The 109,535-nt window shown below is 69.2% G+C and carries 112 protein-coding genes and 1 pseudogene (2 of these 113 only partly in view); 61 read left to right on the top strand and 52 right to left on the bottom strand.

What is annotated here, in order from left to right:
- From ACWGI2_RS32890 to ACWGI2_RS32880, 3 genes are all read right to left on the bottom strand, one after another.
- Window positions 1-199: the 5' end (the start) of a GntR family transcriptional regulator gene (locus ACWGI2_RS32890; RefSeq protein ID WP_453699470.1), read on the bottom strand. 428 nt of this gene lie to the left of the window's left edge; the window shows 199 of its 627 coding nt (coding positions 1-199); its start codon is at window positions 197-199; its stop codon lies off the left edge, out of view.
- A gap of 304 nt (window positions 200-503) precedes the next feature.
- Window positions 504-1,256: a phosphotransferase family protein gene (locus tag ACWGI2_RS32885; RefSeq protein WP_453699371.1), complete on the bottom strand. Its 753-nt coding sequence runs from the start codon at window positions 1,254-1,256 to the stop codon at window positions 504-506.
- 8 nt (window positions 1,257-1,264) lie between these two features.
- A complete protein-coding gene (locus ACWGI2_RS32880) occupies window positions 1,265-1,906 on the bottom strand; it encodes a S1 RNA-binding domain-containing protein (RefSeq protein ID WP_453699369.1) in 642 nt (213 codons plus the stop codon).
- A gap of 204 nt (window positions 1,907-2,110) precedes the next feature.
- Here ACWGI2_RS32880 and ACWGI2_RS32875 point away from each other — a divergent pair, with 204 nt between their 5' ends.
- Window positions 2,111-3,301, top strand: coding sequence for a hypothetical protein (locus tag ACWGI2_RS32875; RefSeq protein WP_453699368.1), 1,191 nt, complete (start codon window positions 2,111-2,113; stop codon window positions 3,299-3,301).
- 161 nt (window positions 3,302-3,462) lie between these two features.
- Here ACWGI2_RS32875 and ACWGI2_RS32870 read toward each other — a convergent pair whose 3' ends face one another.
- Window positions 3,463-3,954, bottom strand: coding sequence for an RrF2 family transcriptional regulator (locus ACWGI2_RS32870; protein ID WP_453699366.1), 492 nt, complete (start codon window positions 3,952-3,954; stop codon window positions 3,463-3,465).
- A gap of 105 nt (window positions 3,955-4,059) precedes the next feature.
- Here ACWGI2_RS32870 and ACWGI2_RS32865 point away from each other — a divergent pair, with 105 nt between their 5' ends.
- Window positions 4,060-4,800 carry an SDR family oxidoreductase gene (locus ACWGI2_RS32865; protein ID WP_453398652.1) on the top strand — a complete coding sequence of 247 codons (741 nt, stop codon included), beginning with the start codon at window positions 4,060-4,062 and terminating at the stop codon, window positions 4,798-4,800.
- 83 nt (window positions 4,801-4,883) lie between these two features.
- Window positions 4,884-5,066 (top strand): DUF1272 domain-containing protein, encoded by a 183-nt coding sequence (locus ACWGI2_RS32860; RefSeq protein ID WP_453699365.1) that lies wholly within the window; start codon window positions 4,884-4,886, stop codon window positions 5,064-5,066.
- 26 nt (window positions 5,067-5,092) lie between these two features.
- Here the strand turns inward: ACWGI2_RS32860 and ACWGI2_RS32855 are convergent, their stop codons facing one another.
- Window positions 5,093-5,896: a sulfite exporter TauE/SafE family protein gene (locus ACWGI2_RS32855; protein WP_453699363.1), complete on the bottom strand. Its 804-nt coding sequence runs from the start codon at window positions 5,894-5,896 to the stop codon at window positions 5,093-5,095.
- 94 nt (window positions 5,897-5,990) lie between these two features.
- On the opposite strand from ACWGI2_RS32855, the gene ACWGI2_RS32850 reads away from it, so the two are divergent.
- The 4 genes from ACWGI2_RS32850 (at window position 5,991) to ACWGI2_RS32835 (ending at window position 9,422) form a co-directional block, all read left to right on the top strand.
- Entirely contained in the window at window positions 5,991-6,767 is a 777-nt protein-coding gene (locus ACWGI2_RS32850; RefSeq protein ID WP_453699361.1) for an AraC family transcriptional regulator, read from the top strand.
- A 365-nt stretch (window positions 6,768-7,132) separates the two neighbouring features.
- Window positions 7,133-7,642, top strand: a complete 510-nt coding sequence (locus tag ACWGI2_RS32845; protein WP_453398648.1) for a transglycosylase SLT domain-containing protein — start codon at window positions 7,133-7,135, stop codon at window positions 7,640-7,642.
- A 54-nt stretch (window positions 7,643-7,696) separates the two neighbouring features.
- A complete protein-coding gene (locus tag ACWGI2_RS32840; protein WP_453699360.1) occupies window positions 7,697-8,833 on the top strand; it encodes an LCP family protein in 1,137 nt (378 codons plus the stop codon).
- Window positions 8,834-9,089: 256 nt separating this feature from the next.
- Window positions 9,090-9,422, top strand: a complete 333-nt coding sequence (locus ACWGI2_RS32835; RefSeq protein WP_453699359.1) for an STAS domain-containing protein — start codon at window positions 9,090-9,092, stop codon at window positions 9,420-9,422.
- Here ACWGI2_RS32835 and ACWGI2_RS32830 read toward each other — a convergent pair whose 3' ends face one another.
- On the bottom strand, window positions 9,423-10,070 hold the full coding sequence (locus tag ACWGI2_RS32830) for a HutD/Ves family protein (protein WP_453699357.1): 648 nt from the start codon (window positions 10,068-10,070) through the stop codon (window positions 9,423-9,425). It lies immediately after the preceding gene.
- Between the two features lie 162 nt (window positions 10,071-10,232).
- On the opposite strand from ACWGI2_RS32830, the gene ACWGI2_RS32825 reads away from it, so the two are divergent.
- Complete coding sequence (locus ACWGI2_RS32825) at window positions 10,233-10,787, top strand: GNAT family N-acetyltransferase (RefSeq protein ID WP_453699356.1); 555 nt, start codon at window positions 10,233-10,235, stop codon at window positions 10,785-10,787.
- Here ACWGI2_RS32825 and ACWGI2_RS32820 read toward each other — a convergent pair.
- Window positions 10,765-11,352: a DUF6417 family protein gene (locus ACWGI2_RS32820; protein ID WP_453699354.1), complete on the bottom strand. Its 588-nt coding sequence runs from the start codon at window positions 11,350-11,352 to the stop codon at window positions 10,765-10,767. The two genes, ACWGI2_RS32825 and ACWGI2_RS32820, sit on opposite strands and share 23 nt — an antisense overlap.
- A 106-nt stretch (window positions 11,353-11,458) precedes the next feature.
- Window positions 11,459-12,289 carry a helix-turn-helix domain-containing protein gene (locus ACWGI2_RS32815; RefSeq protein ID WP_453699352.1) on the bottom strand — a complete coding sequence of 277 codons (831 nt, stop codon included), beginning with the start codon at window positions 12,287-12,289 and terminating at the stop codon, window positions 11,459-11,461.
- A 102-nt stretch (window positions 12,290-12,391) separates the two neighbouring features.
- Here ACWGI2_RS32815 and ACWGI2_RS32810 point away from each other — a divergent pair, with 102 nt between their 5' ends.
- The 7 genes from ACWGI2_RS32810 to ACWGI2_RS32780 all read left to right on the top strand — a co-directional run bounded on the left by ACWGI2_RS32810 (window position 12,392) and on the right by ACWGI2_RS32780 (window position 21,079).
- Window positions 12,392-13,174, top strand: a complete 783-nt coding sequence (locus ACWGI2_RS32810; protein ID WP_453699350.1) for an SDR family oxidoreductase — start codon at window positions 12,392-12,394, stop codon at window positions 13,172-13,174.
- Between the two features lie 70 nt (window positions 13,175-13,244).
- Window positions 13,245-14,702, top strand: a complete 1,458-nt coding sequence (locus tag ACWGI2_RS32805; protein ID WP_453699348.1) for an SMI1/KNR4 family protein — start codon at window positions 13,245-13,247, stop codon at window positions 14,700-14,702.
- A 207-nt stretch (window positions 14,703-14,909) separates the two neighbouring features.
- Window positions 14,910-15,284 (top strand): ANTAR domain-containing protein, encoded by a 375-nt coding sequence (locus ACWGI2_RS32800; protein WP_453398640.1) that lies wholly within the window; start codon window positions 14,910-14,912, stop codon window positions 15,282-15,284.
- Window positions 15,285-15,364: 80 nt separating this feature from the next.
- Window positions 15,365-15,907, top strand: coding sequence for an isochorismatase family protein (locus ACWGI2_RS32795; protein WP_453699346.1), 543 nt, complete (start codon window positions 15,365-15,367; stop codon window positions 15,905-15,907).
- 9 nt (window positions 15,908-15,916) lie between these two features.
- Entirely contained in the window at window positions 15,917-16,261 is a 345-nt protein-coding gene (locus ACWGI2_RS32790) for a hypothetical protein (protein WP_453699344.1), read from the top strand.
- A 182-nt stretch (window positions 16,262-16,443) separates the two neighbouring features.
- Window positions 16,444-20,214: an ATP-binding cassette domain-containing protein gene (locus tag ACWGI2_RS32785; protein ID WP_453699342.1), complete on the top strand. Its 3,771-nt coding sequence runs from the start codon at window positions 16,444-16,446 to the stop codon at window positions 20,212-20,214.
- A 67-nt stretch (window positions 20,215-20,281) separates the two neighbouring features.
- Window positions 20,282-21,079: a class I SAM-dependent methyltransferase gene (locus ACWGI2_RS32780; protein ID WP_453699340.1), complete on the top strand. Its 798-nt coding sequence runs from the start codon at window positions 20,282-20,284 to the stop codon at window positions 21,077-21,079.
- A 79-nt stretch (window positions 21,080-21,158) separates the two neighbouring features.
- Here ACWGI2_RS32780 and ACWGI2_RS32775 read toward each other — a convergent pair whose 3' ends face one another.
- Window positions 21,159-21,761 (bottom strand): hypothetical protein, encoded by a 603-nt coding sequence (locus tag ACWGI2_RS32775; RefSeq protein WP_453699338.1) that lies wholly within the window; start codon window positions 21,759-21,761, stop codon window positions 21,159-21,161.
- Entirely contained in the window at window positions 21,758-22,420 is a 663-nt protein-coding gene (locus tag ACWGI2_RS32770; RefSeq protein WP_453699336.1) for a hypothetical protein, read from the bottom strand. Before ACWGI2_RS32770 ends, ACWGI2_RS32775 begins: the two co-directional genes overlap by 4 nt.
- Window positions 22,421-22,718: 298 nt before the next feature.
- Here ACWGI2_RS32770 and ACWGI2_RS32765 point away from each other — a divergent pair, with 298 nt between their 5' ends.
- Complete coding sequence (locus tag ACWGI2_RS32765) at window positions 22,719-24,161, top strand: NB-ARC domain-containing protein (RefSeq protein ID WP_453699335.1); 1,443 nt, start codon at window positions 22,719-22,721, stop codon at window positions 24,159-24,161.
- A gap of 28 nt (window positions 24,162-24,189) precedes the next feature.
- On the opposite strand, the gene ACWGI2_RS32760 is transcribed toward ACWGI2_RS32765, so the two are convergent.
- The gene (locus ACWGI2_RS32760) at window positions 24,190-25,209 is read right to left on the bottom strand and encodes an Lrp/AsnC family transcriptional regulator (protein WP_453699333.1); all 1,020 of its coding nucleotides are present in this window, start codon (window positions 25,207-25,209) and stop codon (window positions 24,190-24,192) included.
- Window positions 25,210-25,301: 92 nt separating this feature from the next.
- Here ACWGI2_RS32760 and ACWGI2_RS32755 point away from each other — a divergent pair, with 92 nt between their 5' ends.
- The 4 genes from ACWGI2_RS32755 to ACWGI2_RS32740 all read left to right on the top strand — a co-directional run bounded on the left by ACWGI2_RS32755 (window position 25,302) and on the right by ACWGI2_RS32740 (window position 29,774).
- Window positions 25,302-26,594: an amidohydrolase family protein gene (locus ACWGI2_RS32755; protein ID WP_453699331.1), complete on the top strand. Its 1,293-nt coding sequence runs from the start codon at window positions 25,302-25,304 to the stop codon at window positions 26,592-26,594.
- Window positions 26,591-28,180, top strand: a complete 1,590-nt coding sequence (locus tag ACWGI2_RS32750) for an AbgT family transporter (protein WP_453699329.1) — start codon at window positions 26,591-26,593, stop codon at window positions 28,178-28,180. The genes ACWGI2_RS32755 and ACWGI2_RS32750 overlap by 4 nt, the downstream gene beginning before the upstream one ends.
- 206 nt (window positions 28,181-28,386) lie before the next feature.
- Window positions 28,387-29,232 carry an LLM class flavin-dependent oxidoreductase gene (locus ACWGI2_RS32745; protein ID WP_453699328.1) on the top strand — a complete coding sequence of 282 codons (846 nt, stop codon included), beginning with the start codon at window positions 28,387-28,389 and terminating at the stop codon, window positions 29,230-29,232.
- A gap of 146 nt (window positions 29,233-29,378) precedes the next feature.
- The gene (locus tag ACWGI2_RS32740; protein WP_453699327.1) at window positions 29,379-29,774 is read left to right on the top strand and encodes a hypothetical protein; all 396 of its coding nucleotides are present in this window, start codon (window positions 29,379-29,381) and stop codon (window positions 29,772-29,774) included.
- Window positions 29,775-29,793: 19 nt separating this feature from the next.
- Here the strand turns inward: ACWGI2_RS32740 and ACWGI2_RS32735 are convergent, their stop codons facing one another.
- Window positions 29,794-30,645, bottom strand: coding sequence for a helix-turn-helix domain-containing protein (locus ACWGI2_RS32735; RefSeq protein ID WP_453699325.1), 852 nt, complete (start codon window positions 30,643-30,645; stop codon window positions 29,794-29,796).
- A 157-nt stretch (window positions 30,646-30,802) separates the two neighbouring features.
- Between ACWGI2_RS32735 and ACWGI2_RS32730 the strand changes: the two genes are divergently transcribed.
- The 3 genes from ACWGI2_RS32730 (at window position 30,803) to ACWGI2_RS32720 (ending at window position 33,221) form a co-directional block, all read left to right on the top strand.
- On the top strand, window positions 30,803-31,399 hold the full coding sequence (locus tag ACWGI2_RS32730; RefSeq protein WP_453699324.1) for a non-oxidative hydroxyarylic acid decarboxylases subunit B: 597 nt from the start codon (window positions 30,803-30,805) through the stop codon (window positions 31,397-31,399).
- 61 nt (window positions 31,400-31,460) lie between these two features.
- Window positions 31,461-32,888 (top strand): non-oxidative hydroxyarylic acid decarboxylases subunit C, encoded by a 1,428-nt coding sequence (locus tag ACWGI2_RS32725; protein ID WP_453699323.1) that lies wholly within the window; start codon window positions 31,461-31,463, stop codon window positions 32,886-32,888.
- A 57-nt stretch (window positions 32,889-32,945) separates the two neighbouring features.
- Window positions 32,946-33,221, top strand: coding sequence for a non-oxidative hydroxyarylic acid decarboxylases subunit D (locus ACWGI2_RS32720; RefSeq protein WP_453699322.1), 276 nt, complete (start codon window positions 32,946-32,948; stop codon window positions 33,219-33,221).
- A 49-nt stretch (window positions 33,222-33,270) separates the two neighbouring features.
- On the opposite strand, the gene ACWGI2_RS32715 is transcribed toward ACWGI2_RS32720, so the two are convergent.
- On the bottom strand, window positions 33,271-34,152 hold the full coding sequence (locus ACWGI2_RS32715; protein WP_453699320.1) for a LysR family transcriptional regulator: 882 nt from the start codon (window positions 34,150-34,152) through the stop codon (window positions 33,271-33,273).
- A gap of 76 nt (window positions 34,153-34,228) precedes the next feature.
- Between ACWGI2_RS32715 and ACWGI2_RS32710 the strand changes: the two genes are divergently transcribed.
- The 3 genes from ACWGI2_RS32710 to ACWGI2_RS32700 all read left to right on the top strand — a co-directional run bounded on the left by ACWGI2_RS32710 (window position 34,229) and on the right by ACWGI2_RS32700 (window position 36,465).
- The gene (locus ACWGI2_RS32710) at window positions 34,229-34,972 is read left to right on the top strand and encodes a CTP synthase C-terminal region-related (seleno)protein (protein ID WP_453699319.1); all 744 of its coding nucleotides are present in this window, start codon (window positions 34,229-34,231) and stop codon (window positions 34,970-34,972) included.
- Window positions 34,973-35,026: 54 nt separating this feature from the next.
- Window positions 35,027-35,908 (top strand): LLM class flavin-dependent oxidoreductase, encoded by an 882-nt coding sequence (locus tag ACWGI2_RS32705; protein WP_453699317.1) that lies wholly within the window; start codon window positions 35,027-35,029, stop codon window positions 35,906-35,908.
- A gap of 83 nt (window positions 35,909-35,991) precedes the next feature.
- On the top strand, window positions 35,992-36,465 hold the full coding sequence (locus tag ACWGI2_RS32700; protein ID WP_453699315.1) for an NUDIX hydrolase: 474 nt from the start codon (window positions 35,992-35,994) through the stop codon (window positions 36,463-36,465).
- A 54-nt stretch (window positions 36,466-36,519) separates the two neighbouring features.
- On the opposite strand, the gene ACWGI2_RS32695 is transcribed toward ACWGI2_RS32700, so the two are convergent.
- The 3 genes from ACWGI2_RS32695 to ACWGI2_RS32685 form a co-directional block, all read right to left on the bottom strand.
- Window positions 36,520-37,410, bottom strand: coding sequence for a sigma-70 family RNA polymerase sigma factor (locus ACWGI2_RS32695; RefSeq protein ID WP_453699314.1), 891 nt, complete (start codon window positions 37,408-37,410; stop codon window positions 36,520-36,522).
- A gap of 165 nt (window positions 37,411-37,575) precedes the next feature.
- The gene (locus ACWGI2_RS32690) at window positions 37,576-38,223 is read right to left on the bottom strand and encodes a hypothetical protein (protein ID WP_453699312.1); all 648 of its coding nucleotides are present in this window, start codon (window positions 38,221-38,223) and stop codon (window positions 37,576-37,578) included.
- A 344-nt stretch (window positions 38,224-38,567) separates the two neighbouring features.
- Complete coding sequence (locus ACWGI2_RS32685; protein WP_453699311.1) at window positions 38,568-39,752, bottom strand: MalY/PatB family protein; 1,185 nt, start codon at window positions 39,750-39,752, stop codon at window positions 38,568-38,570.
- Window positions 39,753-39,992: 240 nt separating this feature from the next.
- On the opposite strand from ACWGI2_RS32685, the gene ACWGI2_RS32680 reads away from it, so the two are divergent.
- The gene (locus ACWGI2_RS32680; RefSeq protein WP_453699310.1) at window positions 39,993-40,577 is read left to right on the top strand and encodes an MSMEG_1061 family FMN-dependent PPOX-type flavoprotein; all 585 of its coding nucleotides are present in this window, start codon (window positions 39,993-39,995) and stop codon (window positions 40,575-40,577) included.
- On the opposite strand, the gene ACWGI2_RS32675 is transcribed toward ACWGI2_RS32680, so the two are convergent.
- Window positions 40,515-40,676, bottom strand: coding sequence for a hypothetical protein (locus ACWGI2_RS32675; protein WP_453699469.1), 162 nt, complete (start codon window positions 40,674-40,676; stop codon window positions 40,515-40,517). The genes ACWGI2_RS32680 and ACWGI2_RS32675 overlap by 63 nt on opposite strands.
- Window positions 40,677-40,892: 216 nt before the next feature.
- Here ACWGI2_RS32675 and ACWGI2_RS32670 point away from each other — a divergent pair, with 216 nt between their 5' ends.
- A complete protein-coding gene (locus ACWGI2_RS32670; RefSeq protein ID WP_453398621.1) occupies window positions 40,893-41,063 on the top strand; it encodes a hydrophobic protein in 171 nt (56 codons plus the stop codon).
- Window positions 41,064-41,129: 66 nt separating this feature from the next.
- Here ACWGI2_RS32670 and ACWGI2_RS32665 read toward each other — a convergent pair whose 3' ends face one another.
- Window positions 41,130-41,873, bottom strand: coding sequence for a class I SAM-dependent methyltransferase (locus tag ACWGI2_RS32665; protein WP_453699467.1), 744 nt, complete (start codon window positions 41,871-41,873; stop codon window positions 41,130-41,132).
- A gap of 253 nt (window positions 41,874-42,126) precedes the next feature.
- On the opposite strand from ACWGI2_RS32665, the gene ACWGI2_RS32660 reads away from it, so the two are divergent.
- The 6 genes from ACWGI2_RS32660 to ACWGI2_RS32635 all read left to right on the top strand — a co-directional run bounded on the left by ACWGI2_RS32660 (window position 42,127) and on the right by ACWGI2_RS32635 (window position 47,622).
- On the top strand, window positions 42,127-42,414 hold the full coding sequence (locus tag ACWGI2_RS32660) for a hypothetical protein (RefSeq protein WP_453401577.1): 288 nt from the start codon (window positions 42,127-42,129) through the stop codon (window positions 42,412-42,414).
- A gap of 138 nt (window positions 42,415-42,552) precedes the next feature.
- Window positions 42,553-42,888, top strand: coding sequence for a BatC protein (locus ACWGI2_RS32655; protein WP_453699309.1), 336 nt, complete (start codon window positions 42,553-42,555; stop codon window positions 42,886-42,888).
- Window positions 42,885-44,096, top strand: coding sequence for a cupin domain-containing protein (locus ACWGI2_RS32650; protein WP_453699307.1), 1,212 nt, complete (start codon window positions 42,885-42,887; stop codon window positions 44,094-44,096). The genes ACWGI2_RS32655 and ACWGI2_RS32650 overlap by 4 nt, the downstream gene beginning before the upstream one ends.
- Before the next feature lie 10 nt (window positions 44,097-44,106).
- Complete coding sequence (locus ACWGI2_RS32645) at window positions 44,107-45,003, top strand: sucrase ferredoxin (protein WP_453699306.1); 897 nt, start codon at window positions 44,107-44,109, stop codon at window positions 45,001-45,003.
- 171 nt (window positions 45,004-45,174) lie between these two features.
- A complete protein-coding gene (locus ACWGI2_RS32640) occupies window positions 45,175-46,860 on the top strand; it encodes a ribonuclease J (protein ID WP_453699304.1) in 1,686 nt (561 codons plus the stop codon).
- 45 nt (window positions 46,861-46,905) lie between these two features.
- Window positions 46,906-47,622, top strand: a complete 717-nt coding sequence (locus ACWGI2_RS32635; protein ID WP_453401572.1) for a spermidine synthase — start codon at window positions 46,906-46,908, stop codon at window positions 47,620-47,622.
- Here ACWGI2_RS32635 and ACWGI2_RS32630 read toward each other — a convergent pair.
- The 4 genes from ACWGI2_RS32630 to ACWGI2_RS32615 form a co-directional block, all read right to left on the bottom strand.
- Complete coding sequence (locus ACWGI2_RS32630) at window positions 47,619-48,359, bottom strand: DUF1838 family protein (protein WP_453699303.1); 741 nt, start codon at window positions 48,357-48,359, stop codon at window positions 47,619-47,621. The two genes, ACWGI2_RS32635 and ACWGI2_RS32630, sit on opposite strands and share 4 nt — an antisense overlap.
- Window positions 48,360-48,527: 168 nt before the next feature.
- Window positions 48,528-48,758, bottom strand: a complete 231-nt coding sequence (locus ACWGI2_RS32625) for a chaplin family protein (protein WP_443032814.1) — start codon at window positions 48,756-48,758, stop codon at window positions 48,528-48,530.
- Window positions 48,759-48,874: 116 nt separating this feature from the next.
- Window positions 48,875-49,255, bottom strand: a complete 381-nt coding sequence (locus ACWGI2_RS32620) for an STAS domain-containing protein (protein WP_453699302.1) — start codon at window positions 49,253-49,255, stop codon at window positions 48,875-48,877.
- Window positions 49,256-49,336: 81 nt separating this feature from the next.
- Complete coding sequence (locus tag ACWGI2_RS32615) at window positions 49,337-50,569, bottom strand: cytochrome P450 family protein (protein ID WP_453699300.1); 1,233 nt, start codon at window positions 50,567-50,569, stop codon at window positions 49,337-49,339.
- Window positions 50,570-50,950: 381 nt separating this feature from the next.
- On the opposite strand from ACWGI2_RS32615, the gene ACWGI2_RS32610 reads away from it, so the two are divergent.
- From ACWGI2_RS32610 to ACWGI2_RS32565, 10 genes are all read left to right on the top strand, one after another.
- Window positions 50,951-51,142 carry a hypothetical protein gene (locus ACWGI2_RS32610; protein ID WP_453401568.1) on the top strand — a complete coding sequence of 64 codons (192 nt, stop codon included), beginning with the start codon at window positions 50,951-50,953 and terminating at the stop codon, window positions 51,140-51,142.
- 78 nt (window positions 51,143-51,220) lie between these two features.
- Window positions 51,221-51,892: an alpha/beta fold hydrolase gene (locus tag ACWGI2_RS32605; protein WP_453699299.1), complete on the top strand. Its 672-nt coding sequence runs from the start codon at window positions 51,221-51,223 to the stop codon at window positions 51,890-51,892.
- 151 nt (window positions 51,893-52,043) lie between these two features.
- Window positions 52,044-53,036 (top strand): phospholipase, encoded by a 993-nt coding sequence (locus tag ACWGI2_RS32600; RefSeq protein WP_453699297.1) that lies wholly within the window; start codon window positions 52,044-52,046, stop codon window positions 53,034-53,036.
- A gap of 75 nt (window positions 53,037-53,111) precedes the next feature.
- On the top strand, window positions 53,112-53,651 hold the full coding sequence (locus tag ACWGI2_RS32595; protein ID WP_453699296.1) for a GNAT family N-acetyltransferase: 540 nt from the start codon (window positions 53,112-53,114) through the stop codon (window positions 53,649-53,651).
- Window positions 53,652-53,664: 13 nt separating this feature from the next.
- On the top strand, window positions 53,665-54,120 hold the full coding sequence (locus tag ACWGI2_RS32590; RefSeq protein ID WP_453401564.1) for a DUF6086 family protein: 456 nt from the start codon (window positions 53,665-53,667) through the stop codon (window positions 54,118-54,120).
- Window positions 54,121-54,288: 168 nt separating this feature from the next.
- Window positions 54,289-55,257, top strand: a complete 969-nt coding sequence (locus ACWGI2_RS32585) for a DUF3500 domain-containing protein (RefSeq protein WP_453699294.1) — start codon at window positions 54,289-54,291, stop codon at window positions 55,255-55,257.
- Between the two features lie 36 nt (window positions 55,258-55,293).
- Window positions 55,294-56,091 (top strand): class I SAM-dependent methyltransferase, encoded by a 798-nt coding sequence (locus ACWGI2_RS32580; RefSeq protein WP_453699292.1) that lies wholly within the window; start codon window positions 55,294-55,296, stop codon window positions 56,089-56,091.
- 138 nt (window positions 56,092-56,229) lie between these two features.
- The gene (locus tag ACWGI2_RS32575; RefSeq protein WP_453699290.1) at window positions 56,230-57,522 is read left to right on the top strand and encodes a lipase family protein; all 1,293 of its coding nucleotides are present in this window, start codon (window positions 56,230-56,232) and stop codon (window positions 57,520-57,522) included.
- Entirely contained in the window at window positions 57,428-58,126 is a 699-nt protein-coding gene (locus ACWGI2_RS32570; RefSeq protein WP_453699289.1) for a DJ-1/PfpI family protein, read from the top strand. The genes ACWGI2_RS32575 and ACWGI2_RS32570 overlap by 95 nt, the downstream gene beginning before the upstream one ends.
- Entirely contained in the window at window positions 58,123-59,106 is a 984-nt protein-coding gene (locus tag ACWGI2_RS32565; RefSeq protein ID WP_453699287.1) for a BtrH N-terminal domain-containing protein, read from the top strand. Before ACWGI2_RS32570 ends, ACWGI2_RS32565 begins: the two co-directional genes overlap by 4 nt.
- A 118-nt stretch (window positions 59,107-59,224) precedes the next feature.
- Here the strand turns inward: ACWGI2_RS32565 and ACWGI2_RS32560 are convergent.
- Window positions 59,225-59,860 (bottom strand): annotated as a pseudogene (locus tag ACWGI2_RS32560) (phosphoribosyltransferase); the annotation flags it as partial.
- A 143-nt stretch (window positions 59,861-60,003) separates the two neighbouring features.
- Here ACWGI2_RS32560 and ACWGI2_RS32555 point away from each other — a divergent pair.
- Complete coding sequence (locus ACWGI2_RS32555) at window positions 60,004-60,837, top strand: HAD-IIA family hydrolase (protein WP_453699285.1); 834 nt, start codon at window positions 60,004-60,006, stop codon at window positions 60,835-60,837.
- Window positions 60,838-60,943: 106 nt separating this feature from the next.
- A complete protein-coding gene (gene argF, locus ACWGI2_RS32550) occupies window positions 60,944-61,936 on the top strand; it encodes an ornithine carbamoyltransferase (protein ID WP_453699284.1) in 993 nt (330 codons plus the stop codon).
- A 50-nt stretch (window positions 61,937-61,986) separates the two neighbouring features.
- Here argF and ACWGI2_RS32545 read toward each other — a convergent pair whose 3' ends face one another.
- The 6 genes from ACWGI2_RS32545 to ACWGI2_RS32520 form a co-directional block, all read right to left on the bottom strand.
- Window positions 61,987-62,652, bottom strand: a complete 666-nt coding sequence (locus ACWGI2_RS32545; RefSeq protein WP_453699465.1) for a class I SAM-dependent methyltransferase — start codon at window positions 62,650-62,652, stop codon at window positions 61,987-61,989.
- Window positions 62,653-63,079: 427 nt separating this feature from the next.
- Window positions 63,080-63,622 carry a DUF2199 domain-containing protein gene (locus ACWGI2_RS32540; RefSeq protein WP_453699282.1) on the bottom strand — a complete coding sequence of 181 codons (543 nt, stop codon included), beginning with the start codon at window positions 63,620-63,622 and terminating at the stop codon, window positions 63,080-63,082.
- A gap of 66 nt (window positions 63,623-63,688) precedes the next feature.
- On the bottom strand, window positions 63,689-67,831 hold the full coding sequence (locus ACWGI2_RS32535) for a trypsin-like peptidase domain-containing protein (RefSeq protein WP_453699281.1): 4,143 nt from the start codon (window positions 67,829-67,831) through the stop codon (window positions 63,689-63,691).
- Window positions 67,832-67,839: 8 nt separating this feature from the next.
- A complete protein-coding gene (locus ACWGI2_RS32530) occupies window positions 67,840-68,151 on the bottom strand; it encodes a trypco2 family protein (protein ID WP_453699279.1) in 312 nt (103 codons plus the stop codon).
- 85 nt (window positions 68,152-68,236) lie between these two features.
- Window positions 68,237-70,891 carry a hypothetical protein gene (locus tag ACWGI2_RS32525; protein WP_453699278.1) on the bottom strand — a complete coding sequence of 885 codons (2,655 nt, stop codon included), beginning with the start codon at window positions 70,889-70,891 and terminating at the stop codon, window positions 68,237-68,239.
- Window positions 70,892-71,109: 218 nt separating this feature from the next.
- Window positions 71,110-72,429: an MFS transporter gene (locus tag ACWGI2_RS32520; protein ID WP_453401587.1), complete on the bottom strand. Its 1,320-nt coding sequence runs from the start codon at window positions 72,427-72,429 to the stop codon at window positions 71,110-71,112.
- A 157-nt stretch (window positions 72,430-72,586) separates the two neighbouring features.
- Here ACWGI2_RS32520 and ACWGI2_RS32515 point away from each other — a divergent pair, with 157 nt between their 5' ends.
- Complete coding sequence (locus ACWGI2_RS32515; protein ID WP_453699276.1) at window positions 72,587-73,276, top strand: GntR family transcriptional regulator; 690 nt, start codon at window positions 72,587-72,589, stop codon at window positions 73,274-73,276.
- A gap of 25 nt (window positions 73,277-73,301) precedes the next feature.
- Here ACWGI2_RS32515 and ACWGI2_RS32510 read toward each other — a convergent pair whose 3' ends face one another.
- A complete protein-coding gene (locus ACWGI2_RS32510; protein WP_453699275.1) occupies window positions 73,302-74,174 on the bottom strand; it encodes an NAD(P)-dependent oxidoreductase in 873 nt (290 codons plus the stop codon).
- Here ACWGI2_RS32510 and ACWGI2_RS32505 point away from each other — a divergent pair.
- Window positions 74,173-74,574, top strand: a complete 402-nt coding sequence (locus ACWGI2_RS32505; RefSeq protein WP_453699274.1) for a winged helix-turn-helix transcriptional regulator — start codon at window positions 74,173-74,175, stop codon at window positions 74,572-74,574. The two genes, ACWGI2_RS32510 and ACWGI2_RS32505, sit on opposite strands and share 2 nt — an antisense overlap.
- Window positions 74,575-74,683: 109 nt before the next feature.
- Here the strand turns inward: ACWGI2_RS32505 and ACWGI2_RS32500 are convergent, their stop codons facing one another.
- Window positions 74,684-77,629: a family 16 glycoside hydrolase gene (locus tag ACWGI2_RS32500; protein ID WP_453699464.1), complete on the bottom strand. Its 2,946-nt coding sequence runs from the start codon at window positions 77,627-77,629 to the stop codon at window positions 74,684-74,686.
- Window positions 77,630-78,148: 519 nt separating this feature from the next.
- On the opposite strand from ACWGI2_RS32500, the gene ACWGI2_RS32495 reads away from it, so the two are divergent.
- Window positions 78,149-79,045: a hypothetical protein gene (locus ACWGI2_RS32495; RefSeq protein WP_453699273.1), complete on the top strand. Its 897-nt coding sequence runs from the start codon at window positions 78,149-78,151 to the stop codon at window positions 79,043-79,045.
- Window positions 79,046-79,192: 147 nt separating this feature from the next.
- The gene (locus ACWGI2_RS32490) at window positions 79,193-79,699 is read left to right on the top strand and encodes a hypothetical protein (protein ID WP_453401548.1); all 507 of its coding nucleotides are present in this window, start codon (window positions 79,193-79,195) and stop codon (window positions 79,697-79,699) included.
- A gap of 90 nt (window positions 79,700-79,789) precedes the next feature.
- Here the strand turns inward: ACWGI2_RS32490 and ACWGI2_RS32485 are convergent, their stop codons facing one another.
- From ACWGI2_RS32485 to ACWGI2_RS32465, 5 genes are all read right to left on the bottom strand, one after another.
- On the bottom strand, window positions 79,790-80,926 hold the full coding sequence (locus tag ACWGI2_RS32485) for an acyl-CoA dehydrogenase (RefSeq protein WP_453699271.1): 1,137 nt from the start codon (window positions 80,924-80,926) through the stop codon (window positions 79,790-79,792).
- 144 nt (window positions 80,927-81,070) lie between these two features.
- Complete coding sequence (locus ACWGI2_RS32480; RefSeq protein ID WP_453699270.1) at window positions 81,071-81,955, bottom strand: winged helix-turn-helix domain-containing protein; 885 nt, start codon at window positions 81,953-81,955, stop codon at window positions 81,071-81,073.
- Between the two features lie 273 nt (window positions 81,956-82,228).
- Window positions 82,229-83,770 carry a helix-turn-helix domain-containing protein gene (locus ACWGI2_RS32475; protein ID WP_453699269.1) on the bottom strand — a complete coding sequence of 514 codons (1,542 nt, stop codon included), beginning with the start codon at window positions 83,768-83,770 and terminating at the stop codon, window positions 82,229-82,231.
- Between the two features lie 266 nt (window positions 83,771-84,036).
- Complete coding sequence (locus ACWGI2_RS32470) at window positions 84,037-84,447, bottom strand: DUF6299 family protein (protein ID WP_453401544.1); 411 nt, start codon at window positions 84,445-84,447, stop codon at window positions 84,037-84,039.
- 441 nt (window positions 84,448-84,888) lie between these two features.
- On the bottom strand, window positions 84,889-85,467 hold the full coding sequence (locus ACWGI2_RS32465; RefSeq protein ID WP_453699267.1) for a hypothetical protein: 579 nt from the start codon (window positions 85,465-85,467) through the stop codon (window positions 84,889-84,891).
- A gap of 379 nt (window positions 85,468-85,846) precedes the next feature.
- Between ACWGI2_RS32465 and ACWGI2_RS32460 the strand changes: the two genes are divergently transcribed.
- On the top strand, window positions 85,847-87,046 hold the full coding sequence (locus ACWGI2_RS32460; RefSeq protein WP_453699266.1) for a serine hydrolase domain-containing protein: 1,200 nt from the start codon (window positions 85,847-85,849) through the stop codon (window positions 87,044-87,046).
- A gap of 705 nt (window positions 87,047-87,751) precedes the next feature.
- Window positions 87,752-88,366: a class I SAM-dependent methyltransferase gene (locus ACWGI2_RS32455; protein ID WP_453699264.1), complete on the top strand. Its 615-nt coding sequence runs from the start codon at window positions 87,752-87,754 to the stop codon at window positions 88,364-88,366.
- 7 nt (window positions 88,367-88,373) lie between these two features.
- Here the strand turns inward: ACWGI2_RS32455 and ACWGI2_RS32450 are convergent, their stop codons facing one another.
- Together ACWGI2_RS32450 and ACWGI2_RS32445 are read right to left on the bottom strand one after the other, a co-directional pair.
- The gene (locus ACWGI2_RS32450) at window positions 88,374-89,612 is read right to left on the bottom strand and encodes a PP2C family protein-serine/threonine phosphatase (RefSeq protein WP_453699262.1); all 1,239 of its coding nucleotides are present in this window, start codon (window positions 89,610-89,612) and stop codon (window positions 88,374-88,376) included.
- A gap of 77 nt (window positions 89,613-89,689) precedes the next feature.
- Window positions 89,690-90,433: a GAF and ANTAR domain-containing protein gene (locus ACWGI2_RS32445; protein ID WP_453699260.1), complete on the bottom strand. Its 744-nt coding sequence runs from the start codon at window positions 90,431-90,433 to the stop codon at window positions 89,690-89,692.
- A gap of 333 nt (window positions 90,434-90,766) precedes the next feature.
- On the opposite strand from ACWGI2_RS32445, the gene ACWGI2_RS32440 reads away from it, so the two are divergent.
- The gene (locus ACWGI2_RS32440) at window positions 90,767-91,666 is read left to right on the top strand and encodes a SigB/SigF/SigG family RNA polymerase sigma factor (protein ID WP_453699259.1); all 900 of its coding nucleotides are present in this window, start codon (window positions 90,767-90,769) and stop codon (window positions 91,664-91,666) included.
- A 101-nt stretch (window positions 91,667-91,767) separates the two neighbouring features.
- On the opposite strand, the gene ACWGI2_RS32435 is transcribed toward ACWGI2_RS32440, so the two are convergent.
- From ACWGI2_RS32435 to ACWGI2_RS32425, 3 genes are all read right to left on the bottom strand, one after another.
- Window positions 91,768-92,178: a DUF3662 domain-containing protein gene (locus ACWGI2_RS32435; protein WP_453699258.1), complete on the bottom strand. Its 411-nt coding sequence runs from the start codon at window positions 92,176-92,178 to the stop codon at window positions 91,768-91,770.
- A gap of 97 nt (window positions 92,179-92,275) precedes the next feature.
- Window positions 92,276-92,791, bottom strand: a complete 516-nt coding sequence (locus tag ACWGI2_RS32430) for a hypothetical protein (protein WP_453699256.1) — start codon at window positions 92,789-92,791, stop codon at window positions 92,276-92,278.
- Window positions 92,792-92,802: 11 nt separating this feature from the next.
- The gene (locus ACWGI2_RS32425) at window positions 92,803-93,063 is read right to left on the bottom strand and encodes a hypothetical protein (protein WP_453699254.1); all 261 of its coding nucleotides are present in this window, start codon (window positions 93,061-93,063) and stop codon (window positions 92,803-92,805) included.
- A 269-nt stretch (window positions 93,064-93,332) separates the two neighbouring features.
- Here ACWGI2_RS32425 and ACWGI2_RS32420 point away from each other — a divergent pair, with 269 nt between their 5' ends.
- Window positions 93,333-93,842: a MarR family winged helix-turn-helix transcriptional regulator gene (locus ACWGI2_RS32420; protein ID WP_453699253.1), complete on the top strand. Its 510-nt coding sequence runs from the start codon at window positions 93,333-93,335 to the stop codon at window positions 93,840-93,842.
- Here the strand turns inward: ACWGI2_RS32420 and ACWGI2_RS32415 are convergent.
- On the bottom strand, window positions 93,823-94,314 hold the full coding sequence (locus ACWGI2_RS32415; RefSeq protein WP_453699251.1) for a MarR family winged helix-turn-helix transcriptional regulator: 492 nt from the start codon (window positions 94,312-94,314) through the stop codon (window positions 93,823-93,825). The two genes, ACWGI2_RS32420 and ACWGI2_RS32415, sit on opposite strands and share 20 nt — an antisense overlap.
- Before the next feature lie 404 nt (window positions 94,315-94,718).
- Between ACWGI2_RS32415 and ACWGI2_RS32410 the strand changes: the two genes are divergently transcribed.
- A complete protein-coding gene (locus tag ACWGI2_RS32410; protein ID WP_453699462.1) occupies window positions 94,719-95,879 on the top strand; it encodes a PP2C family protein-serine/threonine phosphatase in 1,161 nt (386 codons plus the stop codon).
- 81 nt (window positions 95,880-95,960) lie between these two features.
- On the opposite strand, the gene ACWGI2_RS32405 is transcribed toward ACWGI2_RS32410, so the two are convergent.
- Window positions 95,961-96,371, bottom strand: a complete 411-nt coding sequence (locus tag ACWGI2_RS32405) for an STAS domain-containing protein (protein ID WP_453699249.1) — start codon at window positions 96,369-96,371, stop codon at window positions 95,961-95,963.
- The gene (locus ACWGI2_RS32400) at window positions 96,371-97,150 is read right to left on the bottom strand and encodes an STAS domain-containing protein (RefSeq protein WP_453699248.1); all 780 of its coding nucleotides are present in this window, start codon (window positions 97,148-97,150) and stop codon (window positions 96,371-96,373) included. Before ACWGI2_RS32400 ends, ACWGI2_RS32405 begins: the two co-directional genes overlap by 1 nt.
- A 662-nt stretch (window positions 97,151-97,812) precedes the next feature.
- Here ACWGI2_RS32400 and ACWGI2_RS32395 point away from each other — a divergent pair.
- Window positions 97,813-97,992, top strand: coding sequence for a hypothetical protein (locus tag ACWGI2_RS32395; RefSeq protein ID WP_453401527.1), 180 nt, complete (start codon window positions 97,813-97,815; stop codon window positions 97,990-97,992).
- Between the two features lie 481 nt (window positions 97,993-98,473).
- Here the strand turns inward: ACWGI2_RS32395 and ACWGI2_RS32390 are convergent, their stop codons facing one another.
- The gene (locus ACWGI2_RS32390; protein ID WP_453699460.1) at window positions 98,474-98,896 is read right to left on the bottom strand and encodes a DUF6003 family protein; all 423 of its coding nucleotides are present in this window, start codon (window positions 98,894-98,896) and stop codon (window positions 98,474-98,476) included.
- Window positions 98,897-99,200: 304 nt separating this feature from the next.
- Between ACWGI2_RS32390 and ACWGI2_RS32385 the strand changes: the two genes are divergently transcribed.
- The gene (locus ACWGI2_RS32385; RefSeq protein WP_453699247.1) at window positions 99,201-99,614 is read left to right on the top strand and encodes an ATP-binding protein; all 414 of its coding nucleotides are present in this window, start codon (window positions 99,201-99,203) and stop codon (window positions 99,612-99,614) included.
- A 408-nt stretch (window positions 99,615-100,022) separates the two neighbouring features.
- On the opposite strand, the gene ACWGI2_RS32380 is transcribed toward ACWGI2_RS32385, so the two are convergent.
- A complete protein-coding gene (locus ACWGI2_RS32380) occupies window positions 100,023-100,439 on the bottom strand; it encodes an ATP-binding protein (RefSeq protein WP_453699245.1) in 417 nt (138 codons plus the stop codon).
- Between the two features lie 415 nt (window positions 100,440-100,854).
- On the opposite strand from ACWGI2_RS32380, the gene ACWGI2_RS32375 reads away from it, so the two are divergent.
- A complete protein-coding gene (locus ACWGI2_RS32375; RefSeq protein ID WP_453699244.1) occupies window positions 100,855-102,942 on the top strand; it encodes a SpoIIE family protein phosphatase in 2,088 nt (695 codons plus the stop codon).
- 7 nt (window positions 102,943-102,949) lie between these two features.
- Here ACWGI2_RS32375 and ACWGI2_RS32370 read toward each other — a convergent pair whose 3' ends face one another.
- The 5 genes from ACWGI2_RS32370 to ACWGI2_RS32350 all read right to left on the bottom strand — a co-directional run bounded on the left by ACWGI2_RS32370 (window position 102,950) and on the right by ACWGI2_RS32350 (window position 106,421).
- Window positions 102,950-103,318, bottom strand: coding sequence for an SH3 domain-containing protein (locus ACWGI2_RS32370; RefSeq protein ID WP_453401522.1), 369 nt, complete (start codon window positions 103,316-103,318; stop codon window positions 102,950-102,952).
- 211 nt (window positions 103,319-103,529) lie between these two features.
- Entirely contained in the window at window positions 103,530-103,958 is a 429-nt protein-coding gene (locus ACWGI2_RS32365; RefSeq protein WP_453699242.1) for a VOC family protein, read from the bottom strand.
- A 154-nt stretch (window positions 103,959-104,112) separates the two neighbouring features.
- On the bottom strand, window positions 104,113-104,661 hold the full coding sequence (locus ACWGI2_RS32360; protein ID WP_453699240.1) for a response regulator transcription factor: 549 nt from the start codon (window positions 104,659-104,661) through the stop codon (window positions 104,113-104,115).
- Window positions 104,658-105,803, bottom strand: a complete 1,146-nt coding sequence (locus ACWGI2_RS32355; protein WP_453699239.1) for a sensor histidine kinase — start codon at window positions 105,801-105,803, stop codon at window positions 104,658-104,660. The genes ACWGI2_RS32360 and ACWGI2_RS32355 overlap by 4 nt, the downstream gene beginning before the upstream one ends.
- Window positions 105,804-106,229: 426 nt before the next feature.
- Window positions 106,230-106,421: a hypothetical protein gene (locus ACWGI2_RS32350; protein ID WP_453699474.1), complete on the bottom strand. Its 192-nt coding sequence runs from the start codon at window positions 106,419-106,421 to the stop codon at window positions 106,230-106,232.
- Between ACWGI2_RS32350 and ACWGI2_RS32345 the strand changes: the two genes are divergently transcribed.
- Window positions 106,356-106,520, top strand: coding sequence for an alpha/beta hydrolase (locus tag ACWGI2_RS32345; protein WP_453699459.1), 165 nt, complete (start codon window positions 106,356-106,358; stop codon window positions 106,518-106,520). The two genes, ACWGI2_RS32350 and ACWGI2_RS32345, sit on opposite strands and share 66 nt — an antisense overlap.
- Before the next feature lie 76 nt (window positions 106,521-106,596).
- On the opposite strand, the gene ACWGI2_RS32340 is transcribed toward ACWGI2_RS32345, so the two are convergent.
- Window positions 106,597-107,472, bottom strand: a complete 876-nt coding sequence (locus ACWGI2_RS32340) for a GntR family transcriptional regulator (RefSeq protein ID WP_453699458.1) — start codon at window positions 107,470-107,472, stop codon at window positions 106,597-106,599.
- A 208-nt stretch (window positions 107,473-107,680) separates the two neighbouring features.
- On the opposite strand from ACWGI2_RS32340, the gene ACWGI2_RS32335 reads away from it, so the two are divergent.
- Complete coding sequence (locus ACWGI2_RS32335) at window positions 107,681-108,949, top strand: extracellular solute-binding protein (protein WP_453699237.1); 1,269 nt, start codon at window positions 107,681-107,683, stop codon at window positions 108,947-108,949.
- A 62-nt stretch (window positions 108,950-109,011) separates the two neighbouring features.
- A protein-coding gene (locus ACWGI2_RS32330; RefSeq protein WP_453699236.1) for a carbohydrate ABC transporter permease crosses the window boundary here: on the top strand, window positions 109,012-109,535 show its 5' portion. It continues 433 nt past the right edge of the window; the window shows 524 of its 957 coding nt (coding positions 1-524); it begins with the start codon at window positions 109,012-109,014; its stop codon lies off the right edge, out of view.

Here is a 109,535-nt window from a genome sequence, read left to right as displayed (position 1 = left end):
CAACCCGCGCACCGCGCTTGGGTACCAACTCGACCAGATCCTCGGCGGCCAGAAGGAGCAGCGCCTCGCGGATCGGGGTGCGCGAGACACCGATGCGATCGGCGATGTCCTGCTCCGAGAGGAACTCACCCTGCATCGCCGGGTCCGTCAGCACCGTCTCCTTGAGGTACGCGTACGCCTTTTCCCGACCCGACGCCACCACTACCCCCAGAGATCGCATACACCTTGTATACGGAAGCTACCACGAAGCCGCGGGACGGACAGCGGCTACAACTGGAGAGCGGCTACAACTAGTGCCCCTGGGCGCGGTTCAGCCCGCCAAAGCAGGGAACGCCGCACGAGAGGGTACCGAGGGCCTTCCGGGCACCGTCCCGAACAGGGGACCCGCACCCCTGGGTGCCTGTCGAGGGAGTGCGTCCCGCTGGGGGAGAGGGGAGCTCGCCCGCGCGGGGCGCACGCAGCGGTGGCCGGGGAACGTTCGTGGTGGCCGGGCCGGCGCGGCCTCACATCCGGGATCGCAGTACGTCGACCTCGCAGCCCGGCGTGAACGGGTCGAAGCCGTGCTCGACCAGCCAGCGAACCCCCAGCAGGCTGCGCAACGACCACCACGCGCGGATCACGTCGAGGTCGGCGTCGGAGTCGGTGCCGTAGCCGGTGAGGACGTCGTCGAGGTGCTCCTCGTGTCCGAGCGTCAAGGTGGCGAGGTCGAACAGGGCGTCACCCTGGCCCGCCTCGGACCAGTCGATGATGCCGGTGACCTTGTCGCCGTCGAGGAACACGTGGGCGATCTGCAGGTCGCCGTGCGTGAACGTCGGAGTCCACGGCCGGAGGGCGGCCTCGGCGACCTGGCGGTTGCGGGTGACCAGGTCGGCGGGCAGGACGCCGTTCGTCACGAGCCACTCGCACTCGCCGTCGAGGTCCGCCGCCAACTCGTCGAGGTCGCGGCCCGCACGGCCTGGCCGGGGCGGCAACGGCGCGTCGTGCAACTTCCGGATGGCGGCACCCGCCGAGGCCCACGCCGTCGCAGACGCGGTGGACGGCTCGCCGAGGCGGCCGAGCGTCGTCCCTGGGACCGCGGCGATCGCGAGCACGGGCGGTTTGCGCCACAGGATCTCGGGAGTCGGGACCGGCGCCAGTGCCATCGCCTCGACCTCGACGTCGATGCGCGCCTGATCGGCGTCCACCTTCAGGAACACATCGCCGACGCGCAAGGTCGCGCGCTCGGAATGGGCGACGACGACCTTGACCTCATCCATGGCGACCACTATCCCGGACGACCGTCCACGTCGCCGGGAATATCGCGTGCGGCCACGGCAGCCTGGGCCGGTCGTCCGGGAGCGGACGCCTGTCGTCGCGACAGGGCCAACCTGCGTCGTACCGGGTCGATTTCGGTGACGACGACGGAGATCTCGTCGCCGACCTGGACGACATCCTCTGGCTTCTCCACGGGCGTCCAGGCGAGTTCGCGAAGGTGGACCAGCCCTTCGATCCCGTCGGCGACCCGCACGAAGGCTCCGAAGGGGACCAGCATGGTGACCTGTCCCTCCAAGCGCTGGCCTGTCGCGGTGCGTTCGGCGAGCTCCTGGAACGGGTCCGGCTGCAGCGCCCGCAAGGACAGTCTGGCCTCCAGGTTCCATGTGTCGAACTGGAGGAACTCACAGGCGACGCTCTGCCCGATCGCGACGACGTCCGAGCCCGCTTCGATTCGGCGCCAGGACAGTTCGGGGATCGTGATGAGGCCCACCCCGGGGAAGAGGGGGTGCGGCGGCCCGTCGTCCAGCGCGACGAACACTCCGAACCGTTCGATGGCCGAGACCGTGCCGGTAAGGATCTCGCCGACGCGCAGCGATCCCAGGAACGCCCAGAGCTCTGGGTTCTCGGACGGGCCCATGCTGTTCGAGTGCATACGGAAAGGGTGCCGGAAAGGGCACTGGATCTCCCGGTCCGTAGCGATCGGCCCGGCCGCCCGGTGGCGATCGGTCGCGCCGACTGGTGACGATCGGCCGCGTCGCCCGGTGGCTCTTCCAGTGGCGGGGCGCAAGAAGCGTGCATAGAACGGGAGACACGATCACGTGCGGGACGAACGTCCCGCTGGAATGGAGAAGCGAAAATGGCCGCTGAGTCATTCTCTGCCGCGGGGGACACTTCCGGGACCGGCGAACCTCTGGTGTCGACGTCGCTTCACTGGGGCACCGCGCAGCTCGGCGCCCCACCCGCCCACCAGCCCGCCCCGTGGCCGCAAACACCCGACCACGACACCGACGACGTGTCCCCGGAACTGACCACGCACGCCGACGATGACGACGGACCCCCGCAAGAGGCGCCCGACATCGATGAAGAACTCTCGGCGCAGGCGGCGCCAGGCCCGGACGAGGACGCGGTGGAGGAGCTCATACGCGTCGCCGTGGTGTCCAGGCCCCTGGATGACGTGGTCGACCTCGTCACCCTTCTGGAGCAGTCACCTGACGGCGTGACAACAGCCGCCTCAGTGCTCCGCCTGGCCGCCGTGGCCCGCTCCGTCGACGATGTCACCCGGCTGGTGGAACTGTTGGGCCCGCCCGAGCACCCCGCCGAGCACATGGACGAGGCCATTCGGCACGCTGCCGAGGAACGGCCCGTTCCGGAGGTCGGCCGTCTCGTCCATCTGTTGTCCCGCCCTCCGCACGATCCGCACAGCGGCGCCGAGGCGGTGCACGCCGCGGGCACGACCCGGTCCGTCGAGGATCTGATGCAGTTGATCGGCAGCCTCAGGGAACACAGGGAGGCCGAGAACCTCGATGCCGTGGCTCCGCCCATGCCGCTGGCGCCGCCGGCCGAGGCAGCCGACCCTTCATCGGCGCCTGCTGCCGAGGCCACTGAAGCCACAAAGGCAGCAGAGGCCGCGAAGGCACAGGCCAACACACCCCTGGTGTGGCTGCGTCGCGTGGCCGGCGTGCTTCTTCTGCTCTGTGCGGCGGCTCATTTCCCGCTGAACTGGTCGGACGCGCCCACCCTCGGTCTCTTCGCCGCGCTCGGCGTCGCCGTCGTCTGCGCCGTGGTGGGCGCGGCGCTGTGCTTCAGCGGGTCGCCGATCGTGGCCGTGGCGAGCACCTTGGTCGCCGGCGCGCTGACCGTCGCCCACCTCGTGGACGATCGGTTCAACTCCACGACGCTTGCCTACGTGTTGCGGCCCGACGGGGTGGCGGCACCGCTGCCGACTCTGTCGGCGGTGGCCGCCGCGTTGGCCTCACTGCTGGTCGTGGCGCTCACGGTCGCCGGCATCAGAGCCGCGGCCAACCGGAGGCCCGCCCCGCGCTTCTAGGCGTGGACGAGCGTGGACGAGGACGTGCTCGCGCTTCGCGGCGAAAGCCGACGGGCGCGAGCACGGTGCTGTGCCGAGGGTGCCGAGGACTGCGGCTGACCCCGTCCCGGACCGCACCGCGTCGAGGATCAGCCCTCGATGCGGTGCGGTCCGTGCGTGTCTCAGCCGCCGGAGCCGTTCGCCGCGTTGAGCCACGTACCGATGGCCGGGAGGGCCTGAGGTCCGCTGTCCTGTTCCACCGAGCCGACCAGATCGGCGATGGAGACAGTTTCGAGGGACGCTCGCCAGGCGGCATCGGCCGCGGTCATCGCGCGGGCGATGGGGCACGGCTTGGCGCAGTCCTCGGGCGGCGTACCGAAAGGGCCTCGCTGGCGGATCTCGGTGCACGTGAACGCCGGGCTCGCGCCGTCGACGGCCTGCACCACGTCAAGGACCGTGATGTCGGTGGCCGCCCTGGTCAGGACGTATCCGCCCGTCTTGCCCTGGATGGACTTCACCAGGTCCGCCCGGGAGAGGGCCTGCATCTGCTTGGCCAGATAACTGGGCGAGACGTCGTGCAGCTGCGCCAGCCGGGCAGCCGGGACCGGCTCGGTTGCCGCGGTCAGCACCACACAGCAGTGCAGTGCCCATTCCACGCCGCCGGACAGTTTCATGCACCCTCCCAATTGACTCGGACACAGGATATCCGAGTATTATCTCGGACATCAGGTATCCGAGTTAGCCCGGCAGGGGCGCTCGGCTCGCGGAAGGGCAGGATCATGAACATCACGGTCATCGGCGGCACCGGACTGATCGGCTCCCAGCTCGTCTCGCGGCTTCGCGAGGCTGGACACGAGGTGGTCGCCTCGTCCCTGTCGACCGGAGTCGACCTGCTCACCGGCGAGGGCCTCGACGAGGCGCTCAAGGGTGCGGACACGGTCGTCAACGTGTCGAACTCGCCCACGTTCGACGAGGCATCCCTGGACTTCTTCCGCACGACCATGGGGAACCTGCTCGACGCGGGGGAGCGCGCGGGCGTCCGCCATCAGGTCATCCTCTCCATCGTCGGAGTCGATCAGGTGCCGCAGCTGGACTACTACCGCGCGAAGGTGCTCCAGGAGGCCCTGCTGCGGCAGGGGCCCACCGCGTACTCGATCGTGCGCGCCACTCAGTTCTTCGAGTTCATGGACGCGGCCATGTCCTGGACCGCCGACGACCGGACCGTCCGGCTGCCCGCCACGCCCATCCAGCCCATCGCGGCAGCCGAGGTGGTCCAGGCCCTCGCCGACGTCACCACCGACACACCGCTCAACGGCACGCTCGACGTCGCAGGACCCGATGTCTTCGCGTTCGACGAGCTCGGCCGCCTGACGCTGGCGGCCCGGAAGGACGCCCGCACCGTCGTCACCGACGAGACGGCAGGCATGTTCGCGGCCGTCGACGGCGACGTCCTTGTCGCGGGACCTGATGCGCGCGTGGCGTCCACCCGCTACGAGGAGTGGCTCGGCGCTTCTCGCTGAATGCGGGCCCGGGCGCAAGGCGCAGAGCCCTCCCGCGTACCCTTCCACGCACACATCGGTCAGTCAGGTACGGGGGAGAAGTCATGGCACTGGAAATGCGTGAGCGTTGCGAGCGCTGTGAAACCGCGGCTCTGCCGTGGGACGCGCCGGCCAAGATCTGTTCCTACGAGTGCACGTTCTGCGAACCGTGCGCCGAGGCCATGCGAGATGTCTGCCCCAACTGCGGCGGACAGCTCGTCACCCGCCCCACTCGCGCCCAGGCCTGACCCGGCCCCGGAGCCGCCGGTCAGGGTCAGGCCATGAGCAGCATCGCCACCGTCACCATGCCGAGCAGCCCGACATAGGCCCAGGCGTGGATGCGGTCGGGGATACCCGGCGGTCGGCGCCGCAGCAGTGCGATGACCGGCAGAGCCCCCAGGAGCAGCGCCGAAGCCGCGCGGAGGTCGATGAGACCCACCAGGTGCACCCGCGCGGCCGTGGCGGCGGGGACCGCTGCCACCCCCAGGGACACCACGGTGGCCGGGAGCGCGATGGCGAGCGTGAGGGGATTGGCCAGCGCGGTCGCCACCCGCATCGTGTGCCCGGCCCGCCGCATCGCGGGGACGGTCATGACACTGCCGCCCACGCCGAGGAAGGCGGCCACCGCACCGATCGGTGCGCCCAGGGAGGCCGGCAGCGGTCGCGCGACATCGGATGCCGTTCCGCCCCGGGAGTGCGGGCGCAGGAATCCGGGGCGCAGGAGCAGGTCGGTGATGGTGAGGCCGACGTACGCGATGAACGCCCACCGGGCCAGATCGGCCGGGGCGAGGCGTGTGGCGAGCGCGCCGGCCGAAGCTCCGGCCGCAAGGAGCACGAGCAGCCCGCCGCTGCCCCGCAGCGCCAAGAGCACCCGGCGTGGTGTGACGGCCGTCGCGAACCCCGCGTTCACCACCATCACCAGGGCCGACGTGGCCGTCGCCACCCGCATCGCGTCCGTGCCGAGCGCGGCGTCCGCCCACACCACGACCGGCACGGCGACGAACCCTCCGCCGAAGCCGAACAGCACGGTCGTCACTCCGGTGAGGAGCCCCACCCCGATCAACATCACGAAGTCCATGAACCTCACCCCACCAGCTGCGACGGCATGCCCGCATGCGATGGTCGGCCCAGTTTCTTCGCGTGTCGGCCACGCCTGTCACTAGGGTGGGCGCGTGAAGAACGTCCCGCTCGCCGATGTCGACCACGTCGACCGGGCGGTCCTGCCGATCGGCACCGACTACCCGCCCGGCCACGTACTCGACTGGCACGAGCACCGGCGGGCCCAGTTCCTCTACGGCGCCACCGGCGTCATGGTCGTCGACACCGCCGAGGGGGCCTGGACCGTTCCGCCCGAGCGCGCCGTACTGATCCCGCCCGCCACGCGGCACCGGGTCCACATGCTGGGGGTGAGCACCCGCAGCCTGTACGTCGAGCCGCGGGCCGTCCCCTGGTGGCCCGCCGTCTGCACGGTCGTGGACGTTCCGCCGCTGCTGCGCGAGCTGCTCCTGGCCGCCGTGGAGTTCGCGGCCGACTACAGCCTCTCCGGGCGTGAGGGAAGCATCGCCGCACTCCTCCTGTACGAGATCGCCGAGCGCGCCCCGCTGCCGTTCCACGTCGGGATTCCCGCCTCCGCCGACCTCGCGCGCCTCTGCCGCGCGTACCTGGCCGCCCCGGACGCCGACGCCACCAACGCGGCATGGGCCGCCACGGTGGCCATGAGCGAACGCGCCTTCACCCGGCGGTTCCGCTCCGAGACCGGTGAAAGCCCCGCCGTCTGGCGGGGCCGTGCCCGCCTGCTCGCGGCCGTGCCGCTGCTGCGCACCGCGACGGTCAGCGAGGTCAGCGGCCGCATCGGCTACGCATCTCCGGCAGCGTTCACCGCCGCCTTCACCCGCGCCTTCGGCATGCCCCCGTCCCGCTTCGCCGCGAGGGCCCCAAAGCCCGTCTGACGTGCACGTTCGCCAAGAATGCGCCCGGCAGTGGTGTCGAGCGCGGTCGTCTACCCCCGGGACGCGATTTCCAAGCTCCGCGTTGCGCCTGAACACCGCTCTGCCTGTGAGCCCACCCATAGGAGCCACGTCACATGCTAAGGACGGTAGTAGACCCGTCGGGGCGCCCATGGAAGGCCGTGAGTCTCCTGCGAGGGCGTCTGACCAGGGCGTCCTGCGTACCGGGGTAGTACGTCACATCATTGCGCCCAGCTCCGGCCACCGCTAACCCTTGCTGAAGTTCCGGAGAGCCGGGATCGATCGGGCGAAATCGCCCGCTCGGCCCGAGCCCCCCACAACACTTCGCATTGGAGAGTCACCCCCGCATGGCCATTACTCAGACGCAGACCAAGCCCGGCCGCACCACCCGACTGCGCAAGATCTCCGTCGCCGGTATCGCCACCGCTGGTGCCGCGGCCGCCGCCCTCACGCTGGTCCCCTCGCAGGCCCAGGCCGCCGAGCCGACCGCGGCGAGCAAGAAGGTTTCCCAGGCCGCCGCGGCCGACAAGAACTACGCTGACAACCTCGACGGCTGGATCAAGGAGTCCCTGGACATCATGAAGTCCAAGGGCATCCCCGGCTCCTACGAGGGTCTGCACCGCAACATCATGCGCGAGTCCGCCGGTGACCCGAACGCCCAGAACGGCTGGGACGTGAACGCGCAGAACGGCACGCCTTCCAAGGGTCTGCTCCAGGTCATCCAGCCCACCTTCGACGCGTACCACGTGTCGGGCACCCCCAACAACCTGACCGACCCCGTCGCCAACATCACCGCGGCCGCCAACTACGCCGCCGACAAGTACGGCTCGATCGACAACGTCGACTCCGCCTACTGAGCCACCGGTCGACCGACCCACTGAGTTCTAGCGGTCAAAGAGAAGGGGCAGCGCATGCCGCACGAGAGCAGCAACGAGCAGCAGGCGCACATGGCCGAAGGCCCCGCAGTGCCCGCCTACGGGCCCCCGCGGGTGCGGGGCTCCCGGCGCAAGCCGAAGAAGAAGACCCTGCGGTACGTCGCGTGGGGCGCGCTGGGAGCGGTCCTGATCGGCGGAGGCGGTGCCGCCTACGCCTACCAGCACCTCAACGGCAACATCCAGGGCACGGACATGAACGCGGCCCTCGGGAAGGACCGGCCGAGTGAGCAGAAGGACGGTTCGATGAACATCCTTCTGCTCGGGTCCGACTCCCGGGCGGGAACCCATGGCCACTACGGCAGCGGCATCAGCGGAGCCCGCGCCGACACGGCGATGGTCCTGCACGTCGACAAGACCCACAAGAAGGCTTCGGTCGTCAGCATCCCGCGCGACACGATGGTCGAGCGGCCCCAGTGCGCGAAGCCGCACGGCGGCAAGGCGGCCGGCGCGCAGCAGGCCATGTTCAACTCCTCCTACCAAGTGGGCGGACCGGCGTGCACCGTGAAGACGGTCGAGAAGATGTCGGACGTCCGCATGGACCACTACCTCGAAGTCGACTTCAAGGGATTCCAGAAGCTCATCGACGAGCTCGGCGGAGTGAACATCACCACCCACAAGTCCATACACGACCCCAACAGCGGTCTCGCCCTGAGCGAGGGCAAGCACACGCTCAAGGGCAAGGAGGCACTGGAGCTCGTCCGCACCCGGCACGGCGTGGGTGACGGGAGCGACCTGGGCCGCATCCAGCTCCAGCAGGCGTTCATCAAGGCGCTGATCCACCGGGCCGAGACCGTCGATCCGCTGGGCAGCCCGGCCAAGTCCTACGACCTGGCGGACACCGCGACCAAGACCATCAGTGCGGACTCCGAACTGGCGTCCGCGGACAAGCTCCTCGGTCTCGCCAAGGAACTGAAGGGCATCAGCCCCGACCGCACCAACATGGTCACGATGCCGGTCACCTACGACTCCCAGGACGCGGGACGGGTCCTGCCGCTGGAGAAGGCTTCGCACAAGGTGTGGAGCGCCCTGCGCCACGACCGGCCCATCCCGAAGTCCGCGACGCAGGACTCGGTGGCTTCCCGTAGCGACTCGCCGGTGTCGGCGGGCACGTGACCGCACCCTGTCGGCCAAGGCCTTTGCGGGAGTAGTCTGTTGGCCTAGTCCGTGGGATGACTGCTCGCCGTCAGCGCGGCAGCGGCGTACCGGCGACCTCTCGGGCCCGGAGCGAGGCCCCCACCGCCAACGGCTGTACCTCCGGGACTCTGAGCCCGTCACTCGGCACCGCGAGACGCCGCCGCTCCCTCCGAGGCCAGGGTTCGCCTTCTGAGCTCCGCTCGTTCTCGACGGTGCATGGCATCCGGGACTTTCCATGCGCGGCTTTTTCGCCGACGATCTCCTGCTCATCGTGCCGGCGCCCCACACCGAGGGTGTGTGCGTGTTCGGAGAGGTCCTGGGCGCGCACAAGGGCGCGTTGGCCATGGCCCTGAACGAACAGCGCCAGACCGCACAAGAGATCACCATCGACCTGACCGGCGTTCACTACCTGGCCAACAGTGCCTTGGAGATCCTCGTAGCCCTCGCCAAAAATCTCCAGCCGCCCCAGCGCCTGCTCGTACGCGCAGCTCCCGAACTGGCGATCCAGGAGAGACTCACCGCACGCGGGTGGGACGGCATCGCAACCCTGCGACTCGTCGACGGATAGTCACACGGTGACTGCGTGCGCCGAGGTGATCCGGATCTCGGCCACCGTGCCGTCGCCCCGCAGAGTCAGCGTCCCCGGGCCTTCGTGACGTACGCAGTCGAGGCGGCCGAGCGCGGTTTCCCCTCCGTCGGGACCGTTTCCGTCCGGACCGCTTCCGTCCGGTCGTCCGTCGACGGCGATCCCCTCGGTGGCGGCCATGACGAGGAGGGTCTCGCCCGCGGCGCACTCCATCTCCACACCCTGTGCGGCGGCGACGGTGACGATCCGTACCTCTGCCGTCGCCCGGCCCCTGCGGGTCATCACATTCATGTCGCGCACCGCGCCCGCCTCGAGCCGGCAGTCCGTCTCCGCGTCGCCGGAGAAGGCGAAGGGGCTCAACGGCGCCACCAGTTGCGAGGTCCCGTCCACGGTCAACACCATGCCTTCGCCCTCGACCAGGGTGATCACGCGGTCGATCCCGGGAAAGGCAGAGAAGGCTCCTCCCGCGTCGACATCCGCGACACTCACCCGCCAGTCGAAGCCGTCCGCCGGCTCCACCGGGCCCAGGGGCCCCTGCACGGCGCCCGACGCGACCTCCCGGGTCGTACCGCCGCCGTTCTTCCACGGCATGCTGCGGTATTCGCTCCAGCGCAGAACATCTCCGCCCACCCGAAGCCGCCTCCTTCTTCCGTCGTCCGTCCGGCCGCCGTCACCGGCGAACTCAGGCCACCGACACCGGGATTCCGAGCCGACGGATCGCAGGAGTGCGCCCAGGCACGTGATCATCGAGTCCGACGCCAGCCTACGCGCCGACCAGGAGATGATCCCAGGATGACCCCCGACTCATCAGCCGACTCCTTCACCGTCCAGCAGCTCACCACGCCCGCAGACGTCACTCCCCAGCTCCGCCGCGCCCTCGCCGAGTGCTGGGTCGAGGTCACCAACGCGGGTGGCGCGGCAGGCTTCCCCTTCCCGCCGGTCGATGCCGCCACGGTGACTCCGGCTCTCGATCGCATCATCGACCTGCTTTCCCCGGACACCAGCCGACTCCTCACGGCGACGGTGGGCGGGGAACTCGTGGGCTGGCTCAACGTCCGCCGCGACCAGTTCGAGCTGATCGCGCACTGGGGCACCCTCCATCACGTCCAGACCCGAACCGCCGTACGCGGGCGCGGTATCGGCCTCGCCCTCGTGAATGAAGTACGAAGGGTCGCCCGGGACGAGATGGGTCTGGAGCAGCTTCGCCTTGCCGCCCGCGGCGACATCGGCCTGGAGGGCTTCTACGGGCGGCTGGGGTGGGAGGAAGTCGGCCGGTGGCCAGGAGCCCTCCGGCTCGGCCCGGGCGACGACCGCGACGAGGTTCTCATGATCCTCGCTCCACTCTGAGCCCGGCGCTGCCCGGGTAACTCACCCCGTACACACGGGCGAAGCGGTTGGCGGGTGCCGCTGACCCGCCCAGCCGCTCCAGGAAGAACGCGCGCGCCATCGACTCCATCTGCTCACCGCTCACATATACGACCCATCTGTTGGACGCGGGGTTGAAGCGGGCCGCCTCCACGGCCGACTCAAGACCGGGCGCGGGCCCATGGCGCAGTCGTCCGCGCAGCTCGATGAACCGTTGCAGGGCGTCCAGCTCCGCACGCCGCAGGCCCACTTGCTGCAGTCCGGGCACCGGGGCATCGACGCTCGGCGGAGCAGCGCGTGCCTGTGCGTAGAGGAGCGCGTCCCACCCGTCGTCCGTCAGCTGCACCGCCCACAGGACCGGCCGGCCCGCCTTCGCGGAGAGCTCCGCCTGTTCCTCGCGGGGTGCCACCCGAGCCAGCCCGAGTTTCACCAAGGGCCCCGTGGTGCGCTCATCGAGGCCCGGCCCCGCAGTGGCCCAACCATCGGTGGTGCGCTGCACGTCAGCCACCCGTTGCAGCAGCGCGAAATGCCCAGCAGAGCGCCGCATCCCTGCCCCTCCCGCCGAACAGTGCGATGCCGCGACGCTAGCGCGCATCTCCGCCCGAAGGGGGGTTGTTGAGGTGGACTCCCTCCGAATTGGTTCGTCCGCCGGCTCAGGGCGCCTGGCGCGAGGTGGCCGCCAGCGAGCCGAGGAGTACGAGCGCTTCGCTGCTGGGGGAGGCCGGCTCCGCGTGGTAGACGACGAGTTCCTGGCCCGGGGCCGAGCGCACGTCGAACGTCTGCATGGTCAACGTCAACGGACCGACCTCGCGATGCTCGAAGCGCTTACGCTCCAGCGCCTTGCCCCGGGCGTCATGACGGGCCCACAGCTCGGCGAACTCCGGGCTCCGCTCAAGGAGTTCACCGAGCACCTGCCGTACGCGCGGGTCATCGGGCGCCGCACCGTGGCCGAGCCGGAATCCGGCCACTGAATTGCGCGCGACGTCGTACCAGTCGCGGTAGAAGGCCCGGGCGGCGGAGTCGGTGAACACGACGTGCATGAGGTTGTGCGAGTGCGCCCAGCCGTGGAAGAGCGCGTCGGCGATGGAGTTGGAGGCGAGGACGTCGTACGCGCGGTTGTAGACGATGGCCGGGTTGTGCGGCCAGGCGTCCATGAGGGCCAGCAGGCTCGGCTCGACCCGGTCCGCCACGGCGGCGGCCCTGGCGCGCGGGCCGATGCCGGCGAGCCGGAACAGGTGCAGCCGGCCGTCGTCGTCGAGCCGCAGGGCAGCGGCCAGGGCGTCGAGCACCTGCGCGGAGGGCGTGCGCTCCCGGCCCTGCTCAAGGCGTATGTAGTAGTCGGCGCTGACCCCGGCGAGCAGGGCCACCTCCTCGCGGCGCAGCCCCGGCACGCGGCGGTGCCCCGTGGTGGGGAGGTTCGCCTCCGCCGGGGTGACGAGGGCGCGCCGGGTGGTGAGGTAGGCGCCGAGCTCTGAGCGTGCCATGCCCACATGCTAGGTCCGGGCCCGCCGCGCTTCCTGGGTGCGCTGCACCCAGGAGAACACCGCCTCTCCCGCGGGCGCCCCGGCCCGGCCAGCCTCGATGACATGACCACACAGCAACCGGAATACGCCGCGCACGCCGACCGCCCCTCCGACCGCAAGGTCGCCCTCGTCACCGGCGCCAGCAGCGGTATCGGAGCGGCCGTCGCCGCACGACTCGTGGCCGAGGGACACTTGGTGGTGGCCGGTGCGCGCCGCACCGACCGCTTGCGGGCCCTGGCGGAGAGCACGGCCGAGGCCGCCGCCCGCTCCGGCGGCAGCTTGCGGCCCGCGCGGCTGGACGTGACGGACCGCGCTGACGTCGCCGCCTTCGTCCAGGCCGCCCGCGACCGCCACGGCCGCGTCGACGTCCTCGTCGCCAACGCCGGCGTCATGCCCCTCTCCCGGCTGGACTCCCTGCTCGTGGACGAGTGGGACCGGATGATCGACGTGAACGTCCGCGGCCTGCTGCACGGGATCGCCGCCGCTCTGCCGGCGTTCGCCGCGCAGGGCTCGGGGCACTTCGTCACGGTCGCGAGCATCGGCGCCCACGAGGTCGTGCCCACCGGCGCCGTCTACTGCGGCACGAAGTACGCGGCCTGGGCGATCACCGAAGGCTTGCGCCAGGAGTTGGACCCCTCGATCCGGGTCACGACCATCTCGCCAGGCGTGGTCGGTTCCGAGCTCGCCGACACCATCACCGACGCCGGCGCCGCCGAGGCCATGCGCGCCTACCGGGCTCACGCGATCGGCCCTGATGCCATCGCGAGCGCTGTCTCGTACGCCCTCGCGCAGCCGTCCGACGTCGACGTCAACGAAATCGTCGTACGACCTGTACGCCAGCGCTGAACCCACCACAGGGCGCTGAAGTGCCGCACCGTCCGCCCGCGTTGTCAGTGGCGGCCCGTACGGTCTTCACATGGTTGATCAGAACTCTTCCGTGCCCTCCGTGCCCTCTGTGCCCTCGGTGTGCGACTTCGCAACCTGGGAGCCCGTGTTGCGGCTGTTGCGGGACAGCGGGGCGCGGGAGCAGGCCGCGCCGTCCATCCGCGTGTCGGGACGGATCAGCCGGCAGAGCTGGAGTCTGCCCCTGCGGCGACGGCTGCGGGAACCGGGTCGGGCCGTCCGGGGCGAGGACATGCGGGACGAGACGGAGGCGGTGGAGCGGGTGCAGCGCGCGCTCGCGGACGCGGGCGTCGACACCGTCTCGTTCACGGGGAAGATATCGCCGGACGGGAAGGCCATACTCCGTCTGCTCGGGCCAAGCCCTGCCGTGGAGTCCGGCATCGGGACGCCGCACCCGGGGGCGCTCCTCCTGGTCGAGGGCGCCGTTCCCCAGCCCTGGCGCTGTCTTCCCGATCCGGTGCCCGATCAGTCGCCCGGAGCGGTGCCGGCGACCTCGGCGGATCCGGCGTTGCTGGAGCGGACGCTCCGTGAGCGGTTGCCCGACGCCATCGGCGCGACCGAGGCGGAGATCGCCGCCGCGGAGGCACGCCTTGGTGTTTCCCTGCCGGCGGAGCTCAAGGTGCTCTACCGGGTGACGGGGCCACGGTGGGAGGGTCTGGGTGACGGTCTGGGTGACGACTATGAGGCCGCGGAACGTGCGTGCGCGGCGGTCGGCTGCGAGCTCTTCGCCTTGGACGACCTGTATGTCGCCGACGCGTCGTCCCGCCCATGCTCTTGGGAGTTCGCGGCGATGGAAGCGGTCGTCACCCGGCCCGACGCCGCTGTGCAAGGTCTGGTCGGCTCGCCCGGCTGGATCGTCTTCGGGGACAACGGCGGTGGCGACCGGTTGGCGGTCGATCTGACCCCCGGCCCGCGCGGACACGCGGGACAGATCATCATCCTCAGCCACGAGGAGAACATCGGAGCCTACCTGGTCGCCGACTCGCTCACCGACCTGGTGCTTGACCGGAACAGTGAGGAACGTGGCAGCTCAGGAGGAGACCAGCCGTCGCCCGTGGCTCACGTCAACATACGAAGCCTGCCGAGCATCGAAGCCGCCGCGCACCCCGGCCTGGAGGTCCTGTCCATCGGCGTCTGGGACGCCGAGCCCCTCAGCCTCGCCCCGGTCGCCGACCTGCCCCGCCTGAGGACGCTTGCCGCCTACCCCGGCACGCTCGCCGACCCCCTGGAGATCACCGAGCTCGACACGCTGGAGTTCCTGGAGATCGGCCCGGCCGAATGGCGCGCCCTCCTCGACGCGGGAGCCGTCCCGCGCAGCCTGTCGGCCGCCGCCATCAAGGTGCACGGCGACCAGGACCTGCTGCCCACGGTGGCCATCGCCAACGAAATCCTGGCCCTCTGGGACCGACCCCAGATCATCCAGACCCGTATCGAAGGCGACATCGGGCCGTCGACAACTGCGTCCGTTTGAGATCAATGCAGGTGGCTACCCGATCGCTACGTAAGCACAGCGCTGTGCGACGTAGGCGCCGGATGGTTGAGACAGACAGCCACCGGCGCTGCCGCACGCACAGAATCACAAACTATGGCCATAGATGTGGGGAATCTGCGATGCTCGGCTCATCAGCGGTTCTGCCGGCCCGCCAGAGGCAGCCCGAGCAAACGAGAGGCAGAGCAGGTGGCTTCCTCCCCGGACTCTCTCAACACATCGGCACGGAACCCCCGTTGCGATCCCGAGCAGCCGGCCCCCGACGATGATTGTGCGGAGGAGGTCGCTGAGATCAAGGCGCTGCGCACCGAGGTCAATGATCTGCATCGCGCCATGGAGTCCCACCCGTCCATAGACCAGGCGCGGGGCATGCTGATGACGTTGGGGCCGTGTACCGCGGAGGAGGCCTGGGAGATCCTGGTCGAGGTGTCGCAGCACTCCAACACCAAACTGCGCGCGGTGGCAGAGGAGTTGATCGCCACGACAGAGGGCGAGCCGCTGCCCACCCCTGTCCGCACGGCTCTCGGCGAGGCCCTGAGAAGGCGACAGGCGGCCACGGGCTGATCGGGGGCGGTCCTCGGCGGCCCTCGGGGGTTCTCGGGGGCAAAGGCAGCCTGGGTCGGCGGCCCCTCTACGGTGAGCCCATGCCACACGTCTCCGCGCTCCTCGTCATCGACATGCAGAACACCCCGGTGTCCATCGCCTACCGGGCCGCCGGGACCGTCGCCGTGATCGCAGGCTTGCGCGAACGCGCCATGGCCGCCGGCATGTCCGTCGTGACGATCCAGGACCAGGGTGACGGGATGGAGGCGGGAACCCAGGGGTGGCAGGTCGTGTCCGAACTGGCGCCCGCCGAAGGGGAGTCGATCGTCCACAAGACCAGCCCGGACAGCTTCCTGGGTACGGATCTCGACGCGACGTTGGAGACGCTGGGAGTCACCGAGGTGGTCGTCACGGGGTTCGCGACGGAGATCTGCGTGGACACCACGGCGCGGCAGGCACTGAGCCACGGGTACGACTTGGTGGTGGTCGCCGATGGGCACACCACGTCCGTCCGGCCCGAGGGCGGCGAGTACGCCGCTCCGGCGCAGTCGATCGCCCACCACAACGAGATCTTCCGGCACCTCCGTTTTCCGGGCCGGAGTATCCGCGTGCTGTCCGCGGCCGAGGTGGACTTGACGAGATGAGAGATGCACATGGTGGCTCACACGCCGGCTGAGCGCGTCCTGGCTCGCTCATTCACCTCCGATGATGGCGCGACCAGGTTCACTGTCACCGACCTGACGGTGGACCATCACCCGGACCGCAGCGCGACGTTGACCTACCGGCTCAGCGTCGAGCGAAAGGGTCACGCCGACGAGTGCTGGGTCTTCACACTGCCATGGAGCGACAAGTCCTTCGTGGACGTGCTCACCTCGTCCGCGCCCGATCCTGAGCGTCTTCGCCAACTGGTCCAGCTGGTACGCGGCCTGTTGGAAGAGTGGTGGGACACCAAGGGGGGCAACCGCCGTTCGGCGAAGATGGGGCGCCGATGCTCCTGAGCTGTCACTACGGGCTGAAAGTGGGACTCGGGGTGCGACCCGGGCGGGGAGCGTAACCCGGCGACGTCGCGACGCGGCAGGTGACCGGTGGTGTCCGGTCGTGGCCGGGACCGTCGGACGACTGCCTGGCTCCTCTGTGAGCATCGTGCTCCCGACGGTGGCGCGCGGCTCAGGAGGCCGGGATGCGTACGTGGCAGGAGTGGACGGCAGCAGGGCGGCTGCTGTGGCGAGCCGGGCCGCGGCACACGGTCGCGCTCGCCGTGACCGTGGTCTGCGGGGCGCTCACCGGCCCGCTCATCGTCGTCGCGACCGGACGGCTCGTCGGCGCGCTGCCCGGAGCCGTGGAAGGGGGAGCAGGGTCGGCGGAGGCCAGACGCGCGCTGGTCGTCCTCACCGTGTTCGGCGCGCTGACCCTCGTACGCACGGGACTTCGCGGCCTGGAGAGCGGGATCGCGGCGGTGCTGCGGCTGCGGGCGGCCAGTGTGGTGGAGGACCGGGCCATCGCGGCCGGGACCGGCCCGGACGGCATCGGACACCTCGAAGAGCCGGGTTACGCCGACACGCTGCGCCTGGCCACCGAGCAGGTCACCCGGCCGGACCAACTCGCCTCCCTGCTCCCCGAGATCGTACGCCCGAGGCTCGAAGGGATCGGCCTGCTCGTTCTGTTGGCGCCACTGGCGTGGTGGGCGCCGCTCCTGCTGGGGCTCGCTGCTGTGCTGACGTATCGCTCCTATCTGCGACTGTCACAGCAGGTGCACGGCAGCATGGAGTCGGCGAGTGCGGTGATCCGCAGGGCGGGATATCTGCGGTCACTTGCCGTGGACCCCGAACCCGCCAAGGAGATACGTGTCTTCGGGCTCGGTGACTGGCTCGCGGGCCGGATGACGGACGTCTGGCAGTCGGGCATGGCCAGGGTCTGGGCCACCCGAGGAACGGCAGCGCGGCGATCGTACGGCGCGGTGGGGTTCGTGGTGCTGGGGGAGGGCCTGGTCCTGGGGTACGCGGCCTTCGCCGCCGCGCGTGGTGACCTGGGGCTCACCCAGCTCGTGATCAGCGCCCAGGCGGCGCTCGCCCTGCCCGCACTCGGCTGGGTCGGCGATGACGACCTGATGGTGCGTGACGCGCTGCTGGGCCTGCGGTCGCTCGTTGCGCTGGAGTCGCGGGGGACCGCAGGTCAGGGGGCCGCCGGGAACGGTCACGCCAACGGCCGGACCCCCGCACTCCGCCGCGGAATCGCCTTCCACTCCGTGGACTTCACCTACCCCGGCACGGACCGACCCGTACTGCGCGGGCTCGACCTGGAGATCCCGGCCGGGGCCTCCGTAGCGATCGTCGGGGCGAACGGATCCGGCAAGACGACGCTGATCAAACTCCTCGCGCGGCTGTACGAACCCGACGCCGGACGGATCACGGCGGACGGCGCGGACGTGCGCGCGTGTGACGCGCGGCAGTGGCGCCGGGGAATCTCCGTCGTCTTCCAGGACTTCGTGAAGTACCCGCTGACACTGCGCGACAACGTGGCGATGGGCGCCCCGGACGTCAGCGGCGACGCGGACGCACTGGAGCGCGCCTTGGAACTGGCCGACGGCGCCGAACTGCCCGGCAGGCTCGGGGCGGGCTGGGACACCGTGCTGTCACGGCAGTTCGCGGGCGGTGCCGATCTGTCCGCAGGCCAGTGGCAGAGAGTCGCGCTCGCCCGCGCGCTTCTGGCCGCGCGGTCGGGAGCCGTCCTCGTGCTCGACGAGCCGACCGCGCATCTCGACGCGCGGGCGGAGGCCGACTTCTTCGACCGGTTCCTGACGGTGAGCGGGGGCGCCACAACGATCCTGGTCTCGCACCGTTTCTCGGGCGTCCGCAAGGCCGCCCTCATCCATGTCATGGACGGCGGGCGGATCGTGGAGAGCGGCTCGCACGACGTACTGATGGGGCTGGGCGGGAGATACGCCCGGATGTACCGGCTTCAGGCGGAGCGATTCACCGACGACGACGCGGGCCCCGGCGTGGCTGGCCCTCCACTGTCCGGAGGCACGTGGCCGGTGGATCGCGCGGCGCCGGAAGGCGTCCCGGAGGGCGTCCCGGAAGACGTCCGTGACGTCGATATCGACCCTCTTGAGATGGCTGAGATGTCCGAACACGGGTGGCGCGGCGTGCTCGACGCGCTGCGCACCCTGGTCGGCGAATCCTTCCGGGAGTCCTGGAAACTCGCCGTGCTCGGGCTGCTGCTCGTACCCGCCGCGGCCGGTCTCGCGGCCTTGCAGGGACTGTGGCTGAGGTCCATGGCCGAGGGCGCGCAACAGGGGCTCCTGGAATCCACGGTCACGGCGGCGCTCCTGCTTGTGGTGAGCCTCGGGGTGTGGGAGGCGGTCGAACTGGCGGCGATCGGAGCCAGGATCGGGCTCAGCGAGCGCGTGGGCTTCGCCTTTGACCGGCTGCTGGCGCGGCTCGCCGCGGGCATTCCCGGGCTGCGCCACCAGGAGTCGCCCGCGTTCCAGGACCGGCTCCATCTGTTGCGTGACCGCACCCTGGCCATGGGCGCCCTGCTCAACTGGGTGCTCAACCTGCTCGAACAGCTCGGCGGCTTCCTGGTGACCGCCGCACTCCTGGCCACCGTCCACCCCGCCCTGCTGGTGCTCCCGCTCATCGGGGCACTCGCCCTGCGCCTGCAGATCTCCGCCCGCGGCATCATCGCCCGCGCCCAGGAGGCCACGGCGGCCGACTACCGGCTCGCCGCACGCCTGGCCCGCCTCGCCACCTCGCCGGAGGCGGGAAAGGAGCTGCGCGTCTTCGAAGCGGGGCCGGAACTGTGGTCCCGGGTGGGCGAGTTGCGCAGCCGAGCCGACAGCGTGACGAGCCGGGCCCAGTGGCGGTTCGCCGCGATCGGCTGCGCGGCCGGGCTGCTCAACTCGCTCGGCCTGATCGGCTCGGTCGCCTTCGTCGTGCATCTCGCGGTGACAGGGCAGACCGGCCTTGGCGCTGTGCTGCTCGCCGTCGTCCTGGCCGGGCGGTTCACCGGGCATGTCGGCGGACTCGTGCAGGCCACGGGTGCCGTCGTCGAACTCCTGCAGAGCGCGGAGCGGTTGCGCTGGCTGCGGACGTACGCCGAGAAGGCGAGCCTCGCGCCCGCGAACACCTCCCGTACCGCTGGGGCGGCGGCCGTCCCGTCGACGCTGCGCCATGACATTGCCGTCGAGGGGCTTTCCTTCCGCTATCCCGGCACCGCGGTGACCACACTGCACGACGTCGAACTGCGGCTGCCGGCCGGGGGAGTGGTGGCCCTGGTCGGTGAGAACGGCTCCGGGAAGTCCACCCTGGTCAAACTGCTGTGCCGGATGTACGAGCCGACGCTGGGCCGGATCACGGTCGACGGAGTCGCCCTCGACGCCCTTCCTCCCGAACGGTGGCGTGAGCGGATCGGCGCCGCGTTCGAGGACTTCGCGCGCTTCGAGTTCGCCCTCCGCGAGACGGTCGGCGTCGGGGACCTGCCGCGTGCCGCCGACCCCCGGGCGGTCGCCGAAGCACTTGACCGAGGTGGCGCCACCGGCCTGCCCGGCACGCTGCCGGACGGCCTGGAAACGCAGTTGGGCAGTCGCTGGGAGCACGGGATCGACTTGTCGACGGGCCAGTGGCAGAAGGTGGCGCTCGCGCGGGCCTTGATGCGTACGGAACCCCTGCTGCGCATTCTCGACGAGCCGACCGCGTCCCTGGACGCGGAGACCGAGCACGTCATCTTCGAGCGCTACATCGAGGCCGCGCGCCGCCCCAGGCCGGACGGCGGCCGTCCGGCCACGGTCACGTTGCTGGTCTCCCACCGGTTCTCGACCGTGCGCGGCGCCGACCTCATCGTCGTACTCGACCGAGGCCGCGTCGCCGAGACGGGCAGCCACGAGGAATTGCTGGCGCAGGACGGGCTCTACGCGCAGATGTACGGGCTCCAGGCGCGCGCCTACCGGTGACGAAGGGCTGTCGACGTAGTGCTCAGGTGGGGTGGCCGACAGCCGCCGACATCTATAGCGTCGCCGCATGGACCCGGACCGGAATGAACGGCTGCTTCACGCCTCCTCGTTCGGCGCAGCGGCGGCCGCCTATGCCGAGCACCGGCCGGACTACTCGCAGACCGCGGTGCGCTGGGTGATCGAGGCGGCGCCAGGCCTGCGCGTGCTCGACCTCGGCGCTGGAACCGTCAAGCCGACCGCCACGTTGGTCGCGCTGGGCGCCGAAGTCATCGCGGTCGAGCCCGACCCGGCGATGCTGACCGAGCTGCGCCGCTCGTTGCGGACTGTCCGTGCCCTGCCGGGTAGTGCGGAGGCGATACCGCTGCCGGACGTGTCCGTCGATGCCGTGCTGGCGGGCAACGCCATGCATTGGTTCGACATGGCCGTCGCGGGGCCCGAGATCGCCAGGGTCCTCGCACCCGGTGGCATCCTGGCCGGTCTGTGGAACGTCATGGACGACCGCGTCGAGTGGGTTGCCGGTCTCGCACGAGTCAGCGGGAGCGCGGCCATCGGCCCGCGTGACACGCCCACCAGCTGGCGCGCGGAGACCGCCGACATGCACCTTCCAGAGAACCGTTCAGAGACGGGTGCAGCCGCTCGGTTCGGCTCGCCGGAGCAGGCCGAGTTCCCGCACGGCCAGCGCCGCACCGCCGAGTCACTCGTCGCGACCCTCGCGACGCGCGCGGGGATGCTGGTCATGCCGGAGCAGGAACAGGAAGCCACACTGGGCCGGATCCACGCTTTCCTCGCGAACGGACCGGAGACCGCCCACGGCGAGTTCACTCTCCCGATGCTGACCAGCGTGCTGCGAGTCCGGCGACTCTGAAGCACCTCTACGAAAGGCATGAAAGGCACGAAAGGAGCGCCGGCCCGGGCCGGCGCTCCTTCGTTCTACCTGCGTACGGCTACGCGGCAGCGTCCCGCGCGATCACCCATGCCGGGTCCCGCGGCTCCACCTTGTTGGCGAAGGCGACCAGCTGGGCGTACGCGGCCAGGTCGGCCATCGCGGACTGGATCCGCGGCAGCGCGGTGTCCGCCGCCGGGACGTTGATCTGGTCGAGCCAGTCACCGATCAGCGCGGCCACGGCGAGCGTACGGTCGCGCATGTCGTGGCAGATGCCGAGCGGGCCGCCGGTCCTGGCCTGCTCGGTGAACGCCTGCCACAGCTCGGCCGACTGCGGCACCTGGCCCAGGCTGACGCCCGAGCGGTAGAGCCGGTCGAAGTCGAGCCTGCTGTACCACTCTGCGGTCTCCCTGGTGAGCGTGCCCGTCGCCAGGATGTCGGCCACCTGCGCCAGCATCCGCGCGGCGCCGCCGAGCCGGTCCCGTGCCGCCGCGGCGTACACGGCGGCACCGGCCACCCCGTCGCCGTGCTCGGCGAGTTCGAGGGCACGGCACAACTCGCTGGTGGCCGCGTTCAGTTCGGTGCCCGCTGCCAGCGCGAGCTGCTTCTTGTCGCGCAGGTCCTCCTCACTGAGACTGAGGAGCTTGTTGCAGACGGCGCTCATATCCCGTTCCTCCTTTCCTGGCCGGCGCCGACGGCGGTCACGGCGACGGCGCTGGGGGTCATACCGAGGATGTTGATGACGGCCAGTGCCTGACCGTAGATCCGGATGCGGTCGAATCCGGTGAGCAACTGCCAGGCCACGCGCTGCCAATCGGCGGCACCGGCCTCGGCGGCGTGCGCCGCGAAGCCCTCGAGCCCCGCCGAGAAGCCGGTCAGCTCGGACACGAAGTGACCGAACGTCGCCTCGTCCCCGCCCTCTTCGTAGCGCAGCGCGATGGCCTCGATGGCGGTCCGGTCCAGCTGGACCAGGTCCGCGTCGCGGGCCGCGCCGAGCGTCTCGCGCACCGGGGCGGTCCCGCCGCCCGCGACCCGCAGCCGCTCGTCGTGGACCGGGTAGAAGCCGAGCTCCTGGGCGACGCGGTGCGAGGCGCGGTACTCCACCAGCGCGGCCCGGACCGCGGCGGCAGCACAGCGCACCCGCAGGGCGGCCTGGCGCACGTCGTTGAGCTCCAGGTCGGAATGCATCAGGTGTAGCTCGCTGCCCGCCCGCATGAAATGGGCCGAGCCGGTGGCGATGGGACCGTCCACGCGCTCGTAGAGGGACTGTTCGGCCACGCTGCCGTCAGGCAGGCCGGGGGCTTTGTTGCAGACCCTGCTCATATAGGTCGTGCCTCCTTGGTTGTCCGATGTCGGTCGTGCGGTGGTGCCACGCCCGGTCTCCGGCATCCGCCGGGAAGCCGCACCAAACCGGCGGACGGCATTTCACGAATGCCGTAGTGACAGCCGGTGCGGTGCCCGGTCGCCGATACGCGGGATCCGAGCGGTAGACGGATGCTCGCAGCGCGTCCCGGGGTGCGATCCTCGAAATCGGGCACCACCGGACAGGTCCGGATGGCTTCGGCCAGGCGACGGTCGTACGGCGTCGCCAAGGCGCGAGCCGGTGCGGAGGATGCGAACCATGCCAGCGGCAACGGGGGCGGCGGGACACCCGCCGGACGGGGGACCGCGCGATGCGGCGGCAGACGTCGGCCCGGTGGATTCCGTGGACACGGCCGACGCGTTGGCCGTGCTGCTGCGCCAGTTACGCAGACGCGCCGCCCGCAGGGACGGAGGCGCACAGATCACCTACCGGCAACTGGCCGCGCGAACGGGCTGGGCGCACGGGGTGATCGGCGACTACTTCGCGGGCAAGACGCTGCCACCGACGGACCGCTTCGACACCCTGGTCCAGCTGCTCGGCGCCACCGGCCGTGAGCTGCGCCTTCTCGCGACGGCCCGCGACCGCGTGGAGGAGGCGCGCCGCTCCCGCCCGGCTGCCAACGGCCGCCCGGGCCCTCCTGGCACGGACGGCGCCGGCTCATCGCCGCCGGTCCCTTGCCGCCCTCCCGTCCCTCGCCAGCTGCCTGCCGACATCCCCGAACTTCCGGGCCGGGGGCGGGAGATGGGCGAGCTCGACGTGCTTGCCCCGGCGCCGCGGGGCAAGGGCCCTCTCGTGGTCGCGCTCGACGGCCCCGGCGGTGTCGGCAAGTCGGCGCTCGCCGTGCACGCGGCCCATCGGCTCGGTGAGCGGTTCCCCGACGGTCAGCTCTACGCCGACCTGCGGGGCTCACGCCGCGACGAGCATCCCGTGCCGCCCGACGTCGTCCTCAGGCGCTTCCTCTGCGCGCTGGGTGCTTCGCGGCCGTATCCGGGCAGCGTGGCGGACGCTGCGGCGGCCTACCGCACGCTGCTCACCGAGCGGCGAGTGCTGATCGTCCTCGACAATGCCCTGGACGCGGCCCAGGTACGCCCCCTCCTGCCCGCGGCGCACGGCTGCGCGGTCCTGGTCACGAGCCGGGGTGTACTCGCTGCCCTGAACGGCGCCGTCCACCTCCACCTGATGCCCCTGCCGCCCGCGGCGTCCGTCGAGGTGCTCGGCCTCTGGGCGGGAGCGGGCCGGCTGACCGCCGAACATGCCGCCGCCGAGGCGATCGCGCACCACTGCGATCACCTGCCGCTGGCCCTGCGCATCGCGGGCGCCCGCCTGGCGGCGCGCCCCCGGTGGCCGGTGCGGGAACTCGCCGAACGCCTTGCCGACCCGGAGCGTCGCCTGGCGGAGCTGTCCTTCGCGGATCTGGACATGTACGCGGCTCTGGAAGCGGGCCACCGAGAGCTTCTTGCCCGCGGCCCCACGGGCCGGGCGGCAGCACTCGTACTGCCCCTGCTGGCGGCGGAGCAGGGGGAGTTGACGGTCGCAGAGGCGGCAGCGGCGACCGGCGATGAGCCGTCGACGGCGGAGGTGATCCTGGAGCAGCTGGTCGACGTGCAGTTCCTGGAGTCGAGGGCTCCGGGCCGCTACCGCTTCCACCCGCTCACCCGGCTGTTCGCCCTGCGGTCGCTCACGAGGGAGAGAGGTGCGTGAGGAGCGGGGTACATGATCCCCAAACCCCTTACTCGTCCCAGTAGTTGAGCGGCGCCGACCCCACACTGTGCCCTCTGCGGTCAAGGACCCGCCCCACATGCTTGACCGTGCGCAGCACCACGGCACGCTCCGTGATGCGCAGATCCAGGTGCGCGAGGCGGCTGTTGAGCAGCGCCTCGGTGGTGTGGACCTCGGACAGGGCCGGCAGCCAGATGTCGAGCACCAGATTGTGCGCGCCCGCCGTGATGCTGCACATGCGCAGGCCGGGCAGGGTGCGCAGCGCGGTCACCGTCTCGTCGAGATGCTGGGCGGGCACCGAGCCGAAGTAGACGACCGAGACCGGGAATCCGGTCAGTGGCCGGGCCAGCGCGCAGCGCAGCGAGAGCCGCCCGGTACCGGTCAGGACACGTAGCCGGCGCCGGACGGTCGCGGCTGAGGCGCCGACGGTCCCGGCGAGATCCGTCAGGGGCATCCGGCCGTCGGTGCCGAGTGCGAGGGCGATGCGGCGGTCGAGGGGCCGCAGCGGTTCGTCGGGCACCGCGGGCCGCTCCAGGGTCAGGGCGCTCCGCTGCTGCCGGGTGAGGCTGCGCAGCCGCCAGGACGCCCCTTCGAAGGGCGCCGCGGTGATGACATGGCTGCGTACGGCGCGTACGCCGGGCAGCTGCGACACCCGGTCGCCGGAGAGCCGGGCGAGGCCGTCGAGGTCGGTGGCACCGACGATCGCGAGCAGATCGCGCCCGCCCGAGGTCTGTTTGAGGCTCAACACATGCGGGTCACGGGCGAGTTGCCCGATGGTGTCCTCGCTCAGGCGTCCGTCCATGTCGATCTCGACCTGGGCGTAGACGCCCTCGTCGTGGCCGGGCGACAGGTAGCCGTCGACCCAGGCCATGCCCGCGCGCACCATGCGGTCCCAGCGGCGGGCGACCGTCACCGCGTCGACCTCGAGGACCTCGCCGATCCGCACCCAGGGCACCCGGGGCTGGATCTGGAGGGCGTGCACGATGGCCATGTCCAGTTCGTCCAGGGTGTGCGCTCGCTGCGTTTCCATGACGTGTACGGAATCCTGCGTAGGCGGCGTCGTGGTGAAAGATTCCGGCGATTTTACACAGTCGTGATCCCTGATACCGAGGATCGTCGGCCATGAGCCACGCACAGTTCTCCTCCCTGCGCATCATCCGAGCCCGCCTCGTCGACGGCACCGGCACGGCCCCCGTCACGGACGCCGTCATCGACATCGACGAGGACGGCACGATCGTCTACGCCGGTCCCGCCGCTACGGCGCCGGAAGCACCCGCAAGGGCCCGCACCGTGGACGCGGCGGGACGCACGGTCCTGCCGGGCTTCATCGACACCCACGTCCACCTCGCCATCGAATCGCCCCGGCAGATGGTCCGCCGCCACGAGACCGACCCGACCGTGGAGACGTTCCGCACCGCCGAGCGGCTGCGCATCACCCTGGATGCGGGCATCACCACCGCCCGCGACCTGGGCGGCCTTCCGGCCGGTTTTCGGGACGCGGTGGCCGCGGGCCTCACCGCAGGGCCCCGGCTGCACACGGCCGTCCGCATCCTCAGCCACACCGGCGGGCACGCCGACTTCCGTTCGGAGTGCGGCTTCGACCCCAGTGCCGGGGTGGGCGAGATCGCCGACACCCCGGACGAGGTACGGGTCGCGGTGCGCCGCCTGCTCCGCTCCGGCGCCGACGTCATCAAGGTCTGTGCGACCGGCGGCATGAGCAGCCCCTACGACCAGCCCGACGACGAGGGCCTGACCGTCGAGGAGATCCGCACGGTGGTCGACGAGGTGGCCCGGCACGGCGGCCGGCCCGTGGCGGCCCACGCCCAGGGCACCGCGGGCATCATCAACGCGATCCGCGGCGGCGTGAGCAGCGTCGAGCACGGCTACGGCCTCACCGCGCAGGCGCGTGAACTGGCGGGCGAGCACGGCACGTTCGTGGTGCCGACCCTTTCTACGGTGTTCGACGGCATCGACCGTTCGACCATGCAGCCCTTCCACTACGAGAAGAAGGTCCGCTGGTCCGGCATCACCCAGGAGAACATCGCGGCGGCCATCTCCGACGGCGTACGCATCGCCATGGGCACCGACGCGGCGATGGTGCCGCACGGCCGCAACCTGCGCGAGCTCTCCCACCTGGTGTCGCTGGGCATGACCCCGGAACGGGCCATCGAGGCGGGCACCCGCAGCGCCGCCGAACTCCTCGGCCTCTCGGCGGAGATCGGCACGCTGGAGGCAGGCAAACACGGCGACCTGGTGATGTGCGACGGCGATCCGCTCGCGGACATCTCGGTGCTCGCCGACCCGGCCCGCATCGTGCTCGTCGCCCAGCGCGGCGCCGTACGCAAGGACACGCTCGGCCTGGCGCGGACCGCCCCCGCGGCGAGCGGCACACCATCGCAAGGAGCCGCCGGATGAGCACCTCGACAACCCCCGCGAAGACGCCGGCCGGCGGGCCACCGCGGCGGACCGTACTCGACAAGGTCCTGAACGGCATCGAGCGCGCGGGCAACAAGCTGCCGCACCCGGTGCTGCTCTTCCTCGGCCTGTTCCTGATCATCGGCACGGTCTCGACGGTTCTCGCCGCCACCGACACCACCGTCACGGTGCCGGGCGAGGACAAGACACTCGCGGTCAAGGGCCTGTTCAGCGGCGAGGGCGTGCGCTGGCTGCTCGAGAACTTCATCCCGAACTTCACCGGTTTCCCCTCCCTTGGCACGGTCCTGCTGATGATGGCCGCGGTCGGCGTGGCCGAGAAGACGGGCCTGCTCGAAACGGCCGTACGCGCCTCCATCGCGCGGGCCCCGAGGGGGCTGCTGCCGTACCTGGTCGCCTTCGTGTCCTGCCAGGCGCACCTGATGAGTGACGTGGCGATCCTGGTGATCCCGCCGCTTGCCGCACTCGCCTTCAAGAACGCGGGCCGCAACCCGATCGCGGGCCTCATCGGCGGCTTCGCCTGCGTCTGCGCCGGATACGCGGCCGGATTCTCCATAGGCGCGCTCGACGCGCTCTACACCGGCATCACGCACCAGGCCGCCGCGGTCGTGCCGGGTGGCGGGAGCGCCCCCACGCACATCCTCATCAACTACTTCTACACAGCCGCCGCCAGCTGCGTGCTCGCCCTGATCGGCGGCTTCCTGATCTCCCGCGTCCTCGAACCGCGGCTGCCCCATCCGGACCCTGCGGCGGATCCGGAGGCCGGGCCAGCAGTCGAGGCGGATTCCGTCACGGTCACCGTTACCGTCACCGCCAGACAGCGCACCGGCCTGCTGCGCTCCGGGCTCGCCGTCCTGCTGTACGCGGCCGTCGTGGTCACCTGCTGGCTGCTGCCGGGCTCCCCGCTGCGCGGCGAGGGCGGCGCGCTCGTCCCCTCGCCGGTCCTCGACGGCATAGTGCCGCTGCTGTTCGTCGCGTTCGTTCTCGCCGGCGTCGTCTACGGCCGCACCGTCGGCACGCTCAAGCGTGCCGAAGACGCGCCACGCATGATGGCCGAGTCGATCACCGGAATGTCCGGCTACATCGTGCTGATCCTGGTGATCTCCCAGGTCATCGGCGTCTTCGACTGGTCCAACGTCGGCACCCTGCTCGCGGTGAACGGCGCGAACCTGCTTGAGTCCGCGGGCCTGACCGGCTTCACGGGCCTGGTCCTTTTCGTTCTTCTGGTCTGCGTCCTGAACCTGTTCGTCACGTCGGGCTCGGCCCTGTGGTCCCTGGTCGCGCCGGTCTTCGTACCGGCGTTCATGCTCCTCGGCATGGAACCCGCCGTCACCCAGGCGGCGTTCCGGATCGGTGACTCCGCGACGCAGATGATCACGCCGCTCAATCCGTACGTCTTCCTGATGCTGACGATCCTGCGCCGCTACGAACCCGGGGCGCAGCTCGGCACGGTCCTGTCCCGGCTCGCGGTGTTCGTGGTCCCGTTCCTGATCGCCTGGATCGCGGTTCTCGGCATTTTCTACGGCCTCGGTCTGCCCCTCGGCCCCGGCGCGGACATCCACCGCTGAGGCGGCTGCTCGGGCGGCGCGGGCGTCCTCGTAATCCGGATAGTCCGGGTAATCCGGTTGTCCCGCCGAACCAACTGATCCTAGAGTGAGCCCACTTCGACGAGACGCTCCCCAGAAGCACGCCGCAGAGCGGGAGCGTCCCACCTCGCTGAGGTGCCGGGGAGGCGGCAGTTTCTTTGTCGACCCTTCCTTCGGAGGTCTCAGTCATGAACGTCGGTATCGGTCTGCCCATCGGCGACCCCACCACCCTGCTCACCTGGGCCCAGCGCGCCGACGCGGGCCCCTTCAGCACGCTCGGCCTGCTCGACCGGCTCGTCTACGACAATCCCGAGCCCCTGGTCGCGCTCGCTCTCCTCGCCGGCGCCACCTCCCGCATCCGCGTCCAGACCGAGGTGCTGCTCGCCCCGCTGCGCGACACCGCCCTCCTCGCCAAGCAGGCCGCCACCCTGGACCAGATGTCCGGCGGCCGGCTGGTCCTCGGCCTGGGCGTCGGGGGCCGCGAGGACGACCACCAGGTCGCCGGCACCGACATACGCACCCGAGGCCGACGCCTCGACGAGCAGATGGCGGTCATGCGCCGCCTGTGGTCCGGCGAACCGTATGGCGACGGCATCGGCCCGATCGGTCCCGCGCCCGCCAGGCCGGGCGGCCCCGAGGTGCTCTTCGGCGGCTTCAAGCCCGCCGCGATCGAACGCGTCGCACGCTGGGGCGACGGCTTCCTGGCCGCCGCGCCACCTGCCTGGGCAGGCGGCCTGTTCGACACCGTCCGCAAGTTCTGGAAGGAGTACGACCGCGACGGCGAACCGCGCATCGTCGCGCAGCTCAACGTCGCGCTCGGCCCGGACGAGGTGGTGGACGACGCCCGGACGAACATGCACGCGTACTACGCCTTCACCGGCACGCCCGACCGCATGGTTGCCGGACTCCGCACCACCCCGGCCGAGATCCGTGACGCGATCACCGGCTTCACCGACCTCGGCGCCGACGAGGTCATGCTCTACTGCCACGGCCACGACCCCGACCAGGCGGACCGCCTCGCAGAGCTGCTGTGACGGGCGCGGGCATGCCGCCGCCTTGCCCCCCCTGGGGTTGATGACCCGTTGTGCCGCAAGGTAGCCCGGCGACTTCGTCACCTCATGCTGGTGAGGAGCCACACCGGATCCACGAACTGACCGATCTGGCGGTCGACGAGCTTCTGATGCGGTCGGAAGACGACCATCTGAGCGACCTGGAATTCCTCGACGGGGAGGACGAGGCCCTGGTGGCACAGCTGACCGAGGCCGGGTTCCTGACGCACCCGGGCGCGATCGTCCGGGCCGGGGCCGTCCCCGGCTGGACGTATGCCCTGGAGAGCTTTTCGTCCCGCTCGCGGTACCACCTGGAAGCGCTCTCGCGCGGTACGCGGGCCTACACCGTGTTCCGCAGCGGCGCGGGCATGCAGCGGGTGGGCCATGCCCGCGACGGCCAAGTGCTGTCCGACTACGAACCGCGGGAACCGACCCCGGGAGTCATTGCGACGGAGGAGCAGATTCCCGGTTTCACCTACACCGGTGAGGAGTTGCCCACCCCCGCCTTCGCTGACGGCTTCGCCTGACCCTCTCCTCAGCTCTCCGTCAGGCGGAGCCGAAGGACGACTGCCCCAGCGCCAGTGCGCGGAACGCGGCCGGAGTCGTGCCCGTCCGTAGGCGGAAGAACTTAGTGAAGTCGCTCGCGTCCGTGAACCCCAGCCTTCCGGCGATCTCCTTCGCCGGGAGGCTGCTGTGCTGCAGGAGGCGTTTGGCCTCCAGCAGCACCCGTTCGTCGACGAACTTCTTCGCGCTCGCGCCGGTGACGGCCAGCGTCGCCCGGGACAGGGTGCGCGGGCTGTAGCCGAGCGCGGCCGCGTAGTCCTCCACCCGCCGTGTCACCACATGGTCGCGCTCCACCGCGTCGTGAAAGCGCCGGAACACCTCGCTCACCGCGCCCTGCGAAGGCGCCGCGCCCCGCACGGCGGCCAGACGCAGCATCAGGACCGACACCAAGTGCCTCATCACCTCGACGTGGGAGCCCAGCGGAAGCGAGGCCATCGCCCCGTACTCGTACGTGAGATGGTCCAGGGCCCGTCGCAGCGCCTGCGCCTGTTCGCCCTCGGGCAGCAGAGGCCGCTGCTCGTAGGGGGGATTCATGTGCGCGGCCGCCACCGTCGCGGGCGGCAGAAAGCCGGGCTGGAACAGGACGATCGCCCCCTCCGCGGCCACCAGATCCGGGCCGAACCGCTGCACCTGCCCCGGCCGGATCCACAGCCAGGAGCCCGGCGCCAGATCGTGCTCGACGAAATCCACCGCCATCCGAAGCCGCCGTCCGCGGACCACGATCAGCTGATGGAAGGCGGGGCGCAATGCCGCGTGCGGGTCGTTGCCGTGCCGTCGCGAGCGCTCGTAGAGGCCGCCGAGCTCCACCACCTCGACGCCGGTCGGCGCGCCCACGCCCGCGGTGTAATCCAAGTCCCTGACATCAGGGTGTCCGTTTTTCCCCATCGCGAGTCCCGAGCGTACCGCCGGCCCGCCGAGTCTGCCTCCTAGCGTGGAATCAACGAGGCGCAGGAGCAAAGGCGCAGGTCATCTTGGTGCAAGGAGCGGACGAGTGCGGCTGATCGTGGGAATGACGGGGGCGACAGGAGCGGCCATCGGCGTGCGGCTCCTGGAGAATCTGGCCCAGCTGCCGGACGTGGAGACCCATCTCGTCCTGTCCCGCTGGGCCCGCACCACCATCGAACTGGAGACCGGCCTCCCGGTCGCCGAGGTGAGCGCACTCGCCGACGTCACGCACCACCCGGACGACCAGGGCGCCACCATCTCTTCCGGTTCCTTCCGCACCGACGGCATGGTGATCGTGCCCTGCTCGATGAAGACGCTGGCCGGTATCCGCGCCGGATACGCGGAGGGTCTCGTGGCCCGAGCCGCCGACGTCGTCCTCAAGGAGCGGCGCCGACTGGTCCTCGTACCGCGCGAGACGCCACTGAGCGAGATCCACCTGGAGAACATGCTCGCCCTGGCCAGGCAGGGAGTGCGGATGGTGCCGCCGATGCCCGCCTTCTACAACCACCCGCAGACCGTCGACGACATCGTCGACCACATCACCGCCCGGGTCCTCGACCAGTTCGACCTGCCCGCGCCCGCGGCCAAGCGCTGGGAGGGCATGCGCGCCGCCCGCGCCGCCGCACTGCCACCGGCCTCATGACGCCCCCAGCGCCCTGACGCCCCTCTCCCCTCAGACGTCCCATCCCCTCAAGGAGTCACCCATGCCCTACGACGACCTGCGCAGTTTCCTCGACACCCTGGAGAAGGAAGGGCAGTTGCTGCGCCTCACCGAAGAGGTCCTGCCCGAGCCCGACCTGGCCGCTGCCGCCAACGCCACGGGCCGTATAGGCGAGAACGCCCCCGCCCTGTACTTCGACAACGTCAAGGGCTTCACCGATGCCCGTATCGCCATGAACGTGCACGGCTCCTGGGCCAACCACGCCCTTGCCCTCGGCCTGCCGAGGAACACCCCGGTCAAGGAGCAGGTGGAGGCCTTCGCCGCCCGCTGGGACGCCTTCCCCGTCGCCCCCGAACGCCGCGAGGACGCCCCCTGGCGCGAGAACACCCAGGAGGGAGCGGACGTGGACCTCTTCTCCGTCCTTCCCCTCTTCCGTCTCAACGACGGCGACGGCGGCTTCTACCTCGACAAGGCCGCCGTCGTCTCCCGCGACCCCGAGGAGCCGGAGAACTTCGGCAAGCAGAACGTCGGCACGTACCGCATCGAGGTCATCGGCACCGACCGCCTCGCCTTTCAGCCCGTCCCCATGCACGACATCGCCCAACACCTGCGCAAGGCCGAGGAGGCGGGTGAGGACCTGCCCATCGCCATCACGCTCGGCAACGACCCGGTGATGACGATCGTGGCCGGCATGCCGATGGCGTACGACCAGAGCGAGTACGAGATGGCCGGTGCCCTGCGCGGCGCGCCCGCCCCCATCGCCACCGCGCCGCTGACCGGCTTCGACGTGCCGTGGGGCAGCGAGGTCGTCATCGAAGGTGTCATCGAGTCCCGCAAGCGCCAGATCGAGGGCCCCTTCGGCGAGTTCACGGGCCACTACTCCGGTGGGCGCCGCATGCCCGTCATCCGCGTCGACCGCGTCTCCTACCGCACGAACCCCGTCTTCGAGTCCCTCTACCTGGGGATGCCATGGACCGAGGTCGACTACCTCGTGGGCCCCAACACCTGTGTCCCGCTGCTCAAGCAACTGCGCGCGGAGTACCCCGAGGTGCAGGCGGTCAACGCCATGTACACGCACGGCCTGATGGTCATCATCTCGACGGCCAAGCGCTACGGCGGCTTCGCCAAGGCCGTCGGCATGCGCGCGATGACCACGCCTCACGGCCTGGGATACGTGGCTCAGGTGATCCTGGTCGACGAGGACGTCGACCCCTTCAACCTGCCGCAGGTCATGTGGGCCATGTCCGCCAAGGTCAACCCCGCGGATGACGTGGTCGTCATCCCCAACCTGTCCGTCCTGGAGCTCGCACCCGCCGCCCAGCCGGCCGGCATCACCAGCAAGATGATCATTGACGCCACGACTCCGGTCGCTCCCGACGTACGCGGCAACTTCTCCACCCCGGCCAAGGACCTGCCCGAGACGAAGGAGTGGGCGGCGAAGCTCCAGCAGCTCATCACGGCCCGCCACTGAACCCCCGCGCCCCTTCGCGGACTTACGCCCCTGCTCCCCTCCCGGAAGGAACCTGGCATGACCGGCCACAACCACAACCACAACCACAACCACGACCACGCCACCATCTGCCCACGCTGCGCCTACGAGACGATCGACCGGCTCGCGACCTCACCGGTGCCCGGCGTCTGGGACGTCCTGCAGTGCCGTCAGTGTCTCTACACCTGGCGCACCATCGAGCCCGCTCGCCGCACGCGGCGCGACGCTTATCCCGAGCAGTTCAAGATGACGGTCGCGGACATCGAGAACGCGATCGAGGTCCCGGCCGTACCACCGCTGCGCAGCGCCGACTGAAGCCGATCGGTGTGCCGGTGGGCCGGTCCTACGGGGCAGTTGCGCCCGGTCATCGGCCGAGGAGAGCGACCAACTCGGGGACGGGCGCAGGGGGGTTGGTCGCGTGCAGGACTTCGGTGCGGTGGACGAGGCGGGGCGCTGACAGGGGGACGGCGGCCGTTCCCGGCAGCTCGGCGGCTGTGGTGAGGGGGAGCGCCGCCAGACCGTGCCCGTCGGCGACGAGGGTGCCCACCCCCCTGATGTCTGTTCCGCGGTAGGTGACCTGAGGGCGGAAGCCGTCGGTGTGGGCGGCTGCGCGGAGTTGGGTCAGGGGGATGGCCGTATCGGGTGCGTCCAGCCAGTGCGCGTCGGTGAGGTCCGGCAGTCGGAGGGTCCTCCGGCGTGCCAGGGGGTGGTCGTCCGGGAGCAGGACTGCCAGGGGGTGTTCGGCCACGGCGGTGGTGGTCAGGGGACCCGGGTCGGACAGCGGCAGGGGGTCAGTGGGCGCCGCTGCCCCGTCCACCAGGGCGAGGTCGGCGTCCCCGGCCATGACGGCCGCCACCACCGCCTCCCGCCCGAGCACGTCGAGCGACACGGCGAGGCCGGGGGCGAGACGGCGGATCCGGGCGAGGGCATGAGCGAGGGCGGGGGTCAGCGCGAGAGGGCTGGCTGCGACGGTGAGCTGCGTCGAGCGCGTGGCGTGGAGCCGGGCGATGTCGGCGCGGGCCGCGTCCAGGCGCAGCAGCAGGGGCCGGGCATGTTCCATGAGACGCTCGCCGGTCTCGGTGGGCCCTACCGGTCGGCGATGCACGAGCCGCGGGCCGAGGTCGGCTTCGAGTGCGGCGATGTGCTGCGAGACGGCGGACTGCGTGTAGCCCAGTTCCTGGGCGGCGGCCGAGAAGGAGCGGTTCTCGACGACGGAGACGAAGGTCCGCAGGAGGTGTGGATCCATATGCATCAGTATCGCTAATGCACAGTGCATGAATCATCGTTGGACGTGATGTGGTGACACCGCTGACGATGGACGCATGACTCCTGCCGCACGTATCGCACTGGTCGCGGACCGCTCCGACCACGTCCGCTCCCACACCCGTATCCCCGCGCTCCTGGAAGCCCTGCGCGCCCGCGACGGCCTCAGTCTGGACGCGTACTGGATCCCCACCCAGGAGGCCGAGGCCGGAGTCGAGGGCTTCGACGCCGTCTGGGTGCTGCCCGGCAGCCCCTACCGCAGCGAAGCCGGAGCGCTCGCCGCCATCCGCACGGCCCGGGAGCAACGCATCCCCTTCCTGGGTACCTGTGGCGGCTTCCAGTACCTGCTCCTGGAGTACGCCCGGTCGGTGTGCGGGCTCGGCGACGCGGTCCATGCCGAGAACACCCCCCAGAACAGCGGCAGCCAGAGTGACGGGGGAGGGGAGGAGCTGCTGGTCCCGCTGGCCTGCTCTCTCGTCGGCCACGAGGGCGCGATCGTCCTCGCGGCGGACTCCCGGGCGGCCCAACTCATCGGCGCCCAGCGGACGGTGGAGCGCTACCACTGCAACTACGGCCCGAACCCCGCCTACGTGGAGCGGCTGCGCGCCCACGGACTGAACTTCACCGGCACCGACGAGAACGGCGACATCCGCGTCGCCGAACTGCCCGACCACCCCTTCTTCCTGGCCACCTTGTTCCAGCCCGAACTGCACGGCGACGGCACCCGCCCCCACCCGCTGATCACCGGTCTGGCCCAGGCCGCGGTGCGGCATGCGGAGGAAGCCAGTGCTGCACTGAGGTGAGACCGAGCCGAGATTGCGGTTGCCGACCCCGGTGCGGTGCAGCAGGATGCGGGGATGCGTTTCTCGGTCAACATCCCGAACTTTGGTGACTTCGCAGATCCCAGGACCGTGGCGAAGGTGGCCGTTGCGGCGGAACAAGCTGGGTGGGACGGGCTGTTCGTCTGGGATCACGTGCTGCATCGCAAGCATGCGGGCAGGCCTTTCGGAGATCCCTGGATGCTGCTGACCGCCGCCGCGCTCGCGACGTCCCGGATCAGGCTGGGCACGCTGGTCACCCCGGTCGCCCGGCGGCGCCCCCAGCAGCTCGCCCGCCAGGTGGCGACCCTGGACGTCCTGAGCGGCGGCCGGGTCACCTTCGGCGCGGGGCTCGGCGGGCCCGTCGAAGACGAGTACGCGAGCTTTGGTGACACCACCGACCCGAAGGTGCTGGCCGAGCGGCTGGACGAGGGCCTTGACCTGTTGCGGCGCTACTGGTCGGGCGAGCCGGTGAACCACGACGGACGTCACTACCAGGCGCGCGACGTGACGTTGCTGCCGGCCACGGCGCAACGCCCCCGGCCGCCGATCTGGATCGCCGGCTTCTGGCCGAACCGCCCGCCCATGCGCCGGGCCGCACGCTGGGACGGCGCGGTCCCGCTGTTCACCGACGCCAAACACGGTTACGTGCCGCCGATCGACCAGGTCCACGACTTGGTGGCCTACGTGACAAAGCAGCGCGAGGACCGTCCAGGCACTCCAGACACTCCCGCTCCCTTCGAGATCGTCCTCGGCGGCGCCTCGCCGGGCGGCGACGCCGCCAAGACCCGTGACCTGATCGGCCCGTTGGCCGACGCGGGAGTCACCTGGTGGGACGAGCGCCAGATCCAGACGAGCGAGGGCCTCGACAGGCTCGCACCGGTACTGCGCCGCGTGGAACAGGGCCCGCCGGCCTTGTAGCGGCCACTCCTGGCCCGGCCAGCTCGGCGAGCGGGCGCGGCGGGGGCCGTGGACACCGGGAGCGTCCAAAGGGAGGGGCGGGCATGAGTTTCAGGCTGGCGGCGTACGCCGTGTGCCTTGCGGGCGGACGGGTTCTGCTTGCCCGTCACGTGTCAGCACGCGGCGAGTCCAACTGGACTCTTCCGGGCGGCCGGGTCGAGCACGGGGAGGACCCGTTCGAGGCGGTGAAGCGTGAGGTCGCTGAGGAGACGGGCTGTGATGCGGTGGTGGAGCGCCTGCTGGGAGTGGACTCAAGGATCATCCCCGCAGCCGAGCGCACCATTCCCGGCGGGCCGGAGCACCAGAACGTCGGCATCTTCTACCAGGCCCGTATCGCCGGCGGTCGGCTCCGGCCAGAGCCGAACGGCGAGGTCGCCGAGTCGGTCTGGACTCCGATCCCCGACGTCGCTCGCCTGCGCCGGTCGTCGCTGGTCGACATCGGCCTCGCCCTGGCGCAGACCCGTCCGGCCACCGGCCACGTAGCCGCTGTTCCGGTCGGCGGCCTGATCCAGCACTGAGGCGCTCGATGAGGCAGCTGACCGGAGTCTCCGCGTCGGGAGGCGGCAGTCAACTCACGCCGGATCCGGCAGGTCCATCAGCGCGAGCTTGGCCGGGTCGATCACGACTGAGATCTCGGTGATCCGGTCGTCGACGACGGTGAATGCGAGGACCGAGAGCGGCGTGCCGTCCTCGCGCCAGGACATGACCCCCGGGAGGCCGTTGACGAGCACCGCCCGGCCGTGTGTGGCCGCGTTGGCGGACAGTTGCGCGCCGGCGGCGATCTTGGTGGCGCCGAGGGTGACGACCACGCCGGACGGGGTGTCGACGGTCAGCTTGACCTCGGGGTCGAGCACCCGCAGCAACTTCTCGAAGTCGCCGCCGCGAGCCGCCGCCAGGAAGGCCTGGACCACCTCTCGCTGCTCCCGCCCCGCGCCCGTCGGCCGCTCAATCGACTGCACCTTCTTGCGGGCACGGCTGGCGAGCATCTTGGTGGCGGCGGTGGACTTGCCGAGGATCTGGCCTATCTCCTCGAACGGCACCGCGAACAGGTCGTGCAGCACGAACGCCAGCCGCTCGCTCGGCCGCAGCGACTCCAGGACGACGAGCAGCGCGAGCCCGACCGAGTCGGCGAGCACCGCGTCCTCCTCGGGAGCGGGACCGTCGTCGAGCGTCACCACCAGCTCGGGCAGGCTGTCGTCGTAGGACGCCTCCGGGCGGACCTGGCGGGATCGCAGGACATCGAGGCTGATGCGTCCTGCCACCGTGGTCAGCCAGCCCGCGAGGTTGTGGATGGTCGACGCGTCCTGGCGGGAGAGGCGCAACCAGGCCTCCTGGACCACGTCCTCGGCGTCGGCGTGCGATCCGAGCATGCGGTAGGCGACCGAGCGCAGCCGGTCGCGCTGGGCCTCGAACGCCTCGGCCATCGGATCCGCCGGGCTCGTCGTCGGACTGGTGTCGGACATGTTGTTACCTTCCTCGAATCTGCTCCGTCACCGGTGATGACGGGCCCGAAGGGGCTCAGGTAACCGATGAGGCACCGATGAAGGAGCAGACCGATGGAAGCACACCGATGGCTGGTGGACAGCGGCCAGGATCCACCGTGAGGCACACACGTGGTGCCGGCCGATTCAGCTGGCGGCGTTCTCCGACTGCGGTGCGGGGGCAGGGGAGTCCGCCGGGGCGGCCGCGGTGTAGAAGACGGAGGAACCCTGCTTGGTGCGGTGCGCTCGGCCCTTGGCGACCAGGCCCTCCACGGTGGTGCGCACGACAGTCGTCTTGATGGTGCGGCCGGGCTGGTCCTGGGCGAGTGCGCTGGTGATCTCGGCGGCGGAACGCGGCTCGCTCTGCTTGCTGAGGTGGTTGTCGATCAGCTCGACCAGCGTGGGCCCCGACGTCGCCTCGGCGGACTTCTTCGCGGCGGCCTTGGGAGCACCCTTGGCTGACTTGTCCTTGGGCTTGGTGGCAGCAGGCTTCTTCGTTCGGGCCGCACTGGAATTGTTCGCACTTGCCCGAGGGGCGGGTACTGCCTTCTTGCCGGTTGACGCGCGGTTCGAAGCCTTCTTGTCCGTGGCCGCCGTGGTGTTGGAGGAGCCCAACGCCTGCTGCATGCTCAGCAACAGCGCGTGGTCGCTCTCCAGCGTCCGCAACTGCTCCTGGAGCGCTGTCACCTCAGCACCGAGGCGTTCCTGTTCCTTGCGGTTGGTCTCGAGGTCTGCGGCTACGCGGGCGGCGTAGTGGGCCTGAACTCCGGCGGATTCCGGCTGAATGTCTGACATGACAGTGACCTTTTCGTGAGCGCACGTGGTCGTGCGGATAGCGGATCGTGCTCACGACTGAGCACTCCTGATGGCGGGCGCACCTGATGCGCCCTGAATGTTGGCTGCCCAACCTGCAACAGCAGTAACTCATGTGTGAGCAGTGAAGGCTACGTTCTGGCGCCCGCCGGCGAATGCACGAAATGAAAACTGGCCCTCACCTCCACACCATCTCGATCTCGCGTTCGAAATTGACGTAGTCGCGTGAATGGCGCACCCGACTGCGACCCAACAACTCGCGGGGAGTGCTGGAGCAAGGCGAGTTGGTGAGTGCGGCAACCGCCAAGGGGGAGCTTCAACTGCCGTCAGGCGACTGCCAAGCCCATCCGCCGGACCGCCTCCATGATGACCTCCGGCGAAGCCGCGAGGTTGAGACGGACGAAGCCCTCGCCGCCGGTTCCGAAGGTGCTCCCGGAGCTCAGGGCGACGCGGCCGCGCTGCAGGAAGACCTCGGCCGGGTCACCGCTCAGGCCCAGTTCCCGGCAGTCGAGCCAGGCCAAGAAGGTGCCCTGCGCGGGCGTGTAGCCGATGGCGGGCAGGTGCTCGGCCAGCAGAGCGGCCAGCAGCCGGCGGTTGTCGTCGAGGCCGGAGAGCAGCGCGTCGAGCCAGTCACCTCCGTCCCGCAGGGCCGCCGTGTGGGCGATGATGCCGAGATGGCTCGGGCCGTGGCTGACTTCTTCGGGGATGCGGGCGAGGTCTTCGGCGGCCTCGGGCCCCGCGATGGCGAGGGCGGCCTTGAGGCCGGCCAGGTTCCAGGCCTTCGACGCCGACATCAGCGACAGCCCGTTCTCCGCCCCGGGCACACTCAGGAAGGGGACGAACGACGCTCCCGACGCCACGATCGGGGCGTGTATCTCGTCCACCACGACACGTACGCTGTGCTCCCGCGCCAGTTGCGCGATCCGCGTCAACTCGGCGGCCGTGTGCACGGTCCCGGTCGGGTTGTGCGGGCTGCACAGCAGGTACACCGGCCGGGCGGCACCCTCCGCCACACGCCGGAACACATCCGCGAGCACGGCGAAGTCGATCCGCAGATCCGGCCCGAGCGGCGCCTCGACCACGGGCCGGTCCAGGTTGCCGACGAACTGGTAGAAGGGCGGGTACACGGGGGAGTTGACGATGACGGGGTCGCCGGGCGCGGAGACCAGCTTGAGCATCTCGACGATGCCGAGCATCACGTCGGGCACGATCGCCGTGCGCTCGACGGCAACCCCGCCCCAGCCCCAGCGCTTGAGCGCGAACTCGGCCAGCGCCTCGGCGTAGGCCGTACCTGCGGGATAGCCGGTGTCGCCGAGCGCAACGGCTTCGGTGATGGCCTCGGCGACCGGCTCGGCGAGCGGGACGTCCATCTCGGCCACCCACAGCGGCAGTACGTCGTTCGGATACGTCCGCCACTTCATGCTCGTACGCCGCCGAAGTTGCTCAAGCGAGAGCTGACACAGGGGATTCGCCCCGTCCGGCACGACGGGATCACGCGACACATTTTCCATACGTCAAAGGTAGGCAGGCCCGAGCGGATTCCTGCCTGCTTCGACGCGATCAGTGCGGCGTCCGTGCGAACTTGCGGGCCGCGCACGGGGGCCGCGCACGGGGGGTCACCGCTCACGAATCAACTGCTCATGGCTCGGTCAGGGGGCACTTTCAGCTGCCGTTCCACCCTCCAGTAAGGTGAGCCTAACTTACTGACTCGCCAGCCCCTTCGCCTGCTCGCTGACCTCCGAGGAACACCTGTGCCCGACGCCGCGACACCCCTATCCGTTCCACCCCTGGACGGCAGTGCCACGGCACCTCACACCTGGCAGGAGCTCCGCTCGGGCGACGAGCTGACCGAGCTGCTCGGCGAGCCGCACCCGATCGTCATCGACAAGGTCCACGACGAACTGACCGATGACGACCTGGGCATCCTGGCGCGCTCCCCACTGTGCGTCGTGTCCACCGCGGATGCGGAAGGAAACTGCGACACGTCCCCAAGAGGCGACGCACCGGGTTTTGTCCACGTCCTCGACGCGCGCACCGTCGCCCTCCCCGACCGCCCCGGCAACCGGCGCGGCGACAGCTTCCGCAACATCCTGGGGAACCCGCACGTGGGCCTGCTCCACCTGGTGCCGGGCAGCGCAGACATCCTGCGCATCAACGGCCGGGCCCGAATCCTGACGGACGCCCCGTTCTTCGACTCGATGACCGTCAAGGGCCAGCGGCCCCGACTGGCGCTCGTAGTCGAGATAGACGAGATATTCCGGCACTGCTCACAGTCACTGCGGCGCGCGGGCGTCTGGCAACCGGAGACATGGCCGCAGGACACACCCCGCCCTTGAGGCCGCGCTCAGCCGCCCTCGCCGGGCGGCGCGCCGCAGCTCGGACCGCCCGGCCCGTCGAATTGCACCGTCGCCGGTTCCGTCGAGCCCCGAGAACATGCAGTAGGAGCCGTCGGGACACCGATCGTACCCATCGGCTGCGTGCGCCGCGGTGACCGGCACCCGCAGGCGTGACATCGGGAGTGCGACGGATGGACGTGTGACCTAAGGCTCCTCTTACGCGGGTGCGTTACCTCCGATCCGTGAGGGAAACATGCCTTTCATGTGTTTGCGGGGCAGGTCAGAGAGCACCTGGTGGGCTGGAGGTTGATAGCAATGGTTCCCCTGATTCTGGTGCTTCTTCTGGCTCTGCTGCTCTTCGGTGCGGGTTTCGCTCTGAAGGCGCTGTGGTGGATCGCGGTCATCGTGCTGGTGGTGTGGCTGCTCGGCTTCGTGGTCCGGCCCGCCGCGAGCGGCGGTCGCAGGAGCCGCTGGTACCGATGGTGATGCGTACCTGAGTACGACGAAGGGGTGGGCCCGGCCTGGGACGGCCGGGCCCACCCCCGACTCTTGTCAGGCGCGGCAGCGCAGCATCTCCAGCGGCGGGTTGTCGTGGAAGTCCGCCCAGTGGTCCGTACCGAACTCGCGCACACCGGCTTCCGACACCGTCAGCGGCACCCAGGTCAGGTCACTGAACCCGGCCGCCGGAAGGCACTTCTCGTAGACGTCGCGGCGCGGCAAGTTGGCGACGAACGAGACCGGTGCCGGGTCGAGCAGCGCCGTGGTCCTCACCCGCGGCCCCGTCTCCACCTCCTCGCCGGTGAGCACGCTGCGGAAGCCGTACTTTTCGGGGCTCGGCCCGTCAAAGTGGAAGTCGGGTGACTGGTTGAGCAGAAACAGCTCGCCGCCCGGCTTCATGTTCCGGTGGATGTTGCGGCACATGCGTTCCGTCGTGGCGATGTCCGGGGCGTAGTTGAGCAGTTGGACGGCCAGTGTGATGTCGAAGCGCTCGCCGAGCGGCCGAAGCTCGGCCACGTCGCCGACCTCGTAGCGCACCCCCAGCGGATCGCGCTCCTCCAACTGCTGTGCCACGGCTACCATTTCACTGGAGATGTCGATGCCGAGGACATCAGTGGCGCCGCGCCGCTTGAACTCCCTGCTGTAGAAGCCGGTGCCGGAGGCCAGGTCGAGGACCGACTTTCCGCGTACGTCCCCGACCATCGCCAGGAAGCTGGGCACTACTGCGTACTGTTCCAGCGGCAGGGCCTTGAACCCCTCGTAGGCCTCACCGATCTTGTCGTACTGCTGCGCGCTCATGGTGCTGTCCTCCATCGGTTCACCCTCGGACGCGACAACCCCCGTTGCCGGGCAGGCCGAGGCTCTTGGCTGGCAGTCTCTACGAGCCCTGGCAGCCCTCCGTATTGGCGGAAGCCACGAAGATCTGGACGCGGTCCCGGCTCAGCGCACAAGCCCACGTGTTGTCCTCCCGCCCGCGGGTACCTGCTTCGGCCAGGCATCGAAGGGCCGAGCATCGAAGGGCCGAGCACCGAAGGGCCAAGGAGGAGACACCATGAGCGATCGGATACCGGCTGCCCCCGGCGAGGACGGCAGCACACCTGTTCCCAGGGACCCGCCCGACCAGCAGGCGACGGACGAGCCTGACGCCTGGGACCTCGACGTGGGCAAGGTGGCCGCCGACGACAGCGACAGTGACGGCGGCAGTGGCGGGGACGACAGCGACAGCGGCAAGTCGGCCGAGGTCCCCGACACGGACGAGGGAGGCACCGCCAGGCGCGGCGAATCCCGGCCCCTGGAAAGCCACCCGGAGAAGCCGGTGCCGGACGAGCCCTCTGGGTGAGGCGGCGAGGGGGCTCCTCACGCCCCCAGATGCCTTCAGGTTGCCGACCAGAATGGCGTGAGCGAGCTTGGTGAGAGCAGAGCGGGCTCTGTGGGTGTGCCCAATCCCCGCGTCCCAGCCGTTCGATTCTCAGGAGGCATGATGACCAACCCCGAGCAGGATCCGAACCAGCACGAGGGCCCTGCGGACGGCGGTGCGGCAGGCACGCCGGGCGTCCATGACGGGGGCGCTGACGGTGGTGCCGAGGGGCCCGCTGACGGCGGTGCGGCGGGCACGCCCGGCGTCCACGACGGAGGCGCCGACGGCGGGGCTGAGGGGCCCGCTGACGGCGGCGCGGCGGGCACGCCGGGTGTCCATGACGGGGGCGCTGACGGTGGCGCCGAGGGGCCCGCTGACGGCGGTGCGGCAGGTACGCCCGGCGTCCACGACGGAGGTGCCGACGGGGGAGCCGACCAGTCCGCCAGCGGCTCTTGAGCATCCCCCCGACCGAGCTTCAGGACGCCGACGCCGACGCCAGAGCAGGCGTCGGCGTTTTGGAGACGCGGCTGACCGGCCTGACCCAGGCGGAGTTCGCCCGCGACGTCTGGGCGCGCACAGCGCTGCTCACGCGACGCGCGAGCGATTTCTCCGATCTGTTCTCCGCCGATGCCGTAGATGAACTGACCTCGCGTCGGGGGCTGCGTACGCCGTTCCTCCGCGTCGCCAAGGACGGCTCCACGCTCCCCGAGTCGTCGTACACCTCTCCCGCCGGTGTCGGCGCCACCATCGGCGACCAGCTGGACGACACCGCTCTGTGGCGCAGTTTCGCCGACGGCGCCACGCTGGTCCTGCAAGCTCTGCAGCGCACGTGGGGGCCGGTCGCGGACTTCAGCGCCAGGCTGAGCACCGAGCTGGGGCACCCGGTGCAGGCCAACGCCTACGTCACCCCGCCGCAGAACCGCGGCTTCGACGACCACTACGACGTCCACGACGTCTTCGTTCTTCAGATCGACGGCACCAAGCGCTGGCTCGTGCGCGAGCCCGTACATCCCGACCCGCTGCGCGATCAGCCCTGGACCGACCGCCGCCGTGACGTCGCCGAGGCCGCGAAGGGCGAGGCCTATATCGATGCCGTTCTCGAGCCAGGCGACGTCCTCTACTTGCCGCGGGGCTGGCTGCACGCCGCCCAGGCACAGGGCGAGGTCTCGATCCATCTGACACTGGGGATCCACAGCTGGACGCGCTACGCGCTGGCCGAACAGCTCGCCCAGTCCGCACTCGCAGCGCTGCGCGACGACCCCGAGATGCGCAGCACCTTGCCTCTCGGAGTGGACGGGCCGGAGGGCGAGATCGACCTCGTCCGCGAACGCCTCCTCGCCGCCCTCACCAAGGTCGATCCCGCTCCGCTGTTCCACCGGACCCGGCGAGGCCAGGGACGCCCCGCGCCGTTGGGGCCGCTGGCCCAGCTCAGGGCCGTCGACGGCCTCGGCCCCCACTCACGGGTGCGGCTCCGTGGAGAGCTGGAAGCGCGTCTTGAGGGCCCGCGCCTGACCACCCGCGTGGGCTGGCTCGACTTCACGGCCACTGATCTGCCATCGGTGACCCGCATGCTCGACGGCGAGGTCCGTACCGCCGGCGATCTCGGCGTCGAACCCGTCGAGAGACTGCTGCGCGCGGGTGTACTGGTGCCCGCGGACCGGTGACGTGGCCTCCGTGACCGCGGCAGAACGCTTCTTCTGCGCCGACGCCGCGCGCACACGCGGCGACTCACTCGCGGGCACAGCGCCGCACGGCTCTGTCTGGGTACTCATCGAGCACCAAGGCGGCTGGCCGCCCAACGGCTTCGACGGCCTCGACCTTGAGCCGCACACCAAAGGACTCGTGTTCTCCGCCGCCCAGGCGGTGCGGGCACGCGTACTTCTGGTCAGGCGGTACGGACGCCGCGGCCCCGAAGGCCCCAGGCGCTGGGCCGTGCTGCGCCAGGACAACTCCGGGGCCTACCGGCAGCGATGGGGCACATGGAGCCGTGATCAGGACTTGGTGAAGATTGCCGAGGCTCTCCATGCCCCCGGAGAGCTCGGCCGGCCGCCCGTCGTCCTCGTCTGCGCCCACGGTCAGCACGACACCTGCTGCGCCGTGCGCGGCCGGCCCGTGGGACGCGCCCTCAGTGAGCGCTGGCCGGAGCTGGTGTGGGAATGCACCCACGTCGGCGGTGACAGGTTCGCGGCCAACGTCGTCGTCGCACCCGACGGCGTCTACTACGGCGGTCTCGATGCCAAGTCGTCGGTCACCACGATCGAAGAGCACCTGGCAGGCCGGATCCACGCCGAGCACCTGCGCGGATACACGGATCTGTTCCCGCCGCAGCAGGCCGCTGTCGCAGCCGTACTCAGACGCTTCGGCCCGGCCGGCCGGCATGACTACGCAGTCGTCGAGACGTCACGCGAAGACAACCGCTGGCGAATCCGCATCACCGGTCGCCCGCCCCGTCCCGCGGCTCTGGACGTCGAGGTGCGCTCCTACCGCACCCCGCCGTCTCAGCTGACCTGCCGCGGACTGTCCATGAGTTCGGCCGCTGTCTACGAGGTCGCCTCGATCGGGGTCGGCTGAACTTGAGGTTCGCTCGTCTGGACCAGAGTGGAACCGGACTCGATGTCGCCGGACGGGCGCGCCGATCTGGCGACAAATAGCTCCAAGAGCCGTCAGAAGGTGCCGAAGACCCGGGCAGAAGCGCAGGCGTCCTGCGAACCAGCTCCTTCACCACTCCGGTAACGTCACCGTATGAGTCATCCGCACCCTGAGCTGAAACCTGCCCCGCCGCTGCCCAAGGGAGGCCTGCGGGTAGTCGCCCTGGGCGGTCTCGGTGAGATCGGCCGCAACATGACGGTTTTCGAGTACGGCGGGAAGCTGCTCATCGTCGACTGCGGCGTGCTGTTCCCCGAGGAGAACCAGCCCGGCGTCGACGTGATTCTTCCCGACTTCACCTCGATCCGGGACCGGCTGGACGATGTCGTTGCCGTGGTGCTCACCCACGGCCATGAAGACCACATCGGCGGCGTGCCCTACCTGCTGCGTGAACGGCGCGACATCCCCGTCGTCGGATCGAAGCTGACGCTGGCCTTCCTGGAGGCCAAGCTCAAGGAACACAACATCCGACCGCGGACGGTGCGGGTGCGCGAGGGGGACCGGCGCGGATTCGGGCCCTTCGACTGCGAATTCGTGGCGGTCAACCACTCCATCCCCGATGGGCTCGCCGTCGCCATCCGAACGGGTGCCGGGATGGTGCTCCACACCGGTGACTTCAAGATGGACCAGTTCCCGCTGGACGACCGGATCACCGACCTGCGCGCCTTCGCCCGGCTCGGTGAGGAGGGCGTCGACCTGTTCCTCACCGACTCCACCAACGCCGAGGTGCCGGGCTTCACCACCTCCGAGCGCGAGTTGAACCCCGCGATCGAGCAGGTCCTGCGTACCGCGCCGAGGCGAGTCATCGTCTCCAGCTTCGCCAGCCACGTACACCGCATCCAGCAGGTGCTCGACGCCGCCCACCAGTACGGCCGCAAGGTCGCCTTCGTGGGCCGCTCGATGGTGCGCAACATGGGCATCGCCCGCGACCTGGGCTATTTGAAGGTTCCCTCGGGCCTGGTCGTCAGCATGAAGGAGCTGGAGAAGCTCCCCGAGAACCGGATCACCCTGGTGTGCACGGGATCCCAGGGCGAGCCGATGGCCGCGCTGTCGCGGATGGCCAACCGCGACCACGTGATCCGCATCGGCAAGGGAGACACCGTTCTTCTCGCCAGCTCCCTGATCCCCGGCAACGAGACGGCGATCTACCGAGTCATCAACGGGCTGACCCGGTGGGGCGCGAACGTCGTCCACAAGGGCAACGCCAAGGTGCATGTCTCGGGCCACGCCAGTGCCGGTGAACTCATCTACTGCTACAACATCGTCAAGCCCCGCAACGTCATGCCCGTGCACGGCGAGTGGAAGCACCTGAAGGCCAACGCCGATCTGGCCATCCGTACGGGCGTCGACCCCGACCGGGTCGTCATCGCCGAGGACGGCGTCGTGGTCGACCTCGTCGACGGCCGCGCCTCCATCACCGGCAAGGTCCCCGCGGGCTACGTCTACGTGGACGGGATGACCGTAGGCGGCGTCACCGAGGCCTCGTTGAAGGACCGCCTCACGCTGGCCGAGGAGGGCGTCGTCACGGTGGTCGCCATCGTCGACGCCGATACCGGTGCGCTGGCCGAGGCTCCCGACTTCCTGGCCCGCGGCTTCGTCCACGACGATACGACCTTCGAGTCCGTCATCCCGGTGATCGAGAAGACTCTGGCCACCGCTGCCGAGGAAGGCGTCGGCGACGCCCACCAGCTCGAACAGCTCATCGCCCGTTCCGTGGCGAACTGGGCGTACCGCACACACCGCCGCAGGCCCCTGATCATCCCGGTCATCATCGACGCCTGACCACGCGCCGGCCCAGCTGCCCAAGCCGCCCAGAAAGGTGAACGGATGAGCGTGCGTTTCGAGGAGATCGACTGGCGGCCGACACCGATGGGGGACATCAGCCTGCGGCGGCGACGGGATCCGGCATCGGGCGATGACGTGTACGAGGTGAAGCTCGGGGACGAGTTCTTGATGTCGAGCCTGTTCACCGCCGGTGAGATCGCGCTGACCCGGCTCGGCCTCGAGCCCCTGCCGGACATCGAGTTGGACGTCGCCGTGGGCGGCCTCGGCCTCGGCTACACCGCACGTGCCGTACTGGACGACCGGCGGGTGCGCTCGCTGACCGTCATCGAGGCACTCGGCGAAGTGATCGAGTGGCACGAGCGCGGATACGTACCCCTGGGCGCCGCCCTCTCGTCGGACCCCCGATGCCGCCTGGTCCAGGGCGACTTCTTCGCGATGGCGATGGCGGGAGAGGGCGGCGGCCTTGACCCCGAGGAGCAGGATCGCCGCTTCCACGCCATCCTGCTCGACGTGGACCACTCACCCCGCCACGTACTGCACCCCAGCCACGCGGCGCTCTACGAGCCAAGTGGCTTGCGTGCGCTGGCCCGGCGGCTGCGCCCCGGAGGCATCTTCGCTCTCTGGTCGAACGACCCGCCGGACGCGGAGTTCAACACCGTACTCGCCGAGGTCTTCCCGAAGTCGGAGAGCCACGTCGTCGATTTCCCCAACCCACTGCAAGACGGAAGCGCCACCAACACCGTGTACGTGGCGGGCTAGGGATTGAGCTTGCGGAAGTACGTCCAGCTGGTCTCGTTCGGCTCGCTCCACTTCTCCGGGGCCTGCGCGAACTCCGGGTGGTGGTCGGCGATGTAGGCACGGGTGCGTTCGGGCACCTCGGCGTACGAGCCGAGCTTGCGGCCCCGGCAGTGATAGGTGAGGCCGCCGGGCCGCTGGCCGCGGGCCATGAACGGGAGCCACGGGGACATCCGGGTCCACGACATGGTGGCCGGGACGCTGGGCGACGTGCCGGCCAGGTCGGCGCGGTCCGCGAAGAACTGAAAGAGCTCCAGAGCCTTGTACGTGTCGTCGGCCGAGTGGAGGGGGTACTGGGCCACCGGCAGCGGCGAGGGGTAGGAGAGCGGGATCTCCAGGCTGAAGCAGACCTGTCCGCCGAGTTCAGTCGTCGGGATGGGGAAGGGGCGCCATTTCTGGTTCGCCGGGTCGTTCCATATGTGCACCACCGGCAGGTCCTGCCAGGTCTCCAGGATCTCGCGCGTCACGGGGTCCAGGTAGAAGGCGGCCTCGCGGGTGAGCAGTTGGTAGGCGTCCGGGCCGCCTTCGGGGTCCTCCACCAGGCGGGAGACGTTGAGCCCTTCGAAGCCGAAGACGCGCTGGTAGGGCTCGTCCGGCGCCCAGGAGTACACGTCTCCGGACCACCAGTACGTCACCTCCTCGCCGTCGAGCGAGGCCCGGGTGCGTGCGAAGGAGCGGAGCAGCTCTGCGGGTGTCGTCATACGGAGTACTCTGCGCCACTGCTGTACGGGCCGGGCGGGCGCCCCCGCGGCTGCGGGCCAAGGGGGCAGACAACAGACAAGCGAGCGTGCCACCGAAAAGGAGGGTCGGTGGCACGCTCGCTCAGACCGTGTCGGGCCGGGAGGCCCTCGACGGTGCGATACGGCTGGTCAGGCGTTGACGCAGGTGTTGCCGAAGGCCGGGTTGAGCAGGCCGATGATGTCGACGGTGTTGCCGCACAGGTTGATCGGGATGTGGATCGGGACCTGAGCCTGGTTGCCCGAGAGCACGCCCGGCGAGCCCACTGCGGCACCCTGGGCACCGGCGTCAGCGGATGCGAGACCGGCCGCGCCCATCACGAGACCACCGGTGGCCAGCACGACGCTCATCGTCTTCTTCATGGCAGACATACTTCTTTCTCCTAGGGTTCGATCAGCAAGTAGGCGCCAAGCCAGCCTCAACAGACGTCGCGCGGCCGGAGCACCCCGCTTCTTTGGCGCCTGTGCTGGTCAACGCCCTATCTGAAGTTCGGACACGCTGATTCCCCCAAATGCCGAAGCCCTTCGTCGGGGGTGTCGGCCAGAGTCAGGACGTCGCCGGCGCCGGTGATGTCGAGCAAGCGCCGCACGGATGTGTGGAAGGGGCCGGCCAGGACGAGGGGGCGTTGCGCCTTCTCGTGCTCGGCGCTGGTGTGCAGGATCAGGCCGAGCAGGGTGCTGTCGGCGAAGGTGAGTTCGGCGAGCACGAGCAGGGTGGCGTCGGTGTCACGGTGGGTCCGGGCGCGCTCGAGGGCAGCGGTGACCGCGCTCGCGTCCTGGAGGTCGATCTCGTGGCGCAACGTGACAACGGCGACCCGTTCCATGAGGGAGACATCGATTTTGTTGTCGTTGGGAAACATTCCTCGACCCTGTCATACACGCGCTGGGGCGCGCAGGGAACACGGAAGATGATCCTGGCGCCCGCGGAGGGCGAGGGTGCTTCAGTTCCCAGTGTCCGGGAGGAGGATGACGGGCAGTTCGTGGTGTCCGTTGGAGATGAATGACTCGGCGGGGCGCAGTGTGGACGCGGGGACGGCGAGGGTGAGGTCCGGATAGCGGGTGAACAGGGCCCGCAGCGCGGTCTCGGCCTCCATCCGCGCCAGGGCGGCGCCGAGGCAGACGTGGACGCCGTGGCCGAAGGCGAGATGGTTCTTGTTGACTCGGGTCAGGTCGAAGGAGCCGGCGCTCGAACCGTGCAGGTCGGGGTGGCGGCCTGCTGCCGCGTAGGAGGCGAGGATCGCCTCGCCCTGACGGATCATGAGTCCTTGCGGCAGCGGAATGTCCTCGACCGCGTACCGCATCGGCAGGTGCGCGACGGGTGCCTCGTAGCGCAGCGTCTCTTCGACGACGTCCGTCCAGACGCTCTCGCCCTCGCGGACCAGGGCGAGCTGTTCGGGGTGGGTGAGCAGCGCGGCGATGGCCTGGTCCAGGAGGTTGACGGTGGTCTCGTAGCCCGCGCTGATCACGAGGAGGAGGGTGTCGAGGAGCTCCTGCTCGGTCAGCGCGGAGCCGTCCTCGTCACGGGTGGCGATGAGTACGGAGGTCATGTCCTCGCCGGGCTCAGCGCGCTTGGCCGCGACCAGGTCGGCCAGGATCGCGTACAACTCCTGGGTGTTCGCGGCGGCCTGATCGGGGCTGAGCGTGGTGTCGAAGACGCCGTCGACGGTACGGCGGAAGCCGAGCTGGGAGTGTTCGGGAAGCCCCATGAGTTCGCTGATGACGCGGATCGGAAGCGGATAGGCGAACCGCTCGCGCAGGTCGGTGGGTTCTCCGGCCGGAACGGTGGCGAATTCCTCGACCAGTGCCTGGGATATCTCCTCGATGCGCGGCTGCATGGCGGCGATGCGGCGCGCGGTGAAGGCCGGGCTGACCAGACGCCGCAGGCGTCGGTGGTCGCCTCCGAAGGCGGTGAACATGTTGTCGACGGCCACCCACAGCGCGAGTGGCCAGGTGCCGACGATCTTGTCGGGGAACAACGGCCAGTGCCGCCGGGGATCCTTGGAGACCCGCGGGTCGGTGAGGAGCTGTTTGAGCAGGGCCGGATCGGTCACGGCCCAGGCCTCGACGCCCAGGACATCGACGCGGGCGGCCGGCCCGCGCGAGCGTAACTCGGCGTCTTCGGCGTGCCGGTCGCTGCCGGTGGCGTCCAGGACAAGGATCTGCGACTGGTCCATGCGAAAGGTCCGTTCGATCGTCGAGGCAGGGCAGATGGCGCAGGTGGCACGACGCCGTTCAAGTCGCCGGACCGGGACGGGCAGGAGACACAGTAGTTGTCCACCGACGGGCTGGTGAAGGGCACTTCGGGGCGGTCCCGGCGTGCGGTGAGAGGGCACGGTCTCGCTCGTGACGCGATGGCCCGCGCATGAGATTGCGTCGCTGCGGCGCGTTGACCGTCACGGGAAAGCGGTGCCGGTGGATCATCGCACTGTACGGGCGCCTGCTCGAGCCTCCTGGAACATGGGAGGCGCTGGGGCAGCGCGCCACGAGAAGGAACAGGGACGAGACCTGCGAGCGCGCCGAGCGCGACCGTTGCCGCGCGGAGGAATGAGAATGACATGACCGACGCCATCGTGCTGCTCGGAGTCGTCATCGGATTGTCTGTGCAGATCCAAGCCGTGTGGGACCTGAGTCGTGCCCCTCTGGAGGGCGAGGACAAGGATGCCGTGCAAGCTCAGGCGATCCTCCTGGCGATGGCCGGAGCCCTGTGCGCTGTTGTCGCCCTGGGCGTGGCTCTTTTCGTCCCCTGATCCCATGTCGCTCTGTTCCGAGGTCAGTTGGGGCCTGGAGGTGGGAGGCTGGGGGCACGACGACCAAGGAGCTTTGTTGTGAGTACGTTCGTGTTGATCCACGGCGCCGGTGATGTCGGCTGGTCCTGGCATTTGGTCGAGGCGGAGCTTCGGGCGCGCGGGCACGACGTGGTGGCTCCGGATCTTCCCGGCGACGATGACGCGCTGACACTCGACGACTATGCCGACGCCGTGGTCGAGCAGGTGGGTGAACGTCACGAACTCGTGGTCGTGGGCCATTCGTTCGGCGCGTTCACCGCGCCCCTTGTCGCTGCCCGCCGTCCGGTGGAGGCGCTGATCCTGGTCGCCGGGATGGTCCCCTCGCCAGGTGAATCACCGGATCAGTGGTGGAGCGCCACCGGCTACGCCGAGGCCGTGCGGCGACAGGCGGACCGGGACGGCGGCCTCACCGGCAGCGACGACCCTTACGTATCCTTCTACCACGATGTGTCCCATGCGCTCGCTGAGCATGCGATGAGCCAGGAGCGGGCACACCCGTCGTCGGCCGCGTGCGCTCAGCCGTGGCCGCTCGATGCCTGGCCGGCCGTGCCGACCAGGTTCGTGCTGTGCGCCGAGGACCGCTTCCTTCCTCCCGAGTTCCAGCGCGGGCTCGCGCTGGAACGTCTCGGGGTGGTCCCTGATGAGATCGCCGCGAGCCACTGTGTCGCGCTCAGCCGCCCTGTGGAGCTCGTCGACCTGCTCTTGGGCTGACCTTCGGCCGGCCCGACTATTACCCACGGGTAACTTGACGTAGGCTGCTGCAGGCGCGGGCAGTCGCCCCGCCTGGCTGTACGACAGGCAGCCACCGCACGGCAGGCGGGCTGCCGCACCACGCAGCCCGGAACAGAAAGGACCCGTCCTCATGGCCGCCCCACGTCGGCTTCGCGCCACGCTGCTTCCGCTGGCTCTGGTCGTATCCGCAGCCACCCTGGGCACCGGAGCCGCGATCGCCGTACCGGAGGACGAGACCTCCCCGACGGCACCAAACACTGCCGCGCAGCAGCCCACCTGGGCCATCGCCCACCGGGTGCTGACCACGGGCGGGGTGACCACGGCGCTCTCCAACGGGGCCAACGCGCTGGAGATCGACGCCACGGCCTGGCGCAAGGGCTGGTGGGCGGACCACGACGGCACCCTCACCAGCGCCGGCGACACCATGTCGGACATGTTCGACCAGGTGGCAAAGGAGCACGACGGCGGGCGTCACGTCTCCTTCGTATGGCTGGACATGAAGAACCCCGACTGGTGCGACAGCGGCGACCCCGAGTGGCGCCACTGCTCCGTGGCCGCACTGCGGGACATGGCACGCGAGAAGCTGGAGAGCAGGGGCATCCGGGTGCTGTACGGCTTCTACGGGAAGGAGGGCGGCAGCGGTTGGAAGAACGCCCTCGGCGCCCTGAACTCCAAGGAAGCGGTCAGCTACAGCGGCACCTACGCGCAGGTCCGGGACGGCTTCGCCCAGCACGGGCCGAATGTCCCCGGCGGTCAGCGCGTGATGGACAACGGCCTGTTCAACATGGCGCTGAAGTTCGGCAGCATCCGGGAAGAGCTCGAGGCCGGCAGGAGCGCCCGGGACGCCGGAAACCTCGCGCAGACCGTCGGCTGGACGGTGGGCAAGGGGGACGGGGAGCGCGCCGCCACCCTGCTCGACGCCTCCGACGGGGCCGCTGCCGTGGACAGCCTGATCTACGGCAACCGGATGTCGTGCTACCCGGACGGTGTCAACGGCCCGAAGGGCTGCGGCACCGACGACAGCGGAGTGCGGGAGTCCCTCTCGTACATCACGGACTACGTGAAGGCCCACCCCGACACCCGCCGCATGGCCACCCCGGCCGACATCCCCTTCGGCAGCTGACACCACCCCGGGCCGCCCGCCTAGCCGCTGAGTAATCGCTTGGCCGGTCCTCGGGGGAGAGATCATCATGTACGGATGTCTGAGAACAACCGACCCCCTGTAGCACCCACGGCGGTGCGGCTCCCTCGCTACACGAAGTCGGAGCAGGACGAGATTCTCGGCGACGGCGATGATCCCTTCGGTGTTGCCGCGGCCGGCTTGACCTGGCTGCCCAAGGAAGAGCACTTCGGAATAAGACACGGCGACCGGCTGGTGGCACATGCCGGCCTGCTGCGGCTGCCTGTCGCGATCGGCGGTGTCGAGACAGAGGTGGTGGGCGTCGGCGGAGTGGCCGTCGCACCCGACATGCAAGGCCAGGGGCTGGCACGACACGTCGTCACAGCGGCACTCGACCACGCGCGCACCATGGGCCCTCAGCACGCGCTCCTGTTCTGCAGAGCTCCTCTGGTGCGGCTGTACCAGCGCCTCGGATGGCACCCCGTGGACGAGGACGTACTTGTCGAACAACCTGAAGGCCGCCTGGTGACCATGCCGCTGCGGACCATGGTCACGCCGCTGCACGACGACGTGTACTGGCCTTCGGGGACGGTCCGTCTGTTCTCCTTCCCGATGTGATGGGGGATCGGCTATGAGCATGTACTTCAATCTCGGTGACGAGACTTTGTGGAACCCGTCGAACGGCGCGGGCCGCCTCTTCCTACGGCACGTCGAGGTGTTCGAGGCCGAACTCGGGCTGCCCTCGGGAATCGGGCAGGGCGAGTTCTGGGGCGATCCGGACACACTAGAGGTCGATCCGGTCGCGTACGAGGAGTTCGCTAGCGGTCTGGTCGCCTGGCACTGCCGGACGGGTCACTCCGTGATCCTCGCTCTCTCCGAAGGGTTCGTGGCGACGACGCTGGCGCTTGCGCGACGTGCGGGAATCGAGGTGGAGATGCCCGAACCGAGGGCCCGCTGTGTGCCTGAGGGGCCTGAGGGAGTCCAGCGCGACGTGCAGGTTCCCGGCGGTCCCCTGACCACGTCTGCCACCGTCGTCGACGCGCTGGACGCTCGGGCGCGGGAGATGGACCGAAGGATGGCTTGCTGAGTCGGTGCGACAGCTAGGCGGGGACGGGAGCCGAGCCGGTGCGCCGGGCCGGGTGCGTCCGGCCGGGATCCGGTGTCGCGTCGTTACTTGATGGCGCACCATGGGGCCCAGGGGAATGACATCGCCTTGCGGGTGCGCCGGGGCCGGCGCCGTGGGGGAGGAGGAACGGTGGACGGACATCGGTGGGAGGTGGCGGCCGCGGGCGTGCGGGAGGCGGTGCGTGGGCTGCTGGCCGTGCTGGAGCCGGAGCAGGTGCGTGTGCTGCGTGCGGGGCCCGCTCGTCTGGATGCGCCCGAGCTGCGGGAGTGGACGTACCTGCCGGGCTCGCGCCCCGGGTTGGCCACCGAGGGCCTTGACGTCCGGCAGCGCGAGGCGGTCGATGCCGTGCTGGCCGCGGCACACAGCGCGGCGGGGGCGGAGCTGGCTCGCGGGGCGATCGAAGTGGAGCGGTACCGTCGCGCCGCGGCCGGTGCCACGGGTGACGACCGCTACTGGGTGCGCTTGTTGGGTGACCCGGACGGCGGCGGTGCCTGGGGCTGGCGGATGAACGGCCATCACCTCGCCGTACACGTACTGATCACGCCGGAAGGCGTCCGGGTGACGCCGCACTTCATCGGTGCGGAACCGGCGCGCATCGCGGACGGCCCGCAGGCCGGCCGCCGGCTGCTGGGGCCGGAGGAAGATCTGGCGAGGCAGCTGGTCACAGACCTGGACGCCGGCCGGCGGGCCAAAGCGGTCTTCGCCGCTGCTCCGCCGGACGACATCTTGACCCGCGACGATCCGTTCGCGGATCCGGACCTGCTGCCGACCGGATTGACGTACGGCGACATGACGTCCGGCCAACAGCGGCTGCTGGAGAGCCTGGTGCGCCGCTACCTGGACCGCGCGCCCGAGGCGTATGCGCGGGAGTGCTGGTCCGACACCGTGGCGCAGGGACTGGATACTCTCTCGTTCGCCTGGGCCGGTGGCCGCGCGCCCGGGGACCGGCATTACTACTGCGTTCGGGCCCCGGACTTCCTCATCGAGTACGACAACACCCAGGACGACGGCAACCACGCCCATTCGGTCTGGCGGCACATCCGCCACGACTGGGGCGCCGACCTGCTTCGCGCGCACTACAGCGAGCAGCACAGGTAAACGGAGCGGCACAGGTAAACGGAGCAGCACAGGTAAATGGACGGCCTGTCTGGTCGCGCACTGAGCTTCGGGCCGATGGCGGAGGCGTACGAACGGTTCCGGCCGGGGTATCCCATGGAGCTTGTCGACATGGTGATGGAGTACGCGGGGCAGCCGGTTCGGACTGCCCTCGAGATTGGCGCTGGGACCGGCAAGGCAACGCGTCTGTTCGCTCGACGTGGCATCGCGGTCACCGCGACCGACCCCGACGGGGACATGCTCGCCGAGCTGCGCAAGCACGTGCCGTCTAGCGTCCAGACGGTGCAAGCCGCGTTCGAGGGCCTGCGACCGGGCGGAGCCTCGCGACGGGGCGAAAGGTACGGGCTGGTGTATGCGGCCGCGGCTCTGCACTGGACGAAACCGGAGGCTCGATGGTCACGCATGGCCGCGCTGCTTGAGCCGGGTGGCACGTTCGCGTCGTTCGGTGGGCCGATCCAGCTGGCCGATCCGGCTGTGGAGGAAGCCGTTCGCGCCGCGCGAGCACCGTTCTTGGAGAGCCACGAGGTCCCGTCCCCGGACGGGACGCCTCCGGAGCAGGACATGCAGTGGCCGGGTACGGAGCTCCAGCGCTCTGAGTTGTTCACCGATGTTCAACAGACCATGATTCAAAGGCGCTTGACGATGAGTGCTCGCGACTACGTCGGTCAACTCTCGACCATCTCGGCCTATTTGGTGCTGCCGGCCTTGGAGCGGGTTCAGGTGCTCAGGCAGATCGCGCAGGTTCTGCCGGAGAGGGTCGAGATTGCCGCCGACATCACCGTCCATCTCGCCCGTCGGAGCGAAAGGCCCGTATAGGGCGGTATGCCCACCGTCCGCCGATGGGGGTTGGGGGTTGGCGGCGCCTTGGATCCTGCACATCTATGGCCGTATTACTGACGGGTCAGTACGGTGCTGCCCAACCCCCCTTGCCCACAGGAGAGTTGGGAGAGCTGCATGATGCCAGCCCTACGCAGACGACCGATGGCCGCGGGCACCGTCCTCGTGGTCGCGGCCCTCGGGCTCCCCGGGTCCGCCGCCGCGCAGAGCGCGAACGCGCCGGGCAGCGCCCCGGACGCGACCGCCTCGGCCCACTCCGAGAGCCCCGGGAAGAGTCCGGAGGCAAGCTCAGGAAAGGGCCGGGGAAAGAGCCCAGGTAAGAAGCCGGGTGCGAAGACCGCCCCGGGCAAGATCATCAGCTCGAAGCCGTCCTCGTTCCAGTACACCCCGGGCGTCCCGACCCCCACCAAGGCCTGGAAGATCACCTACCGGTCGACCTCCGCCGACGGACGGCCCAACGCGGTGTCCGGCACCGTGATCGTTCCCGACGACGGAAGGACCACCCCTCGCCCGCTGATCACGTACGCCGTCGGCACGGTCGGCCTCGGCGACAAGTGCGCGCCGTCCGCCGGATTCCCGGGCGGTACGACGGCCGAGGCGCCGCTCGTCAACGCCGCGCTGGTACGTGGCTATGCCGTCGCCGTCACCGACTACGAAGGCCTCGGCACCCCTGGCGACCACACCTACATGGTCGCCAAGGCTCAGGGCAGCGCCGTCCTCGACGCGGCTCGTGCGGCCCAACGGCACCCGGAAGCGGCGAAGTACGGGGTCTCCGCGGGCGCGCCCGTCGGGATCATGGGCTACTCCCAGGGCGGCGGCGCCAGCGCGAAGGCCGCCGAGATGGCCGCGACCTACGCTCCCGAACTGAAGGTCAAGGGAACGGCGAGTGGAGGCGTCCCCGCCGATCTCGCCAAGGTCGCCGACTCGCTGGAGGGCGGGGACAGCGCCGGCTATCTGCTGATGTCCGCCGTCGGCCAGAACGCTGCCAACCCGGCACTGGCGCTCAACAAGTACCTCACCAAGGAGGGCCGCAAGCTCGCCGAAGTGGTGCGGAACGAGTGCGTCGGTACGGTCCTTGAGGCAGGGCGCGGCAAGACGATCGAGGACGTCACCACGTCCAACCCGCTGGACAGGCGGGACTGGCAGCGGGCCATCGCCAAGCAACTGATCGGAACGAAGCGGACGTCGGCACCGACGTTCCTCTACCACGGAGACGCGGACGAGACGATCCCCTACGCGGTCGGGCAGAAGCTGCGGGCCGACTGGTGCGCGAAGGGCAACGCCGTGGAGTGGAAGTCCTTCCCCGGACAGTCCCATGTGGGGACTGCAATTCAGGGCAACGGACCGGCACTTGAGTGGCTGGGACGACGTTTCGCCGGTGAGGCAACGTCGGGTAACTGCGGTACCTGAGACGGCCGTACCCGAGACAACGGCCCGCGCTTGCCCCTCCGCCATCGTCCACGGACGGTGGCGGAGGGGCGACGGGCGCCGATGTCTGTCGGCGGGCGGGGGCGCCGGCGCCGTGCGACGGCACTCCGGACGACGGGTGAGGTATGGCTGGCCCGGTGCCACTGTGCGGTTCGCCGTCGCCGAACCGGGCCTGGTGCAGAACGTGTTGGGTTCCCTCCCGGTGCATGTCCCGACCAGGTACTCCGAGGTGGAACGCTGCGATGTCCAGTTGATCCCGGGCGGTGGCAGCTTCCTGACCATGGTGGACGACCCCGCTTTCCTCGACTGGGTGCGCCGGATGCATGCCGGCACTCGTTTCACCACTTCCGTCTGCACCGGCTCCCTCGTGCTCGGTGCGGCCGGCCTGCTGGAGGGCCTGACCGCCACCACGCACTGGGACGCTGCCGCCCAACTGGAGTCGTACCCTTCGACACCGGCTCGGTGGCGAAGGCCCCGGCCGAGGTACTCAAACGGGCCCGCACGCTGGGCTAGCGCCCGGCCTGTGCGGTGCCGTCGTGCGGTTCTCTCGTGTGGTGGGGGAGGGGGAGGGAGAATGAGCGCATGACGATGGTGAAAGACATCGATGTCCGCGGTATGCAGCACTGTGAGACGACGGCGCTTGGCGTGCTGTTGCGGCATGAGGGGCTCGACTTGTCCGAATCCATGCTGTTCGGGCTCGGCTCCGGGCTGTCCTTCATCTACTGGGACAGCAAAGCCATGGGCTTTCCCTTCCTGGGAGGCCGGGTCAAGCCGTTCGAGCTCACCAGGAATCTGGCCGCCGTACTCGGGCTTGAGCTTCTGGTCGGGGAGACCACCTCGCCGCGCAAGGCTTGGCAGAACGTGGCGGCACCCATCGACGCCGGTCGGCCGGTTGGTCTTCAGCTCGACAGCTACTACCTGGACTACTTCAGCACCAAGGTGCACTTCGGCGGGCACGTCGTGGCCATGTACGGCTACGACGAACAGGACGCCTACCTGGTGGACACCGACCCGCAGGGCGGGGCCGTCTCGACCAGCCTCGCCAACCTGGCAAGGGCCAGGGCCGAGCGGGGCCCCATGACCGCCAGGCACCGATCCTTCACCATCACGGCGCCCGGCAGCCTGACGTCGCCGCAGGACCGGATCATCCCGGCGATCAAGACCTGCGCCGACGCCTTCCTGAACCCTCCCATCGCGAACCTGGGCCACCGGGGCATCGAGAAGACCGCCAAGCAAGTGCCGAAGTGGCTGCAGCGAAGTGACAATCCGCAGGAGGGCCTGCCACGGGCCGCCGTCCTCATGGAGAGGGCCGGCACCGGCGGCGCTCTGTTCCGCAATCTCTACCGGGACTTCCTCGGCGAGTGTGCCCAGCTGATCGACAGCAGCCATCTGCGCACTGGCCACTGCCTGTACGCCGAGGCCGCCACCCTCTGGACACAGGTGGCCGCACTCGTCGAGACGGCAGGCGAATCCGGCGACGCGAAAAACCTCACGCAGGCCGGCGCCATCCTCCACGAGCTCTCGCGCATCGAACGCGATGCGATGCAGGCGCTCACAATGCTCTAGGAGGTCCGTACGGCGGGTCGTGTGCGGTTGGCCGACTCGCAGTGGGGGGTGAGGGGAGACGCATTCAAAGTTTCTCTTGAGAGGAACCGCGACCAGCGGAGTCGGAGTTGGACCTCCAGCCGGCAGCGGCCTCTGCCAGGTGCGTGACCACTTCCTCGTCGGTGGTCTGCGTGAAGTCCTCATACCACTCGCCCACCGAGCCGAACAGGGGCGGCTTGGACAGGCACACCACTTCGTCGGCCACGGCGCGCAACCGGTCCACCACGTCCGCCGGCGCCGTCGGCACGGCGAGCACTACGCGGACCGCGCCCTGCGCCCGTGCGACCCGGCACGCGGCCGCGGCCGTGGCGCCGGTCGCGATACCGTCGTCCACCACCATCACCGTACGGCCCTCGACCGCCACCCGGGGCCGACCGTCGCGGTAGCGCCTCAGCCGCCGCAGCAGCTCCCGCTCCTCGCGCTGCTCCACCTCCGCGCGCTCCGCCGCCTTGATCCCGCAGTGGCGCACGATGTCGTCACTGATGACCCGGACGCCGCCCTCGCCGATGGCGCCGAATCCCACTTCGGGCTGGTGGGGAACGCCGAGCTTGCGGACCACGATCACATCGAGCGGAGCGTCGAGTGCCTGGGCCACCTCGAAGGCCACCGGCACGCCGCCCCTGGGCAGGCCGAGGATGACCGGCCTTTCCTCTTGCAGGTGCCGCACAGCTTGGGCGAGGCGGCGCCCCGCATCCACACGGTCGATGAACAGCACCTCGTTCACCCTCGTCTCAGGGGTCCACGTCGCATCCGTACTCAACATCCGTACTCTCGGCATAACTCCGTTCGCCGCATTTCGCAAACGGACACGACGAGGTGGTCCTGCGAAGCCGTACGAGGATGGTTACCGTCAGTCGTATGGAACGAGTGGGCACGGTCGGCGCAGTACTGATCGACATCGACGGCGTACTCACGGTCTCCTGGGAGCCGTTGCCCGGGGCAATCGAGGCCATGGAACAGCTGCGCGACGCCGGGCTTTCCCTCGCGCTGGTGACCAACACGACCTCGCGGACCCGCGCGTCGATCGCCGCACGCCTCTCGGGGGCAGGCTTCCCTGTCACCGCCGACGACATCGTCACGGCACCCACCGTCACTGCCGCGTATCTGCGCGAGCACTGCCCGGGCGCCCGTTGCATGCTTCTCAACGTCGGTGACATCCGGGACGACCTGACGGGTGTGACGCTCGTCGACGAGCAGGACACAGACGCGGACGCGGACGCGGGGGTGGACGTGGTCATCCTCGGCGGCGCCGGTGCTGAATTCGGCTACGAGGCCCTCAACCGCGTCTTCCGGCAACTTCAGCACGGAGCCCGTCTCGTGGCGATGCACCGGAACCTCTACTGGCGTACCGCCGACGGCCTCGACCTCGACACGGGCGCTTTTCTCCTGGGCCTGGAACGGGCTGCCAGGGTCGAGGCGGAGGTCACCGGCAAACCGGCTGAAGCGTTCTTCGCTGCCGCGCTCGCCCACCTCGGCGCGGAACCGTCCGCGGCACTCATGATCGGCGACGACATCGAGTCCGATGTGCTGGCGGCCCAGCGCAGCGGCGTCACCGGTGTCCTCGTCAAGACCGGCAAGTACCTCCCCGAGACCCACCGCGCCGCCACCGGCACGCCGGATCACGTACTCGACTCCTTCGCAGACCTGCCGGCCCTCCTGAAACGACTGGCCGCGGACTCCGACTGCCGGTAGTTCGTCCGATCGGACGGGTGAGGGTGCCTGGTCTTTCGTCCGGGTAGAGGCTCGGGGCTGAGCCTCCAGGTGGATACCTGAATTGGAGAGACGTGCCATGCCCCCTGTGCCCCCTCCTCAAGCGCCGTCCGTTGCTGGCTCCCCGGCCCTGCGAGGCAAGATTCCGGATCATCTGCTGCGGGTCGGCGACCTGGATCCGGGAGTGCTTCCGGTTCTGCTCGATCTGGCGGAGGGCATGAAGCGGGAGCCGCTGGGTTGGGCGGACAGCTTGCGCGGGGCAGCCGTCGGGTGCGTCTTCGAGAAGCCGTCCACGCGTACGCGGGTGTCGCTGGCCACGGCTGCTCAGCGGCTCGGCATGGCTGCCATCGTGCTCAACCGGGACGAGCTTCAGCTCGGGCATGGGGAAACCGTCCCCGACACCGCCCGTGTCCTGTCCTCCTACCTCGACGCCATCACGGTGCGCACTTTCGAGCACTCCACGGTGGAACGAGTGGCCGAATCCTCCTCGGTCCCGGTCATCAACGCGCTGACCAACAGTCACCACCCCTGCCAGTCCCTGGCCGACCTGATGACTCTGCGCGAACACTTCGGGACACTGGCCGGATTGCGTGCCGCCTTCATCGGAGACGGGAAGAGCAACACCTGCAATTCTTTCCTCTCAGCGTGTGCCGCCTCCGGCATGCACCTGGTCATCGCCAGCCCTCCCGGATACGAGACGGACGCGGACCTTCTGGATGAGGCCCGGCACACGGCAGACCGGTCGGGCGGGTCCGTGTCTCTCACCACAGAACCCGAAGATGCTGTCCGCGACGTGCAGGCCGTCTACGCCGAAGTGTGGGTGGCCATGGACAAACACCACCAGGCCGTGGAGCGGAGGACACATCTGGCCCGGTACCGGGTCGATGACCTGCTTCTGGCCCACGCGCCCCAGGACGCGATGGTCCTGCACTGCCTGCCCGCCGTACGCGGGCAGGAGATCACCTCCGACGTCCTCGACGGACCGCGCTGCCTGGCCTGGCAGCAGGCAGCGAACCGGCTTCCCACAGCCCAAGCCGTGCTACACACCCTGATCACCACGGCACAGCAGCGAGCCAACTGAAACGCCATCCGAGTTCCGCGGCCGGTGCGGTGCACGAACGAACTCCGGACTCAGCTGCGTGCGTGTGCGTGGGTGAAGACGAATCGGCCCTCGAATTCGATCACAGACCCCGGGTAGCGGCTGTCGATCTCGCGCAGGCCCTCGCCCAGTTCATCGTCGTCGAACGAGCTGAGAAGCGACATGAAGCGGTTGGCCACCCAAGCCAGCCACTTCTCCTTGGCGATCGACAACTGATACGTCTCGCAAGTCACTTCGACCGTCAGACCGCAGTCGGTAAGCACCCTCGTGATGTCCGCAGGGTCGATGTAAGCCTGCTCATGTCGCTTCACCGCCTTGTCGAACAGCGGATAGTCGATGCGCAACGGCCAGGTCACGATGACCAGCCTGCCTCCTGGAGCGAGCAAGGCTGCCAGCGTCCGTAGTGCCGTCGGCACATCGTGAGCGTGATGGATGACGTCCTTCGCCAGTACCGCGTCGAGCTGCCCCGTGTGGGGGAGTCGCACAGCCCCGGTGGCCAGATCCTCGATGGATGCCCGCACCGGTACGAAGGAAGGCGTCGTCGGCAGCTTTGCCAGCATCTTCGCGGAAGGATCGACGCACACGACAGTGAGCGCTTGTTCAGCCATGGATCGCGCGTACAGGCCGCTACCGCACCCGATGTCCGCCGCTCGGTCCCCGGGACTGAGGCTGAGCCTGGCGTGAATACACCGGTTCATCCATGAGACGAACGCTGGGCTGTGGGCCCAGCTCTCTTCGAAGTCGTCGGCGAGCCGCTCGTAGTGAGCGGCAACGTCATCGGGGGGATGAGGCATGTCACCGTATCCACACGTCGTCTATGCAGGTCAGGTCTTGGCGAGATGCGCGCCGGCATCGAGGGCCCGGTGCCATCAAGCAGCCTCACCTGCGCGCCAGCCCCACGCACCACGGCATCCGCCATCTGGGGCCGGTGACGTGCACCTTGAGGCGCCGCCGAGGATCGAGTCAGCACAGGAGATGTCGCAACGAGACGAGCCGACGCCGGTCGGGGCAGCAACTCACCTTCGCGGCATGTCCTGCAGCCGTCTGGCCCTCAGCCACCCGAGGGCGCAGCCGCTCGGCCGCAGCTCTCGAGCAGGCTCTTACCTTGAACTTTATCTTCGGGCGTCACGCAGAGCCAGCGGTTCCGCTCTTTGGCCAATTCGCTGAGTGGAGGACGGTTTCGGCGATCTTGCGTACGCGGTCCATGGTGATGCCGGTGCGCTGCTCGACGGAGAGGGGGTGGTCGGTGGGCTCCAGCTCGATGAACGGACGCCGGCCGACCTGCCTGGTGTGGACGTGGGTCTTCAGGTTGACGGTGCTGGGCGAGTAGAGACCGAGCTCGGTGCTCAGCCATCCGAAGTACGGCTCTTCGGCTTCGCGTTCCGGACTGTCCCAGAGGTCCGCGGCACGGGAGAAGTTGTCCCGGCTCAGGGAGACCCATACCGCCCACGAGAACACATCGTCGCTGCCGATGACCGGTATCTCGATCAGCCCCTTGACGAAGTAGTGCTGTGCCTGGATGACGCACTGATCGGAGGAGAGCAGACTGTCCGGTGCGTCCGCGAAGCTCTCGTCCCAGACATAGGGAGCCGAGGTCGCGTAGCTCATCGGCGTTTCCGCATGGTGCTTGCCGCAGTACGAGCAGGTGAATCCGTGATCACTGGTCATACGCGGAAGCCTAATGATCGACGCCGGAGCTGCTCGCGTCAGCACCCCGTTTGAGAGGCGGCCCTGTCAGAGAAGAGAGCCTGGGCAGGCTGGGGCAGGCCGTCCGAGAACCTCGAGTGGTTCTGCCCGGGGTCCGGTCGGGATGCGTTGGCCCACCTGTCCCGGTTCCCGTAGCACCCCGAGCTGCGATGCGATCTCCGGCAGGCATGCCGGCTCCAGGGTGGCCAGTGGGGCGATGACTTCCTCGGTGAAGCCCTGGGTCAGGGAGCGTTTGACCAGGTCGAGAGAGGGTGGAGAGGTGGTGGCCGCGGCGAGGGCCAGGCAGTGGGCGGCGTCGTCCTGGAGGTCGTCGATGAGAGGGAGGGCCTCGGCCAGGAGGCCCGCGTCCAGCATTGCCTTGACCATGTCGGTGAGGACGCCCTCGGCCAACACCTCGCTCATACGGCGGGCTTCGGCGTGATAGCGATCCCACAGGCGCAGGCGGATGACTGCTTCCAGCGGCACGGTTGCGGTCCCGTACCCGGCGCCCGTGACCAGGACGGCGTGCCGCAGCGTATCCAGAAGGCGGGTGAAATCCTCGGTGAGGCCGGTGGCTCGGGAGGCCGCGGTGAGCCAGGGACGGGCCCAGAGGCCGCTGTCCAGCGTCACGTCAGGGTCTGCGGCTTGGGTGAGTTGAGCCGTGATGTCGCGGCACAGGGGTTCGTGGCCGGCGTCGCATACCTCGACGACCATCGCGGCTGCCAGTTCCTGACAGCCGACCAGGGCCTGCGGGGAACTCTCGGGCATGGGCACGTTGGGCACGTTTGTCTCGGCCAATTCGCGGATCAAGGAGAGCGCCGAGGGGATGTCGTCCGACAGCAGGTGCGCGCGCAGCTCGAGCATGCGGCCGGGGCGGTCGGTCCTGGCGAGACGGCGCGCCAGATCGAGGGCCGCTTCGGCATGCCCGGCGCGCAGGTGGAGGGAGATGAGCTCGTGAGTGACGCGCGTACGCCAGCCCGCCACGCTCGGGTCCGTCGACTGCTCGATCCCTTCGGTGACCTGGGCGATGAGCAGGTCGAGATCGGCTGAGCGGTGATCGCCGTGCTCTTGGACAGCCCTGGCGGCGTCCAGCAGGATGTCGATGCGGTCGAGCTGGTCCGCCTCGTACGCCGCCTCGAACCCCGCCGCGATCCTCAGAGCGAGGTCGAGGTGGCCGAGCCGGGCGACTGCGCTTGCCGCAGCCCGCGCCTCCCACTTGCCATTGGTATCGTCCCCGTTCTGCAGCAGCGTGTGAACGGCCAGTTCCAGGGCCGGCGTGGCCAGGTCCGTTCGTCCGGCGGTGTCGGCGGCCCGGGCGAAGGCCGTCAGGACGGTGGGCGGCGACGCGTTCCTGGTCTCGTCGAGGGCCGCCTCCACTTCGCGTACCAACGGAGGGGCGTCCTGGGGTCGATCGGAGTCGAGCAGTTCCAGTGCGATCTCTGCGAGGTGCTCTGCACGGTTGCCGGGGTTGGCGATGTCCTGGGCCAGGGACACCGCAAGGGAGAGGTGGCCGTTGGCCCGGGCAGAGGTCGCGGCGGAGGCGAGCAGACGGTCGGAGGTCCCGGGCCCGGGCTGCCGGGGATCGACGCCGTGGGCGGCGAGGGCAGTATGGGCGATCTCGGCACGATCGAGACCGGGAGTGGATGAGGCGGGCAGGGTGAGCAGGCGGCGGGCCGTGTCCTCGTCCTGGTAGGCGGCCGATTCCACGAGCTCGGAGGCGGTGAACTCATCGTTCAAGGCGGTGAGGAGTACCTCGGGTACGCTGCGACGTCCTCCCTTGGTGAAGTGCTCGCCGCAGGCGGTGAGGAGCGCTACTCTCCTGCCGTCCCGGTCCAGGTCGGCGAGGTGCTGGAGCAGGCGGTCGAGGTCGCCGAGAGCGGCGAACGCCGGCGCGAGGAGGCCGCAGAAGTCGGGGCGGTCCTCGGCATCGGCGTGTTCGATGGCCTCCTCGATGAGGCGCCGTGTCAGCTCGGGATCGATCTCGGCCAGTGCTTCGGCGGTGGTGGTGAGGGACCAGCCTCGCTCGTCGCCGCTCTGGGTGACGGCTTCGCGAGCGAGATCGGCGGCGCCCGGTTCGCCGTGCCGCGCAAGGGTGCGGGCGGCGCGGACCGTATGCGGCATCCGCTCCAGGGGCAGCCTCCCCGATACGGCCATCGCTTCGTGGATGAGTTTCCGCGCCTCGGCCGGCCGGCTGTCCAGCAGGTGCTCGCCGATCGCCAGCAGAGCGTCGGCCTGTACGTAGACGTCCTGCGGTGTACGGGCGAACTGGATGCCTTCCTCGGCTCGGCCGAGGCGTACCAGCAACAGCGGATACGTTGAGGGCACGGTGAAGTTGTCGTCCTCGATGCGCTTGCGGAGCAGCGACACCCGCGTCAGCAGGGTGAGGTCGCAGTCGGGGGCTGCCTCGAGGAGCCTTGCCGCGTGGGACAGCTCGGACAGCGCGGCCAGATCGCCGTCGGTCCGGCGGCGGAGCAGGGCGCGGCGCGCGGGGGAGGACAGGGCTGCCAGCGTCCGCCCCGCACCTTCGGTGAGCAGGAGGGTCGGGTACGCCTCGGTCAGGTAGTCCGGGGTGTCATCGGGCCAGCCGGCCGCGGCGAAGCCGAGGGCCCAGCCGTCGATGGCGGTACGGACATGGGCGAACTCCTCGGGCTCCAGGTCCTCCTGGACGGCGGCGGCCAGGGTGTCGTGGGCGAGGGTGTACCGGGTCGGTGTACCGGGGCGCGGCTCCACGACCCGGGAGAGCTCCCGTTCCAGGGTCCTGCGGAAAGCCAGCGCGGAGCCGTCGACGATCGAGGCGATGTCCCTGCTGCTCAGCGCGCCTCCGGCGACCGTCATCGTGGTCAGTACGGTGCGTGGGACGGGCTCGGCGAGTACGTGATCCAGCTCTTGGCGGGCGCGCAGGAGCAGGCTCGTCGCCGCGGGGAACGGTGTCAGGGCCTGGCGGCGGCAGGTGCGCAGCGGGTGGCTGCCGTCCACGTCGAGCGGCACGTCGAAATGGCGGCTGGTCACCAGGACGTGTGCCGCAGGACCGAGAGCGGTCGGGAGCTGCGCGGCGATGCTGGGCTCTGCCAGCTCGCGGTAGTCGTTCTCGTCCAGGCCGTCGACGAGCAGCAGCAAGGAACGGCCGGGGATGCGCATCGCGCGTCCCCAGAGGCTGAGGAAGGCGGCCGCGTCCGGTTCGGCGGGCGGGAACTCACCGAGCAGCGCGGCGAGTTGGTCACACAGGGCCCGGTGGAACTGCTGGACGCGCATCTGCCCGTCGCGCCGGGAGATGACGAACGACACCACGTCGAGCCCGGGGTGGGATCCCATGGCGAAGCGGGTCACCAGCGACGTCTTTCCGGCCCACGGACCGGCGACGAGCATGAGGTAGGGGTCCGGGCCGGTCGCGAATTCCAGGAGTCCGGCGAGTTCCTGGTCGCGGCCGGTCAGTTCGGCGCACCGGGCCGCGTACTGGCGCAGCATCGCCTCGTACGACGGGCGGCGCCGCGTCGGCCCGCCCAGGGGTTCCGGCACGACGCCGTGCGAGGCCAGCAGCTCACGTGCGGCGGTGGCACTCCGCTCGGGCTCGCGTTCGCCTTCCGCACGCGGCTCGTACGCGCCGATCACAGCAGCCAGCCGTACGGCCTCAAGACCGCCCGAGTGGGCCGACTCCACGACGACGCCGACAGCGGACCCCTCACAGACGACGCCCGCGCCAGAGAACCCGCTCCAGTCGCGCGCTTCCAGGCGGCGGCCATCGGCACGGTGCAGCAGCAGGCGGCCCCGCTTCACACTGGAACCGAGGGGGATCACCCCGTCGATCTGGTCGCTGTCGCGCCAGGTCGCCGTGTCCGTGTCCGTCCAGCTCTGATGGCGCGGAAAGCCGATGGCGGTGAACGGAAGCCGTCCGTCGGCCTCGTCCGGTACGACGCCGACGGCCATCGGAGCGACCCCGTCGAGGGGAACGTCCGGGGCGAGTTCGACAAGCGCGACGTCGAGGCGGGCACCTCGCCACACCGTCCGGCCGGTGACGACGATCTCGTCGGGGGCGCCGCCGGACAGCCGCACCCTGACCGGGCCACCGCCGTCGACCACATGCCCGGCCGTCACCACCAAGGACGTCGCAAGGCGCAGCCCCGAGCCGTACCCGGTGCCGTCGTCCTGCTCGACCAGGATCTCGGCGCACCGCCCGGCGAGCGAGTCCCCCACCGCAGGCCTCAGCGCGGGAGCTCGGGCAGCCGGTCGGTGACCGACAGCGGCCTGCCGGCGTCGTCGGTGGGCGTGAGGGTCATCCGCACACGCTGTGTCCGGCCGCTGCCGTGCTTGCCGTCGGCGCCCGCCTCGACCACCCACAGCTTCAGCCCGCCGCGCCCGCCTGCCTCCCGAGTCATCGTGACCTCGAACTCCAACTCCACAGCGCCGACACCGAACTTGACCCCGCGGCCCGCCCCTTCCTGCTGTGCCGCCTCCAACTGATCACGGAGTACGCGGATGTAGTCGGCCAGGGGCACGCCGTCGGGGTCGCTCATCAGATGCCGCCTCCACGTCTGTCGATGTCCACGAGTCTGCCAGGCGGCACCGCCGGCCGCAGACCGTACGCCGCTCGGCCAGGCGTCAATCTTTGTCCTGGGGGCATTCGTACTGCTTGTCGGGGCCCCAATGGTCCACCGGACCTTTGGCGTTCTGTTTGAACGCGCCGCAGTGCAGGACCATCCGCTGCCCCTTTTCCGTGTGGTTGAGCATCACGAGCGCCTTGTTCAAGGGTGGCTTGGAGCCGTGCCGATCCGGAATCCTGATCTCCCCGCTGACGCCTTCGAAGCTAATGCCCTCGTCGAGCTTGGACTTGACCCCCTCGGCGTCCACCGAGTCCACGCTCGTGTACTGCTTGTCCGCCGCCGAGGACAGCACCTTGAGCGCATCGTGCGCCAGTGCCACGTGTCCGTCGTTGATCCAGGGATCGCGGTCCGTGTACCGGTGGATGTAGCGCTTGATGAACGCCTTGGCCTCATTGTTCTCGTCAGCGTGCCCGTTGGGCAGCACATGCACGGTGTGGTACAGCCGCAGCCACTCCTTTTCCAGGTACAGGCCGCCGAGCGCGGCATTGGTGAGTTCGTTGCTGCCGATGACCGTCAGCGGTAGCCCGCCGCAACCGGCGTCGGGCCCATAGGCGTTGACGAACTTGGTGAAGCTCTCGACGCGCGAGGCCCAGTAGACGACCGTGCGGCGGTCCTTCTTGACGACGTCGCACACGTGCCGGGCGGTGTCCTGGGCGGAGACGTCCGCGCCCTCCCCTCCGGGGAACTCCCAGGTCTCGGTGTCCGCGCCGAACTTCTCGACGAACTTCCCGCCCAGTTCGCGGGTGTAGAGATCGTTGGGGTCTTTGACGACCAGGGCACGCGTGGAGGTCGCGCAGTTCCCCGGTTTCGTCTCGATGATGTTCCCGTCCCGCGCGAACTGCGCGGCGATGGCCGTCTCACGGCTGTTGTCCGGGGACATCGGCCGGTAGTACGAGCCGGCCTCCTGCATGGCGTCCGCCGTGGCCGTCGTGCCGATCACCGGAACCTTCCCGTTGCTGAGGATCCGCGCGGCCTGCTTGGTCACCTGCCGGCTCTCCCTGAACCCGATCACGCCCACGATCGTCCGGCTGTCCTGCCGCTCCTTGTTCGCATCGGCATCCTTGACGACGTCTCGTGCGTGCCGGACGACGTTCTTGAACTTCCTTCCGGTGTCCCTGACTTCGACGTACAGCCGCACCCGGTCCTCGTCCTGCGACGCCAGACGGTTCAGCTCTTCCTGGGCCAGGAGGATCCCCCGAAGTTCGGGGATCATGCCGTTCATGACCACCTGATCCGGGTCGGGATCCACTCCCGCCCCCAGGTAGACCACCCTGCGCACCGGCTTGTCGAACTTCTTCTCGGCGGTGAGCGCCTTGGCGTTGAGGCCTTTGATCGCGGCGAGGACCTCCTCGTACTGCTCCTGGGGCGTCTTGCCCTCGTCCGCCGCCTCGGGCACCGTACCGGGAGCGCCTTGCCCCTGGACGACCTCTCCGTCCAGGCAGGCCTGGGCCTCCGGCGGAGCGATCCAGTGGCACACGGCCGTGGACAGCATGGCGAGTGCCAGACCACAAGCCGCCAGTTCGCCGGTCAGCTCCGTCCGCGGCCCCCAGCGGAACTTCTTCACCGGCGCCGGATGCAGACGTTCCCCCTGGTCGGGCTCGGCCCCGCCGGCGGGGTGCGGCCGCCGCGCCGACACCAGCAGCGGGAGCGGAGGGTTCGCGGGGTCGGCGGCCGGGGACAGCCTGTCCGCCGCCTCGTTCAGGTTCCGGCACTTCGGCCAGTTCTCGTCCGCGTAGGTGGCGGCATGCCCCGCGCCGACAAGGAGCAGAGAGGCGCTGCCCGCCTCGGCGGCGACCCTCAGATAGGTGCTCAGGAACCGTCGGGTCAGCTCCTCGCCGGGCGCGCCCTCCGGCGGCAGGTGGAACAGCACCACGCGCCGGGACCTGCGGCGGCGTGCCCAGGCGCCGAACCACCCCGGCCTGGCCCGGGCGAGGTCCGCGAGCAGGGCGCGGAACAGCAGTTCCTCGAAGATCTCGAGCTGCCCCTGGTCGCCGTCCCGCAGCGTGAGCAGGTTGCTCGCCCGCTCGAAGAACCGGCCCGAGGAATCAATACCTCGCCAGGACACGAACCAGCTGTTCCTGGACCTGATGAGCCGCCGGCTCCACCAGCTGGCCCAGCACCACCGCGGGAAGGTGTAAAGAAGTGGCCCAGCCACCAGCCACACCTTGTCGACCCAGCCGCCCACCTGCGCGGATTCCGCGCAGCTCAGCTTCGTCAGCGCGCCGAGGAACCCGCTCTTGGCGCGCAGCGAGTAGATGTGGTCGCGCAGCGGCTTCTCATCGAGGACCCTCTGGCCTGCCGGGGTCAGCTCTGTCTGGGCCAGCTCCGCCCGGGCCTGCTCCGTCTGGGTCCGCTCCACGAGGTCTTGCATCAGCTGGAAGGTCCGCAGCCGCAGCTTCCCGACCCGGGGAGGGCTCGCTCCGTTCAGGCCGTTGCCCGCACGCAGGGTCAACGAGACGTGCGGTGCCTGATCGGCAGGCGCATCCGGGAGACGGCGCGCCTTGGCGTAGGCGACCAGCTTCTCCTCGGGTCCCAGAATGAAGGCGAACTTGTCCAGGAGCTCGTCCGAGAAGCCTTCGTCGCCCGTGTCCAGCAGCATCGCCGGCAGTACCTTGTCCCGCAGGCCCTTCCACTCGGCCCGGGGAGGGACCACCGCCTTCCTGAAGGCGGGCAGGAAATCACGTGAACCGAGAAAGGCCGGGAACCTCTGCTCATGCCCTGGACGGTCGGCGTGCCCAGGTGCGGGGTCGTGCCGGTTCGGAGGTACGGGATGGTTCATGGAAAGCCTCCAGCTCTCCTCCACGATCAATGAGTTGCCGGTCGCGATACGGCTCCGTTCGGCTGTGCGCGACGCGGCGTGGTGGGCCTGTCTCAGCGCAGTTCGATACCGCGGGTCTCGGGAAGCCCCAGCAGTGAGACGTAGGCCAGCGCATAGCCTGCGGCGGCGAAGCCGAGCGCGCCGCCCACGCCCCAGCTGTCGGACAGGAATCCGACGAGGGTGGGGAAGGCGGCTCCGACGGCCCGGCCGGTGTTGTACGTGAACCCCTGTCCGGTGCCGCGTACTTCGGTGGGGTAGAGCTCGGCGAGGAAGGACCCGAAGCTGGAGAAGATCGCCGACATGCAGAACCCGAGCGGGAAACCGAGCAGCAGTGAGGCTTCGTCCCAGCCCGCGGGGACCTGGGAGTAGCACAGCACGCACAGGGCCGACAGCACGGCGAAGATCTGGATGGTGAGCCGGCGTCCCAGCCGGTCAGCCAGGTGGGCGCCCGTCACGTAACCGGAGAACGCACCGATGATCTGTACGACGAGGAACCCGCCGACGCCGGTCACCGAGAGGCCCCGCTCGTCGTTGAGGTACTTGGGAATCCAGGTCGCCAGCGTGTAGTAGCCGCCCTGCACGCCTGTGGACAGCAGGCCGGCCAGCAGGGTCGTACGCAGCAGTGGTCCCCGGAAGATGTCCGCGAATGAGTGCGAGCGTGCCGCTGCCTTCAACCGCTCGGCCGCGGCGGGCGCGTCCTTCACGTTGCGCCGGACGTAGAACACGAGCAGCGCGGGCAGTGCGCCGGTGAAGAACAGCACCCGCCATGCCATGTCGTCATCGACGAGGTTGTACACGAGGGTGTACGAGAGAACCGCGAGCCCCCAGCCGACGGCCCAGGCCGACTGGATCCATCCGAGGGTGCGTCCGCGGTGACGGCTCGCCGCGTATTCGGCCACCAGGACCGCGCCGACCGCCCACTCCCCGCCGAAGCCGACCCCTTGCAGTGCCCGGAAGACCAACAGGGTGCCGAAGTTGGGCGCGAAGCCGCAGGCGACCGTGAAGATCGCGTACACACTCACCGTCCACATCAGCGCGCGTACGCGGCCGACGCGGTCGGCGAGCACTCCGGCCAAGGCCCCGCCCACGGCGGACATCAGCAGAGTCACCGTGGCCAGCAGGCCGGTCTGGCCGTTGTCGAGCCCGAAGTAGACGCCGATGGCGGCCAGGCTCAGCGGCAGCACGTAGAAGTCGTACGAGTCCAGGCCGTAGCCGCCGTACGCGCCGAGGAAGGCGCGCCGCCCATCGGGGCCGAGCTCGTGGAACCAGGCGAACCGGCGTTCGCCGTGCGGCGTCGGCCCCCCTTCCTGCGGCAGCGAGCTCCGCTGAACCGCATCCGTGGAGGTGGCCTTGTCCGGTGAGGGAGAACTCATGCTCATGGCCGTGCACCTCTCAAGGGGCTTGATGGGGCCGCGAGTTGATGAATCGTCACCGTAGGGGATTGGTGAACAATCCGACAAGAGGATGCGTCATTGTTCCTCCCCGAGGGGTGTCATATGTTCAGCCCTGAGGTCTGAGGAAGGAGCATCCATGAGCCGCCAAGCGGATCAACTCGCGGGCGACAAATACCTGTTGGGGCGCTCGAGCATCTCCGAACGGGTGGCGGACCTGCTGCGCATACGCATCGGCGAGGGTCAGTTCAAGCCTGGCGCAAAACTGTCCGAGGACGAGATCTGCACGGCCCTCGCGGTCTCCCGCAACACCCTGCGGGAAGCCTTCCGCCTGCTGACCCATGAACGACTGCTGGTCCACGAGCTCAACCGGGGAGTCTTCGTGCGCAGACCGAGCGCCGCGGACGTCGCCGACATCTACCGGGTGCGGCTCCTGGTGGAGTGCGCCGTCGTCCGCTCGCTGGGGCAGCCGCCCTACCCCCTGGACGGCCTGGCGGCGGCCGTGGCCGACGGCGAGCGGGCCACCGCGGCGGAGGACTGGGACGCGCTGGGCACGGCGAACTTCCACTTCCACCGCGAGCTCGTCGCCCTGGCCGACAGCCCCCGCATCGACGAATGCATGCGCACAGTCCTGGCCGAACTCCGCCTGGCCTTCCACGCGTTGGAAGACCCGCAGGCCTTGCACTCCCCGTATCTGGAACGCAACCGCGCCCTGTTGGAGACGCTGGAGAAGGGCGACACGACTCAGGCGGAGCAGCTGCTCCAGGGCTACCTCGCCCACTCCAGCGACAACTTGACGCGCGCCGCGAGCGGCCAGGAGGGGGCGTAAGTTTCCGGGCGGTCGGGTGGTCGGCTCAGCCGCGGAGCAGGTCGGCGACGTGGGCATAGGAGTCGTCCGCGTAGCCGGCCTTCATGCCGCGGCGGGCGATGTCGTGGGCGGCGGAGATGACCGTACTGTCCACTCCCCGGCTGCGGGAGGCGTCGAGGACATGGGACATGATGGCCGCCGCCGAACGGAGGTTGGAGCCGCCGGCGGGGTAGCTGTCGGTGTCGACCTGCTCGGCGAAGGCGTCGACCACGTCCGGTAGGAGAGCGGTGATCCCCTTGGCGTACGGGGCGAGGTCGCGGGCCGTGATGCCCTCGGCCCTGGCCAGGGCGAAGGCGTGGACGACACCGGTCAGTGCCGTCCAGAAGATGTCGAGCAGCGCGACGTCGTGCGCCCCCGCACGACCCGGGTCCGAACCCAGGTGCACACAGGTGCCGCCGATGGCCCGCAGGGTGTCGCGGTGGCGTTCGTACAGGTCGGACGGGCCGCTGTGGAGGACCAGGGTGTGGGGGCCGCCGACGAGGTAGGTCGGGACCATGATGGCGCCGTCGAGGTAGCCGATGCCGTGCGAGGCGGCCCACTGCGCGGTGGCACGAGCGTCGTCGGGGGTGCCGGCGGTGAGGTTGGCCAGGGTGCGGCCCTTGAGCGCGGCGGTGTGCGGGGCGGTGACGGTGCGGACGGCGTCGTAGTCCAGCACGCAGACCACGACGAGGTCGCTCGCGGCGATCGCATCGGCGGCGGTCGCGGCCTCGACGGCGCCGTTCTCCACGAGGCCCTCCGCGCGGCCCGGGGTACGGTTCCACACGGTTGTGGGATGGCCCGTGGCCAGGAACGCCGCGGCCAGGGCCTGGCCCATCGGGCCCAGGCCGAGAACGGTGACGGGGGAAGGGGAAGCAGACATGGGCAACTCCGAGGTGGTGACGGTGAGCGATCCGCACACGTGCGGGATGGGCGTGGCCGTCGGGGTGTTCGAGGGCAAGTGGAAGTCGTTCATCATGTGGGCGCTCGCCGACGGTCCGCGTCGTTTCGGGGAGACCAGGCGACTGGTCACCGGCATCAGTGAGAAGGTGCTGACCCAGCAGCTCCGGGAGCTCCGGGCGGACGGGATCGTGCACCGGGAGGACTACGGCGAAATGCCGCCTCGGGTCGAGTACTCGCTGACCGAGCAGGGCCGTCGGCTCTACGAACTGCTGGAACTGCTCTCCGGCTGGGGTCGGGACCACCTGACCGCGAGGGCCGGGGCGGTAGCGGACGAGGGGCTTGGCGCGCTTCCACCAGACTCCCCGGACACCGGTTCTTGATCAAGTACGTACCTTCAGGTACGTGCCACGCCCTGTCCGGTCAACAACAGGCCGGGCCCGCCCATGTGGTGGTGGGCGGGCCCGGCCGGTGTGCGTCGGGTGTGTGGGTTCAGTCCTCCGGTTGGATCCAGATGTTGCGGAAGCGGACCTTGTTGCCGTGGTCCTGGAGCCGGATGGCTCCCGCTGCCGCGGATTCGGCGTCACCGGCCCCGGTGGGGCCGTCCACGGCCACGTTGTCGTGGACCTTCTTGCCGTTCCACACCACGGTGATGCGCGCGTCGGCGGTCTTCTTGCCGTCCGCGTCGAAGCGGGCCGCGCGGAAGGTGATGTCGTAGGTCTGCCAGGTTTCCGGCTCCGTGGCGGCGTTGTGGTCGGCGGCCTTCTTGTTGTAGATGGAGGCGGCTTCGTTCGCGGCGAGCTTCTCCACTCCGTACGAGTCCAGGATCTGGATCTCGTAGCGTTCCTGGAGGTAGATGCCGCTGTTGCCGCGGTCCTGTCCGGTGACGTCGTCGGGGAGTTTGGGCACCCGGAACTCGGCGTGCAGGGTGAAGTCGTCGAAGGCCTGCTTGGTGCGGATGTCGCCGCAGCACACCTCGATGGATTTATCGGGGGTGTGGGGCCATTGGACACTGCCGCCGTCGGTGTGCTGCCAGGCGGTGGACGTACTGCCGCCGGAGAAGAGGTCGATACGGCTGCCCGGCTTGCGCACCTCGATCATGTCGAGGTTGACGTGGCCGGTGTCCTCGGACCCGTAGGAATACGTGATGGTGTTGCGGCCTTTGCGCAGGGCGAGTTGCTCGGTCTTGGTCGACCAGCGCTTCCACGTCTCGGTGGAGGTCAGACGCGTCTGCTTCGCGGGCCCGCCGTTCACACTCACGCTGAGGGTCTTGGTGCCGGGGGCGGGGTGGGGGCCGTTGGCGTAGCGCAGGCCCACGGCGTAGGTGCCCTTGGACGGGGCCTGCACGTCGAAGGTGGCGGTGGCACCGGGCTTGCTGAAGCCGTCGACGAAGCCGCTGCCGGTGAAGCCGGCGTGCTCGGTGTCGATGTCCGCGCCCCCCGACAGCCGCGCCGACTCGGCGTCGTAGGAGGTGACCGGCTCGTCGTGGCCGGGGCGCGCGTTCAGGGTGTACCAGGCCTCGGTGGACCACAGTTGCTCGTCGTCGGCCGAGGAGAACGGACGCGGTGAGCGTACGTGCACCACGCGGTCGCTCTTGAGTCCGGGGATGGTCAGCTGGACGGTGCGCCGGTCGTCGGAGATGGCGGCCTTCGTGACGGGCAGGGACTCCTCGTCGACCTTGGGGCCGCCGTAGGCGGGGGTGGGGGCGTAACGCCACTGCTCGACGGAGTAGGCCCCGCTGGTCAGCTTCTCGACCGTCTTGTCCGAAAGCGGCTTGGTGTAGGTGAGCTTGAAGCCGTCACGGGTGGCGCGCATCGTCTTGATGTCGAAGGCGGTCTTGCCGTTCGGCGTGAGCTTCTGCAGGCCGAAGCGGAGCTTGCCCTCCTGGCCCCAGTTGCCGTCCGCACCGAGCCCGCCGGTGTAGATCGCCCCGTCAGGCCCGGTGGAGATCCTGGTGATGCCGGACTCCAGGCCCTGCGTGTGGCGGAACACCGCGCCCTGGAACTCGCCGTTGACCTTCTCCAGGTCGGCGCGCTGCAGTCCGCCGTAGGTGACGTCGCCGAACAGCAGTTGCCCGGCGAAGGGCCCCTTCTTGAGGGTCATGGGGGTGCTGGGGGAGTTGGCGATCTCGTTCTGCGGCAGCCACAGCACCGGCTTGGTGACGCTGTTGTCGTCGAACGGGCCGTCGGGGTTCGTGTAGTGGTTGAAGAAGCGGTCCTGCTTGACGTGCATGAGTTTCGAGGCGGGCAGCCAGCCGCCCTGGTTGTCGGTGACGAACAGCTCACCGCCGGGGCCGCGGCCGATGCCGTTGGGGGTGCGCAGTCCGCCGGCCAGGTAACTGACCTTCCCTGTCTTCTTGTTCACCTTGATCGTGGTGCCGCGGTTCGGCGCGGGCTGCGGATCGGTCGTCGCGCCGCCGTAGTTGATGGCGACGGACAGATTCAGATAGAAGTCGCCCTTCTCGTAGAGCAGTCCGAAGGCGAACTCGTGGAAGTTCCCGCCGTAGGGCCACTCGGCGATCTTCCGCCGCTCGCCCGCGTCGTTGTCGCCCTCCAGGTCGGCGAGTTCGGACAGCTGGTGCTTCTCCGAGACATACAGCTTCCCGTCCACGTACTTGATGCCCATCGGCTCCTTGAGCCCGTCGGCGATCTTCTCGTAGGTGACCTTGTCCGGTCCCGTGTCGCCGGTGACGTTGTCCAGGACGTACACCTGGCCCTTGGTCTCCTGGCTGCCGCCCCAGGTGGTGACCGCGAGCCGGCCGTCGGGCAGCCAGTCCATCGCGGAGACCTGCGGCTCAAATCCCTTGGGGCGCAGGTCGCTCAGCGTGTAGCCGGGGTTGACCGACGTCAGGGGGAGGCCGTCGCCGGGTGTGTCGAGGCTGCCCTCGCACTCCTTGCGGCCCGGCGCGGTGACGCGCACCACGTCGGCATCCGTACTGAGCACGGAGTTCGGTACGAGGGTGAAGGCGTCGGCGCCGGGCGGCTTCCACTGCAGGGTGACCTGCTGGTCGTAGCTCCGGTCGAAGTGGTCGATACGCAGCGGGTGGTAGCCGGGGGTGAGGGTGATCTCGCCGTCCTTGGGCTCGGCGCCGTGCAGCCCGTCGTGGTCGATGACCTTCTTGTCGCCGATGAACAGCCGCGAGCCGTCGTCACTGATGAGACGGAAGGCGTACGCGCCATCCGTGGGCACGTTGATGTTGCCGATGATTTGCGAAACGAAGTTGTCGCTGAACCCGAAGCCCTCCGTGGAGGTCCAGTCGATGGTGGGGATCAGCTTGTCGACGTTGGGCGTCTGCGCGGGCTTGAGGTCGCAGAGCTTGCTCAGCGGGGACTGTACGTCGAACACCCGCAGCGTGACCCCGGGTTCCTGCGGCGGAAGATCGGCGAAGGGCTTGTCCTCGGCGCCGGCGGCCGGCGCGGTGAGTACGCCGCCGGCCATCAGCAGCCCCAGGAGGATCCCGGCGGCTCTGCGCGGTCTCAGACGCGTGCGGGGGCGGATACGGCGGGGGCGCGGGGGGTGCTCGTGTGGCGTCACTCGGTCTCCTGCTGGGCGCTGTGAGGCGGCCCGGGCCGCCGGAGCCCGTGTCCGCGGAGGGAGTTGATGCACATGCGGGTGGTGCGGGCGCGGCATGACGCCGCGTCTGGCGCAGACTTGTGTACGAGAGCGACGCCCAGCGTACGAAGCGCACCTCGTATCGTCCATACTTTGTCCTCAACAAGGAGAAACTGTCCGGGAGTTGCTGCAGGGGTGCTGGCGCGACGCCCACCACGCCTCCCGCGCCCACGCCAGTCGGCACCGACAGAGATTAGATACGGAGCATTCGATTCCCCCCATGGCGCCTGCGCTTTTGAGGCAGAGGTAAATAGCCTGGCCAGCCCTGCTCCCCTCAGAGAAGCTCAAGGGGCAAAGCGGCGCGGCGACCAACCAGCGCTACAACTCGGGGGAGTGCGTTGCACCATGAGGCGAGCATTCGTTTCGGCGAGCACGGCCACAGTCATCGCCATATGCGCCATGGCCGGCTGCGCCACCAGCACGAGCGAGCAGTCGAGCGCGACTGACCTGACCGACGCGGAGCGGATCCGGGTCCGGCAGGCCGAAGAGCTGCTCGTCAAAAAGTGCATGGAGGGAAAGGGCTTCAAGTACTGGGTGGCGCGGATACCTACCGTCGAGGAACGCAAAGGCCAGAGCTACGCACTGGACGACATCGCGTGGGCGAAGCGGTACGGATACGGCGGGGAGCTGGAGAAGAAGGCCGAGAAGGCCCGGCGGAACGATCCGAATCTCGCGTACCTCGACAAGCTCTCCACCGCTGAACGTGCCCGCTACGACAGGACCCTCGACGGCGACGACACCGGCCGGATGCTGTCGGCCGAACTGCCCACGGGCGGCACGGTCCGGACTCCCGCCCACAGCTGCCGCGCTGTCGCCGGTGAGCGCCTGTACGGCAACTATGAGACGTGGTACCGCGTCCAGAAGACCACCGACAACCTGACTCCGCTGTACGTTCCGGATCTGCTGCGCGAAGAGCGCTTCGTGACCGCGCTCAAGTCGTGGTCGGCCTGCATGCGCAAGGCGGGTCACCCCTATGCCGATCCTCCGGCGGTCCGTGCCGAACTCGAAGAGCTCGTCGATGGACAGAGTGACGCCAAGGCCCACGCCATCGAAGTGGAACTGGCCGTAGCCGAGTCAACCTGCGCGAAGCGGACGGCACTTGCCGACACGGCACGCACCCTGGAACGCGAGTACCGCACCAAGAAGCTTCCCCGCCGTCACAGCGAGGCCATCGCCACGCGCCGAACGATGGAAGCCGGCGCCTTGGCCCGAGCCGAGGACATCACCAGCTCGAAGAACTGACGCCGAGCCTCGTCTACGAAGGCGACGACTGAACCGGCTCTCCGGGCTCACCCGGCTGTCCCGGCGGCCCGGACGGCGTACCAGGACTTCCGCAGCGGCACAGCTGCGGGGCACTCACAACACCCACGGAACAAGGAGTGATGCACCATGCGCAAAACCCTGGCCACAGCAGCGGGCCTCGGCCTCGCCACGCTCGGAATGCTGGTCCCCGCAGGCGCCGCACAGGCCGACGCACAGACCGACGCGGCGGCTGCCGCACCGGCCGCCGCGACCTGTTCCGACAACTACGACAACGCGGCCAACGGCTACATGTACGCCTACTGGAACGACCGCTGCGAGGGTTACCTCGGCAGGTCCTCGGGCGAGGACTCCGACTGGGGCAACAGTACGGGCGGGTTCCAGGGCGACGACGAGAACCGCGCGACGTCGCTCCTGCACAAGGGGACGTCCGGCCTCGCCGTCGCGTACTACCGGCTCACCGGTTACAGCGGGGGACACATCTGCCTCACCCAGAATGAGCAGTACGCCTCCACCCTCGTCGACGGCGCCGACGACTACGGCTTCGACAGGTTCTCCTCCGGATACGTCGCGGACAACAGGATCAGCTCGCACCGCTGGGTGGACAAGGACGACTGCAGCAACTTCATGCACTGACCCGGGAGGTCACGGCTGCCCGATCCGGAGCCGCTGACCCGACCCACCGACCCTCCCATGGCCCGACGGGCGATGGGAGGGTTTGTGGTCCTACTGCGCCAAGTCGAGGAATTCCCAGTGTGCTTGGGGCTGTGCCCCGCTGAGCCATTTCCCGCAGTTCTGCAGGACCGTGGGGCTTGAGGTGATGTGCTGGGTGCCTGTTCCGAGATCACGCAGGAACCGGTCGATCGGCCCGCGCCGGATCGCCGCCGTCCCAGCCCAGCGGTGCACCGTGTGGCCTACCTCCTGCACGGTCCACGTCGTGTGGTTGAGCGCCAACCTGAGCAGCGTGTCCTGCTCGGTACTCGGCAACGCGCCCTCGTCCAGGGTGACTTCGATGTCGTGCCACACCTCCATCGCCCACGCCCGCGCCGAACGCAGCTTGGCTTCGGCGGTCGCGTACTCCGCGTGGAACTGCGCGGTGTCGACGGCGGCGTTACGTGTGCCGGATCTGGCCGCGGCGACCGACTTCAGGTCATCGAGCAGGCGCCGACCGACACCGAACGCCCAGCCGGTGTGCCCGATCGCGGACATGTTGACCAAGCCGAGGCGGTAGATCGCGCCACCGTTGGCCGGGTTCGTCGTCGTGGCGACATACGTGTGCGTCGCAGGGACATGCACATCGGCGCAGTGGTAATCAATGCTGTGCGTCGCACGCAGCCCGAGTACGTCCCAGTTGTCGACGAGTTCCACCTGCGACTTCGGCATCGCAAGGACCCGCAGCTCGCCGGTGCCCTCGACCTGGATCGCACTGTGGATATGGGTGGCGTGCGCCATACCGGAGGCGAACTGCCAACTGCCGCTCACCAGATAGCCACCCTCGACCGGGACGGCCCGGCCGGGCCGGGTGCCGTGCCCTGCCAACAACGCGTGGTCCCCGCCCGCGACATCCGGAAACAAGTCGGCCGCCGCGACGGCATCGACATAGGCCGCGGTGGTGCCGGTCATCAACTGCAGCGCCATCATCGTCCAACCGGCCGCGGCATCGTGGTAGCTGACCCGCTCGACTGTCTCTATCAGTTGACGCGGGGAGAACTCGTGGCCGCCGAGGCTCCGCGGCAGTGCGGCCCTCACGACCCCGGCGTCCAGCAACGCCCGTGCGGTGTCCTCGGTGTGTCTGCCGAGTTCCTCGGCCGCGTCCGCCTCCGCGTCAAGTGCCCCACCGAGTGCGTCGATTCGCTCGAGCATCGCGGGAAATTCCGGGCTGACATGCAATCCGGCCGAGACCGCCATGGATGGTCGCTCCTCGTAACTAGTACCGTTCCTACGTTCCTGGTTGGGACGCGGGCGGACCGGGCACGGTTCTCCGGCCTTGACAGTGACGGAGTCGAGCTAGGGCCAGGCAGGTGGCATACCGGCGTTGAGCAGGTCGGCGCCCAGTTGCGTGAGGATGTGCCGGACCCGCTGGCGCTCTCGTACGCTGTCCACCAGCCCGGCGTTGCGCAGTACCGCCGCGTGTTCACTGGCCGACGACAGCGAAACACCGGCGTGGTGGGCCAACTCGGAGGTGGTGCGGGGCTCTTGGAGTGTCTGCAGCACCGCCGCGCGGGTATGCCCCAGCAGTGGCGCCAGCCTGGAATGCGGCGTGCACGCTTGCTCCGGCGCAGGCGGGCAGGCGGGGTAGACCAGAACGGGCAGCAACTGTTCGTCCAGGAGGGCGACCGGCGTACGGCGGCAGAAGTACGAAGGGACGAGTAGCAGCCCACGCCCATCCAAGTGCACGTCCCTGTCCACCGGGTAATCGGCGCAGAGCACAGAGGACTGCCAGCTCAGCATGGGTGCGAAGGTGTGCAGCATCGCCTCGGTCCCGGCGCGGCACTGGACCCCGGTGCGGTGGCGGCGGTCGGCCTCGACGTGGGCGGCGATGCCCGGCCACCGGGGTCCCAGGACGTACTTGTGGTAGCGGTGCAGGGCCCGGCCCAGCCAGCGCAGTGTGTCCACATCGCCGTCGGCGAGGCATCGGGTCCAGGAGGGCAGCGGGTTGTGCTGCGCAAGCAGGCAGAGTTCGTCGCGCAGCCGGGCCTTCGGGGTGGACAGCACGGCGTCGATCCCGCTCTCCAGACCGCCCGACGCTGCCGCGGGGGTGAGGAAATCCGGAAAGTAGCCGCGGGCCGGCATCAGCGGGGTCAGCGCGCGCATCATCTGCCGCCGGTCCGGACACGTCCGTTCCGCGGAGCCGATCCGGGATCTCCCTCTCCCTTCGCGGAGTTGGTGCATGCTCAGGACGATTTCCCACAGTGGGTCCGGTCCGTCGGCGACCCTGGTCCGTGACAGATCTCCCACAGTGAAGTGCATACGCAGCACGGTTTCCCCCGATGGTCCGCTACGGCGTTGTCCTGCCCGCGCAGGACCTCTGCGTTCGGGTCCGCCGGTCCTGGTCAGGGCTCGGCGCTGTCTCGTACGCGGGCGGTCACTCTTACGCTAGAAGCCGCCGCGCCCGGGGGCCAATGTGCACGGTGCTCAATTCCGGGCGCTGGTTGTGCACGTTGCTCAGATGGCTCGGGCCGCGGCGATGCGCAGCGCGTGGACGACGTCGTGGGTGCCGGTGCTGGTGGTGAGCAGGTCGAGGCCCAGGGCGGCCTCGGCGGTACGCAGGTGCGCCCGGACCGTGTTGCGGCTGATGTTCATGCGGTAAGCGGCCTGCTGGGCATCGGCGTTGGCGTCGATCCACGTTTGGAGGGTGTGGCGGTGGCGGGCCTGCAATGGGCGCAGGACCGTCTGCGCCCAGGCAACGGCGGACTCGGTGCTCAGCAAGTCGTCCAGGGTAGGGGGCCGTTGGGGGTCAGGTTCGGGGATCGGACAAGAGCTGGTGAGAGTAAGGGCCAAGTGGACGTCGGCGCGGAAGCGGACGTCGGCGAGGTCCTGCCCGAGAGCTTGTTGTGCCCGTCTGAGGTGCGCGGTGACGGTGTTGCGGCTGAGGCCGAGCAGACGGGCCACGCCGGAACGGGACGTGGTGATGGCCAGGCGGGTGATGTCGGCGCTGGTCTTGGGGGCGTTGTCCAGCGGCCGCAGAAGCGCGCGGGCCCAGGCGAGGGCGGGCTGAGGGGGAAGGACGCCCGTCAGAGACGTCTGACCGTGGTGGAAAGCCACACGGTCGGCAGTGGTGCGGGCGGCGGCCAACGCGTGGGTGGCCTGCGTGTAGGCCTCGGCTGTCGCGTACAGGGGCTGCACGCCGCTGACGCCCAGTGCGTACCGTGGATTGTCCCGAACGAGACGGCGCAGCACGTCACCCAGCCCGCGAGCCGGGCTCCCGTCACCGCCGTCGCTGCTTGCGCCCTCGTCCTTGGCCTCGCCCTGGTCCTCGTACTCGTTCTCGTTCTCGTCCTCGGCGATGAGGCAGATCAAGTGCTCCTTGAACACGGGGCAGTGCACCATCAGGGCCGTCCCGTGGTAGCCGGAAGGATCCTGGTGGGTTTGGGCGATACGGTCGCGGTCGGCCGAGGGGCAGCGCAGCAGATGGATGCGCAGCCGATCGGCGTCGAGCAGCGGGGGCACGGCCCCGGTCGTCATCCGGCGGGCCAGCAGCGGTCCCCCTGCCAACAGCCCGTGCAGTACGGCGAAGCGCAACTGCCGTGCCTTGTCGTGGTAGACGCGCCGAGTCCGGTCGCCGGCCTCGGCATGGCGCAACAAGGCCAGCACGCTGCCGGTGTGCGACATCAGAGCGACGGTCTGCGGAGTCGGCTCCGACCGGGAGACCACCACCAGTACGGGGCGAGGACCGTGAGGCCCGAGGGCTTCACAACGTACGTGCAGTTCTTCGGCCTGTGTCGCGGCCGCGGCCAGGTGACCACCGGACAGACGCCCGAGTAGCCCGGCGAGTGGCGCCAGCACCTTCCGGGGGAAGCCTGCCGTGGCCGACTCCACCGTGCCCGCGTCCTCCGCGATCACCGCTGCGTCGACGCCGGTCTGCTGGTGCAGCCAGTCGAGTATCTTGCCGACGTCCGGCCCGGCCTCGCACGACGCCTGACGTCTCACCTCACGCAGCAGCCCGCAGAGCAGGGCTTCCCGAGCGTGCTCCTTGTCGTCCTCCACGGCCCTGTGTCCCTCTGCCGGCGTCTCGTTCTTCTCCGCGCGTTGCTCAACGACCCAGCCGCCCAACGGCTGCGAGCCGTCCCCCACCGCCCCAGGGGTGTCTTCACAGCTTCTCATCGGCTGGTGGGCGCTGGGAGCGTGGAAACCGGCCCGGATGGGGGAGCGGGGGAGCGGGGCCCGCTCCCGCGCATGGCGGGAGCGGACCTACTTCGCACCACACCGGGCCGTTTACGCCGGCGGACCCGGGTTCACGGTTGCCGCGACCTCTACTGCGGCCCGGTCAGATCGACCTGCCGGTCGGCCACGGCACGGAACGAGGGCATCAGCGGGACCAGCCCTCCGGTCCGCTTCAGCTGCATGAGCGTGCTCTGCACCGTGGCCTTGCCTGCGGCGAGGCGTGTGGTCTCGAAGGGCTGCGATTCCACGGACCAGGAGTGCAGCTGACCGTCGCAGACTGCCTTCTTGGCCCCGCCGGAGACCGACGTGTCACCCTGCTTCACGGTCGACGTGACCATCACGGGCTCGAGCGGCGCATCGCTGACGCAGCGGTAGGTACCGGCGGTGACAACCCGCTTGCCCTTCGTCATGACGGCCCGGTCGTCGATGGTGATCTGATCGACGGGCGCTGAGGACGCCGCGCCTGCCCCAAGGAGGACCATCAGGAAAGCAACGCTCATCGCAGACTTTGCATGCATGGCAATAACCCTTCCGCCGGGCGCGACAGTCCCGCGCGCAGTGGCGTGCAGTGTGGTGTGACGCGTAGAGAACGCACTTCACCGCTGAACGGTTTTGCCGCGCGCCGAGGGTTCACTCTTTTCCCCGGATGACCAAGCCTGCTGGTCGGAAGCGGCGCAGCTCCCCACCGCCGTGTGGTGGGGAGCTGCGCGGGCGCCCTTGCGGGATCCGCAGGGGCGGAGCGGACCGCTTAGTTGATGTTCATGTAGAAGCGGTCGTTGCTCTGCGCGGGGCTTTCCAGTTTCTCGTCCCACGCGAGAATCCGGTCGTCGGTGTAGTACCGGCAGCATGCCGCCGGCCCCCCGGTTGTCGGTGGCCAGAACTGACTTCACGGAGAAGTCCCAGTCCGGGTTGCCCGCGCCTTCCAGGCACGGCAGGTGTACTCAGTCCGGCGAGCCATGGGCCGTCGAAGTCGCCTTCCTCCAGCTCCACACCGCACACGGCCCGCAGCGCGAGAACGACCCGTTCGGCGAAGTCGAGGGCGGCAGCCTGCCCGGTCGGCTCGTCATCGCGGGAGAACCCTGCGGCGAGCAGGGCCCGCACCGTCGGGTGATCACTGTCGGTGGGGGGGGTGTGAAGTACCCCGCGGTCACGTCCAGTTGGCACAGCACGACTCCGTCGGCGGCGACGTCGACCATGATCTGGTTGGGGTCCTGGAACGCGGAGACGGCCACGCGTCCGTTCGCGGACAGGCCTGCGAGCGCGCCAAGGCCCATCCCCGCCCAGCCTCCGGAGCCCTCCAGCTCGAGAACCAGAGACCACCCCTCCCGGACCTCTCGCCCAAGGAGCAGCACCTCGGGTCCCGGCAGGCCCTCTTCTAGCCGCCGACTGGCCATGTCCACCCCGTCGGGGGCAACGGACGCCTCCCGCACCCCCAAGCATTCGAGAGCCTGGGCGGCCCCGAGGGGAGCGAGCGTCACGCACCATCCCTCACCGAACATGTCCGACAGATCCAGCATCATGTCCCCTTCCCGCGCGGCAGCGCCCTTTGTCTGTGCCAGCGCCGGGGAGCGGGCCCGCCTCTCCGCCATCTGCCGCAGCGCGCAGGATAGTTCTCCAGGCCGATTTGCACGATCTTGGGGCTGAAGCGGGCTGAAGCGGGGTGGGGTGATGGGTGGGGACGTACGTGTTCGTGTCACTCGTTGAGGTGCAGTACGGCCGCGTCACGTAGGTCTTTGGGTGTTGGTTTGTTTCTGTACGTCACGTTATGGGATGAATCGGAAGGAGCCCTGGTGAGAAGCACGTCGGTGCTGGAAGACCTGTGGGTTCGGAAGACCGGATGCCCTGGCGGCGACTGGTCGTTCTGACGTCCCACCGCGCCCACGTCTCAGGAGTCCTTCCATGCCAGTTCCCAGCTTTCCGCGGGTCCGCCCAGCCATGGCACCTCTGGTCGCTCTGCTGTCCGCTGCCTGCGTGGCGCCTCTGGTGCAAGCCCCGGCCCACGCCACGGATGTCGCCGCGCACGACGACCGCGCCCTGCGACGGCAGTTGCAGGAACTGACCACCGCGCCCGGCGGACCGCCGGGAGCGATCGCGGTCCTCAAGCGCGGGTCCCGCACCGAGGTCTACCGCGCCGGCGTCGCGAAGACCGGGATCGACCGTCCGATCAAGGCCACCGACCACATGCGCATCGCCAGTACGGCCAAGGCGTACAGCGGCGCGGTCGCCCTCCAGCTCGTCGACCGCGGGAAGCTGCGTCTGAACGACACCATCGGCAAGGTGCTTCCCCGGCTGCCGCGCGCATGGCATCGGGTTACGCTGCGCCAGCTCCTGAACCACACCAGCGGACTCCCGGACTTCAGCGCGGCTCCGAAGTTCCTGGACCTGGTGACCGAGAACCCGCGCCGTCACTTCGACTCCCGCCGGCTGCTCGACTTCGTAGCCGATGAGCCGTTGGTGTTCCGTCCGGGGGCCCGGTACACCTACTCGAACTCCGACAACATCGCCGTGGCGCTGATGGCGGAGGCAGTGACAGGCCACCCCTACGAAGACCTGCTCGCCGAGCTCGTGTACCGCCCGCTGGACCTGCGCAACACCAGCCTGCCGCAGGGCTACCGGATGCCCAGGCCGTACCTGCACGGCTACGACGTCACCCCGTCGGACCCGCGCACCCCGTCGAACTCGCCAGAGGACCTCAGCGAGGTACTGAGTGCGTCGGGCGTGTGGGCGTCGGGCGGGATCATTTCGACGCCGAAGGACATGACGGCCTTCATCCGCGGCTACGCCGGCGGAAAGCTGATCTCCGACCGGACCCGCCACCACCAGCTGAACTGGGTGAACGGCGCGTCCGAACCCGCGGGACCCGGCAAGAACAAAGCCGGTCTGGCCATCTTCCGGTACACCACCCGCTGTGGGGTGGTGTACGGCCACACGGGCAACTTCCCCGGCTACACGCAACTGATCGCGGCCACCCCGGACGGCAAGCGGTCGCTGACCGTCTCCCTCACCACCCAGATCAACAAGGCGAACAAGCCGGAACTGCTGAAGCGGCTGCGGACGGTGGAGGAGAACCTCGTCTGCGCGCTGCTGCGCAAGCGGTAGCCAGGGCGTTGCGCTCGATGCGATGTCAGTAGGCCGCGCCACACTGGTCTCTCGTCGATCAGAGTCGATCAGTAGAGGGGGCCGGTGTGGCGTTCCGGGCCGTGCACGCGCAGTGGGGGACCGTGTTCGCCCACCTGCCCGATCTCGGATGCGGCCAGAGCTGGGAGTCCGTGTGGAAGGTGAGGCCCCCCGCGCCGATCACCTGTGATGAATGTGGCCATCCGATCTATGCGAAGACCTCCCGCAGCGGCCTGCGCTTCTTCGCTCGCCCACCACTTGCTCAAGCTCGAGCTCGCCGCGGCCGCGCGCGACGCGGGCGCCCACGCTGAGCTCGAGAGATAGTCGCCCGCACCGAGCGGATGGGCGCCGACGGAGTCACCTCGATCTGGTTCAGCGACCGGCGCCGGCCTCCCTGGCTGGGCACCGTGCCCTCCATACGCCTCGAAAGAATGGAGGGCGCGAGTGAACTCAACGTAGCCGAGGGCCTGGTGAAGTTCTCCGCTGGAGGCTGGTCAACGGTACCGGCCCCGTTGCCCCACTTCCTTACGTGGGCGTTCACCCGTCGCGTCGTCCCACACGTTCCGCGGACCCCATTACGAACGAACCCATGTCGCCCCTCGGCGTCCAGGCGTGACCGCCCGCAGCAGGAACTCGTGAACGAGCTCGTACGCTGCTCATGTGCCTTGTGCGTCTACCGTGTCTGTCATGAGTCGTTGGGAAGAACTGACTGGTGGGACGTCCGGGGAGGACTACGCCGCCCGTTTTGCGGCGTTGGCCGACACCGGCAAGGACATGCACGGTGAGGCGCGGTTGTGTGCCGCGTTGGTGCCAGCGGGGGCACGGGTGCTGGATGCCGGGTGTGGCACCGGCCGGGTCATGATCCGGTTGGCGGAGCTGGGGTACGACTGTGTCGGTGTCGACCTCGATGCTTCCATGCTGGCCGTGGCGCGCAGGCAGGCGCCGGAACTGCCCTGGATCCAGGCGGACCTGGCCACGTTGGAGACGTCCGAGCTCCCTGGTGCCGCAGGCTTCGATCTCGTGGTGGCCGCAGGCAACATCTTCCCGCTCCTTGCTGCGGGTACCGAGGCCACGGTGGTCAGCCGCTTGGCCGCGGCCCTGCTCCCGGGCGGTCTCCTGGTCGCCGGGTTCGGCCTGGACGAAGCCCACCTGCCGGTAGCGCCCGCTATCACCCTGCCCGAGTACGACGCCTACTGCGCCGCGGCTGGCCTCACCCTCGTCGACCGCTTCGCGACGTGGGACGCCCACCCCTACGAGGGCGGCGGCTATGCCGTCAGTGTCCATCGGGCGCAGCGCGGATGAAGTCTGCTCAGGCGATGAAATCTCCCCCACACCGGGGCTCCACGAGGGTCTCCTCGCCAGCGCCAGCGCCAGCGCCAGCTTCAGCGCTACCGTGCCAGTCCAGGAGGAGCACGGTGGCGTCGTCCTTGAGGTTGCCCCGGCAGGCGTCCAGAACCGCTGTCGTCAGGGTGCGGATGACTTCCCTGGGATGCGAGGCGCGGGTGTCGCGCACGATAGAGGCCAAATCGGCAGCCGCGGCACCGCGTTCCAGCATGCCGTCAGTGAGCAGGACCAGGCGGTCGCCGGGGTGCAGTTGAAGTTCCTGGAGCTGGTACGAGGTGGGCGCCGCCACGCCGAAGGGCAGGTTGACGGCGAGCTTGACTTCCTCGGCTTCGGCAGCGCCGTCCCGTAGGCGCAGGGGCCAGGGATGTCCTGCATTGACCAGTTCGCAGGTGCCCGTCTCGAGACGTACGCAGAGCAGTTGCCCGGTGACCAGCCCACGACTGTGGGTCAGCAGGGCCTCGTGGGCACGGTGAGCTTGACGCAGGGCGTCGCAACCAGTGCGGCGGGCCCCGCGCAACGCACCTGTGACCAACGTGGCCAGCAGGGCGGAGTCGGTGTCGTGGCCCATGGCGTCGGTGATGGACAGGTGCAGCGTGTCCCGGTCGAGCGTGTAGTCGTAGGTGTCGCCACCGATGTCGTCGGCCGGGACCAGCCCGGCGGCGAGGGTGAACTGGGGGGCCTCGCAACAGGATGCCGAAGGGAGCAGCTGGTGCTGGATCTCGGCAGCCAGGCTGGTCCGGGTGGTTCGTCGGCCCGCGTGGTACAGGTCGGTGAAGCGGCGGTCCGTGACAATGATGTAGGCCAGCGCGTGGGCCGCGTCGCTGATCTGATCGAGCTCGGTGTCGTCGGCGTACTGCAAGGTCACCTCCAACACACCGATGCAGTCGCCGCGATTGGTCACCGGGCAGATCACGCGTCGTCCGCCCTGACCGTCCGGTTCCACATGCCGGCGCTGGCTGCGCAGGACTGTGTCGTAGACGGTGCCCTGCAAGTCGATCTGCTTCGCGGCGCCCGTCGTTTCTCCCTCGTCGTGCACGCTCAGGCGCAGCAGCCGCTGCCCCATGAGATCGGCGAAGAGGAACGACACACGCTCCGCCCCGAAGCGCTTGCGCAAGTCGTGCGCGATGACACCGACGGACTCGCCGGGCGGCGCGGATTCCGCGGCGGCCAGAAGCTCGCCCAGTTCTAGATCTCTGCTGCCCATGGCAACCTCCCATCCTCTGCCGCCCCTTCTTCCCCGGAATTCGCAGACCTCACCGTGAAGGACGAGTAGCTCCGGCGCTATACGGGTGCGCGGCAGTCCGGATCGTCGTCCAAGTCGTCAGGCCCGCGGCGTCCGGACATGAGCCTGGCGGCAATGTCCGGCAGGCTGCGGCCAGTGGTGAAGCTGTGGCCGCGCAGGAGGTCCAGAGCGTCGGTGATGGTGCAGTCGAGGCGGGCGGTGACCATTCCGACCGCCTGGTGGACGGTGGTCCAGCGGGCGTCCAGCCTGGGCCAGTCCTTGCCGTCGGCGGTGAGCGTCTCTCGCGCACGGAGGAGAGGCTCAACGGCGAGGAAGGCGGCGCACTGCGCGTGCTCGATCTCGTTCTCGGTGATCGCTTGGGACTGGGTGTAGTAGAGGGTGACCACCCCGAGGTCCATCCCACGCAGCATCACCGGGATGGCCAGCACGGTACGGGCGGTGGGCAGATACTCGGCGAGCTGGGTGTTCAGCGGCCAGGCGCTGGTGCGCAGATCGGGGACGAAGACGGGGTGCGCGCACGCGGAGGCGGTGACGGTGGGCCCGTTTCCCAGGGTGAACTGGGATTCCTCACCTTGCCTGGCAAGAGGGCCGGTCGCATGCAGCAGCTGCCAGGCCGCGGTGTGCGGCATCAGGGACAGCACTACGCTGTCGGCGCCCATGGCCTGCTGATATGCCTCGCACAGTCGCCGCGGCAACTCCTCAGGTGTGGCTTCGGCAAGTGCGGCAGCAACTTCACGCACGATCAGCAGCGGTTCACCCGACTGTCCGGCGTCATCAACCATCGTCTCTTGGCCTCCATCCATCGCTTGATCCCCCTCGCCGGATGCGCGTCCGTAGCCGGCTCGAGGTCCGGTCGCTGGGGAGCCCAACAGGCCACGAAGGGCTTCCATCAACCGTGTGCTGCTCATGCCTACGAGGGCACTGACCCCCCTTACCCGGCGCCTCAGCATCGACACAAATCCGCGTACCGACGTGACCGTCGACCCCGGAGTGAACAGGTGGTCAGCGAATGGTTATACGGAGAGTCAAGTCACAGGTGTGTAACGGGAGGTGGGGGGTAAGAGGCGTCCACGCCGCGCTCTCGGCCGGAGAGCGCCCTTCGTTTCACGGGAGCGATGATGGTGACCCAGCTCAGCAGCTGTCCCGTAGGCACGATCTCGTACGCTGAACGACATACCGTCGGCCTCGGAAGTGTTACCGCGCTGGCGCGTCTGCCGGATCTACCGTCACCCTCTGCCATCGGCCGCCCGGCCGCGGCGGACATCCGCAAGCTGTCCATGACGCTGTTCACCCGCCTTGACGAGCTCGAGGAGGGCACGGCCGAGTATGCGTACGTGCGCAACAGCTTGGTCGAACTCAACCTCAACCTCGTCCACTACGCGGCCAACCGGATGCGCCCCCATTCCGAATCGTTCGAGGACGTCGTCCAGGTCGGCACGATCGGCCTGATCAAGGCCATCAACCGCTTCGAGCTGCAGCGCAGCGTCGAGTTTCCCAGCTTCGCCCTGCCGACCATCATGGGTGAGATCAAGCGCTTCTTCCGCGACACCACCTGGGCCGTGCACGTCCCGCGCCGCCTCCAGGAACTCCGCCTCGACCTGCTCAAGGCCACCTCCGTCCTTGAGCAGGCGCACGGCCACCCTCCCACAACAGCCGAGCTCGCCGAGCACCTGAACCTGGACGAGGCCGAGGTCGCCGAAGGACTGGCGGCGGCCAACGGTTACACGGCCGTCTCCCTGAACCAGCCCGCTGACGGCGGCGACTCCGACGACCTGCTGACCGACCACATCGGCCACCAGGACCCGGCTCTGCTCAAGGTCGAGAACGTCCAGGCCCTCAAGCCGCTCATCGCTGACCTCCCCGTACGAGAACGCAAGATCCTCTCACTCCGGTTCGTCGCTGATCGGACTCAGAGCGAGATCGGCAGGGAACTAGGCCTCTCCCAGATGTACGTCTCACGCATCCTGACCCGCACCCTGACCAGGCTTCGCACCAATCTCACCGCGAAGCAGTAGGCGCGCACGGGACCGCGGGCACCTGAGTCCCTTGGAGTGAGTCCTCTGGAGCTGTGCGCACGCCACGAGCCCCCGTCGGAATCCGGGGGCTCGTGCGCTGCTTATGCGTCGCCGGATCGGGGCTTGGGGCACTGCGGGTCAGTGGGGGCGATCCGGCTGCGGATCTGGAAGCGGCCCACTGACTCGTTGCCGGACGGCTGTAGGGCGACTGCGACGGGCCCTGCGAACGTGTATCCGTGTTCGGCTGCGTGACGACACACGTGGCTCACCAGCTGGCGCGACACCTCGTCGGTGTGTGCGGTGAGTTGGCTATGGCTTTCGGACGGCAACTCGATGACGAAGGCATTGGGAACGAGGACGCGTTGCCGGTCGAGGATCAAGGCGTTGTCGTCGCACTCCCGGTGGAGTATGGCCACCACCTCCGCGTGCTGGCGTGGGGACGGGAGCAAGAGCGCCCACATGGCAGAGGTCCATCGTTCCATGGTCCGTTCGACGGTGTTGAGGAGTTCCATCGAGCTCGACTGCCCGACGGCGGCTCAGGCAGGCTCGCCCATACGGGGGTCATGCGCGGAAAAGAGGATGATCGCGACTTCGGTTCCTACCCGCACCTCAACTGGGGGTGTTCAGGGCGCCGCGCATGTGTCGAAGGCGTCGGTTCTGCAGGTTGCCGTTGGCGATGAGCCAGCCGACGAAGATCACGGAGAACAGGGCGAAGCCGAGTGTCTGGCGCAGGCCGGACGTCATGGCCGTCATCGCCACGACGAAGGCGAAGAGACATGCGAGGAAGACCGTGGCAAGGACACGGTGACGGCCGCGGTGCAGCCGCTGCTCGACGAGATCACGCATGGCCTTCCGCTCCGCCGGATCCGTGGGCACCTCGCCCGTGCGAAGCTTCCCGTCCAAGGCCGCGAGGCTGGTCGCCGAACCGCCGGCGGCATGCTTCTCCTTGCGTCGCACCATAACCAGTACGAGCACTCCGCCGGTCGACGTGGCAGTGAGGCGCAGCAGCACAGCCGCCACTGACTCGCCCGGATTGATCAGCAGGACCACGGCGCTGGCGATCAGGATCGACAGGACGACCTGGAGCCAAAGCCGCTTGGCCAAGAGAGCGTTGAGCTTCTCCATGACCGCCCGCCCTAGATCCGCGTCCGGCGGCGGGCCGCGACAGCGCGCGTGACCAGGGCCACGGCCAGAAGCACCCAAGCCACGGCTGAGTACGCCCATGTGGTCACGCCACCCGCTACGCCGACGGCGCTCCATATCCCCCAGAACAGCAGGACGACGCACAAGGCCGTCCAAGCGATATCCGCGATACGAGTACGCAACTGCACTCGTTGCCTGGTGCCCGGTTCGAGCGAACCGAGCTCGGACACGTCGTCCGTCTCCTGTTGTGCCATGAATCTATCCTCCTCCAATGAGTGCCTAGTGGCAATAGTTTCCATGCGGAAACGATATCATGATTGGAGTTCAAGCTCGCCATGGCGCCGCACTCGTACAGAGCCGCAAGTTCCCGCTATCTCAAAGCATTTGACGCCTCGTCATTGTTTCTCTCTCACATGCCCGACGGAGACGTGGAAACACAACCCGTAACCGAAGGGAGCGCCTCCGGGGGCCGATGGCGAGCTCCTTGGCTGACAAGCCCGGCTTCTAGTGAGAGAGTGTTCGGATGTCCCGAAGCCGTCCTTCCCACAGCCCTGAGCGGGTGGCACATGCCGCGTGCAGTGTGTCGGACCTGCTGGAGGTGCTGTGGGGGCGCGGCCAGGAGGCTTCCCCCTCGGGGCCCCTCCCGCCGTCGCAGTTTCGCGCGCTGACGGTGATCAAGGAGAAGAAGAAGGTCAACCAGCGGACCCTTGGCGAAGCGCTTGGCTCGCGACCGTCGGCTGTGAGCCGGTTGTGCGACCGCTTGGAGGCGGCCGGTCTCATTGAGCGGCTTCCCAGCACCACCAGCCGCCGTGAAGTCGAGCTGCGCCTGAGTCGGCGTGGATCCGCCGTCCTCGAAAAGTTCCGTACGTTGCGGGTGCGTGAGGTCGAAGCCGTACTGGGAACAATGTCACCGGATCAACTGGCGACACTGGCCGAGGGGCTTGCGCTCTTCCAAGCGGCCGCCGGCGAGCACATCGGTTTGGCCGGCGAGGCGAATACAGATGACGGGCCCTCTACGGCGGCCATCGCCTAGACCCTTCGCTGCCGTTGAGGTGGCGTGTCCTCGCCGCATCTGAGAATTCCCGCAGACCAGCCACGAATTGTCGCCGGGCGGCAGTCGGCATACGGCTCAGCACGTCGCCGAACAGCTCGGAACGCCGGGAGAGCAAAGCGTCTATGATCTCCGTCCCTTGCTGCGTCAGCGCAAGCCCGATCTCTCGGCGGCTCGTGGGCGCCGGTTCGCGGCACAGGAGGCCAGCTGCTTCCAGCCGGTCGCACAGTCTGCTGACGGCGGGCAGCGCGGCGCCGACCTCGACGGCAAGGCCGGTGAGATTGATGCCGGGGTTGCGACGCGTGATCAGCAACGCTTCCAACTGCAGGGCCGAGAGCCGGGGGGAGACGGCCCGGTATGCCCGCGCCCACAGAGACACCAGCGTTTCCACGGCGGCGGAAGTCTCTTCGGTCAGCTCGTGCAGGGGATCATCGCCCAGCCCCTCGCGCTCCATTCGGCACTCACTCTCCATGACCAGATGTGCACTCTCGTGAACTACGGATGTCGTGCCACGTGCCTGGTCTTCTGCCCGCTCGGCGCAGAGTATCCCTGGGGCGCCTTTTGTCGGCCTTCGATGGCGGTGGTGTGACGGCCGCTGGCCTTTCTGGCTCCGCCGAGCGGTAGGATCAACAGTTGCCGCATAGCAATATTCGCGGCTCCATGAAGTCTTGCTCGGTCTCAGCAGACCGCGCTGTGCGGGGCACCGCGGTCAAGGTCAGGTTGGTGAAGGGCGTGCACCGCCAGGGGCGTTCTTCCCGGGCGGTGAGCGATCCGGTGGCCGATGCCTGCGGTCCCATCAGTCCTCAGCAGACCCCGACCACCGATGAAGATGAAGAAGGCCTCACCGTGACGAATTTCCTGGCTGTGGAACGCGCCGTGCGGACGGCGGCACCGCACAACCTCCTCGGCACGGTGCAAGCGGTCCTGGTCGAGCACTATGAGGCCACCGAGGTCGATCTGCTCATGGCTGATTACAGCCTCACTGTTCTCCAGCCGGTTACGGCGTTGCCTCACACCGCTGAGCCCTTGTCCGTTTTCACCAGCCCCGAGGGCCGGGCTTTTGGCAGTCAGGAGCCTTATGGGCGGCTTGTGAGCCGTGAGGGTGTCGTGGACCTGCACCTGCCCGTGACGGTCCGCGGCGACAGGCTGGGCATCCTCTCGGTGCGTCTTCCCCAGGACCGGTGCACGCCGGAGACGGTGGAGGAGCTGACGACGGTCGCCGAACTCCTGGGGCACGAGATCGTCGTGGCTGAGCGGGACACCGATCTGTACCTTCAGGCCCGTCGGGCCAGCCGCCTGACGCTGGCCGCAGAGATGCAGTGGCAGCTGCTGCCGGGGCGGGCCTGCACCCGCCAGGAATACGCGATCGGTGCGCAACTGGAGCCGGCGTACGCCATCCACGGTGACAACTTCGACTGGGCCACGACGTCCGAGACGCTCACCCTCAGCGTCACCAACGGCATGGGGGAAGGGATCCAGGCCTCCCTCCTCACCAACCTGGCGGTCAACGCGCTGCGTAACGCCCGGAGGGCCGGTATCGGCATCGCGGACCAGGCGGCTCTGGCCGACCAGGCGCTGTACGCGCAGCATCGGGGCGATGAGTACGTCTCGACCTTGCTGCTCTGCTTCGAGCTGGCCACCGGGCGCGTGCAGGTGGTGGACGCCGGCTCCCCGCAGTTGTGGCGTCAGCGCGGCAAGAGCGTGGAGCGCGTGCACTTCGAGGCGCAGTTCCCCTTGGGGATGTTCGAGGAGACCGAGTACGTCGCGCAGGAGTTCGTGGCGCTGCCGGGTGACCGGTTGATCTTCGTGAGTGACGGTGTCTACGGGGCTGCTACTGAGGTGGGAGAGGCATACGGCGAGCGGAAGCTGGCGCTGGCGATCCAGGCCGCGGGCCTTCTGCCGGCAGCTGCGGTTCCCCGGGCGATCTTGCAGGAGCTCGCGTTGTACCTCGACGCCGATGCTGACGACGACGCGCTGGTCGTGTGCCTCGACTGGTTCGGCCGCGATTCTCGCCCCTGAGCGCGGAGGTCTGTGGCGGGCTGGGAGGCGGAGGGGGTGGCGGGGGAGTGGGCCTCGGCGCGGCCTGCCGCATCGGGGCTGCTAGCGAGTCGATTCACGTCGGGCCCCTTCAGGGGGCTGGGGGGCCTGGCACCAGCCGAGGGCGGCCATACCGCGCTCCGCATCCAACGCCGTCTCCACACCGACCAGTTCGATCCCCAGCTCGACCAAAGTGATGGCCACCGGAGGCCGCATACCGGCCACGATCACGCGAGCGCCCAGCAGCCGTGCCATGGTCGTCAGCTCCATCAGCGTCCGCGCCACAAAGGAGTCGATGATCTCAAGACGCGAGACATCGATGAGCACGCCTCGGATGCTCTCTGCCGAAATGCGTTCGGTGAGCTCATCGGTGAAGGCAAGAGCAGCCTGGTCGTCGATTTCGTTGAGCAACCCGGTGACCAGCACATAGCCGAGCCGCAGAATGGGAACACCGGTGCTCGGGCGGCCCTCCATCAACGTGCCGCTCGCAGCGACTCGGGCACAGCGCCGCCCGTGAGCTTGATGGCCTCTGAGAGGGCGTCGGCGAGGGTGGCTCGCGTAAGGATCTTCGACAGGTCGATGCCCAACTGGGCGATGGTCTGCGCGATCGGCGGCCGGATGCCGCTGATGACGCAGTCCGCCCCCATCAGCCGCACCGCGTTGACAGTCTGCATCAGGTGCTGCGCGACGGCCGTGTCGACCGTCGGGACTCCGGTGATGTCGATGATGGCGACGAGCGCTTCGTGGTCCTGGATGGCCCGGAGCAGGCTCTCCATGACGACCTGGGTCCTGGCAGTGTCGAGCGTGCCGATCAGCGGGACAGCGAGCACCTGCTGCCACAGACGTACGACCGGCGTCGACAGCTCGAGCAACTGCCGGCTCTGCCTTCGGATGATCTCCTCCCTGCCCTCGACGTACGTGTCGAAGGACAGAGCGCCCGCCGCGTCCAGCAACTGGTTGATCAGCAATGCGGCGGAGAACAGTTCATCGGCCTCGTCGGTGTTCTGTTGCACAGCTTCGAGCACCGCTTCCTTGAGGGAGAGGACTGCAAGGGAGGTGGCGGTGGGCGTCGTGCCCACCCGAGCCCGGCGCAGCGAGAACTCGCTCACCGCCCGCTTCAGTTCGTCGTGGGAGTTCACGATCCTGCCGACGGGGAGCGCGCTGTCCATCCCCGCGATCAGAGCGGCGACCAACGCATCCGCCTCTTCCCGCAGTTCACGTTCGGTGATGCCGGCCCGGGCTCCTGCTGACACTGCTGGAGCTGCACCCAGCGATCAGCAACCTCGTCGGCACGTCCGTGCAGCGCCGTCGTCACGCGCTGCCGAACGACGGCCTCACTGCTGCTCACTCGTAAATCCCCTCGACGAAGCGGTCCCTGCACGGCGCTCGCCGCGCTGGACCGCCTGCTGCGTTGGATGTCAGGGGATACCTGACCATCCAACTGTTTCCATGTGGCAAATATAAGCATGCTGTCCGTGGCGTGGGGAAGTCCTGGTTGTGTTGTGGGGCGGGGTAGGCGCCCTGCGCGTGATGTTGCCGTCCGACGCCACGAGGCAGGCCCCCGCCCGCCTTTGGGGTGAGAGAGGGGGCGCGCCAGGGTCCTGTAGAAATGTTGCCAGAAGGCAACTGTCGCCCTATGGTGATTAGGCAGTGCGCGGGTGCAGGACGGCGATGCCCTCATGGGGAGGGCCCCCTTGAGCCCGAGAGTCCGCAAGAGCGGAATGAGCGCGCCGCGCAAGGCGCGCGCCGGTTCTCGATACCGCCGTTTCGGGGGTCAGTTGGCCACGCTCGCAGCGCAGTTGATGACACGGCCCCCCATCCGAAGATCGACCACTGCCGGACGCGCGGATCTGGTCGGTAGAGAGAGCAAGCCCAGCAGAACCTGTGAGGTCCTGCGTGATCCGAGAGTGACTTGGTGGAGGTTCCTGCTGGGCAGCGTGCGGCCATCGCAGAGATCGTGCAGGCGGTTCGTGAGGGTGAGCACTGGCGGGTCAGTGCCCTACTGGATCGGTTCGTGGTGGATGCGGACCTGCCCGCGCTCATAGCTCTGCGGGAGGCGCTGGCCGACGCGGTCTTCCGGCAGGGCGAGCCCTGAAGCCCTCCGTTGCCGTTCTCGGCTCCTGCGGGAGGGAGCCGAGGGGGCATCCCTGCTCAGAGGGTGGCAGTGGCCTGAGGTCCTCGCAGGCCGGGCGACCTGTTTAGGTCCTCCGTCTGAACAACCGCGGCATCGACTTCGGCGGTGAGCGCTTGCAGGTCCGGGACACCGCCTGCGCAGCCCGCCCCAGTCACCGGTGAACGGTCCGCGCGTCCCAGGGCCCACCGATAGGCCGCTGACACGCCACTGGAGAACTGAGAAGACGAGCCCCGGTCCGCCGCCGTGACGTCCAACTGCTTCTGTGTCAGCTCGACGTCGATGTAAGCCCTGGTGCCTACCAGCGGCTCCTCGTCTCGCCCGCTCTTCCCTTGAATGCTCATACCTGCACGTCTACCCTGCGCGCCTCGCGAGATGTCGCGTGCAGATGGCGTGTTGGCGTACAAGGGGCAGCGTGTGGTGATGCTCAGGCGAAGTCACACGGTCACACGGTCAGACGGCCGATGGCTTGAGGGTCGAGGCCGGTGAGGCGGGCGATGCGCGGTGCGGGAATGCCCGCGGCCAGCGCCCGGTGCACCAGGGCCTCCCAGTCCTGGGTCGTCTCCCGGAACTCCAGCAGTTCGCCCTCCATGTCCGTGACGGACTGGGGTGCGCACTCCTGCTGGACCCGCAGCGCCTCCTCCTCGCTCAACGGAACGGGCAGGCGCTCGGCGTCCTCGGGGATGAACGCCTCTGCTTCGGCGGGCAGGACCCGGACCAGTTCGGACGAGGCCGACACGTCGTGAGCCTGGAGCCAGCCGAGGACGGCAGGGGTTTCCGCGCACTCCAGGGCGCCGACGGCGGCCAGCGCCGTGCCCAGCCGGGGGTGCCGGTCAGGAAGGAGGAAGAGGTAAGCGTCGTCAGCCATCGCGGGGAAGTCGCCTTCTCGATCGGACATCAGCGGTGCAGTGATGCTAGCGCCCCGCGAGCGGCAGAGATCCCGCCTTCCCTGTGCCGTTGCCGTTGCCGCGGTGGCGGAACCGGCAACAAGATCCAAGGCGCCCCAGCACGCCTGTCGCGATAGACGCGTTTCGGCAGAGCCGCCAAGAGACTGGGCGGAATTGGACGAGAGGCGACGCAAGTTCCGTTCAAGTTCCCTCGGGTTTTACCGGGGCCCTATCGCGGGCAAGTGAGCAACTCGGACAGAGGCCATCCCGTACGAGGAGGGGCTTATGCGGACGAACTACCTGCGAACGGAAGCCGGAACGACGGACAGAGCAGTCCTCGACAAGCGGCCGGAAGCCGTCGCCCAAGCGCGCGACTTCGCCCGCGCCTTCATGAGCAAGCTTCAACCGGCCGTGGATGCACAGGACGCCGCGAGCGTCGAGCTCGCGGTATCCGAACTCGTCACCAACGCCGTGCGACACGCACGCGGGACCACGTGCTCCCTGCATCTGCAGGCCCAGCCGAAAAGCATCGCAGTCGTGGTCGCCGACGCCGATCCTCGACCGCCGCGAGAGCGGGTGCCCGACTTCACTGGCGACACCGGCGGATTCGGCTGGCCCATGGTTCAGTATCTGGCCAAGGCGGTCACTGTATCCACGGGGGCCAGCGGCAAATCCGTTCGGGCGGTCATGCCTCGATAGCGGCCCGCGGACCGCTGCGGATCTCACGTCATATGCCAGTTCACCTGACTCGCCTTGGTGTGCGATGACCGACCGAACTGTCGAGAGGCTCTAGTTGATGGAGGCCGGGATGGTGGACGCGTATTTCACGACTGAACAGTGCCCCGTATGTGGTCGCCACACCGACGGTCTCTCGAACCGATTTGCCTGCACCGTCTGCGACACGGTCTGGGCTTCCGGAGACTCTGATTCGATCGTCACGCTGGGCCCCACAGGCGGTGGCATATTTGGTGGCACGGGGGATACCACCGCCTCGTGACGTTGGCGCGGCCTCGGTGATCAGCTGCGGTCTTCGGCGCCGGCGCTGGCTATCGCTCGCTTGGCCGCACTGCTTCCGCCGCCTGCGCACCCGTTGGGAACCTGCGCTTCCTAGCGGGGGAGTTGGGCACGGATGGTCTTGCCTGTGCCGGGTGTGAGTGTGACGGTCAGCTCGGTGGTGAGGCTGCCGACCATGTGCCAGCCGAAGCCGCCGCTGCCGTCGATCAGGTCAGGTGTGCGCACCCGCGGGCGTACCGGACTGGGGTCACTGACCTCAGCGGTCATCGCGTCTGTGGTGGCAGAGAGTTTGAGGGTGTAGCGGCCGCCGCCGTGACGCAACGCGTTGGTGACGAGCTCGGAAACCACCAGGACGAGGGTGTCGGCCGTAGCGGGATCCGGGGCCGGGATGAGGTCATTGGCGAAGGCGAGAGCGGCCTCGCGGGCCCAGCGGACGCTGTCGGTGCTATTGCCCCGCACCACGGTCGGTGCGGAAGGCGTCGAGGCGATGGTGATCTTCGTGCCGTTCATGCGCGTTCACCCCACCTGTATCGGTTGGGCAGCTTTGCCGTGCGTGGTCATGTGCCCCCATCTCTCGCCACCACACCGCCCTACTCGTTCGGATGAAGCTTTCGATGCGCCTTGACATCAGAACATGTATAGCGCGGAGCATAGAAAAACTATCGTGATGGGAGTAGATATGTGAGGCCGCGAGGAGCTGTGTCTTGCCCGTAGCCAGAAAGTCAGAAGGGCGCGGCAGACCTCCGCGGCAGCAGGGATCACGCGTGTACGGCGCTGTCATCGCCTCGCACGCAGCCTCGGTTCCGTAGGCGATCAGACGATCAGGCGATCAGAGCTGGGCTGGGGTACTGAGCAGTTTGGGCGGACCATGGAAGAAGCCGGTCACAGCCGACGCGGCATCCGGGGAGCGAAGGGAGGGCTGGGAATGGGCCAGACTCAAGCTCGGCGATCAGCCTCCGGGCAGTCGAGGGCCAGGCCGGACCCGCCCAGTGGCCTGATCGACTTGCTGCGTATCGCGGCGGTGGTCCTGGACGCCGAGGGCCGTATCGTGCTGTGGAGCCCGCAGGCCGAGCAGCTGTTCGGCTACACGGCGGGCGAAGCGCTGGGCCGGTACGCGGCTCGCCTGATGGTCCACGAAGATGATCTGGATCTTGTCAGCCAGCTGTTCGCCGAGGTCATGGCCAGTGGCGAGAGCTGGGCGGGGGTCTTCCCCGTCCGGCACAGAGATGGCTCCAGCCGGATGGTCGAGTTCCGCAACATGCGCCTGGAAGACGACCGGGGGGACCTGTACGCGCTGGGGCTGGCCAGCGATCAGGCCACCTTGCGCGCCGTAGAGCGGGACCTGGCGCTGTCCGACCGGCTCGTTGCCCAGTCGCCCATCGGACTGGCCGTCCTCGACACCGACCTGCGCTACGTCGCTGTCAACCCCGCACTGGAGCGGATCAACGGCGTCTCTGCCGAGGAACACCTCGGCCGCCGCATCGGCGACGTTCTGCCCACCCTGGATGTCGACGCGGTCGAGGCCGCCATGCGCCAAGTCCTCTCCACCGGTGTTCCGATCGTCGACCAGGCCAGCAGCGGCCGCACCCCGGCCGACCCGGACAACGATCACGCATGGTCCACGTCGTACTACCGGCTGGAAGCCTCGGACGGACACGTGCTGGGCATCGCCGTCTCACTCGTGGACACCACCGAACGCCACCGAGCGTCCCTGGAAGCCGACCGTGCGCGGCGCCGGCTGGCGCTCATCGCAGATGCCTCCGTCCGCATCGGCACCACCCTCGACCTCTACCAGACCGCCCATGAACTCGCCGACCTCACTGTCCCCGACCTCGCCGATGTCGCCGCCGTCGACATCCTGGACTCCGTCCTGGAAGGCAGCCCAGCGACAGTCAGCCATGGTGGCCCTACGGTCTTCCGGGCGCTGGCCCTGACCGCCGCCCACCCCAGCCCGGCCGTCGACGCCGCAGACCGCCCCGGCAGCATCGCCGCGTACGCTCAGGACCGCCTGGTCACACAGTGCGTCCGCACCGGTCGGCCCGTCCTCCTCCCGTACGTCGACGCCGACGACCTGCCGCAGATCGCCCGCAGCGCCCAGGCAGCGTCCCTCCTGCACAACGCCGGAGTTCACTCCTACCTCGCCGTACCGCTGATCGCCCGTGGCGAGGTGATCGGCGCCCTGGACCTCAAACGCACCCGTAACCCCTGCCCCTTCGACCACGACGACGCCGTGCTGGCGGGGGAGTTGGCCGTGCGCGCGGCCGTCAGCATCGACAACGCCCGCTGGTTCCAGAGCGTCCGCAACACCGCCATCACTCTCCAGCGCAGTCTGCTGCCGGCTCCTCCACCACCCTTGGTCGGACTGGAGGTGGCCTCCCGTTACCAGCCCGCCAGGTCCGCCAGCGAAGTGGGCGGTGACTGGTTCGACGTCATCCCCCTCGCCCATGACAGGACCGCGCTGGTCGTGGGCGATGTGATGGGCCACGGCATCGACGCCGCCGCGACCATGGGACGCCTGCGCACCGCAACCTGCGCCTTCGCCGAACTCGACTTGGGCCCTGCCCAGGTGCTCCACCACCTGGACAAGATCACCAGCGGACTGGAGCACTACATCGCCACCTGCACCTACGCCGTCTACGACCCTCATCGCCAGCTGTGCCACTTCGCCAACGCCGGGCACATGCCCCCGGTCCTCATCCGCAGCGGCAAGCCCGCCGAAGTGATCGACCTGCCCACCGGCGCGCCCCTGGGTGTCGGCGGCGTCCCGTTCCGCACCACCACCCTCGACCTCGGTCCCGGTGACCGGCTCCTCCTCTACACCGACGGTCTCGTCGAAACCCGCGACGAGGACATCGACACCCGGCTGGAGAAGCTGCTCACCCACCTCGACGCCATCCCCGACATGTCACTGGAGGAGACCTGCGACCGGCTCCTGACCGTCCAGCGGCATCCCGGCGGCCACGACGACGTCGCCCTGCTCATCGCGGCGGTCCGGGACACCCCTACTGACTGACAAGCTGTCAACTGCTGAGCACGGGGCGCAGGGTGTGTGCGTAAGCGCCGCTGATCCAGCCTCGTCGCCCTTCCAACTGGTACCAGGTACGGGTGTTGCCGATTCTCTGGCCCGCTTGGCTGCGGCTGACGGCGATGACCGTGCACGGCGGAAGATGGCCCAGTACACGGCTGCGGGTCGTGGGGTGCTCGCGAATACGCAGGTGTACGCGCGCGGTCTGCACCCAGCCGCTGTTGGCATCGGCATCCACCTTTGCGCGTGGGCAGCCGGCCGACGCACGGTCGACGCCTCCAGCAACGGCAGGTCCGGTGGAAATGCTGCCCAGGCCCAGGAGCGAGGCAATCAGCAGGGAGAGAAACAGGCTTGATCTCGGCACGTCGGGATTCCTTGGCATGAGACGTCGCGGCGCCTCACCCTTGCTGAAACGTTTTCTGGCAAGCCAGCTGCGTCACCCTCCAGGGTGGGGCGTGTACTTCGATCTGCTGAAGAGAGCGCCTTCCGGCTGACGCACAGATACCGTCGGCGCACTGTCGGGCCCTCACACCGCTCTGCGGGACCTCACCGAACGAAGGCGCATTCGCGGCTGCTCAGTCGATACAGAATTCGTTGCCCTCGATGTCCAGCATCGGGATGCACGAATCAGTGCCGTCATACAGAGTGCGCACGTGTACTGCCCCGAGCGGGACCAGGCGTGCGCATTCGGCCTCGAGTGCGGCGAGGCGCTCTTCACCGACGAGTCCGGTGCCGACCCGCACGTCAAGATGCAGCCGGTTCTTGGCGGCCTTCCCTTCGGGAACGCGCTGAAAGTACAGCCGCGGGCCCTCCCCTGAGGGGTCGACGCATGCGAACCATGAATCCTGCTGCTCAGGTGGCTGGGAGTGCTTGAAGTCGTCCCACGTGGCAAACCCCTGCGGTGGCGGCGGTACGACGTAGCCCAACACCTCGCACCAGAAACGGGCGAGGCGTTCAGGTTCCGCGCAGTCGAAGGTGACTTGGAACTTCTTGATCGACGCCATCGGCCCACCGTATTGGCATGTGCTGCTCAGTGACACCCCAGGGTGAGATCGTGAGTCGCTGCGCAGGTAAGCGAGTCCACGTAGTTGCCCTCGGCCTGCGTGGTGGTGTGGCGATCACGCGAGCTGTGTTGCGCGTCAGCCGATGAACCCCGCGTCAGCCGGTGAACCCCGGCACCACCAGATCTGATTCGTACGCGATCACCACGGCGTGGGTCCGGTTCTGCGCACCGAGCTTGGTCAGCACGTTCCCGACGTGTGTCTTCACCGTCTCCAGGCTCACCATGAGCGACAGCGCGATCTCCGGGTTGGACAGCCCCGTAGCCATCGACCGCAGCACCTCCTCCTCCCGTTCCGTCAGTGCCGCCTTCGGCAACGCCTCGGCACCGTCCAGCGGGCGGGCGGCGACCATCCGGCGCAGGGCTGCCGGGAAGAGGATCATCACGACCTTCGGCGGTCCGGCCGACTCGGCGAGCAACTGCCGGGTGACCTTGATGCCGTCGCACCGTGGCATCCGTACATCCATCAGGACCACGTCCGGCCGCAGCCGCCGCACCTCCTCGACGGCCTCGACGCCGTCGGCTGCCTCCCCGACCACCGCGATCCCCGGCTGCGCCGAGAGCAAGGTGCGCAGACCGCTGCGGGTCACCGCGGGCGCTGAGCCGGCGCCGCTCATGACGGATGAGTCCGTCTCGGAGCCGGTCATGCCGACACCCGTACCGGCAGCCGGACCGCCAACCGCCAGTGCCGCGGCCCGTCCGGGCCGACCTCGATCTCACCGTGCAGCAGCCGCACGCGCTCGGCAAGACCGGGCAGGCCGTGTCCGGACGTCCGGAAGACACCCGCGCCCGTACGCTCGCCCGCGCTCGCCCCATTGACCACGCCGAGCTCAAGGCGGTCCGGCGCGACCTCCACCCGGACCCCGATCGGACCGCCCGTCCCGTGCCGCAACGCGTTCGTCAGCCCTTCCTGCAGAATCCGGTACGCGGCCCGGGAGAGCGTCCCCTGCACCTGTGCCGGCTCGCCCGACAGCTCCACCTCAAGGACCGCGCCCGCGTGCCGCAACCGGTCAAGCAGCTCGGGCAGGTCGGCCAGGGTCCGGGTCGGCGCCGTCTCCGCCTTCTCCTCGCGCAGTACGCCCAGTACGTAATCCAGGTCCTCCAGCGCGGCCCTGGCCGACTCCTCGATGCTGCGCAGGGCGGCCCGCGCCGCCCCCGGGTCGGCGGAGAGCACCTCGCTCGCCACCGCCGCCTGGATCGTGGTCGCGGTCAGCGTGTGCCCGATCGAGTCGTGCAACTCGTGGGCCAGCTTGTTGCGTTCGGCAAGACGCTGCTCCCTCTCGGCGATCAGCGCGAGCTGCTCGGCCGACGAAGGCCCCAAGAGCCTCGGCGCCAGCCACCGCAGCACGCTCGTCAGCAGCACGCACACGACCGCCGCAAGGAGCAGGCAGCCGAGTGCCACAGCCCAGCTCTGCCATCCGCCGTCGGACCGCAGCGACAGGCCGAACAGACTCAGCCCGGCTTCGGCGTCGAGCCATCCCCCGGGGAGGGCAATCCCCATGAGGACCAGCACACCGCTCGTCAGCGCCCCCGCCCACCCCAGCGCTACGTGCAGCAGCAGCCAGAGGGGAGTCCGCCAACGGCCGGCGCCGGATGGCTCGGTGGGGGCCGGCAACGGCACCTGCACCCTCAGAAGTTGGCGGGCGAACGGGATCAGCGCCCGCCGCGTGGTGCGGGCAAGACCGAGCGAGCCGATCAGCGCTGCCCAGACCAGGAGGACCAGGACGGCCTGCACTCCATAGGGAGCGGATGGCCACGCCAGTGTCGGCAGCAGTGCGAAAGGCACCATTGGAAGGCTCACCAACACGCCGCAACAGGCGAACAGCATGCCCGAATACGTGGAGCCGCGCAGCAGCGGCCGGAATCCCCTGATCATAATCGCCCCAGTAGGCGACCGAGCCCGCCTTCTCGCGGTGGAGCGCATGGGCCGCCCGGCGGCACGCGACGTACCACCTGGGCCGCACCCCGGCCGAGCTGAAGCGGGCGGCCGGGGGCGGGAAGCCGGACCCGTCCGCCACACCTTGGTCGACCCCGACCACGGCCTCTTCGAGGTTCGCCCGTGACGTCGTTCCCCCGGACAACGAGGCCGCGAGTGCCTGGGCTGTCCTGTGCGCCGACACCCGCGCATCGTGGCCGCGCGATCCCGAGCGGTACCGCGGTGACGCCGTCCGCGACAGGGCCCGGTATCCGCTGTACGGCGACTTCGCGTCCACCATCAAGCCGAGCCGTGTGCCTTCTGGACCCCGGGCAGCGAGCCCGCGACCACGGTGGACAACAGCAGCAGAGTGCTGATCGTGCAGAACGAGTGGGACTCCAGACGCCCCTGGCCGGCGCCCTGGCCATGCACCGGGCCCTGCGAGGCTCCCGTATGGTCACCGTTGCCGGAGGAGAGGGACACATCGTCCACGGCGCCAACTCCTGCGCGGACAGGAGCGCCACGGTTTACCTGACCACGGGCAGGCTCCCGGCCAAGGACCTGACCTGCCGAGCGTCTGCCGGGCAGTAGGCGGGATCCCGCATGCTTCCGGGCCCGTTTCCCGGGGACGCACGGCCGCTTGTCGACCTGTTCAGATGCCCTGCGTTCAGATGTCCTGCACATCGCCGTGGGTCGAGGAGGCGACCGTGTCCCGGTGGGCGAAGTCGCCCGGTGGGATGCCGGGGTGGTGGCTGGCCGGCTGTTCCGGCGCGGGTGCGGTCGCGGCCGGGCCGAGGGTGAGCCGGGAGACGATGCGGTAGCGGTCGCCGCGGTACAGCGAGTGGACGTACTCGACCGGGATGCCGGAATGGTCCGAGGTGAGCCGCTCGACCAGCAGAGCGGGGGAGAGCTCGGGCACTTCGAGCACCTCGGCCTCGGCCCGGGTCACCACCGTCGGCTCGATGGTCTGGGTCGCTTCGCGGACATGAACGTCGTGATGTGCGCTCAAGTGCTCGTACAGATCGCCGCTCTCCAGTTCCTGCGCGGAGAGGCCGGGCACCAGATCGGCGCGGATGTGCAGGTGCTCGATGGCCATCGGGGCGCCGTCGACGAGCCGCAGCCTGGCTACGTAGACGATGCGGGCTGCGGGGGAGAGATGCAGCTTGCGGCCGACGCGGGCGCCGGCCTGGATGGTGGTGAACTCCAGGAGCCGGCTGGACCAGGCGCCCCCCGCGCGCGGCACCTTCAGCCCGTGCGCGGGCGAGATCAGTTCCTGGGTGATCTTCTCCGGCGCGACGAACATGCCACGCCCGTGTTCGCGAACCAGAACGCCCGCGGCGACCAGTTCGTCGACGGCCGCGCGCAGGGTGGGGCGCGAGACGCCCAGGTCCGCGCAGAGCGCGCGCTCGGAGGGGATGGGATCACCGGGGCGCTGTGACTCGATGAGCTGCAGGAGGTGGTCACGGACCCGTTCCCGCTTGAGCACCGCTCCTGAGGAGCGCCGCCCGACCCCCGCCTTTGCTGTCCCGCCCGCGTCGTTCACGTCGGTGGCCACCGCCCGCCCTCTCCTGCCGTACAACCAGCTGTCTGACCAGTTGACCACGAAAGCGGGGTGATCGACAGCCAAATCCTTAACTCCCCTGGTTGCGGCGGGGGTTGACGCATGCATTGGTCTATGCCAGCTTTCTCCCTCACCAGAGGTCACCTGACCAGTTGGCTAGTGGTCAGGTCCGGCATCCCAGAGGTGAACCGTGAAGTTCCGTTTACTTGCCGGTGTGTCCGCGCTCATCGCGGTCGCCGGGCTCAGTGCATGTTCGTCCGGCTCCGGTGACGGGGAGTCCGCCGGCGGTGGGAAGACCGCGATCGATGTGTGGCTGATGCGCGACAGCGTCTCGTCCGCCTTCCAGAAGGACTTCGAGAAGGGCTTCGAAGCCGCGCACCCGGACATCGACGTACGCATCCAGATCCAGGAGTGGGACGGCATCGGTGAGAAGGTCACCGCCGCGCTGGCCAGCAACGACGCCCCCGACGTCATCGAGACGGGCAACACCCAGGTCGCCCAGTTCGCGCAGAGCGGCGGTCTGCTGGACCTGAGTGACAAGGTCGACGACCTCGGCGGCGACGCCTGGCTCAAGGGGCTCGCCGAGCCGGGAGCCTGGCAGGGCAAGCAGTACGGCATCCCGTACTACGCGGCGAACCGCGTCGTCATCTACCGCAAGGACCTCTTCCAGAAGGCCGGTGTCGACGCCGCCGCGCTCAAGACTCGCGACCAGTGGGTGGCCGCGACGAAGAAGCTCAACAAGGGCTCACAGCAAGGCATTTACCTGCCCGGGCAGAACTGGTACACCTACGCCGGGTTCGTCTGGGACGAGGGCGGCGACCTCGCCACCAAGTCGGACGGCACCTGGAAGGGCTCGCTGGACAGCCCCGAGGCGCTGCGCGCCATGGCCTTCTACAAGAAGCTGCAGGCCCTCGGCAAGGGCCCGAAGGACTCCGACGAGGCGCAGCCGCCGCAGGCCGAGGTCATGGCCAAGGGCCAGATCGCACAGATCATCAGCACGCCGGGCGGAGCCAACGTCATCACCCAGAACAACCCCGAACTCAAGGACAAGCTGGGCTTCTTCCCGATCCCGGGCAAGACGGCGGACACCCCGGGTGCGGTCTTCACGGGCGGCTCCGACCTGGTCATCCCGACGGTGTCGCAGCACCACGACGCCGCGTACACCTTCGTCAAGGAACTGACCGGCGACACATGGCAGAAGAAGCTCGCCGTCGCCATGAGCTACGTGCCCAACAAGACCACGCTCGCCGGCGCGGTCTCCGACGACCCGGGCGCCTCCGCCATGGCGGTCGGAGCGGCCGTCGGCCACGCGACGCCGAACACGCCGGGCTGGGCCGCCGTCGAGGCCAAGAACCCCATCAAGGACTACCTGACGGCCGTCCTCACCGGAGGCGATCCGAATCGCGAGGCCACCGAGGCGTCCGACGCCATCACCGACGCAATGAAGTCCGGCTCCTGACCCGCCCGTTGGCCCACGCACTGAGAATCCGAACCGAGGATCCGCACCGAGAGGAGTGCGCCGTGACGATCACCCGTGAGCGGGCAGTGTCCCGACCGCCTCGGCGTACGCCGACCACCGCTCCACGCGCCACAATGCCCCGCATCTGGCCGTACCTGCTCGTGGCGCCCGCCGTCCTCGGGATGCTGTACCTGCTCGTCTACCCGCTGGCGCGGGCCGTCCTGATCTCCTTCCAGGACTTCGGTCTGCGCCAACTCATCCTCGGCGAGGCGCACTTCACCGGCTTCGACAACTACACGGCACTGCTGTCCGACCCGCGGTTCTGGGCCGTGGTGCGGCGCACCTTCCTCTTCATGGCCGTCAACGTCGCACTGATCATGGTCCTGTCGACACTCGTGGCGCTGATGGTGGAGCGGCTCGGGCGGTTCGGCCGCACGGCCGTGCTCAGCGCGCTCGTGCTCACCTGGGCGATGCCCGTGGTCGCGGCGACCACCGTGTTCCAGTGGCTCTTCCACTCCGAGTTCGGGATCGTCAACCACACCCTGACCGGCCTCGGCTTCAGCGGGTTCGAAGGCTATCCGTGGCT

The organism is Streptomyces sp. NPDC054866, assembly GCF_053610745.1.
The sequence above is the reverse complement of the archived record's forward strand: the minus strand, read 5'-3'. Positions and strand labels throughout refer to the sequence as shown.

Excerpts from the sequence above, each read along its gene's own strand:
- ACWGI2_RS32620 (WP_453699302.1), bottom strand. The coding sequence starts at position 49,255 with ATGTTTCCCAACGACAACAAAATCGATGTCTCCCTCATGGAACGGGTC.
- ACWGI2_RS32885 (WP_453699371.1), bottom strand. The coding sequence starts at position 1,256 with ATGGATGAGGTCAAGGTCGTCGTCGCCCATTCCGAGCGCGCGACCTTG.
- ACWGI2_RS32660 (WP_453401577.1), top strand. The coding sequence starts at position 42,127 with ATGAGCGATCGGATACCGGCTGCCCCCGGCGAGGACGGCAGCACACCT.
- ACWGI2_RS32685 (WP_453699311.1), bottom strand. The coding sequence starts at position 39,752 with ATGGAAAATGTGTCGCGTGATCCCGTCGTGCCGGACGGGGCGAATCCC.
- ACWGI2_RS32580 (WP_453699292.1), top strand. The coding sequence starts at position 55,294 with ATGGACGGCCTGTCTGGTCGCGCACTGAGCTTCGGGCCGATGGCGGAG.
- ACWGI2_RS32425 (WP_453699254.1), bottom strand. The coding sequence starts at position 93,063 with ATGGCACAACAGGAGACGGACGACGTGTCCGAGCTCGGTTCGCTCGAA.
- ACWGI2_RS32510 (WP_453699275.1), bottom strand. The coding sequence starts at position 74,174 with ATGTCTGCTTCCCCTTCCCCCGTCACCGTTCTCGGCCTGGGCCCGATG.
- ACWGI2_RS32610 (WP_453401568.1), top strand. The coding sequence starts at position 50,951 with ATGACCGACGCCATCGTGCTGCTCGGAGTCGTCATCGGATTGTCTGTG.
- ACWGI2_RS32355 (WP_453699239.1), bottom strand. The coding sequence starts at position 105,803 with ATGGTGCCTTTCGCACTGCTGCCGACACTGGCGTGGCCATCCGCTCCC.
- ACWGI2_RS32365 (WP_453699242.1), bottom strand. The coding sequence starts at position 103,958 with ATGGCGTCGATCAAGAAGTTCCAAGTCACCTTCGACTGCGCGGAACCT.
- ACWGI2_RS32415 (WP_453699251.1), bottom strand. The coding sequence starts at position 94,314 with ATGGAGCGCGAGGGGCTGGGCGATGATCCCCTGCACGAGCTGACCGAA.
- ACWGI2_RS32445 (WP_453699260.1), bottom strand. The coding sequence starts at position 90,433 with ATGGTTGATGACGCCGGACAGTCGGGTGAACCGCTGCTGATCGTGCGT.
- ACWGI2_RS32720 (WP_453699322.1), top strand. The coding sequence starts at position 32,946 with ATGACCGGCCACAACCACAACCACAACCACAACCACGACCACGCCACC.
- ACWGI2_RS32360 (WP_453699240.1), bottom strand. The coding sequence starts at position 104,661 with ATGACCGGCTCCGAGACGGACTCATCCGTCATGAGCGGCGCCGGCTCA.
- ACWGI2_RS32625 (WP_443032814.1), bottom strand. The coding sequence starts at position 48,758 with ATGAAGAAGACGATGAGCGTCGTGCTGGCCACCGGTGGTCTCGTGATG.
- ACWGI2_RS32575 (WP_453699290.1), top strand. The coding sequence starts at position 56,230 with ATGATGCCAGCCCTACGCAGACGACCGATGGCCGCGGGCACCGTCCTC.
- ACWGI2_RS32745 (WP_453699328.1), top strand. The coding sequence starts at position 28,387 with ATGAACGTCGGTATCGGTCTGCCCATCGGCGACCCCACCACCCTGCTC.
- ACWGI2_RS32725 (WP_453699323.1), top strand. The coding sequence starts at position 31,461 with ATGCCCTACGACGACCTGCGCAGTTTCCTCGACACCCTGGAGAAGGAA.
- ACWGI2_RS32565 (WP_453699287.1), top strand. The coding sequence starts at position 58,123 with ATGACGATGGTGAAAGACATCGATGTCCGCGGTATGCAGCACTGTGAG.
- ACWGI2_RS32520 (WP_453401587.1), bottom strand. The coding sequence starts at position 72,429 with ATGAGTTCTCCCTCACCGGACAAGGCCACCTCCACGGATGCGGTTCAG.
- ACWGI2_RS32375 (WP_453699244.1), top strand. The coding sequence starts at position 100,855 with ATGGGCCAGACTCAAGCTCGGCGATCAGCCTCCGGGCAGTCGAGGGCC.
- ACWGI2_RS32385 (WP_453699247.1), top strand. The coding sequence starts at position 99,201 with ATGCGGACGAACTACCTGCGAACGGAAGCCGGAACGACGGACAGAGCA.
- ACWGI2_RS32870 (WP_453699366.1), bottom strand. The coding sequence starts at position 3,954 with ATGAAACTGTCCGGCGGCGTGGAATGGGCACTGCACTGCTGTGTGGTG.
- ACWGI2_RS32875 (WP_453699368.1), top strand. The coding sequence starts at position 2,111 with ATGGCCGCTGAGTCATTCTCTGCCGCGGGGGACACTTCCGGGACCGGC.
- ACWGI2_RS32840 (WP_453699360.1), top strand. The coding sequence starts at position 7,697 with ATGCCGCACGAGAGCAGCAACGAGCAGCAGGCGCACATGGCCGAAGGC.
- ACWGI2_RS32455 (WP_453699264.1), top strand. The coding sequence starts at position 87,752 with ATGAGTCGTTGGGAAGAACTGACTGGTGGGACGTCCGGGGAGGACTAC.
- ACWGI2_RS32450 (WP_453699262.1), bottom strand. The coding sequence starts at position 89,612 with ATGGGCAGCAGAGATCTAGAACTGGGCGAGCTTCTGGCCGCCGCGGAA.
- ACWGI2_RS32485 (WP_453699271.1), bottom strand. The coding sequence starts at position 80,926 with ATGCTCGAGCGAATCGACGCACTCGGTGGGGCACTTGACGCGGAGGCG.
- ACWGI2_RS32460 (WP_453699266.1), top strand. The coding sequence starts at position 85,847 with ATGCCAGTTCCCAGCTTTCCGCGGGTCCGCCCAGCCATGGCACCTCTG.
- ACWGI2_RS32740 (WP_453699327.1), top strand. The coding sequence starts at position 29,379 with ATGCGGTCGGAAGACGACCATCTGAGCGACCTGGAATTCCTCGACGGG.
- ACWGI2_RS32710 (WP_453699319.1), top strand. The coding sequence starts at position 34,229 with ATGACTCCTGCCGCACGTATCGCACTGGTCGCGGACCGCTCCGACCAC.
- ACWGI2_RS32690 (WP_453699312.1), bottom strand. The coding sequence starts at position 38,223 with ATGTCAGACATTCAGCCGGAATCCGCCGGAGTTCAGGCCCACTACGCC.
- ACWGI2_RS32715 (WP_453699320.1), bottom strand. The coding sequence starts at position 34,152 with ATGGATCCACACCTCCTGCGGACCTTCGTCTCCGTCGTCGAGAACCGC.
- ACWGI2_RS32765 (WP_453699335.1), top strand. The coding sequence starts at position 22,719 with ATGCCAGCGGCAACGGGGGCGGCGGGACACCCGCCGGACGGGGGACCG.
- ACWGI2_RS32670 (WP_453398621.1), top strand. The coding sequence starts at position 40,893 with ATGGTTCCCCTGATTCTGGTGCTTCTTCTGGCTCTGCTGCTCTTCGGT.
- ACWGI2_RS32530 (WP_453699279.1), bottom strand. The coding sequence starts at position 68,151 with ATGAGCGACCCCGACGGCGTGCCCCTGGCCGACTACATCCGCGTACTC.
- ACWGI2_RS32700 (WP_453699315.1), top strand. The coding sequence starts at position 35,992 with ATGAGTTTCAGGCTGGCGGCGTACGCCGTGTGCCTTGCGGGCGGACGG.
- ACWGI2_RS32775 (WP_453699338.1), bottom strand. The coding sequence starts at position 21,761 with ATGAGCGCCGTCTGCAACAAGCTCCTCAGTCTCAGTGAGGAGGACCTG.
- ACWGI2_RS32750 (WP_453699329.1), top strand. The coding sequence starts at position 26,591 with ATGAGCACCTCGACAACCCCCGCGAAGACGCCGGCCGGCGGGCCACCG.
- ACWGI2_RS32635 (WP_453401572.1), top strand. The coding sequence starts at position 46,906 with ATGAGCGTGCGTTTCGAGGAGATCGACTGGCGGCCGACACCGATGGGG.
- ACWGI2_RS32675 (WP_453699469.1), bottom strand. The coding sequence starts at position 40,676 with ATGTTCTCGGGGCTCGACGGAACCGGCGACGGTGCAATTCGACGGGCC.
- ACWGI2_RS32780 (WP_453699340.1), top strand. The coding sequence starts at position 20,282 with ATGGACCCGGACCGGAATGAACGGCTGCTTCACGCCTCCTCGTTCGGC.
- ACWGI2_RS32430 (WP_453699256.1), bottom strand. The coding sequence starts at position 92,791 with ATGGAGAAGCTCAACGCTCTCTTGGCCAAGCGGCTTTGGCTCCAGGTC.
- ACWGI2_RS32820 (WP_453699354.1), bottom strand. The coding sequence starts at position 11,352 with ATGCGGCGCTCTGCTGGGCATTTCGCGCTGCTGCAACGGGTGGCTGAC.
- ACWGI2_RS32345 (WP_453699459.1), top strand. The coding sequence starts at position 106,356 with ATGCACCGGGCCCTGCGAGGCTCCCGTATGGTCACCGTTGCCGGAGGA.
- ACWGI2_RS32505 (WP_453699274.1), top strand. The coding sequence starts at position 74,173 with ATGGGCAACTCCGAGGTGGTGACGGTGAGCGATCCGCACACGTGCGGG.
- ACWGI2_RS32420 (WP_453699253.1), top strand. The coding sequence starts at position 93,333 with ATGTCCCGAAGCCGTCCTTCCCACAGCCCTGAGCGGGTGGCACATGCC.
- ACWGI2_RS32555 (WP_453699285.1), top strand. The coding sequence starts at position 60,004 with ATGGAACGAGTGGGCACGGTCGGCGCAGTACTGATCGACATCGACGGC.
- ACWGI2_RS32545 (WP_453699465.1), bottom strand. The coding sequence starts at position 62,652 with ATGAACCGGTGTATTCACGCCAGGCTCAGCCTCAGTCCCGGGGACCGA.
- ACWGI2_RS32570 (WP_453699289.1), top strand. The coding sequence starts at position 57,428 with ATGTGGGGACTGCAATTCAGGGCAACGGACCGGCACTTGAGTGGCTGG.
- ACWGI2_RS32590 (WP_453401564.1), top strand. The coding sequence starts at position 53,665 with ATGAGCATGTACTTCAATCTCGGTGACGAGACTTTGTGGAACCCGTCG.
- ACWGI2_RS32640 (WP_453699304.1), top strand. The coding sequence starts at position 45,175 with ATGAGTCATCCGCACCCTGAGCTGAAACCTGCCCCGCCGCTGCCCAAG.
- ACWGI2_RS32665 (WP_453699467.1), bottom strand. The coding sequence starts at position 41,873 with ATGAGCGCGCAGCAGTACGACAAGATCGGTGAGGCCTACGAGGGGTTC.
- ACWGI2_RS32760 (WP_453699333.1), bottom strand. The coding sequence starts at position 25,209 with ATGGAAACGCAGCGAGCGCACACCCTGGACGAACTGGACATGGCCATC.
- ACWGI2_RS32490 (WP_453401548.1), top strand. The coding sequence starts at position 79,193 with ATGCGCAAAACCCTGGCCACAGCAGCGGGCCTCGGCCTCGCCACGCTC.
- ACWGI2_RS32805 (WP_453699348.1), top strand. The coding sequence starts at position 13,245 with ATGGTTGATCAGAACTCTTCCGTGCCCTCCGTGCCCTCTGTGCCCTCG.
- ACWGI2_RS32705 (WP_453699317.1), top strand. The coding sequence starts at position 35,027 with ATGCGTTTCTCGGTCAACATCCCGAACTTTGGTGACTTCGCAGATCCC.
- ACWGI2_RS32435 (WP_453699258.1), bottom strand. The coding sequence starts at position 92,178 with ATGGAACTCCTCAACACCGTCGAACGGACCATGGAACGATGGACCTCT.
- ACWGI2_RS32795 (WP_453699346.1), top strand. The coding sequence starts at position 15,365 with ATGCCACACGTCTCCGCGCTCCTCGTCATCGACATGCAGAACACCCCG.
- ACWGI2_RS32785 (WP_453699342.1), top strand. The coding sequence starts at position 16,444 with ATGCGTACGTGGCAGGAGTGGACGGCAGCAGGGCGGCTGCTGTGGCGA.
- ACWGI2_RS32755 (WP_453699331.1), top strand. The coding sequence starts at position 25,302 with ATGAGCCACGCACAGTTCTCCTCCCTGCGCATCATCCGAGCCCGCCTC.
- ACWGI2_RS32630 (WP_453699303.1), bottom strand. The coding sequence starts at position 48,359 with ATGACGACACCCGCAGAGCTGCTCCGCTCCTTCGCACGCACCCGGGCC.
- ACWGI2_RS32595 (WP_453699296.1), top strand. The coding sequence starts at position 53,112 with ATGTCTGAGAACAACCGACCCCCTGTAGCACCCACGGCGGTGCGGCTC.
- ACWGI2_RS32380 (WP_453699245.1), bottom strand. The coding sequence starts at position 100,439 with ATGAACGGCACGAAGATCACCATCGCCTCGACGCCTTCCGCACCGACC.
- ACWGI2_RS32615 (WP_453699300.1), bottom strand. The coding sequence starts at position 50,569 with ATGGACCAGTCGCAGATCCTTGTCCTGGACGCCACCGGCAGCGACCGG.
- ACWGI2_RS32465 (WP_453699267.1), bottom strand. The coding sequence starts at position 85,467 with ATGATGCTGGATCTGTCGGACATGTTCGGTGAGGGATGGTGCGTGACG.
- ACWGI2_RS32495 (WP_453699273.1), top strand. The coding sequence starts at position 78,149 with ATGAGGCGAGCATTCGTTTCGGCGAGCACGGCCACAGTCATCGCCATA.
- ACWGI2_RS32860 (WP_453699365.1), top strand. The coding sequence starts at position 4,884 with ATGGCACTGGAAATGCGTGAGCGTTGCGAGCGCTGTGAAACCGCGGCT.
- ACWGI2_RS32695 (WP_453699314.1), bottom strand. The coding sequence starts at position 37,410 with ATGTCCGACACCAGTCCGACGACGAGCCCGGCGGATCCGATGGCCGAG.
- ACWGI2_RS32815 (WP_453699352.1), bottom strand. The coding sequence starts at position 12,289 with ATGGCACGCTCAGAGCTCGGCGCCTACCTCACCACCCGGCGCGCCCTC.
- ACWGI2_RS32790 (WP_453699344.1), top strand. The coding sequence starts at position 15,917 with ATGGTGGCTCACACGCCGGCTGAGCGCGTCCTGGCTCGCTCATTCACC.
- ACWGI2_RS32810 (WP_453699350.1), top strand. The coding sequence starts at position 12,392 with ATGACCACACAGCAACCGGAATACGCCGCGCACGCCGACCGCCCCTCC.
- ACWGI2_RS32540 (WP_453699282.1), bottom strand. The coding sequence starts at position 63,622 with ATGACCAGTGATCACGGATTCACCTGCTCGTACTGCGGCAAGCACCAT.
- ACWGI2_RS32855 (WP_453699363.1), bottom strand. The coding sequence starts at position 5,896 with ATGGACTTCGTGATGTTGATCGGGGTGGGGCTCCTCACCGGAGTGACG.
- ACWGI2_RS32405 (WP_453699249.1), bottom strand. The coding sequence starts at position 96,371 with ATGGAGGGCCGCCCGAGCACCGGTGTTCCCATTCTGCGGCTCGGCTAT.
- ACWGI2_RS32865 (WP_453398652.1), top strand. The coding sequence starts at position 4,060 with ATGAACATCACGGTCATCGGCGGCACCGGACTGATCGGCTCCCAGCTC.
- ACWGI2_RS32500 (WP_453699464.1), bottom strand. The coding sequence starts at position 77,629 with ATGGCCGGCGGCGTACTCACCGCGCCGGCCGCCGGCGCCGAGGACAAG.
- ACWGI2_RS32825 (WP_453699356.1), top strand. The coding sequence starts at position 10,233 with ATGACCCCCGACTCATCAGCCGACTCCTTCACCGTCCAGCAGCTCACC.
- ACWGI2_RS32440 (WP_453699259.1), top strand. The coding sequence starts at position 90,767 with ATGATGGTGACCCAGCTCAGCAGCTGTCCCGTAGGCACGATCTCGTAC.
- ACWGI2_RS32835 (WP_453699359.1), top strand. The coding sequence starts at position 9,090 with ATGCGCGGCTTTTTCGCCGACGATCTCCTGCTCATCGTGCCGGCGCCC.
- ACWGI2_RS32480 (WP_453699270.1), bottom strand. The coding sequence starts at position 81,955 with ATGCACCAACTCCGCGAAGGGAGAGGGAGATCCCGGATCGGCTCCGCG.
- ACWGI2_RS32880 (WP_453699369.1), bottom strand. The coding sequence starts at position 1,906 with ATGCACTCGAACAGCATGGGCCCGTCCGAGAACCCAGAGCTCTGGGCG.
- ACWGI2_RS32770 (WP_453699336.1), bottom strand. The coding sequence starts at position 22,420 with ATGAGCAGGGTCTGCAACAAAGCCCCCGGCCTGCCTGACGGCAGCGTG.
- ACWGI2_RS32515 (WP_453699276.1), top strand. The coding sequence starts at position 72,587 with ATGAGCCGCCAAGCGGATCAACTCGCGGGCGACAAATACCTGTTGGGG.
- ACWGI2_RS32655 (WP_453699309.1), top strand. The coding sequence starts at position 42,553 with ATGATGACCAACCCCGAGCAGGATCCGAACCAGCACGAGGGCCCTGCG.
- ACWGI2_RS32390 (WP_453699460.1), bottom strand. The coding sequence starts at position 98,896 with ATGGCTGACGACGCTTACCTCTTCCTCCTTCCTGACCGGCACCCCCGG.
- ACWGI2_RS32600 (WP_453699297.1), top strand. The coding sequence starts at position 52,044 with ATGGCCGCCCCACGTCGGCTTCGCGCCACGCTGCTTCCGCTGGCTCTG.
- ACWGI2_RS32845 (WP_453398648.1), top strand. The coding sequence starts at position 7,133 with ATGGCCATTACTCAGACGCAGACCAAGCCCGGCCGCACCACCCGACTG.
- ACWGI2_RS32470 (WP_453401544.1), bottom strand. The coding sequence starts at position 84,447 with ATGAGCGTTGCTTTCCTGATGGTCCTCCTTGGGGCAGGCGCGGCGTCC.